This window comes from Geothrix sp. PMB-07, assembly GCF_030758935.1.
Classification (GTDB): Bacteria; Acidobacteriota; Holophagae; order Holophagales; family Holophagaceae; genus Geothrix.
In genome coordinates, this window is the sequence record NZ_CP132333.1 from 1,028,866 (window position 1) to 1,139,811 (window position 110,946).

The following is a 110,946-nucleotide window of genomic DNA, read 5'->3' on the forward strand; positions in this document are numbered from 1 at the left end:
GCGTCGGCGCGGCTCAGGCTCCGCGAGGTGTCGGTGAAGTCGAAATCCTTGCAGATGGCCAGCCCGAGGCGGGTGTCCGCAGCTGGCCAGGTAAGTGGTCCAGGCCCCACGGCGTACCCCGCCTCCCAGCCAGGGACCAGGTGGCGCTTGAGAAGGGAGGCGCGGGGCTGTCCCCCGGCGTAGACCCGCGCCACATTCAACTTCAGCGGTCGCCCCATGCCGTTGAGCCCCGCGATGAGAATGGCCTTCGGCGCAGCGGCGGCCAGGCGGCGGTCCACCTCGGCTTCAAAGCTGGGCGTCATGCTCATGGCCTTTTCGGGCAGAACGATGATCTGGGCGCCTCGGGCCGCCAGGGCAGTGGCTTCTGTGGCGAAGCCCGCCACGATGGGGAGGACCCGGTCCGCCTCCTCGTGTCCGATGTCGGCCACGACACGGTCGTCGGCCATAAGGCCCACGCTGAGGCTGGGTGTGATGTTTGTCGTTTGGATACGGAGGAGACCCCCCGTGAGGAGCCACGCGAAAAGGCCCAGGGCAACCCCGCCGTTTCGTCGGGCCTCGGGGCCGGGATGGAGCCGCCATGAGGCCAGAGCGGCGGGCAGGGCGGCCATGGCAAAGAACAGGAGGAAGGGACCACCCCAAGCGAGGGCCTGCAGCAACGGGGTCCAGGTTTGCGTGTAGACGAGCAGGCCCCAGGTGCCGTGAGGGCTGAAGGTGGTGATCAGGGCTGTGAGCAGGGTGAAGCTGGCCGCGAACACCCAGGGGGCCCAGGCTTGGCGGCGTTGTCGGCAGAGCGCGTAAAGGAAGACAGCGAGGGCGAAAGGCAGGGCCATGGCGAGGTGGGCCAGGGCGAAGATGGGCAGGGGGATGACGCTGTGCTCCAGAGGCCACCAGGCGAGGGCACCGAGGCACCAGGCGCCGAAAGCCCAGCCCGCCTCTCGGAAGGGTCCGCCGGTGGGCGCGGCCAGCAGCGCGGGCAAGGGCCAAAGCCAGCCCGCCACCCAGCCGACCGGGCCGTGCCAGGCATAGGCGTAGAGGAGGGCCGAAGCCAGCATGAGCGCGAGGGGGCGGAGGGATCTCATGGGCGCTCCTGCGCAAGGCCGCGCAGAATGTGGTCCAAGTGGCGGTGGAAGCGGCGCTTTAGCTGGGTGGGGGAATCCGAAAGGCGATCCCGAAGGTGGAAGGCAATGAGTCCGTGGAGTTGGGTCCACAGCAGGAAGGTCACTTCCCTTGGATCGTCCGGGCGGAACAAGCCCGAGTCCATGCAGGCCTGCACATCGCCGACGAAGAGGGGGAAGGTGGGCGAGGCGCCGTCGCTGAAATCACGGGGATAACGGCGCACAGGCAGGCCCGGCGTCAGGAACATCAGATCAAAGAGACGGGGATGGGCCAGGGAGTAAGCGAGGGTGCGATCCCAGCGCTCCTTCAGCCGGGCCAGGGGATCGGTGCCCCGAAGGGGACGGAGCAGCACCCGCTTCAGCCTTTCGAAGCCGTATTCGACCATGGCTGCCACCAGGGCTTCCTTGCTGGTGTGGTGGCGGTAGAGGCCCATGGGGCTCAATCCCACCTGCTCCGCCAGACGGCGCATGGAGAGAGCCTCCAGGCCCTCCTCCGCATGGAGGGCGAGGGCGGCGTCGAGGATGTCGGATTTTCGAGTCACGCGTACACTGTACGCGTCCCCCGGATTGATGCAAGTGCTTCAGTCCCGGCTCAGCTTCAGAGCCATGGGCAAGGCCGCCAGCATGGCCAGGGCGCCCACGGCCCAGCCCAGCCGGTAACTGTGATGGCCGATGACCCAGCCCAGGCTGAAGCTGCCCAGGCCGATGCCCGCGTCGAAGGCGAAGAGCAGGGCGCCGAAGGCTGAGCCCCGGCGCTGGGGATCCACGGATTCCAGCAGCTTGGCGTTGAGGAGGGTGTGCAGCATGCTGTAGCCCGCGCCGTAGAGCAGGGCCGCGGCGATGTGTCGTGGCATCCCGCCGGGCAGGAAGGCCAGCAGGGCGAGGCCCGCGAAGGCTCCCAGCAGCATGCCCGGCAGTTTGCGGATGGGCCGCTTGCCGAACCCCCTGCGAAGCATGGCCAGGCGCATGAGGACCATGCCCACGGCCATGAACGATAGGAAGGCCGAGGGTAGCTTCATGCCCAGCGCCAGGCCTTCCTGGGCCGTGTAGCTGCCGATGGCGCCATAGCCCAGGGCGGTGCAAAACAGCACCAGGCAGGGGCCCAGCACCACAACATCGGGCCACTTGAAACCCTCGGCCCGGCCATGGGCGTGATCCGCGGGCAGGGTGGTGCCCAGGGCGCCCAGCAGAAGAAAGAGCAGGGCCAGATACCAGCCAATGGGGGCGAAACCCCAATGCTGGAAGATCCACATGCCCAGCAGGGGCCCCACGATGACGCCACCAGGGCTGGCCAGGCCGTAGAGGCTGAGGCCATCGGCATGGCGATCCTTGGGCAGCACGTGGGAAAGGGAGGCCATGGTGGCTGTGAGCAAGCCCGACCACACGATGCCGTGGGGGAAGGCCAGCAGGTAGAACCCCCAGCGGCTGGGCATCACGGCATAGGCGCCCAGGAACACTGCATAGAGCATGGCGCAGCTGACCACCAGGCGGCGGTGTCCCACGCGGTCACCCAGGGGCCCCGTGAACAAGGCGCCGATGGCGCTGCCCGCCGTGAAGAGGCTCATGAAGCGCCCACTCTCCGCGAGGCTGGCGCCCAGTTCCCGCAGGCGCAGGGGCACCGTGGGGAAGAGCTGGAAGGCGGCGAAGAAGGTGACGAAGGTGAGGGCCCAGACCAGGGCGAAATGGCGAGTCACGAGCCGCGTTTTGGGGTGGAAAAGATTCGTCATGCGGCACCTCCTGTGCCGCACCCTTCGGGCTTCGGCTCTGCCAAAGTGGCACTTCGCTCCTGCTGCGTGCTCATCCCTCCAGGATGCCAGAGGGCGGAGGCTCGGGTGTCATGCCTGCCTCGCGGCTGAGGGAGCGGCGGACGATGCGGCGGGCGGCGGGAATGGACAAGGCCATGAGGGCGGCGCCGAGGGCCCAGCCCCAGCGGAAATTCCGATGCTCCATCACCCAGCCCAGGCCCAGGGCGCCCAGGGCCGTGGCCGCGTCGAAGGCGAAGAAGAGGGCCCCCACGGCGGCGCCCGTGCGCTGGGGCGGCGTGGTGGCGAAGATGTTCATGAGCAGCAGGGTGTGCACCATGCCATATCCCGCGCCGTAGATGAGCCCCGCGAGCAGGTGGCGGGCCATGCCGCCTGGCAGGAGGGCCAGCAGGGCGTAGCCCACCGTGGCCAGGGCAATCATATACGGGAGCAGCCGTACGGGGCGCTTTCCCATGCCCGTGAGCGCCAGCAGGCCGCGGATGGCCATCATGCCGAGAGCGAAGCAGGTGAGGAAGGTGGCGGGCCAGGCCATGCCCAGGGCCTTGGCCTCCTGGGCGCTGTAGGGCGGCATGGGGCCGAAGCCCAGGCCCACCAGCAGCATCACCACCACCGTGCCCCAGACCGCGCGATCAGGCCACTGGAACAGGGCCGCGGGTTCGATCTCTCGGGGGGCCTCGCGGGGCAGGGCGCCGATGAGTCCGTGCAGCACGGCGAACACGCCCGCCAGCAGAATGAGCATCCAGGCGAAGCCCAGGTGGGGCATCAGCCAGAGGCCCACCAGGGGCCCCACGGCCACGCCACCTGGGCCCGTGAGGCCGAAGAGTGACATGCCCTGGGCCCGGTGTTCGGCGGAGAGGATGCCGCCCACCTTGGCCACGGAGGCTGTGCGCAGGGCGGACCAGAGCAGGCCGTGCACCGGCGCCAACAGGTAGAACACCCAGCGCACCTTCAACAGGGCGTAGATCACGAGGATCAGCACCACCGCCAGGGAAGCCACCCGCAGCACCCGCCGCTGGCCCAGGCGGTCGCCCAGGGGTCCTGTGCAGAGGGAGCCGAAACCTGAACCCAGCATGAACGCCGTCTGGAAACGCCCGCTCTCCGCGAGGCTGGCGCCGAGCTCGCGCAGGCGCAGCGGCACCACGGGGAACAGCTGGTAGCCCGCGGCAAAAACCAGGAAGTAAAAGGAACACAACACGATGAAGGGTGCCGTGAAGAACCCCCTGCGCCTCGACTCCCCCGCGACTTCCATCCCTCCAGGATCGCATATGCTGGAGGAACCATCCCGAGGTCCCTATGCAGTTGGATTCCTTCCAATCGGAAGTTGCGCGCATCAAGCAAGGCGGCGCCGCGAAGGCTCATGAGAAAAATGCCGAGACCGGCAAGCTCTTCGCCCGTGAGCGCATCCGCCTGCTGGTGGACGAGGGCAGCTTCATGGAGGATGGCCTCTTCGCCAATGCCCTGGCCAAGGACCTTCCGGCGGATGGCGTCATCACCGGGACGGCCACGGTGAACGGTCGGCCCATGGCCCTCATGGCCAACGACAGCACCATCAAGGCCGGCAGCTGGGGCGCTCGCACGGTGGAGAAGATCATCCGCATCCAGGAAGTGGCCCTGCGGATGAAGGTGCCCATGCTCTACCTGGTGGATAGCGCTGGAGCGCGCATCACCGATCAGCTCGACATGTTCCCGGGCCGTCGTCACGCGGGCACCATCTTCCACATGGAGGTGGCGCTGTCGGGCCTGGTGCCCCAGGTGTGCCTGCTCTTCGGCCCTTCGGCGGCGGGTGGCGCCTACATCCCCGCCTTCTGCGACGTGGTGATCATGGTCGAGGGCAACGCCAGCATGTACCTGGGATCGCCTCGCATGGCGGAGATGGTCATCGGCGAAAAGATCTCGCTGGAGGACCTGGGCGGCGCCCGCATGCACTGCTCCGTGAGCGGCTGCGGCGATTTCCTGGTGAAGACCGAAGCCGAGGCCATCGCCCTCTGCCGCCAGTATCTCGGCTACTTCCCCCAGCACTGCGAAGACGCTCTGCCCGTCGCGGAACCGAAGGCTGTGTCCGCCAAGGCGAAGGACCTGGCCGCCCTAGTGCCTCAGGACATCATGGCCCCCTTCCAGATGAAGGATTTCATCGAGGGCCTTGTGGACGAAGGCAGTTTCCTGGAGGTGAAGAAGCTCTTCGCCGGGGAGATCATCACAGGGCTGGCCCGCATGAATGGCAAGCCCGTGGGCATCCTGGCCAACCAGCCCCGTGTGAAGGGCGGCGTGCTCTTCGTGGACAGCGCCGACAAGGCCACACGCTTCATCACCCTCTGTGATGCGTTCGGCCTGCCGCTGATCTTCCTCAGCGACGTGCCGGGCTTCATGATTGGCAGCGCCGTGGAGAAGCAGGGCATCATCCGCCACGGAGCCAAGATGATCAGCGCCATGGCCAGCTGCAGCACGCCCCGCTTCTGCGTGGTGGTGCGCAAAGCCTACGGTGCGGGCCTCTACGCCATGAGCGGCCCTGGCTTCGATCCCGACGCCACTCTGGCCCTGCCCACGGCCAGCATCGCCGTCATGGGCGCCGAGGCCGCCGTGAACGCCGTGTTCGCCAACAAGATCGCCGAAAAGCCCGAAGCGGAACGCGCCGCGTACGTGCAGCAACTCCGCAACGAGTACAACGAGGACATCGACCTGAAGAAACTGGGTGCCGAGATGCACGTGGATGCCATCGTCGATCCGGCACAGCTCCGGGGTGAACTGATTGCCCGCCTGACTCGCGCCCGGCGTCGGGAAATGTGGCCCGCCAAACGGCGGGCTGTCACTCCAGTCTGAAACGTTTCTTTCTTACTTACCTTCCTTGACCAAGGCTTCTCCGGCGAGGCGCAGGGCTTCGCGCGTCTCGGGTTTACCCGCATTGGGGGAGATCTGCAGCCCCTTGGTTTGGGGACCCACGGCGAACCAGGCGCCCTTGTCGAGCCAGCTGGTGTGGATGGCGGCCAAGGGGGCCCGGCCCGCGCCCTGCACGATGGCGATGGCCGTAGGGGAACCGGGCTTGATGAGGGGGTCGTCCTCCATGAAGAGCACCGCCTGGATGCCCGCTTGGACGCAGAGCTTCCGAACCGACTCCGGCTGAACCTTCTTGGAGCCGTCGATTGGGATCAGCTTGATGTCCAGCCCGTAATCCTTGGAAGCGGAGCCTTCGAATTCCAGCCGGTTCAAGAGCGTGGCGCTCTGATCGTAGAACACGCCGATGGTTCGGGCTTCCGGGAAGGCCTTGGAGAGGACGAAGAGGGCTTGGTCGTAATCCCCAGCCTGGGCCAAGGGCCCCGAGGAGAAGGCCACCAGGGCGGCAGCGAACGAAGTGCGAAGGGGGCTCAGCATCGGATCCTCATAGGGAACCCGTTTTTTCGGCATGGGAACGGGCATTCTTGAGCCCTGATTTCTGAGCCCTGGCGCGCCGGTCCGCCTTCTTTCAGGAGGGGCAATCTCGACCTGCTATGCTCCCCGGGGTTCTCCAGGGAGGCTCACATGTTTCGCCGCGTGGACGATTTCAAGACCATCTGGCAACAGGAGGCGGAAAAAACCTTGGCAGTGCTTGCCGCCATTCCCGATGCGGCGGCCCATCAGGCGGTGGATGCGCAGCACCGGGATTTGCGGCGCATGGCCTGGCATCTGGTGGAAACGGTGCTGGAACTGCCCCAGCACCTGGGCTTGAAGGTGAAGGGCACCGTGGGACTGGGACCCGATGGCCTCATCGCCACGCCGCCTCCACCCACCATGGCCGAGATTGCCGAGGCCTACCGCGTGGCCAGCGATTCCCTGCTGGATCACATCGGCAGCTGGAACAACACCGAACTGGGTCGGAATTTCAACCTCTACGGGGAAACGTGGACCGGGGCCTTCGCGCTGTTCGTACTGGTGACCCACCAGACGCACCACCGCGGCCAGATGACCGTGCTGCTGCGCCAGGCGGGCCTGCACGTGCCCAGCACCTACGGACCGACCAAGGAGGAATGGGCGACCTTCGGCATGGAAGCCCCGAAGGTCTGACCAGGGGCGCGCTCCAGCCTGCCAATCTCCAGCCTCAGATCCACGGCCCGCTTGAGGGCCCTCAGGCCAGTGGAGCGATGCCCCTCCTGGAACAGGTCTCCCAGCAGTCGGGTCAAGCCTTCCGCGTCGGCGAGGGCCTCCCGCCGCTGCGAAGGGGACAGACAGGGTGCCGCCAGGGCCCGGTCGTAAAGCTCACGCGCCAGCCCCACGAGCTCTGTGGCCTTGGGGGGCATCGGTTCCGCGATGAGGCCAGACGGGGGCCATGGTCTGGGAGGGCGGGTGGGCTCAGACATGGTCGCTCCCTAGGCGTTGGGGTGCGGCTTGTCGTTGGGGCGTCCGCCCTTCGCATAGTCCTGGAAGGATTTCTCCCCGATGTCCTTCCACCAGTCTTCATATTCCCGCCAGCCGTGGCGGTGCGGGTGGTGCCTCCGGCCGTGGCCATGGCCGTGGTGAAAGCCACCTACGAGGATCCGGGCCAGGAGAATCAGGCCGACACTCTGCCAGAACGTGATGACCCGCGTTCCCAGCAGGCTCGGCAGGATGTGGTTCCACAGCAGCATGACGACGCCGCCGAACACGATGGCCAGGACGGCCGCCAGGGCGAAGCCTGCCACGATGCGACCGGCCACATGCAGGCCCCCCGGGCGGTGGGAAGGGTGGTGGGAGTGGTGAAAGAACATGGGGGCTCCTAGGAAAGGTTGCGGTAGTCGGAGAGAAGGTCGCGGAGGCGGGCGGTGGCGCGGCTCTTCCGCGAGAGCAGGGTGCCGATGGGTTCATCCCAGTCTTCGGCCAGATCGCGAAAGCTGCGGTCGTCGATCTCGGTGGCCACCCACACGGCGCGCTCCTTCGGACGAAGCTGGCCGAGGGCCCATTGGAGTCGTTGGCGAAGTTGGGACTGTCGGTATTCCTCTTCCGGGGTGGGAATCACGTCTTCAGGACGGATGGAGCGGGGTTCGCCCGCATCCTGGGCGGCGGGATGATCCAGCGAGAGGGTTGGGATGCTGCCCCGCCGGTGGTCGGTGATGCGGTTGGCCAGCGAGCGGTAGAGGTAGGCGGTGAGGTTTTCGATGTCGACGATCACATCGGCGCGACGCAGCAGGTTGTAGGTGACGTCTGAAACGATGTCTTCGGCGTCCATGCCGGAGAAACCTGCCACCTGTCGGCGAACGAAGCCGAGCAGCCGAGCCTTTTCGCGCTCGAACACCTCTGCCAGACGGTTGCTGCCCTCCTCCATGGTGTCTGGCCCCTCCCCTGGTATGGCTCAAATGACTGCTTCCGAACTCCAAGACGGCAGGGTTCTCCTTTTATTGCATCCATCTTCCCGCTGCTCTCACTGAGGTGGACGGTGGGAGGCTATCCTGCGGGGGATCCTACCCGGAGGTTGCCATGCCTTGCCGCGCGCTCCTGCTTTGTTTCGCCACCTTTTTCCTGCAAGCGGCCCTCCCCTCCTACCAGAAGGTGGGTTCGGGCCCTGGTGTGCTGCTGGTCCACGGCTTCGGCGGCAACAAGGAGGTGTGGGCGGGCGTCCTCGGGGAGCTTGCCCGGGATCACACGGTGGTGGCTGTGGATCTTCCCGGCAGCGGCGGCACGCCGGGCCCGCAGGTGCTGGAGGGGCGGGCGGACATGGGCACCGTCGCCCGGGAGCTGGCTGCGCTGGTGCGCAAGGAGGGCTTGGCGCCCTGCCTGGTGGTGGGCCATTCCATGGGCGGGCCCCTCGCGGCCGGTGCGGTGCTGGCCGACCCCAGCGCCTTCCGCGGTCTGCTGCTGGTGGACAGTTTTCTGGGCGCGATTCCCGAGGCCTACATGGAGCCCGTGGCAGTGGCCCTGGCCAAGGATCCCGCACCGACCCTGAGCACCTTCTTCGGCCGCATGACCTCGGGGGCTGCGCAGACGGATCGCCTGGTGGCGGATGGCCTGAAGGTGCCTGTGGCCACGCTTCAGGCCTATCTGCGAGCCATGACGAAGGAGGCCCTGGGTGGTCGCCAAGCCCAGCTGCATCTGCCCGTGCTGCAGCTGGCCGCGGGCCCGCGGGAGGTGGATCCGGCCAAGGAGTCCGCCACCCTCGCGATGTATGGATTCAAGGGGATCCCCGCCTTCCGACTGCTGCACTTCCCCACCGCCAAGCACTGGATCATGTGGGACGCACCCGAATCCTTCCTGATGGCCCTGCGCGCCTTCGAGGCGGGTTTGGGACGCTGAGTTCTTCTCGAAAGCTGAGTGGCACGAGGATGGACAACCGGTTGTGAAGCCGCCCCAGAAGGCCCCTCCCTGGGCGAGTCCACCATGGGGCCACGACACTCAAAATCACCGGGTTCGCAAGGAGGTCGCCATGACACGTTCACTCCACCTGCTGACCCTGGGTTGGCTACTGACGATGCTGGGCTGCACGGGCGTTCCTGATGGCGTAAAGCCTGTGCAGGGCTTTGACCTGAACCGCTACCTCGGCCAGTGGCACGAGGTGGCCCGCCTGGATCATGGCTTCGAGCGCGGCCTGACTCAGGTCACGGCGACCTACAGCCTGCGCCCGGATGGCAGCGTGAAGGTCCTGAACCGGGGTTGGGATGCCACCTCAGGCAAATGGAAGGTGGCCGAAGGCCGAGCCCTCTTTGTGGGTGCGGCCAGCGAAGGGCGGCTGAAGGTGTCTTTCTTCGGGCCCTTTTACGGGGCCTACACCGTCATCGAGCTCGAACCCGAGCGCTACTCCATGATCTGCGGGCCCAGCCGCTCCTACTTCTGGATTCTTGCCCGCCAGCCCAAGCTGGATGCGAAGACCCTCGAGCGGCTGCTCGATCGGGCTCGGGCCCTGGGTTTCGCCACGGACCAGCTGATCTATCCCTGAGCGGCTCATCGGGCAGATCCCCGGCTCCAGGGCGGCTCACCGCTCCAGGATGAAGGTCACGGGGCCATCGTTGACGAGCTCGACTTCCATGTGCTCCTGGAAGAAACCCGTCTTCACTGCCGGGTGCTGGGCTTTCAGCAGACCCAGAAAAACGTGGAAGAGCTCCCGGGCGGCCTCGGGGGCCATGGCGCCATCAAAGGAAGGGCGTCGGCCTTTGGCGATGCTTCCCGCCAGGGTGAACTGACTCACCGCGAGGATCTCGCCGCCCACTTCCTGCAAGCCCCGGTTCATCTTCCCGTCCTCATCCTCGAAGATGCGCAGCGAGGCGAGCTTGGCCGCGGCCCAGGCGCAGGTTTCCTCCGTGTCGCCGGTTTCAAGCCCCACCAGCACCAGCAGGCCAGGGCCGATGATCGCCTCCTGGCTCCCGCTCTGGACGCGGGCCCGTTTTACACGCTGGATGACGGCCTTCACGGGAACCTCCCGCCCATGACTTTGCCATGGACGAGACGGACTCAGGAGAGTTCGGAGTCATCAGACGGCCTTCCCCGTCGACCTGCGCCATCCGACCGTCCACCCCCCGGGGACGACCGTCCAGGCAGCCGTTCTCAACCGGGAGAGCCTCCAGGCGTAACCTGTTTTTCCAATCCCCCCTCACAAGGAGTCTTGCTTATGGCCCCCCTCGCTCATCTGCCCGGCCTGTTGCGCTCGGCCTTAGCCCTCGCCTTGGTGTTGCCCCTGGCCGCCGAAGGGGCCAAGCCACCTGCGGCCCAGGCTCACAAGAACCAGCTGCCCCCGCTCATCGACCGGGACAAGTTCTTCGGCAATCCCGAGATCGCCGGAGCCCAGCTCTCGCCCGATGGCAAGTGGATCGCCTTCCTCAAGCCCTACAAGGACACCCGCAACGTCTGGGTGAAGAAGGTGGGCGAGCCCTACAGCAAGGGACGCCTCATCACGGCCGATCCCAAGCGCCCCATTCCGGGCTTCTTCTGGAGCCGGGATGGCAAGCAGATCCTCTTCGTGCAGGACAAGGATGGCGACGAAAACTACAACGTCTACGCCGTGGATCCTTCGGCTCCGGTGGCCGCAGGCAAGGAGGTCCCCGAAGCCCGCAACCTCACGGCCGCCAAGGGTGCCCGGGCCCAGATCCTGGCCGTGCCCAAGGCCGATCCCGACACGATGTACGTGGGCCTCAATGACCGCGATGCCTCCTGGCACGACGTCTACAAGGTGAAGATCTCCACGGGTGAGCGCACCCTCATCCGCAAGAACACCGAGCGGATTTCAGGCTGGGTGTTCGACAAACAGGCCAACCTGCGCCTGGCCACCCGCACCACGGATAAGGGTGATACCGAAATCCTCCGCGTGGATCCCGAGGGTTTCACCAAGGTCTACGAGTGCAACGTCTTTGAATCCGCTGGACCGGTGAACTTCCATAAGGATGGGAAGCGGGTCTACCTGGAGACCAACAAGGGCAACCGCGATCTGGCCGAGCTGGTGCTCTTCGATCCCACCACGGGCAAGGAAGAGAAGATCGAATCCGATCCCAAGAACCGCGTGGATTTTGGCAATGCCATTTTCTCCGATCTCACGGACGAACTGCTGGCCACCACCTATGAGGACGAGCACACCCGCATCTACTGGAAGAACAAGGCGTGGGAGGCTGACTACAAGCTGCTGCAGAAGCTGTTGCCAGGCCGCGAGATCGGCCTGGGCTCCATGACCAACGACGAGCAATTGCTCATGGTGAACGCCTCCAGTGACCGCGATCCGGGTACCCGCTACCTCTTCGACCGCCGCACCAAGAAGCTCACCAAGGAATACACCTCCCGCGAGGATCTCCCCCGTGAGCCCCTGGTGGCCATGCAGCCCATCCACTACAAATCGAGCGATGGTCTGGAGATTCCCGCCTTCCTGAGCCTGCCGAAGGGCATTCCCGCGAAGGACCTGCCCCTGGTGGTGGTGCCTCATGGTGGCCCTTGGGCCCGAGACAGCTGGGGCTACAATCCCTTCGCGCAGTTCCTGGCCAACCGCGGCTACGCGGTGCTGCAGCCCAATTTCCGCGGCTCCACCGGCTATGGAAAGAAGTTCCTCAATGCAGGCAACAAGCAGTGGGGCGACCTCATGCAGGACGACATCACCTGGGGCGTGAAGCACCTGGTGGCCAACGGCACCGTGGATGCCAAGCGCGTGGGCATCATGGGCGGCTCGTATGGCGGTTACGCCTCGCTGGCGGGCGTGGCCTTCACGCCCGACCTCTACGCCGCGGCGGTGCCCATCGTGGGGCCCTCGAACCTGCTGACGCTGCTTGAAACCATTCCGCCCTATTGGGAAGCGGGCCGCATCATCTTCCACGAGCGCATGGGCAATCCCAACACGCCCGAGGGCAAGAAGCAGCTGGAGCGCCAGTCGCCGCTGAATTCCGCCGACAAGATCAAGACGCCGCTCCTCATCGTCCAGGGCGCCAATGATCCCCGCGTGAAGAAGGCCGAAAGCGATCAGATCGTCATCGCCCTGCGCGACCGCAACTTCCCCGTGGAGTATCTCTGCGCGCCGGATGAGGGTCATGGTTTCGCCCGCCCGGTGAACAGCCAGGCCATGTTCGCCGCCGCCGAGAAGTTCCTGGCCAAGTATCTGAAGGCCCGCTACCAGGAAGGAGGGAAGCCGGATGTGGTGAAGCGTCTGCCGGAAATCACCGTCGATCCCAAGACCGTGGTGCTGGCCAAGAAGACCGATGCCGCTTCCGTGGGCCTGCCCAAGGCGGTGGCCCAGCCCATCGCTGGCACCTTCAACTACGCGGGCACGCTGGCCCTTGGCCCCCAGAACATGCCCCTCAGCCAGGTGCGCACCATCAAGGAAGAGGGTGGAACCTGGGTGATCACCGAGGCCACCAAGCTGCCCATGGGCGATGCCCTGGACACCACCACCATCGCCAAGGACACGCTGGTGCCCCAGAAGCGCCTGGTGAAACAGGGCCCGGCCACCATCGAGATGACCTTCGATGGCACCAAGGCCACGGGCAGCCTGGCCATGGGCGCCGAGCCCAAGCCCTTCAGCATCGAGTTGGGTGGCCAGGCCTATGCGGAGGGTTCCGCTTCCCAGGATTCTCTCGCGGCCCTTCCTCTGGCCGAGGGCTACAGTGTGACCTTCCGCAACGTGGATCTGCAGAAACAGAAGGTCGATCTCAAACAGGCCAAGGTGGTGGCGCAGGAATCCGTGACGGTGCCTGCGGGAACCTTCAAGGCCTGGAAGGTGGAGATCACCTCCGCCGTGGGCGATCCCGGCAGTCAGAACCTCTGGGTGGACACCGCCACCCGCAAGGTGGTGAAGACCAGCGCGGTCCTGCCTCAGATGGGCGGCGCGGTGATCACCATGGAACTGCAGAAGTGAAGTTGGCTTGATCTGCAAAGCGGCCGGGATTTTCCCGGCCGCTTTTTTGTGTGAGGGCGCTCCGATTCAAGGTTTCGCCAAAAACACCGAGAAGGCGTTCAATCCATGGAATGACCCAAGCCATCCCCAGAGGAGGTGCCGATGGGGGACGAAGCCCAGGATGTGGAAGCCCTGAAGGAAGAAATCCGGCGCTTGAAGTGGCGGGTGTCCACCCTGGAGACCGTGGAGACGGAATGCGCCCGGGCGCTGAACGCCCTGGCGGCCAGCGAGGACCGCTACCGCCGCCTGCTGGATGAAGCGGGCTTCCCCATCACGATCAGCCATGCGGAAGATTCCACCATCCTCTTCGCCAATCCCCTGGCCTGCGGTCTGTTCGGACTCGAAGGCCCCAGGCCTGCCGGGCGCCGGATGCTGGAGTTCTACGCGGATCCATCCGCGCGCCTGGATCTGGTGGCGCAGCTGCGCGCCCAGGGCAGGTCCAGCGGCTGGGAGGTGGTCATGCTGGATGGCCAGGGTCGGCCCCGCACCCAGATCATCACCGCCTCGCTCATCACCTACGAAGGCCACGAAGCGATGCTGGCCACCTCCAACGACATCACCGAGCGCCGTCACGCGGAAGCGCTCTTCCACACCATGGTGGAAAAGAGCCCCGATGGCTTCGCGATGGCCGATCTGGAAGGCTGCCTCACCTACCTGAGCCCCCGTATCCTGGGCATGTTCGGGTACACCCATCCGAAAGAGATTCTCGGCCGCTCACTCCGGGAATTCATCGCCATGGAGGATCATTCACGGCTGGAGGAAAGGCTGCTGGCGTTGCTGTCCGGGCAGCATGCGGGCCCCAGCGAATTCAAGGGGCTGCGCAAGGATGGCAGCATCTTCTTTCAGGAGACCAACGGGGACGTGCTTCGCAATCCTGATGGATCGCCCCATGCCTTCTTCTTCATCGTGCGCGATCTCAGCAACCGCAAGCGGATGGAACGCACCCTGCGGTGGGGCGAGAAGCTGGAGAGCCTCGGCCTCATGGCCGCAGGCATCGCCCATGAACTCAACAACGCCTTCCAGGTGACGCAGGGCCATCTGGAGATTGTGCAGAGCCTCAGCGCGGGGAATGCCGATCTGGCCAAAGAGCTGTCCCTCATCAGCGGCGGGGTGGACCGGGCCACGGTGCTGGCCAAGGAAATGCTCGACTACTCGGGGCGGACGCTGCGGGAGGAAGCGCCCGTGGATCTGGGCCACGTGGTGGTCGAGGGGCTCGCCCTGTGGCGCACCTTCCTGTCGAGGCCCGCCCGCTTGGCCTACAGCCCCGGCGAGGACCTGCCCTTGGTGCCGGCTGACGAGGGCCAGGTGATGAAGGTGCTGTCCGCCTTCGTGCTGAACGCCATTGAGGCCACGGAGGAAGCCGGTGCCGCCATCAGCATCCGCACCGTTCTGCAGGAGCTCGCGGAGGCGGACCTGCTGGAGGGCTTCTGGCCTGCGCCGGGTCGGGTGGGGCGGTTCCTGCGCCTGGAAGTGCAGGATGGGGGCCCCGGCATTCCCGCGGAGCAGCTCGAGCGGGTCTGCGATCCCTTCTTCACCACCAAGGGACAGGGGCGCGGGCTGGGGCTTTCCGCGGCCCTGGGCATCCTGCGCTCCCACTCGGCCTGCCTGCAGATCCTCAGCACGCCAGGCGAAGGGACCACCCTCCGGGCCTACTTCCCTGTCTCCATCCATGTCCAGGCGGCGATGTCACCCGCAGGCGCCACGCGGCCAAGCGCCCGGGGCATTCTGGTGGCTGAAGATGATCCCGCCATCCGGGATCTGGTGGTGGGCATGCTGCCCAAGTGGGGCTACGGGCCCGTGTTCGCGGCCGAGAATGGCGCCGAGGCCCTGGAGGTGTTCCATGCCAACGAAGCCGCCATCGGCCTCTTCCTGACCGATGCCTCCATGCCGCAGATGAGCGGGCCCGAAGCCTTCGAGGCCATGCGGAAAATCCGCCCCACGCTTCACGGCGTGCTGATGACCGGCTACTCGAAGGCCTTTGGCCGGGGCACGGCCGCGGCCTTCGGCTTCTCGGGATCGCTCCAGAAACCCTTCCGCTTCCAGGATCTGAAAGAGCAGCTGGAAGCGGTGTGGTCTGGCAGGGAGCGCGGAAAACAATAATGGCTCGGGAGCAACCTTGCGTCAGGAACGCCCCAGTTTGCGGCGGAGCTTTCCGACCAGGTCCTTGGCCTCCGGGTGGCCAAGGACCGCGGCGCAGAGGCCGTAGAACAATCCACAGAGGGCGATCAGGGGGAGCAGCCGCCAGCCCAGGGCCCACCGCGTGAAGGCGTGGGGCGCATTCAGCGCCAGCCACGTCGCCCCGCCCCAGGCGGCCAGGCCCATGAGGGTGGAGGCCGCGAGGGCCCGGGCCGTGGCATCCAGCAGGGGCCGGAAGGTCAGCCCCGGCAGGCGAGGTCGCAGGCGCAGCACCAACAGGAGCATGCCGACCAGGCTGGACAGGCCGTTGGCCAGGGCGAGCCCGCGGGTTCCCAGGGGCTTCATCAGGACCAGGCTGAGCAGCACGTTCAGCAGCAGGGTTCCGCCAGCCAGGGCGGCGGGGCCGCGGTAGTCCTTGAGGGCGTAGAGGGCTTGGTTGCCCAGCCGCTGGCCCGCCACGAAGACCAGGCCCAGGCAATTGAATACGACTGTTACCGCGGTCCAATCCGAATCGCCCGGTGTGTAGGCACCGGTGCGGAAGAGCAGGGCGCAGATGGGCCGGGCCAGCACCGCCAGACCCACGGAGGCGGGCAGTACCAACAGGGCCGAAGCCGAGAGGGACTGGATGAAGCTGCGGTTCATGGCGGGCCAGTCTTGGGCCTCTGCCTGCCGCGACAGCGTGGGCAGCCCCGCGGTGGCGAGGCTCATGGCGAAGAGGCCCATGACCATTTCGCTCATCATGCCGCTGTTGAAGAGCACGGTCTGGGCGCCGTTGGGGAGGCGGGAGGCGATGGCGGCGCTGATGACGCCATTGATGGGGTAGATGCCTGCGGCCAGCATGCCCGGCCCCATGCGTCTGAGGATCTTGAACACCCAGGGGTCGCGCAGATGCAGGCCCAGGGAGAGTCCGAAGCCCTCCTGCCGAACGGCGGGCAGAATCACCAGGAGCTGCAGCACGCCCCCGGCCAGCACTGCGAAGGCGCACACCACGGCTCGGGTGTCGAACAGCACAGTGCCGCTTCGTCCCAGCACGCGCAGGGTGGCCCATCCGAAGCCGATGAAGGCCAGGTTCCAGAACACCGATACCGAGGCGGCCAACGCGAAACGGTGGCGCAGGTTCAGCAGCCCCGCGTAGCCCGCCGTGAGGCTCACCAGGGCCAGGTAGGGGAACATGATGCGGCCCAGTCGGGCTGTCAGCTCACCCTGCACCTGGGGCCGGCCCAGGGTGAGAAAGCCCGCCAGCGGGCCCATAAACAGCAGAACCAAGGCCACGCCCAGCAGGAGGAACACCAGCAGGGCACCCATGAAGCGGGCGGCCACAGCCTGCGCCGCCGCGCGGCCTTCGGTGGCCTCCACCTCGGAAAGGGTGGGCAGGAAGGCGGCGGTCATGGTGCCTTCGGCGGTGAAGCGGCGCAGCAGGTTGGGCAGGCGGATGGCCACGAAATACGCATCCGCCGCGGGGCCCGCGCCCAGCACATGGCTGAGGAAGAAGGTCTGGGCCAGCCCCGTGATGCGGCTCAACAGCGTCATGAAGCCCACCACCCCCGCGGAGCGCAGGAGGCTGGGGCGGGGCTGGCTGGAATCACTCATGACCGAAGGGGGTGGAGAGGTCCATGAGGCTCCCAGAGATTGGAGCCGCTAGTCGGAATTGAACCAACGACCATCCGCTTACAAGGCGGGCGCTCTACCAACTGAGCTATAGCGGCACAGTGACAGTCTATCGGAATCTCGCCTTACCGGGGATCTCCGGTGGGATTCCGCTTCAGTTCTTCCATGAAGGTCTCCATCCACTTGGTGGAGAAGGCGCCGGAAATGAAGTCGGGATGGTCCATGATGCGGCGATGCAGAGGGGCCGTGGTCTTGATGCCCTCGATGACCAGGGTGTCCAAGGCGCGGCGCATGCGGGCGATGGCTTCGGAGCGATCAGCGCCGTAGGCGATGAGCTTGGCCACCATGGAGTCGTAGTGGGGGGGGATGACCGCGTCCTGGTGCATGGCCGTATCCACACGGATGCCGGGCCCGCCGGGGAAGTGCAGGGCGGTGATGCGGCCAGGGCTGGGTGTGAACTTGTAGGGATCTTCGGCGTTGATGCGGCACTCGATGGCGTGGCCCTTCTGGACCACATCCGCCTGGGTGAAGCTGAGCTTCTGGCCCGCGGCGATGCGCAGCTGCTCTTTCACGATGTCGATGCCCGTGACCAGCTCGGTGACGGGGTGCTCCACCTGGACGCGGGTGTTCATCTCCATGAAGAAGAAGTCGCCGCGCTTGTCGAGCAGAAACTCGATGGTGCCCGCGTTGTAGTAGCCCACGGCCTTGGCTGCCCGCACGGCGGTATCGCAGATGCGCTGGCGCAGCTCGGGGGTGAGCACGGCGCTGGGGCTTTCCTCGATGAGCTTCTGGTGGCGGCGCTGGATGGAGCACTCGCGCTCGCCCAGGTGCACCACGTTGCCAAAGAGATCGCCCATGATCTGGACTTCGATGTGGCGCGGCTCCAGGAGGTATTTCTCCATGTAGACGCTGTCATCGCCGAAGGCGCCCTTGGCTTCAGTGCGGGCGGTGTTGTAAAGGTCGGGCAGTTCTTCTGCGTTGTTGCAGATGCGCATGCCGCGGCCGCCGCCGCCGGCGCTGGCCTTGACGATGACGGGGTAGCCGATCTGCTCGGCCACCACCAGGGCCTCTTCCACGGTCTCGACGATGCCGTCGCTGCCGGGCATGAGGGGTACGCCCGCTTCGAGCATGGTGGCCTTGGCCTGGGCCTTGTTGCCCATCTTGCGGATGATTTCGGCGCTGGGGCCGATGAAGGTGATGCCGCAGGCCAGGCAGACTTCCACGAAGTGCGCGTTCTCGCTGAGGAAGCCGTAGCCGGGGTGGATGGCTTCGGCGCCGGTGACTTCCGCCGCGGCGATGACCTGGGGGATGTTCAGGTAGGACTTGGAGGAGGGTGCGGGCCCGATGCAGACTTCCTCATCGGCGAAGCGCACGTGCAGGGCATTGCGGTCGGCCTCGGAATAGACAGCCACCGTCTGGATGCCCATTTCCTTGCAGGCCAGGATGACGCGCAGGGCGATCTCCCCGCGGTTGGCGATGAGCACCTTCTTGAAGGGCGGCGCGTCGATGTGGGCCGAGGGAACGACCGTGGTTTTGCGTTTGATGGCAGCGCCCATGGCTAGCCGATCCGGACCGCGAAGAGGCGCTCGCCGTACTCGACTGGAGTGCCGTTCTCCACCAGCACCTTGACGATCTCGCCGGCCACGTCGCTTTCGATCTCATTCATGAGCTTCATGGCTTCGATGATGCAGAGGGTCTGGCCAGGCTTCACGAAATCGCCGGGCGAGGTGAAGGGCGTGGCGGTGGGATTGGAGGAGCGGTAGAACGTTCCCACGATGGGGCTGGTGACGTAGTGGATGCCGGGCTCGTCCGTGGTGGCGGCCAGGGCAGGGAGCGCGGCAGGGGCCGCGGGAATGGCGTGCACAGGCGCGGGTGCCGACGCAGCCATGACGATGGGTGCAGCGACAGGGGCCTGGAAGACCGGGGCCGGCCCATCCTTGCGGATGCGGAAGCGCATGTCGCCGGCTTCGAACTCAAATTCCTGGAAGGGCTCACGGCCCACCAGGGCGATGAGGCTCTTGATTTCATCCAGGCCGATGGGCTGAACCGAAGCTTTGGTGAGGCTCTTGGCGGCAGGGGCAGCAGACTTGGGCGCGGCAGCGGGCTTGGCGGTGGACTTGGCAGCGGGCCGGGGCGCGGGCGTTTTCTTCACGGCCGCAGATTTCTTACGGGAGGTGCTCATCAGGGCTCCAACGGTCAGATCGGGCGAGGGAAGGGATCGAGCATACCAAACCAGGGGGGAGTGGTCAGGTCACGATTCTTCGGAAGGCTCAGCGATGGCCGCCTTCTTTTTGGCGCGAGGGCCGGTTTCTTCTGGGCGGAATTCTTTGCGGGCGGCATCCAGGATGCCGTTGAGGAATTGCGTGCCTTCCTGATCGCTGAATTCCTTGACGATCTCCAGGGCCTCGTTGATGACGATGGGGAAGGGCACTTCCTTGACGAACATGAGCTCGTAGAGGCCGAGGCGCAGCAGGTTCCGGTCCACGGCGGCCATGCGGTGGATCTTCCAGTGCTCGGCGTACTTCCCCAGCACTTCGTCGATCTCGTCCATCTGTCCGTGGACGCCGTCCACCAGGCGCCGGGCGTAGTAGAAGGCATCCCGGTTGAGATCCTGGATGGCGTAGAAGCCAGCGAAGACCTGATCCGGCTGGTAGCCCGTGAGATCCATGGCGTACAGCATCTGCAGGGCGTATTCCCGCCCGCGTCGACGAACTCCCATCTACTTGTGTCCCTTCTTGGTGTTGCCGAGGGTGTGGGCCAGATCCACCATCTCGAGGACGCTCATGGCGGCCTCCCAGCCCTTGTTGCCCATCTTGGCACCAGCCCGGTCGATGGCCTGCTCCACGCTGTCCGTGGTGAGCACGCCGAAGGCCAGGGGCAGGCCCGTGTCGAGCGCCACCTGGGCGGCGCCCTTGGTGACTTCGGCGGCGATCATGTCGAAGTGGGGCGTGCCGCCCCGGATGACGGTGCCCAGCACGATGATGCCGGCGTAGCGACCGCTCTGCGCCGCCAGCTTGGCCGCCTGGGGCAGTTCGAAGCTTCCCGGTACGCGGATGAGGTCCAACTGGTCTTCGTTGCCGCCATGGCGCAGGATGCAATCCTTCGCGCCGTCGATGAGGCGTTCAACAATGAAATCGTTCCAGCGCGAGGCCACCAGGGCGAAGCGGTCGCCCCCGTGCACGCGGATGTGGCCCTCAAAGATCCCCATGGGAACCCCCCGAAAGGTGGTGTAAGAACTGATAAGTTTAGCACGGACCGCCCCGGCGGTCACTCTGAATTGGGTTCGAAGGCGATGCCTCCGAACCCAATTCAGAGCAGGGGCTAGACGGTGACCGTATCCGCCAGCTCCCGGAAATCGGGGATCTGGTCGAAGTTCATGTAGCGGTAGATGTCGGCGGATTTCTGGCCCACGATGCCCACCTGCTCCAGATACTCGGCCACGGTGGGGATCCTCCCCAGCAGGGCGCAGACGGCGGCCAACTCGGCGGAGCCCAGGTAGACGCGGGTATCCAGACCCAGACGGTTGGGGAAGTTGCGGGTGGAGGTGGACATGGCCGTGCTGCCCTTGCGGATGGAGGCCTGGTTGCCCATGCAGAGCGAGCAGCCGGGCATCTCCATGCGGGCGCCGGTGCGGCCCAGGATGCCGTAGTAGCCCTCCTGCGTGAGGATGTACTCGTCCATCTTGGTGGGCGGGGCGATCCAGAGGCGGGTGGGGATGTCCGTCTTACCGTCCAGCAGCTTCCCGGCGGCGCGGAAGTGGCCGATGTTGGTCATGCAGGAACCGATGAATACCTCGTCGATCGTGTCGCCGGCCACCACCGACAGGGGTTTGATGTCATCGGGATCGTTGGGGCAGGCCAGGAGGGGTTCTTTCACGTCGGCCAGGTTGATGTCGATGACGGCGGCGTATTCGGCGTCCGCGTCCGGGGCCAGCAGTTCGGGCTTGGCGATCCAGGCCTGCATGGCGCGGATGCGGTTCTCCAACGTTTCGCGGTGCTCGTAGCCGTTGGCGATCATCCATTTCATCAACGTGATGTTGGACGTCATGTATTCGATGATGGGTTCCTTGTCCAAGCGCACGGTGCAGCCCGCGGCGCTTCTCTCGGCGGAGGCGTCAGACAACTCGAAGGCCTGTTCCACCTTCAGCTTGGGCAGCCCTTCGATCTCCAGGATACGGCCGCTGAAGATGTTCTTCTTGCCCTTCTTCTCCACCGTGAGCAGGCCCTGCTGAATGGCGTAGTAGGGAATCGCATTGACGAGATCGCGCAGGGTCACACCAGGCTGAAGCTCGCCCTTGAAGCGCACCAGTACGGATTCCGGCATATCCAGGGGCATGACGCCCGTGGCGGCGGCGAAGGCCACCAGGCCTGAACCGGCAGGGAAAGAGATGCCGATGGGGAAGCGGGTGTGGGAGTCGCCGCCGGTGCCCACGGTGTCGGGCAGCAGCAGGCGGTTCAGCCAGGAGTGGATGACGCCGTCGCCGACTTTCAAGGAGACACCACCGCGGTTGGTGATGAAGGGCGGCAGCTCGCGGTGGGTCTTCACATCCACGGGCTTGGGATAGGGCGCGGTGTGGCAGAAGGACTGCATCACCATGTCAGCGGAGAACTGCAGGCAGGCCAGATCCTTCAGCTCGTCGCGGGTCATGGGGCCCGTGGTGTCCTGGGAACCCACGGTGGTCATGTGCGGCTCGCAGTAGGTGCCGGGGCGGATGCCCGTGGTGCCGCAGGCGCGGCCCACCATCTTCTGGGCCAACGTATAACCCTTGCCGGTGTCCTTGGGGATGGCGGGGAGGCGGAAGATGGTGGATTCGGGCAGGCCCAGGGCCTTGCGGGCCTTGGCGGTGAGCCCACGGCCCACGATGAGGGGAATGCGGCCCCCGGCACGCACCTCGTCGAAGATGACGTCGGACTTCACCTGGAATTCAGCAATGACCTGGCCGTTCTTGAGGGCCTTGCCTTCGTAGGGGCGCAGCTCGATGACATCGCCCATCTCCATGCCGTTCACATCCAGCTCGATGGGCAGGGCGCCGGCATCTTCCATGGTGTTGTAGAAGATGGGGGCGATCTTGGTGCCCAGGCAGACGCCGCCGAAGCGCTTGTTGGGCACGAAGGGGATGTCCTCGCCCGTGAACCACAGCACGGAATTGGTGGCGGACTTGCGGGAGGAACCCGTGCCCACCACATCGCCCACGTAGGCCACCAGGTGGCCTTTGGCCTTGAGGGCCTCCAGCTGCTTGAGGGGCCCCACCTTGCCGGGCTCGTCGGGGTTGATGCCCGGACGGGCATTTTTCAGCATGGCCAGGGCGTGGAGCGGGATGTCGGGTCGGCTCCACGCGTCGGGTGCCGGGGAGAGGTCATCGGTGTTGGTTTCACCACTCACCTTGAACACCGTGAGGGTGAGGCTCTGGGGCACTTCCGGGCGGCTGGTGAACCACTCGGCCTCGGCCCAGGACTTCAGCACGGATTGGGCGTTGGCATTGCCCGCATCCGCCTTGGCCTTCACCTCGGCGAAGGCATCGAAGACCAGCAAGGTCTTCTTCAGGCCCTCGGCCGCGATCCTGCCCACCTGAGCGTCGTCCAGCAGATCGATGAGGGGCTTCACGTTGAAGCCGCCGAGCATGGTGCCCAGCAGCTCCGTGGCCTTCTCGCGGGAGACCAGGGCAACCTTTTCGGTGCCCTTGGCCACCCCAGCCAGGAAGGCCGCCTTCATCCGGGCGGCATCGTCCACGCCCGCAGGCACCCGATGGGTGAGCAGATCGAGCAGGAAGGCCTCTTCGCCTGCAGGGGGGTGGGCCAGCAGCTCGGCCAGATCGTGGGTCTGAGATTCGGTGAGGGGCAGGGGGGGGATGCCCAGGGCGGCGCGTTCGGCGACATGTTGGCGATAGGCTTGAAGCACGGTCAACCCCCCCTGAAAGCGCCGCTGGGCGCGGTCCGAACCTTCATTCTACATCCCGTGGGTGTTCTGACAGGTCTACACTTCTGCGAGTTCACCGCGGTCAGAGAGGGGCAGAGCCCCGCTTGTGCCACCGCTCATCTTCCCGCCAGGCAGGACCGATCCAGGTAACAGAACGGGGGCAGCACGGATGGCGATCAAGCGGGTGAAGGTCGAGGATCTCAAGGAAGGCATGTATGTCCACGACCTCAATTGCGGGTGGCTGCAGCATGGCTTCCTGCGCCAGCAGTTCCTGCTGAAGAGCACCGATCAGATTGCGAAGATGAAGAAGCAGGGCCTGGATGAGATCTACATCGATACGGAAAAAGGCGGGGATGTCGCCGGGGCGCCAACCCAGGGGGAGATCGATCAGGCCATCGCCAAGCAGATGAAAGATACGGCCGCCGGGGGACCGGCCCTGGCTCCGGCCCGGGTGTCCCAGCGGGAGGAATCCGCCGCGGCCAAGCGCATCATGGGCGACGCCATCGGGGTGGTGGATGGACTGCTCACCGATGTGCGGCTGGGCAAGCAGCTGGACCCTGCGAAGGCCAAGCCCCTGGTGAAGGCCATGCATGCTTCGGTGCTGCGGAATCCCGGAGCCCTCATCAGCCTCTCCCGCCTCAAGAGTGCCGACACCTACACCTTTCAGCATTCGGTGAGCATCTGCGCCCTGCTGGTGTCCTTCTGCCAATCCATGGGCATGGACGCGGCCACGGTGGAGGAGGCGGGGCTGGGCGGCCTGCTGCACGACGTGGGCAAGATGAAGGTGCCCAACGAGATTCTGAACAAGCCCGGCAAGCTCACGGATGATGAGTTCACGGTGATGAAATCCCACGCCTCCATGAGCATGGATCTGCTCGAGGGCGTTCCCGGCGTGTCGCGGATGGTCATCCAGATCGCCGGAGAGCACCACGAGAAGATGGCCGGGGGCGGCTACCCGCGGGGAATCGCGGGCGAGCAGATCTCCCAGATTGGCCGCATGACGGCCATCGTGGATGTCTACGACGCGCTCACCTCGAACCGGGTCTACCACAAGGCCAAGGAGCCCAGCGAAGTGCTGAAGAAGCTGCTGGAATGGAGCGGCTCCCACCTGGACGGCGATCTGGTGCAGCAGTACATCCGCACCCTGGGCATCTACCCCGTGGGCTCACTGGTGCGCCTGTCCAATGATCGACTGGCTGTGGTGGTGGAACAGAGCGAGGATTTGCTGCGGCCCACGGTGCGTATCGTCTATGACATCGGCCGGAAGCTGAAGCTCCAACCCCGCGACGTCGTCCTCACGCCCATCACCGAGCAGATCGTGGACTACGAGGAACCCGCCGACTGGAAGCTGGATCCGACCTTGTTCCTCTAGTCTGGCGCGGGTCCTCTAATACCCAGCGGCCTGCCCATCCTTGCGCGATTCCGAGGCGCCGAAATAGACTTTCTGCTTGGGATCCCAGCGGATGGCCTGGTAGCCGCCGTAGCCGCCCAGCAGCCAGCCCACGCCGTGGCCGCGGTTCATGAGCTCGCGCACGGTCTCGTAGGGGAAGCCGCTCTCCAGCTGGATGGTGCCCGGCAACTTGCCCGGTTCGCCCGTGGGCTCGGGCGAGCCATCGTGGCTCATGCGCGGGGCGTCACCGGCTTCCTGGGCGTTCATGCCGAAATCCACGAGGTTCATCACCACCTGGGCGTGGCCGATGGGCTGGAACTCGCCGCCCATGACGCCGTAGCTGAGGAAGGGCTCGCCGCCCCGGGTGATGAAGCCCGGGATGATGGTGTGGAAGGGGCGCTTGCCCGGGGCGTAGGTGTTGGCGTTGCCCTCCTGCAGGTTGAACAGCTCGCCCCGGTCCTGCAGGCAGAAGCCCAGGTCGCCGGGCGTCATGCCGCTGCCCATGCCCCGGTAGTTGCTCTGGATCAGGCTCACCAGGTTGCCTTCGCCATCGGCGGTGGTGAGGTAGATGGTGTCGCCTTCCTTGAGAGGCGGATGCCCGGCCTCCAGGCGGCGCGAGGCCCGGTCGCCGATGAGGGCGCGACGCTGGGCGGCGTAGTCCTTGGAAAGCAGCCAGGAGAGCGGCACCTTCATGAAGTCGGCATCCGCATAGAACTTCGCGCGGTCCTCGAAGGCCAGCTTCTTCGCCTCGGTGAAGAGGTGCACATGCTGGGGACTGCCGAAGGGGATCTTCGAGAAATCGTAGCCCTCGAGGATGTTCAGCATCTGCAGGGCGGCGATGCCCTGGCCGTTGGGTGGCAGCTCCCAGATGTCGTAGCCGCGGTAGTTCACGCTGACGGGTTCCACCCAGTCGGAGTGGTGGGCCGCCAGATCCTCATAGCTGAGGAAGCCGCCGTTGGCCTTCATGTAAGCGTCGATCCGCCGGGCGATGTCGCCCTTGTAGAAGGCATCGCGGCCTTCGCGCGCCACGGTCTCCAGCGTTTTCGCCAGGCGGGGATTGCGGAAGACCTCGCCGCTGCGGGGGGCGCGCTTGCCGTCGACGGTGTAGGTGTCCAGGAAGCCCGGATACTTGCCCAACACCGGAACGCTGCGATCCCAGTAGTAGGCGATGAGTTCGGAGACCGGGAAGCCTTCCCGGGCGTAACGGATGGCCGGGGCCAGCACCTGGGTCATGGGCAACTTGCCGAACCTGCGGTGCAGCTCGAACCAGCCGTCCACGCAGCCGGGCACGCTGACAGGCAGGGGCCCCTGGGCGGGGATGTGCGTGAGGCCGAGCTTCCTGAAATGATCGAGGCGGAGGGATTTCGGCGAGCGGCCGCTGGCGTTGAGGCCATGCAGCTTCTTTGTCTTCGCCTCCCAGACCAGGGCGTAGAGGTCGCCCCCCATGCCGCTGCCCGTGGGCTCCATGAGGCCCAGGGCCGCGTCCGCCGCGATGGCAGCATCCACGGCGGAGCCGCCCTGCTTGAGGATGTCCAGCGCGATCTGGGTGACGAGGGCCTGACTGGTGCAAGCCATGCCGTGCTGCGCCGCCACCTCGGAGCGGGTGGCGAAGGCCCGCCCCGTGACCCTGTCCCCGCCGACCAGCGGAGATAGCATCAACAGGGCGGCGGGCAGCAGGGCGCGGAAACCGGGAACGCGCATGGAACCTCCAGTCAGCTATTCGAGCACGTCTGCCACGCCGGGCCAGCAGCTGTCTTCGATGCGGCGGCCCGCAGCGACTCCAGCAGGCCCTGCAGCGTTGGCCAAGAACTTGGGGTCGAGGATGCGGGCGATCTGATCCTTCAGGTCATCCAGGTGGGCCTTGGTGGCCTTGTCCGGGTTGGGCCGGGAGGCGAGGGCCTGCAGGGCTTTCAGTTCAGCCCGCACGGCGCCGCGGGTGTCATCGCTGAGGTTGGGCTGGAGGATGGCCATGCCCAGGCCGCCGCTGGCGATCTGAGGGGTGGGGGCGCTGTTCAGCAGGGCGCCGAGCTGGTCCAGGGCGGCCCGCTGCAGGTTGCGGCGGTAGGGGTCCACCTTGGCGCCGCTCTGGAGCTCTGTGAAGATGCCACCGCGGAGGTCCAGCAGCAGCTGGCTGGCCGTGTAGGCCTTCTCGGCCAGGAGGCCTTCCTGTTCCTCGAGCCGGGACAGCCGGGCGTGATCCAGCAGGGTGCTGAGCACGCCCTTCTGGGCCGCCAGCAACCGGACCTGGCCGCTGCCCGCTTCCAGTTTGGCGAGGGTCGCGTGGTCCAGCAGCCAGGTGGGGGTTTTGAAGATGGCGCCATTGAGGTATTTCACGGCCTCGGCCTGGCGCGCCTTGGCGATGGGGCTGAAGCGGCCACCGCTCTGGCCCGCGTGCTTGTTCACGGTGTCGAAGCCGCCCACCAGGTTGGCCACGTGGCCCAGCTCCCGGCGCCACTGTCCCCAGATGGCCTCGTAGAGGTGGCCGAATTCCCGGAAATCCTCACCGGGCTTCAGGCTGGCCTTGGGCAGCAGGCCCAGCACGCGCTGCAGGTTCTTGGTGCCCAGTGCCGTGGCCTTCACGGGATCGGCATCACCCACCGCTTCGGTTTCCTCGCCGGGATCCACGCCCGCGGCCCCGGCGGTGGAGAAGCGAAGCCAAGGCTCTGTCTCCTGGACCTTCAGCCATTCGTTGAGCCTGGCCTTCTCGTCATCCGAGGTCTTCGCATCGGGGATGGGCGTGTAGCCCCACTTCACCGCGAAGATGTCGTAGGGGCCGATCTTGGGAATGAGGTCCGCGGGATCGAAGCCATCCTCGGGCTGGGCCACGTAGTTGAAGCGGCTGTAGTCCATGAGGGTGGACACATGGCCCATCTTCTTCACCCAGGCCTTGTCGCGGATCTTCTCGAAGGGGTATTGAGAGCTGGCCTTGAAGTTGTGGGGGAAGCCCAAAGAGTGGCCCACCTCGTGCGTGACCACGTAGGCCAGCAGCTCGCCCATGAGGTCGTCGGGCAGGGGCAGGCTCTGGGCCCGCTTGTCGAGGGGTGCGACCTGGGTGAAGTACCAGTCCCGCTGCAGCTGCAGGATGTTGTGGTACAGCACGATGTCGGCTTCCAGGATCTCGCCGCTGCGGGGGTCGCTGATGTGGGGCCCGTAGGCGTTGGCCACGGGCGAAGGCACCCAGCGGATGACGGAGTAGCGGGCATCGCCGGCGTCGAAATCGGGATCCTGCTCCTTGGTGGGAGCGGGCTTGGCCAGGATGGCGTTCTTGAACCCGGCAGCCTCGAAGGCGGGCTGCCAGGCCTCCACGCCCTTCTTGATGAAGGGCACCCAGGCGGCGGGGGTGGCGGCATCGATGTAGAACACGATGGGCTTCACGGGTTCGCTGAGGGCGGCCGCGGGATCCTTCTTCTCCAGGCGCCACCGCGTGATGTAGGTGCGCCGCATCGCTTCATGCTCGTCGCGCCCGTAGTCGGTGTTCCGCACGCTGAAGAAGCCCAGCCGCTCGTCGAAGACCCGCGGCAGCATGGGCTTTTCGGGGAGCTGGAGGAAGGAATAGAACATGGTCACGGTGCCACTGGTGCCGGGGCGCAGGGTCGGGGTTCCGAAAGGGGAAGGGCTGGGGGCCCCTGCGGGGCTGAACGGCACGCTGTAGGTCTGCACCGCTTCGACGTTGAGGTTTTCGGGGAAGACCTTCACCTTGTCCACATAGCTGCGGCTGGGATCGAACATCTGCGCGCCCAGCACCTGGCGGGCGCTGTATTCAGGGACTTCCGAGGTGAAGAGCTTGGTGGCCTCGATGACGGGCGATCCATCCTTGGCGAAGGCCTCCACGGGGAAGCTCATGAGGATGGTGTCGGTGTTGTTGGCGGCCACGGCCTTGGCCACGGGCTTGGCGGGGTCGGCCACGATGGCGTGGGAGACCTGCTGCAGGAGGAGACGGTTCTCCTTCAACACCCAGCGCACCACGTCGGAATCCACCACCTGGCCTGCGTGGTTGATGTTGGCGGGCACCCGGTTCGCGGTGACCACCAGCAGCTGTTCCTGCTCCAGCCGGGCCTTGGGAATCTCGAAATAGACCTTGCCCTTCAGCTGATGAACCTTGATGAAGCCCTCCTGGCTCTTGGCCTCGGGCGTGATCACCTTGTCGTAGGGCTTGGGCTCGTTGGCTTCGGGCGCGGGAGCCCCGCCGGGACGGGCCGGAGCGGGGGCGCCAGGCGCTGCCTGGGCGGCAGGGGCGGGGCGCTGGGCGGACAGCAGGCTGGCGCAGAGGGCCAGGGCGAGGCTGGTGAGGGGGCGTGGGTTCACGGCAGGCTCCTGGAGGGATTGTCCCAAATGAAAACACATTTGCCTCGCATGATGAGGCTTCAATTTTCAGGCGACCCGCGCATGCTGTAAGCGAGGTGAACCATGCCCTTCGATGCCGCGACCCGGGAGTCCTACCTCCGCCGCTATTCGGAAGGGGCCTCGCTGCTGCGCCAGGCCTGGGAGGAGGTGCCTGCCGAGGCCCGCACCTGGCGGCCCGCGGAAGGCAAGTGGAGCGCCCACGAGGTGGTGGCCCACTGCGCCGATTCCGAAACCTATTCGGCCATCCGCATCAGGCTGCTGCTGGCGGAGGCAGAGCCTTTCATCGTGGGCTACGATGAGAATGCCTGGGCGCAGCGCTTCGACTACCACGCCTCGGACCCCGAACTGGCCCTGCGCCTGGTGGAGATGGTGCGGTCCTACACCTCCGCCATGTTGGCCCGCCTGCCGGAGGAAGCCTGGGGCCGCATGGGCCGCCACAGCCACAGCGGGCCCTACGGCACGGACGACTGGCTGCGCAGTTATGGAGAACATCTGGAAATCCACGCCGCCCAGATCCGCCGCAACCTGACAGCCTGGCAGTCCCGATAGACCCCCCGGAGGCCCCATGCCCCTCGTCCGCATCTCCCACCGCAGTGGCCTTTCCGAAGCCTATCGCCAGGCCCTGTCGGATGGCGTGCAGGAAGCCATGGCCAGCACGGTGAACGTGCCCGCCGACGACCGCTTCCATATCCTCACCGAACACGCCTCGGGCCTGGTGTTCGACGCGCACTACCTGGGCATCGAACGCTCGCCGGAATGGGTCGCCATTCAGATCACCCTGCGCAAGGGGCGCACGGTGGAGATGAAGCAGGCGCTCTACCGCCGCATCGTGGAGAACCTCGCCGCCAAACCCGGGGTGCGCCCCGAGGATGTGCTGATCTGCCTGGTGGAGAACGATCTGCCGGATTGGTCCTTCGGCAACGGCGTGGCCCAGTATGTCCGCTGAATTCGACCTCGCCGCCTACCTGCGGCGCATTGGACTTGCGTCGGCTCCCGCGCTGAATTGGGACGGACTGGGCGCCCTGCACCTGGCCCACCTCCAGCACATCCCCTTCGAGAACCTGGATGTGCAGCTGGGCCGCCCCATCCGGCTGGACGTGGCCTCGCTCCAGGCCAAGCTGGTCCAGGGCCGGCGCGGCGGCTACTGCTTCGAGCAGAACCGGCTCTTTGCCACGGCCCTGGAGATGCTGGGTTTTCCGGTCATCACCTGCGAGGCCCGTGTGCGCCGGGGCGCCATGCGCCTGCTGCCCCGCACCCACATGATGCTGCTGGTGGAGCTGGAGGGCCGGACTTGGCTGTGTGATGTGGGCTTTGGCGGAGACGGCATCCTGCTGCCCGTGCCGCTCGACGGCGAGGAGCGCGTCCAGTTCCTCAACCGCTACCGCGTGGTGGCCGAAGGCTCGCTCTGTGTGCTTCAGGTGCTTCGCATGGGCGCCTGGGAGGATCTCTACGCCTTCGAGCCGGCCGAGCGGTTCGCCGTCGACTACGAGATGGCCAACCACTACACCAGCAGCCATCCCGAGTCGGGTTTCGTCAAAACCCTCACCGCCCAGATCTGCAGCCCCGACGTGCGCCGCTACCTGCGCAACCTGACCTACAGCGAGGCCCGTGGCGATGCGGTGGAGGGCCGGGAGCTGGCCCCGGAGGAGGTGGCTCCCCTGCTGCGCGAGGTCTTTGGCATCGAGGTGCCTGCCGGTGGGCCCCACCAGCTCGTCAATGGTCTGCTGATCTGACTCGGCCTGAATCTGACGGCCCTTACCAGTCGATGCGCTGCCCGTCGCGCCAGAAGCCGCCGCTGATTTCAGGCCCGGCCTTCAACACCAGCCAGAGGATGCTGTCGGCGCCCTGCTGAAGGCTGCGGGGCGCCTCGGGCCCGCCCATGTCCGTGCGCACCCAGCCGGGGCAGACCGCGTTCACGGCGATGCCGCGCGGCTTCAGCGCCGCGGCCAGTTGAACGGTGATGGCGTTGAGGGCCGTCTTCGAGATGCAGTAGGCGGGTGCCCAGTTGGAAGGCACCGACAGCTGGCCCCCGCCGCTGCTCACGTTCACGATGCGGCCGCCCTTGGGCATGAGGGGTGTCAGGGCCTGGCTCAGCGCCAGAGGCCCCAGGGCATTCGTTTCCAGGGTGCGGCGCAGTACGGCGGGATCCAGCGTAAGCACTTCCCCCATCTGATCGAGGAGGATGCCGGCGTTGTTCACCAGCACATCCAACCGGCCATGGCGGGCTAGGATGGCGGCAGCGGCGGCGGCGATGGAAGTCGGATCGCACATGTCCAGCGGCTGCACCTCCGCGCCTGGCAGTGGCTTCATCCTGGCTGGATCCCGCACGCCGGCGAGCACCGTGAAACCCTCCTCCACCAGACGGCGGGCCACTTCGCGGCCCAGGCCCCGGGAGGCGCCGGTGATGAGGGCGATGGGTGCAGGCATGGTGTCCTCGGGGGGAGACATGAAATGATAGGGCATGTCCAAAGCGCCCTCCACCCAGGCCACGCGGCTGCTGAAACAGGCCGGAGTCTCCTACACGGAGCACCTCTACCGCTACGAGGACAAGGGCGGAACGGCGGTGAGCGCCCGGGAGCTGGCGGTGGAAGAGCACGCGGTCATCAAGACGCTCGTGATGGAGGACGACAAGGGCTCGCCCCTCATCATCCTCATGCACGGGGACCGAGAAGTGAGCACCAAGGAGCTGGCCCGCCAGATCGGCGCGAAAGCGGTGCAGCCCTGCAAGCCCGAGGTGGCCAACCGCCACAGCGGCTACCTGGTGGGCGGCACCAGCCCGCTGGGGACGAAGAAGGCCATGCCTGTGTATGCCGAGGCCTCGATATTAGATTTGGACCGCATCTACCTCAACGGCGGCAGCCGTGGCTTTCTGGTGGGGCTCGATCCGAGGGACCTGGATCAGGTCCTCAGAGTGAATCGCGTGCAGGTGGCGATTCCCTAAAGTGTTAAACCCGTGGGCCTGCTCTCCGCAAGTCAAGTGATCTTCCCGTCACGAATGAAGCCATGATTGTTTGGACACCCCTTTTGGGTTCCACAGGTGTAGGCTGGCTCTTCTTCCCCGGAGACCACCATGAAGACGACTGTTTTTTCCCTCCTTCTCGCCCTGCCTCTGGCGGCCCAGGCACCCGCCACCCCGGCGGCGGCTCCCGCCCCCGCGGCTGAGCCCACCGTCGGCGCCGCCATCGATGGCACCTACCAGTTCGTTCCCGGCCAGTTCATCTCCGCGGCCGAGGCCATGCCCGAGGACAAGTACCCCTTCGCCCCCACCCAGGGCGAGTTCAAAGGTGTGAAGACCTTCGCCCAGCAGGTGAAGCACGTCGCCGCCGTGAACTTCGCCATGGGGGCCATGATCCTGGGCGAGAAGCCCTCCGCAGGCATGGGGGAGATGGAAATGGGTCCGGCCGACCTCAAGACCAAGGCCGAGATCGTGAAGTACCTGAAGGATTCCTTCGCCTATGCCCGGAAGGCCATCCAGGGCATCACGGCCCAGAACGGCAGCCGCCCCATCAAGAATCCCTTCGGCCAGGGACCGGACTGGACCCCCATCGGCGTGGCCACACTGCTGGCCTTCCATGGCATGGACCACTACGGCCAGATGGTGGAGTACCTCCGCATGAACGGCATCGTGCCGCCCGCCAGCCGACGCTAGCGCATCAAGCTTGAGAACCAGAGAGGGCGTGGATCTGCCAGGGTTCACGCCCTTTCTCTTGATGGGACGTTTTCCGATTCTTCCAGGGTCCGTGCCATCCTTTTCAGATGCGCCGCTGGATGTCCTTCGCCTTCCTTCTTGCAGCCCTGGTGGCCCTGGCCCCGGGCATCCGGGCCCAAGTGCCTGCCCCAGTGGCGGCCACGGAGGCTCTGTCGGATGGCCCCCATGTGCTGTGGCATGGATCGAAAGCTGATGTGTTGATGGTGCGCGAGGGTCGCCTGGAGAAGGCCGCCCTTGGGGCCAAGGGAATGTTGGCCCTTCCGGGGTTGCCCCCCCTCAAGCTCAATCCGACAGGGCCTCGGGCTCCGCTGGCGGATGTGCCCGGCTCCGACCAGGTGGCCGCCGTTAGTGACATCCACGGGAACCTTCAGGGCCTGCTCACGCTGCTGAGGGCCCACAAGATCATCGACGCGGCGAACCGCTGGACCTTCGGCAAGGGCCAACTGGTGGTGGCAGGGGACGTGATGGACCGCGGGCCCCAGGTCACCGAGGCCTACTGGCTGCTGCGCAGCCTGGAGGCCCAGGCTTTGAAGCGGGGCGGCCGGGTCCACCTGGTGATGGGCAACCATGAATCGATGATGCTCACCGGCGATCAGCGCTACGTGAATCCCAAGTACAAGCAGCTTTCAGCCGGACTCCTGCCCGGTCTGGATGTGCTCTATGGCCCCGACAGCGAGGTGGGCCGTTGGCTGCGGCTGCGTCCGGCCCTCGTTCGTGTGGGACGCACCCTGTTCATGCATGGCGGTATCTCGCCGCAGTTGCTGGCCAGCAAGCCCAGCCTTCAGACTGTGAACGAAAGCCTGGCGGCCCTCTGGAAGCCCGGGGCTTCAGAGGAGGCCCGCAAAACCATGCTGGGCGCCCATGGGCCCCTCTGGTACCGCGGTCTCATCCCCGGCGCCGATACCAAATTGGGGGACGCTTCGCCGGAACACGTACAGGCACTGCTGCAGGCCTTCGACGCGGACCGCGTGGTGGTGGGCCACTCCACCCTCGATGCGGTGACCGCCTTCCACGAAGGCCGGGTCATCGGTGTGGATGCAGGCCTCAAGGATGGCAAGGGCGGGGAACTGTTGCTCCTGGAGAAAGGGAAGGCCTTCCGCGGCCTGCCCGATGGCACCAGGCTGGCGCTCTAGCCGCTACTTCTCATCCCGCTCGTAGGACCGTGTCAGCCAGGCCCGCGCGGCTTCCAGGTCCCCCTCGGTGGTCAGCTCCAGCTTGTGCGTGATGCGGTCCTGCTTCCTGAACCCGCCGGTATCCTTCAGCCGGCCGCTGGGGTCGGTTACGGCGGCAGGGTCGCCCAGGGCCAGGCCCAGGTCCAGGCGGCTGGCGAAGGGCTTCACCTCGGCGAAGACATGATTCCGGTAGAAGGGAACGATGGTTTCGCAGGGGCAGATGCGCACGTCTGCCCCCAGGCCTCGGGCCAGGGTGACAGCTGCTTCGAAGAGCGGGCGCAGGGCCGCCTTCTTGCCGCTGTACTGCGCCTCCACATAACGGGGCGCGGCGGCCAGGTAGCCTTCCGGGGTGTCATCGAAGGCGAAGCCAGGTTGAGCCTCCGCCCTCTGAACCACGAACAGGGCCTGGTTGGTGCCCAGGCCCTGGCCCTTGAGCCAGGCCTTCGCATCCGCTGGGGCCGTCGCCTGGACGAGGGCGACCCACTCCTCCACCGTCCGCCCCGTCTTCGCCTTGAAGTTGGCGAGGATGGCCTGCACGTAGGCCACGCTGGGATGCAGATCGTAGGGGGCCGAGGGACCGGAGGATGTCGCCATGGGGAGCTCCGATCTGAGTGTATCCCCGGGGATCACCCTGGCCATTCAATCCGGGCAGCGGCTTCCTGCTCAGGGCCATGCCCTTCTGCGCGGACGCATCAATCCTGGATGAGATCGCGGCGGTCGACCAGTTTGAAGAATCGCCCCTTCCATTGCACGCCCTGCCCCGAGGGATCGGCCTGGACCCTGGCCGGATCGATCCGCTCGGGCTTGCTTCGCCCATGTTCCTTGGGGAAAAGGAAGACCTGCTCGATCTTAAGGAACCCCTCACCCTGTTCAGGCAGCATGATGTAGCGCGCCAGCCAATGGGTATCGTCAGAATAGGCTTCGTATCCGTAGTGGCGGCAATCGGGGTCCGCAAGCACATGGGATTCCATGCGCAGCCAATCAGGCGGAAAGGGCTCGGCGTGCAGGGCGGGAATGATCCCGGACGCCCGGACTCCCGTCGGTTCCAGGGGCGTTGCCTCCCCGGGGGCGAGAACAAGAAGAAGGCTTATAAGCGGGTTCAACATGCGGTTCATCCTGGCTGGGGTTTCAATCCCTGAAGCCCTAATCATTCTCCCAGCTCTGCTTGGAACAGGGGTGTCCGGATGGTGACTTCTCTGGAATGAGGCCCAGGCTTCAGGCCGACGCCTCTCCCCTCCGGGCGGTGCCCAACGGCTTCTCACCAAGGCCGATCCTCGATGGGACGGCTACCGGGCCGGTGTCGCTGTGATGACCGTCATCGATTTCCCGCGACCACTCTGGGGCCGTGCTACCTTCCCACCCAACCCATCCCACATCCAGCCACCGCATTCCGTTCTAGGAGCCTTCCATGAGCGACGTGGAAATCAGCATCACCCAACAGGCGACCATCGAGGCGCTGCAGAAGGGCGAACAGGCCATTCCCATGAAGGGCTGGCTGGCCAAGCAGGCGGCCATCAACTACGAGGTGGAGCGCGCCCTGGCGGAGGAGGATCCGGCCTCCTTCTGGGGCGAGAAGGCCAAGGCCCTGGACTGGGCCGAACCCTGGACGAAAGTCTTCGAGTTCAAGGCGCCGAACCACTCGTGGTTCCTGGGCGGCAAGCTGAACGCCACGGTGAACTGCATCGACCGCCATGTGCACAGCGACCGGCGCAACAAGGCCGCCCTGCTGTGGGTGGGCGAGGATGGCGACGAGCGCTCCTACACCTACAACCGCCTCTACCGCGAAATGAACCGCTTCGCCAACACGCTGAAGCGCCTGGGTGTGCAGAAGGGCGACCGCGTCATTCTCTACATGCCCCTGGTGCCCGAAGGCATCATCTCCATGCTGGCCTGTGCCCGCATCGGCGCCATCCATAGCGTGGTCTACGCGGGCATGGGCCACGCGGCCCTGCGCACCCGCATCGAGGATGCGGGCGCCAAGGTGGTGGTGTGCTCCGATTTCACCTACCGGCGCGGCAAGGCCACGGCCTTGAAGCCCATCGTGGATGAGGCCGTGCGTGACCTGGCCTTCGTGGATCATGTCATCGTTCATCGCCGAGGCTCGCGACCCGGCGACGCGCCCGTCACCTTCACCAGCGAACGCGAAAAGGATTTCTACGACATCCAGCAGGGCCGCGAGATCCACTGCGAGCCCGAGATGGTGGATGCGGAGCACCCCCTGTTCATCCTCTACACCAGCGGCACGACGGGGAAACCGAAGGGCGTGGTGCACTCGACCGCCGGCTACCTGGTGGGCGTGAACTACCTCAGCAAGGCCTTTTATCAGATCCAGGAACGGGACATCTACTGGAGTACGTCGGACATCGGATGGGTGGTGGGCCACAGCTTCATCGTCTACGGCCCCATGAGCATCGGCGCCACGGTGCTCTGCCGGGAAGGCGCGCCGGACTATCCGACGCCGGAGGTGACCTGGGAGATCTGCGAACGCTTCGGCGTCAACGTGATGTTCACGGCCCCCACCGCCGTGCGGATGTGGATGAGCCACGGAGCGGAAGCGCCGGGCAAGTTTGATCTCAGCCGCCTGCGCCTCATCGCTTGCGCGGGCGAACCGCTCAATCCCGAGGCCCACCGCTGGGCCCAGCAGCACCTGGTGGGCCAGAGCAACGGCCAGGTGGTGGACAACTGGTGGCAGACGGAAATCGCGGGCCCGGTCATCGGCACCCTGCCCACCTTCGAGGTGCGGCCCGGCAAGGCGGGCAAGGCCATGCCCGGGGCCCAGCTGGCCGTGGTGAACCGCGATGGCAGCCCGGTGCCCAATGGCCAGGGCGGTCTCCTGGTCATCAAGTTCCCGCTGCCCTACATGCTGCGCACCATCTGGAACGATCACAAACGCTACGAGGACTACTGGAAGGATATCCCCGGGTGCTACAGCGCCGGGGATGTGGCGGTGATGGATGCCGATGGCTACATCGCCGTGCTGGGCCGCGCGGATGATGTGCTCAATGTGGCGGGGCATCGCATCGGCACCGCCGATGTGGAAGGTTCTCTCATCCGCCATCCGGCCGTGGCCGAAAGCGCCGTGGTGGGCTTGCCCGATCCCATCAAGGGCGAGCGCATCGTGGCCTTTGTCGTGGTGAAGCCAGGCGCTGCCACGGGCCCGGGCCTCATCGCCAGCCTGAAGGACCACGTCCGTGAGGATCTGGGTGGCATCGCCTCGCCCAGCGAGATTCAGATCCGCACCAGCCTGCCCAAGACCCGATCGGGCAAGATCGTGCGCCGCGCCCTCAAGGCCGAGGCCCTGGGCCAGGATCCGGGCGATCTCAGCACCCTCGCGGATTGATTCTCTCCGGGGATTCCTCGCTCCGCTTCGCTGCGCGAACACCCCCGGACCCCCGCCCTCGGCCCGGCGGAGCCGTGCCTCGCTGGAACCTCTCCTGGGGGCCACACAGCTCCGCTGTGCTGCGCGCCTCCATGTCACGCGGCTCAGTGCGCCGCTCCCACTCGCCTTCGGCTCGCGGACATGGAGCCTCCCCCCGGACCCCCGCGCTCGGCCCGGCGGAGCCGCGCCTCGCTGGACTCCTTCGATCAACGCCACGGTTACCCCATCCAATTCATCCCAGCCTGCGTATCCATAGGTGCCGTGTCTTCCCGCCCGGGGTTTCTGGGCCGAGGTCTTGCTGGAGGAGTCGTCATGCCGCCCTGGAACCACATCCATCCCGCGATCGTCCATTTCCCCATCGCCCTTCTGACAGTGGCGCCTCTGCTGGTGCTGCTGGGCCTGTTCTGGCCGGCCCAGCGGCGGGGCATCCACACCGCGGCGCTGATGTTGTTGCTGCTCGGCGGGGCCGCTCTACTGCTGGCTCTGAAGAGCGGCGAGGCCGTGGAGCGCTACGCCCATGGCAGCCCGGAACTCATCGCGGGGTTGCGCCAGCACGAGCGACTGGCGCAAAGAGCCGCGCTGTGGTTCGGTCTGCTCGATGCCGCCTTCCTGGCGATTTGGGTAATGCCGTTGCTCCGGAAGCGGGAGTTGTCCCACCGTCTCCAGTGTGGCCTCCTGGTGGTGTGGCTGGCGGGCAGCGCCGTGGGTGTTCTCACCCTAGGCCTCACCGGTCACGCCGGGGGGCATCTGGTGCATGACCTGCACACCCACGATGGCCCGGAGCCACCCCCGGATTGATGGGCCGCTCGGCGAGCAAGGGGCAAGCACTCCCGCTACCATCAGGGATGCCGCCACGCCGCCTCCTTGTCCTGGTGCTCCTGGGTTTCGCCTCGGGCCTGCCGCTGTTCCTCACGGGATCGACGCTGAAAGCCTGGATGACGGATGAAGGCCTGAGCCTCGGCACCATCGGTCTCTTCAGCTTCGTGACCCTGCCGTACAGCCTCAAGGTGTTTTGGGCGCCGTTCCTTGATCGCTATGCCCTGCCGGGCTTGGGCCGCCGCCGGGGCTGGATGTTTTCCATGCAGGCGCTCATGGCGGGGGCCCTCATCCTGCTGGCCTTGAGTCAGCCCAAGCTCGGACTGGCACGGGTCGCCGCACTGGCCTTGGCCTTGACGATCACCAGCGCGACCTTCGACATCGCGGTGGATGCCTGGCGCGCTGAGGCCCTGGATCAGAAACACCTCGGGTTGGGCAACAGCATCCACATCACCGCCTACCGCGTGGCCATGCTGGTCAGTGGCGGGCTGGCCATGATCCTCGCTCAGGTGATGGGATGGCGGAGCACATACCTGCTGATGGCGGCCTGCACGGGTTTGGGAATGGTGGGTACCTGGTTAGCCGTCAACACGGATTCCGTGGCCAAGGCTCCGCGCAGCATGAAGGTGGCGATCTCGGGCCCTCTGGAGGATCTGCTCAAGCGCTCTGGCATCGTTTACCTGTTCGCCTTCACCATCTTCTTCAAGCTGGGGGACTGGCTGGCGGAAGCCATGACCATGCCCTTCCTGATGCGCGGCATGGGGTTCACGAAGCTGCAAATCGGCACGGTCCAGAAGACCACGGCCATGGTGGCCATCATTCTGGGCGGCCTGATCGGCGGCTGGATGCTCATGCGCATGAGCCTGCGCAAGGCACTTTGGATTTGCGGCTTCGTGCAGGCGAGCAGCATCCTGGGTTTCTGGTCCATTTCGCTGCTGGGACGTCATCTCGCTCTGCTGGTGGCGGCGAACAGTCTGGAGAATCTCGCCTACGGCATGGGCAGTACGGCGTTGGTGGCCCTGCTCATGGGCAGTTGCAACCGCAGCTACACGGGCACCCAGTACGCCCTGTTCAGTGCCCTGACTGCGCTGCCGCGCACCCTTTTCGCCGGGATGACGGGCTTCATGGCCGATTGGTACGGCTGGAAGCTCTATTTCCCTGTGTGCGCCGCCGCGGCCATCCCCGGGTTGCTGTTGCTCCTTCTCTACGACCGCTGGGGGCTGGCCGAGCCTGAGGCCAGCGCAGAAACGGGGGAGATCCGGCCTACCTGACCACGGGGCGGTTGGCGCGCTGCCAGGCCCGCAGGCCGCCCTTCAGCACGTACATCCAATCAAAGCCCCTGCGGGTGAGTTCGTCGAAGGCGCGATGGGCCAGCTCATCGGTATCGTCCACGAGGATGATGGGCCTGCGGGCCTTGGGGTCGGGCCGTGTGAAGCGCGTGCTCAGTTCCTGCAGCGGCACGTGGAGGCTCCCGCGGATGTGTCCGCGGCGGAAGGCCTCGGCATTGCGCAGATCCACCACCAGGGCGCCGGAGCCCGCCACCAGCTCATCGACCTGGATGGGATCCAGCACGGGACGGCCTTTGCCGCGCCGCGCCGAGTTGATGCGGGGCAGCACCACCAGGAAGAGGATCAGCAGGCTGGCAGCGGCGATGAGGATGCCCGGCAGGAAGGGATAGTCCTTGAACCAACCTTCCACGGATGTCGGTGTAAGGGCGGCGATGACCATGGTTCCCCCGGAGCGTTGCCGCTTCGGATGATGCGCCGGGCTCAGAATCCCGGCAAGCCCAGGGCGGTGGCCAGGGCCCGGAAGGCCTCCGGAATGGGGGCTTCTGCATCGATGCGCTGGCCAGTCATGGGATGGTCCACGGAGAGCTTCCAGGCGTGGAGGGCCGGATGGGGCAGCAGCAGGGCCTGGCCATCCACATCCTTCCAGCGCCCGGGGCCACCATAGAGCGGATCGCCCATGAGGGGCGCCCGGAGGTGAGCCAGGTGCACGCGGATCTGGTGGGTGCGTCCGGTGAGCAGTTCGCATTCCACCAACGCCGCACTGGTGGTGCGGGCCAGCACGCGGATGCGGGTCTGGGCGGAACGCCCACCCGCCGCCACCACCATGCGGAGGCGGTCGCGCTTGTGACGGGCGATGGGCTCATCGATGAGCAGGCTGCCCAGCTGGGGCAGTTTGGGCGAGTGGCGCACGATGGCCAGGTAGTGCTTCTCCACACTGCGGGCCTTGAATTGATCCTGGATGGCGCGCTGGGCTTCGGCCGTTTTGGCGAGGCAGAGGCAGCCCGTGGTGTAGCGGTCGAGGCGGTGCACCAGACCGGGCCAGCCGGAGGAGAGTTCTTCGCTGTCCTCGGAGGGCTCGTCATCGTCGGTGACCTCCACCACCACCGGCGTCTTGAGCCGGTGCAGCAGCGCGTTCACCACCGTGCCGCCCTGGTGGCCGGGACCGGGATGCACCACCATGCCCGCGGGCTTGTCGACGATCCAGAGCTGGTTGTCCTCGAAGAGGGAGGGCAGGTCGATGGCTTCGGCCTCCAGGTGGGCCGCCGGAGGGGCCACTTCGGGCAATTCGGTTTCCACCAGATCCCCGGGACGCAGGCGCACACCGCCCTTGGTGACCGCTTCGCCGTTCACCTTGATCTGGCCCGTGCGGACATGGACATCCCAGCGGGCCCGGGGGATTTCAGGGAAGCGATCCGCGAGGAAACGGTCCAGGCGGGGGGCGCCCTCTTCGGCGCGCAGGCTGATCATCGAGTCTCCTTCGACCGGCTCCAGACCAACCAAAGGCCCATCCCCAGCAACATGAATGCAATGCCCGTGAGCCTTCCCGTGCTCAGCCAGGCCCAGCTCAACCAGCCCGTGCCGCGGTCCACATCGCCGCGCCAGGTTTCGGTGACCACGCGGCCCAGGCCCTCCACGAGGAAGTACAGCGCGAAGATCTGGCCACGGAAGGTGCGCTTGGGGCGCGCCACCAGCAGCACGGCCATGACCGCGAGGTTGGCGAGGGTGTTGTAGAGCTGGACGGGATGCAGGGGCATACCCAAGGGCGTGCCGCTAAAGGCCTGGGCGATGGGATTGGTGAAGGTCACGGCCCAGGGGGCGTGGCTTTCGGTGCCGTAGCAGCAGCCTGCAGAGAAGCAGCCCAGGCGGCCGATGGCCTGGCCCAGGGCCACGCCGGGCACCAGGGCGTCGCCGGTGAGGCGCAGGGGCAGCCCCTGGCCCTTGCGCAGCTTCCAGAAGAACACCGCCGTGGCGGCGATGATGCCGCCATGGATGGCGCCCCCGGCCCGGAGGGTGGCCAGGGAAAAGACCTCGCGGAAGGGCTCGCCATTGATGAGATCCACGAGGATCATCAGCAGCTTCGAGCCCACGATGGCCGAGATGAGCATGGCGATGGCCAGATCGGTGATGGCCGAAGGGGCCAAACCATCCAGCAGGCCCTGTCGCTTGGCCAGCCAGGTGCCTGCGAAGAAGGCGATGGCCAGCAGCAGGCCGTAGGTGCCCAGGGGGAAGGAGCCGATCTCGAAAAGGACAGGATGCATGCAGGATTCCAAAGGGTGGTGGAAACTGGAGGCTGACCAAGAGGAGCCCCCATGCCCCGGACTGTGACGACCCTGACTGCGCAGGAACTGGCCGAACGTCTGGGAGGCGTCCTGGAGCATTGTCCCCCGGAACGCCCGATTTCCGAAGTAAGACCCCTGGAAGAAGCCGCAGCCTCATCCGTGTCCTTCCTGGCCAACCCCAAGTACGCGGCCAAGGCCAAGGAGAGTGAAGCCGGGCTGATCTTCGTGGATGCCACGGTGGATCTGGGGGATCGGCCTGTGTTGCGCGTGAAACATCCCTACTGGGCCTTCGCGCAGGCCATCGGTTGGCTGCATCCCGAGCCGACGCCCACCTGGGGCCACGAACCCGTCCATCCCACGGCTCAGATCGGCGAGGGCTGCCGCATCGCCCCGGGCGCCACCGTGGGGGCGAGAACGGTGCTGGGGAAGGGCTGCGTGCTGCACCCCGGCGTGCACATCGGCGATGACTGCGTCCTGGGGGAGGGGTGCGAGCTGTTTCCCGGCGTGGTGCTCTATCGCCGCACGCGCCTGGGGAACCGGGTCGCGGTCCACGCCAATTCCGTGGTGGGCAGCGATGGCTACGGCTACGTGCTGGTGGAGGGGCGCCACGCCAAGATCCCCCAGGTGGGCTGGGTGGAGGTGGGCGATGAGGTCGAGATCGGCGCCTGCGTCTGCATCGACCGCGGCGTGCTGGGGCCCACGCGCATCGGCGCCGGCACCAAGATCGACAACCAGGTGCAGGTGGGCCACAACGTGCAGGTGGGGCAGCACTGCCTGCTGGTGAGCCAGAGCGGCATCAGCGGTTCCACCAGGCTGGGCGACCACGTGACCCTGGCGGGCAAGGTGGGCGTGGTGGGTCACATCGAGATCGGCAGCCGCAGCGTGGTGGGCGGCAACAGCGTGGTGGCCAAGAGCCTGCCCGAGGGCAGCTTCGTCACCGGCTTCCCGGCCCGTCCCCATCGCGAATGGACTGAAGCCCAGGCTGCCCTGAACAGACTGCCGAAGTTCATGAAGCAGCTGCGCAAGGGCTGATGTTTACCGCAAACACAGTTGGCCACAAAGATTACAAAGGACACAAAAAAGCCGATTTCAGGCCGTCTTTCTTTTGTGCCTTTTTGTGTTCTTTGGGGTGATTTCGATGACCGGTTATTCGCAACTTTTAATCGGTGTGAATCCGTGAAATCTGTGGATTCAAATCTTTTGTTCACTCTCCCAGGCAGGTGCGGATCTTCTGGGTGAGGTCGCCGGGGTTGTAGGGCTTCTGCAGGAAGTGGATGGTGCCGTAGCGCTGCAGGTTGCCCGCCACGTCGGAGCTGCTGTAGCCGCTGGAGAGGAGCACGGGGACGGTGGAACCGGGTGCCGGTCCGCCGCGCAGATCCGCCAGCACTTCGTCACCGCTCATGATGGGCATGGTCAGATCCAGCACCACAGCGCGAATGCGGTCGGCATGTTCGCGGTAGACCTTGAGGCCATCCCGGCCATTGGTGGCGGTCAGCACCGTGAAGCCGCAGCGCTCCAGGGTTGAGGAGGCCACACTGCGCACGGCCTCTTCGTCATCCACCACCAGGACCAGGCCCTCGCTCTGGTAGGACTGGGTTGGTCGGTCCTCCCAGACTTCACGGCCCTCGGTGTGTTTGGATCGCGGGAAGTAGAGGCGCACAGCGGTGCCTTCGTCCGGCCTGCTGGTCACCTGGATGGCGCCGTGGTGGCCGCGGACGATGCCCAGCACGGCCGCCAGGCCCAGCCCGCGGCCGGTGAACTTCGTGGTGAAGAAAGGATCAAAGATCCGCTCCAGCGTGTCGGGCTCCATGCCCGAGCCGGTGTCGGCCACCTCGAGGAAGACCGATTCCCCTTCGGGCGGTGTGCCGGCCAGGCAGGGTGTGAGGGGGCCCGTCACCTGGGTTCCGATGCTGATGGTGATGGTGCCCGGGCGGTCCTCCAGCGCATCGGAGGCGTTGGTGATGACGTTCATGATCACCTGCCGGATCTGAGTGCCGTCCCCGTCGATGAGCGGTAGATCGCCTGAGTAGCGGTGCTCCAGCTGGGCCTTCTTGGAGATCACGGTTTCCAGCAGGCCTTCCATTTCATCCACCAGGCGGGGCAGGGACAGCGGCTCCACCTGGAAGGTGCCGCGACCGGAGTAGGCCAGCAGCTGGTTGGTGAGTTCGGCGGCGCGGGTGGCGGCCACTTCGATCTGATGCAGGCGTCGGCGGAGAGGGCTGTCGCCGCTGATCTCCATGAGGGCCAGGCCCGCGTGGCCCATGATGCCCATCAGCAGGTTGTTGAAGTCGTGGGCGATGCCGCCGGCCATGACGCCGAGGCTCTCCAGCTTCTGCGCCTGCTGAACCTTGGACTCCATGATCTGGCGGTCGATCTCCGCCTGCCTGCGCTCGGTGATGTCCCGCGCGTTGATGACGATGCCATGCACGCCTGGCACATCCAGCGCATTGTGGGTCACGACTTCCATGAGTCGCGGGCTGCCGTTGCGATGCATGACACGGATTTCGAGGGTCCGAGAGGCGCCAGGGGTCTGCACCAATTCCCGAAGGACGTCGAGGTAGGTCTCCTGGTCATCGGGGTGGATCAGATCCACCGCCGGGAGCCCGTAGCGTTCACCGTAGGTATAGCCGAGGATCTTCGCGGCCGCGGGGCTGCTGTAGGACACGCGGCCCGCCTGATCGAGGATCACCACCAGATCCAAGGCGTGCTCGATGATGGACCGCATGCGGGATTCGCTGGCCTTCAGCTCCTGTTCCATGCGGTGGCGGTAGAGGGCCATCTCGATGGTCGAGTGCAGGGTGCGTTCGTCGAAGGGCTTGAGCAGGTACCCGTAGGGTGCGCTGTCCTTGGCGCGCTTCAGCGTCACCTCATCAGCGAAGGCAGTGAGGAAGACCACCGGGATGCCCATGGCCTGCATGTAGCGCGCCGCTTCGATGCCATCCATGCCGGCGCCGAGGGAGATGTCCATGAGCACCAGGCCTGGTTTTTGGCTGGCGGCCAGACTGATGGATTCTTCGCCGGTGGAGGCCAGGCCGGCCACGCCGTAGCCCAGGTCCTGAAGATGGAGCTTGAGGTCCATGGCCACGATGGCTTCGTCTTCGACGATCAGGATCTGGGGTTGGCTCATGGGCGGCGGGTCGGCGGGAAGGTGAGGAGGAAGGCGGCTCCGCGGCGTCTTTCCAATTCCAGGGTGCCGCCAAGTTGATCTGTCAGGGCCTGCACCAGCTGGAACCCCAAACCGCCTTGGGCCAGATGCACGGATTCTGGCAGACCCTGGCCCGAATCGGCCACCCGGAGGGTGATCCAGCCTTTGGAATCCCGGTCGATCTCGATGTCCAGGCTGCCGCCTTCGCCCGGCGGGAAGGCGTGTTGGAGGGCATTGGCCACCAGTTCATTCAGGATCAGCCCCAGGGGCACGGGCGAGTCGGGGCCGATGTCGACCTCCGCCACCTTGACCTGCAGGTCGATGAGTGCCGGCACGCTGGCGTAGCTGCGCACCAGGCGCTCCGCGAGGGTGCGCACATAGCCGGGCAGATCAAGTTGGGAGAAATCCGGGGCATGTTTCAGCTTCTGGTGGATGAGGGCGATGGCCTGCACACGCTCCTGGGCTTCCTTCAGCGCCCGCTGGAGGGCGGGGTCCTCCGAGGTGGAGGATTGCAGACGCAGCAGGCTCGAGACCACCTGCAGGTTGTTCTTCACACGATGGTGGATCTCCCGCAGGAGGATGTCCTTCTCCTTCAGCATCACCCGGAGGGCATTCTCCTCCGCGTGCTTGTGGGCATGGATGTCGAAGAGGAAACCCATGACCAGGCCCTTGCCCTTGGCCGGCTCCATGCCGCCGGCGGCGCGTACCCAGTGTTCGTGGCCCTCGGAATCCTGGAGCTTGAATTCGATCTGGTGAACCCCTCGGTTCCGGCTCACCTGAAGCAGAAACTTGAGGAAGGTCAGCTGGTCGTCGGGATGGATCACATCGGCCCAGAAGGGCTTCCGCTGCCATACCTCGGGAGCTCTGCCCAACAGGGATTCCACGGCCTGGCCCAGGTAGGTGCAGCGTCCCGATTCCAGGTCCATTTCCCAGGGGATGGCTCCGGTGGCATCCATGAGGTGATTCAGGTGCAGGCTGCGGCGGTCCCGCATACGGATGGCCTCGCGCTGGGCGTCCATGGCTGCGCCCAGGAAAAGGCCTGTGCCGAACAGAACGCAGAGGAAGGACTGGATCCCGAGTTGGGCATCGGCGGGAAGATCGCTGCGCAGGATCAGCATGGCCAATAGCACCGTAAGCAGTGGGAAGGCGAGGCTGGCGGCGCGCAGGCCACCCTGCACCACCACCCACGTCACAGGCAGGAACAGCAGGTATTTGAGGTGCAGGGTTCCTGGTTCGCTGAATCGCACCACCACGAAGGCGGCGAGGGCGAGGGAAGCCGCTTGCAGGAGAAGACGGCCCGGGTGGAGTTCGGCGCGGCGGGCAGGATGGCCGTGCCAGCCCAGGCGGAGGAACGGATGCGCCCATAAGAGAAGGGCAGGGGTCAGCGTCAGCACACCGAGCGCATTGCTGAGGAAGACCATCCTGAGAATGTCGATGACCGGATGGCCCGGGAGCGCCCCTGCCGTGCGCAGAACGGCCAGGATGGGCACCGATGCGGCCAGGGGGCTGAGCATGGCCAGCAGCATGAAACCGGCCACATCCGGGATGCGCCGGAGGCGGGGTGAGAGCCGGGCTTTGCGGAAGGCCAGGACCGCCAGGGCATGGAAGCAGCCATAGAGCAGAGAGACTGCCGCAATGGCCCAGGTCGGCATGCCCATGGGCTGGAGCAGAAGCGCTGCAGGCAGGGGAGCGAGGGTGATGGTGGGCAGTGCCTTTGGCCCGTACAGGAGCAGCAGCGCCACGCTGAGCGCGGCTGGGTAGTAGCAGAGCGAAGAGGCATCGCGTGCGCGCAGGCTCGCGGTGGCCAACTGGAGCAGGAAGAAGGCCACCCAGGAACCGATGAGCACCGTTTTGGCGCTGAGCCGCCTGGCGTGGGGGCCCGCGGCGTCCACCGCGGTTCGGCCGGAGGTCTGTTGCAAAGGGAATCGACTCACGGCCTCACCCCATGGCCTGAAGGGGGGCCGCCCCGGCGAGGGCGCGCAGATCAGGGCTCCCGGCAGGCAGGGCGAGCACGCGGAAATCCACAGGCCGGCCCAATGAGGCAAGATCCGCTTCCAATCCCTCGCGCATGGCCTCGGCCTGGCCGGGATCCGCCATCCACAGTCGAACCTTCAGTCCTGTGTGGCGCTGTTCCAATCCCAGGCGGATCTCTCCGAGGGCGCTGAAGGGAACACTGAGGAACACGCGATGGACCGGATCATCAGCCTGATTTCCGCGCTCGGCCTCTTGCTCGATCCAGATGCGCATGGGTTCGGCATTCGGCGCCCAGGGCAGGGGCAGCTCGAACCAGCCGGTGCCCTCCTTGGCCTGCAACTGGTGGAAGGTGGCCTCTGTGGGCGACGTGGCGGGATCGGCCAGACCCTTCATGGCCTCCTTCATCCACGAGGACCAAGCCTCCGGCTGCTCCGCCACGGTCGCTCCGGCCTGGAGGAGGCTGCGCAGCAGGGTGCCCAGGGGCGACTGGTCTGTGGGTGCTTGAAGGCGCGCCAGCAACTGGGCCGCCTCGCCCTGGGCCAGGGGCGCCAGGAGCGCGGCCGTGGGCGGGGGGCTGGCCCGCATGACCTGTAGGCGCACCCCTGCGCCCTGGGGCAGAGGGACGCCTTTCAGGGCCAAGGCGGTGCCTTCCGGAAAGGGCAGGTGCCCCTGGGCCTGGAGCTGCTTGCCATCCGCCAGGCGAAGCAGCATGCCGTCTGGCAGCAGGGCCTCGATGGTGGCTTCCAGCGTTTGTCCGAGCAAGGCATGGGCCAAGGTCGGGGCGGATGGCGTCGCCGAGGCCGGAATCCGCAGGGATCCGAGGATGGCGGGAGTCAGCATCAGATTTTGAAATGGCGGCGCAGGATGCCTGGGATCTCAGAAAGGGGGGCAACGGCATCCACGCAACCGCGCTCCACCGCAGCCCTGGGCATGCCGTAGACCACGCAGGATTCTTCGGATTCGGCCAGGGTATGGGCCCCCTTGCGCTTCAATTGCTCCATGCCCTTGGCACCATCGGCGCCCATGCCCGTGAGGATGCCCGCCAGCACCTGGCCCCGGTAGAGCTCCGCCACGCTGAGGAAGAGCACATCCACGCTGGGGCGGTGCAGGGAGGACACGGGCTCGGGGCTCAGTTCCAGGCAGCCCTTGGGGCCCCGGGCGCTGTAGGTCATGTGGATGCCGCCCGGAGCGATGTAGACGGTGCCTGCCTTCAGGGGCTCACCCTGTTCGGCCTCTTTCACATGCACTTGGCAGAGGCCGTCCAGGCGGTCCGCGAAGGGCTTGGTGAAGGTGCTGGGCATGTGCTGGACGATGAGGCAGGGCACTGGAAGGCTGGCGGGCAGGGTGGGCAGGATGTCCTGCAGGGCCTTGGGCCCCCCGGTGGAGCTGCCGATGATGAGCAACTCGGCCTGGGGCGATGAGGCCACCCCTGCACCCGTGGGAGCTGCAGCCTTGGGGGTGGCGGGCCGCGCGGCTGGAGCTGCGGCCGGGGCCGGGGCAGAAGGCTGGGCCGACGCAGGCCGATGGAAGCGGGGGCTGGTGGCCAGGCGGCGCACCTTCTCCTGCAGGTCATGCTGGATCTGGAGGATGCTCAGGCTGGCGAAGCCGCTTTCCTTGGGAATGAAATCCAGGGCGCCCAGCGACAGCGCGTCCAGGGTGGCCTGGGCGCCTTCCTGGGTGAGGCTCGAGACCATCAGGACCGGCATGGGATGGTCCGCCATGATCTTCTTCAGGCAGGTGAGACCGTCCATGCGCGGCATTTCGATGTCGAGGGTGACGATGTCGGGCTTGTGCTCGGCGATCTTCTCCAGGGCGTCAATGCCGTCCCGCGCCGTGGCGATCACCCGCAGGTCGGGTGCCTCCTCCAGCATTTTCTGGAGAGACTTCCGCATGAAGGGGCTGTCATCCACCACCAGGATTCGGATCGTCGGAGTCATGGTCGTACCTCAGGCCTGGAACGCCACTTCGACGAAGGCCAGGGCATGGTCCACTTCATCGTCGATGGAGAAGGTGAGTCGTTCCACGTCCAGATCTTTTTGGAGCGCTCCGGCCATGACGGCTTTGAAGGCCGGCAAGTCGTCGAGGGAGATGAGCAGCCGCTCATCGGCGGGACCCATGGGGATGCGGGTGCGCACGAGCAGGTCGGACAAGTGGGTGAGGTTGGACAGGAAATCATCAGGCCTGGGATCGTGGTGGTCGCGGATCACGTCCACAATGACTTGGGGGAAAGACCACTCCGCAGCCAGCAAGGCGCCGGCCTCGGCGTGATCCATGCCGAGCAGGGCGCGCTCGGCATCGACGAAGTAGGTGCCATCGGCCACGGCCTGGAGCACCTCCGAATAGGCTTCGGGAAAGCAGGTGTCGAGGGCGATCTTGCCGATGTCATGCAGGAGGCCCGTAAGGAAGGCCGTTTCGGCTTGGCCGTGGCGGCGGGCCAGCACGCAGACTCCCTTGGCGGTTAGGCCCACGGCGACGCTGTGCTGCCAGAGTTTTACGGCATCGAGGTGGGTGCCGCCCTTGAGGGTGCGGATGACCGCGGCGCCGGTGCCGAGGTTGGCCACCGCATCGAAGCCCAGGCGCAGCACGGCCGTGCGGAGGTCCATGGCGGCGCCTTCGGTGGCATACAGGGCCGAGTTAGCCAGGCGGAGCAGGGTGGCGGAGAGGGAGGGATCCTTCGACAGGATGCCCAGAACACGGTCCACGGTGCAGCGCTCGTCCTGCACAGCCTCGCCCAGAGCCACCACGGTCAAGGGCAGGCTCGGAAGGGTCTTGGCTTTCAGGCGCGAGGTGAACTGCTCCCGGGTGATCATGCTAGAACTCCGCGATCATCTAGAACTCCGCAATCATGGTCTTGTCCTGCTCGATGGCGGCCCGGACACCCTCCTTGATACCAGCCAAGGCTTCGGGGCCCAGCTGGAGGATTTCCATGGCTTGCATGGTGGCGCCTTCGAGGTGGTGCGGATCGCCAATGCCCACCTTCTCCTCCAGGGCCAGGTGGTTGGCCAGGGCCACGATGGCCGCCAGCTCCCGGTGGACTTCGGGGGCGTGGATGGGATCGTGGTGGAAGCGCACGGCGGCCTGGAGGCTGGGCGCCAGGTTCCACTGGCTGACCAGGGCCTCGCCCACCATGGCGTGGTCGAAGCCGAAGGTGTCGAGCTCCAGATCGAGGCAGATGCTGTTCTCGTTGTAGACCGAGCGCAGCAGGGCGCCATAGCGTTCCGGGAACTTCACGCCCATGACGGATTTTCCGATGTCATGCAACAGGCCGCCAATGAAGGCCTCTTCGATGCGGGCGAAGCGCAGGCGCTTGGCGAAGGCGCGGCTGGCGATGGCCGACACCAGGGCGTGTTCCCAGATGAGCCGCTCCTGCAGGCCCACGGTGCCCCGGTGGTAGAGGTTCTTGGCGGAGCTGGCAATGACCACGCTCTTGATGGTGGAAAACCCGAGGGTCATGATCGCCTGGGTAAGGGTGGTCACTTCGCGCACCATGCCGAACATGGCGGAGTTCGAAATTTTCAGGATCTGGCTCGTGAGGGCCTGATCCATGGAGATGACTTTGCGGAGATCCTCGGCGTTGGCATCAGGATCGGCAGAAACCCTCAGCACCTGGGAGGCCACCTGCGGCAGGGGCGGCAGGTCTCCGAGATTGGCGATGAGCTCTTGGGGGGTGATCGGCATGTTCCGCTCCTGGTCCTCTAGGTCCGCTTCCTGTAGCCCATGGCTTTGCTGAAGTGCAGCAATTCAAAGCCGGTGTTGAAAGCATGAATGCTTTCGCTGTGTCCCACCAGCAGGTAGGCCTTGGGGTGAAGCTGGCCGTGGAATCCCTTGAGCACTTGGGACTTCACGTTTTCATCAAAGTAGATCAGGACGTTCCGGCAGAAGATGACATCAAAGGTTCCCAACTGGCGGTAGGAGGGATAGTCCACCAGGTTGAAGTGCTTCAGGCTGGTGAGCCGCTGCACCTCGGGTTTCACCTGGAAGAGGTCCTTGCCCAGGGGGATGAAGTGCCGCTGCAGCTGCTCCGGTGTGAGGTTGCGCAGGGTGTAGCTGTTGTAGACACCGTCCTGGGCCTGGGCCAGCACCTTCTCGCTGATGTCGGTCCCGAGGATTTCCACCGTGAACCCGCGGAGAACCGTGTCTTTCAGATCTTGGCAGATCATGGCCAGGGTGTAGGGCTCTTCGCCGCTGGAACAGGCCGCGGACCAGATGCGCAGTCGGGTCTGGCCCCGCTCCCGGGCCTGCTTGGCGGCATCGGGCAGAACGATGTTCTGGAAGGCCTCGATTTGGGGCGGGTTGCGCCAGAAGCTGGTTTCGTTGGTGGTGATCTCCACGAAGAGCCGCTTCAGTTCCACTGGTCCCTGGCTGCCCTGGAGGAGGGACAGGTAGTCCGCATAGCTTCGGAGCTTCAGTTCCGCGATGCGCTTGCTCAGCCGGTTCTCCAGGAAGTACTGCTTGGATTCGCTGAAGAAGATGCCGGACTTGGCATAGATGAAGTCCCGGAGGCTCCGGAACTCGGCGATCGTCATCTGTTGCTTAGCCTGGAGTGGATCCATCGGGTCGTCCTTTTCCCGGGATCGGCTCAACTTTCCAAGGCTTGAGTTTCCGTCGACTCAATCTTCCAGCACCACCACCGCCAGGGCCAGGTCCCCATCGTGGCTCACGCTGCCGTGCAGGAAGCGGATCTTCCTTGAAACCAGCAGCTCCGCCAGGGCGCCCACCGCCCAGAGGCGGCCATTCACGTAGCGGAGTTCCTTCCAGGACCACCCGTCCAGGCCCGTGCCCAGGGCCTTGCCGAAGGCCTCCCGCAGGGCCCAGCGCCCGGCCAGGCGCTCGGGCAGGCGCTCCCGATTGCCGCCCAGGAGGTAGGCTGCCTCCTCGGGGTGGAGGATCCGGCCCACGCATTTCTCGGCCCCGAAGCGCTCCACCAGGTGGCGCCAGCGGGAGGGAGGGCAGAGATCCGTTCCGAGTCCCTTGATCATGCGAGCTCCTGGGCGAACCAGTGGTCGCAGCCGCCATGTCCGGTGCGTCCCAGGGGCGCGCAAAGGGGTTTGAACCCCAGCTTTTTGTAGAGGCGGATGGCCTGATCCATGCCCGAGAGGGTTTCCAGATAGCAGGTGCGGTAGCCCAGGTCCTTCGCCACGGATAGGCAATGCCGCAGCATGGCCTCGCCCAGGCCCTGGCCCCGGGCTTCCCGGAGGAAATACATCTTCCGCAGTTCGCACACGCCAGGCTCGCCTCCCTCCAGGGCGGCCACGCCCGCTCCGCCCAGCACGCGGCCTTCTGGATTCACCACCACGAAGTAGGCGGCCCCGGGCACCGAATAGGCGGCGTTCATGTGATCCACCTCGGGATCATGGATGGCGAAGCCCGGGCCATCGGCGCCAAACTCCGGCATGACTGTGCGGATGATGGCGGCCACGGCGGCATCGTCTTCGGGGCGGATGGGGCGGAAGCTGAGCATGCCGCCAGCCTACTCCGGCCAATGATGCTTGGGATAGAGGCGGGAGAGGGCGGGCCGCAGCTCCTGGTAGACCCGCTGCCAGAAACCTGCGAGATCCGTGGTGACCTGGACGGCCCGCATGTTCGGGGCCAGCAGGTGCAGCACCAGGGGCACGGCGCCGCCCGCAACCGCCGGGGATTTCTTGAGGCCCCAGAAATCCTGCAGGCGGGAGGCGATCCAGGGCGGATCGTCCTCGTAATGCACCTTGGTGGGCCGCCCCTTGGGCAGCTGGATGGCCTCGGGCGCCCAGCTGTCGAGCAGGCGCAGTGTTTCCGCAGGGAAAGCCTGGCGCAGGGCGGCGGGCCAATCCACTTCCTGCACCTCCCGGAGGGTGGTGCGGCCTTGGCAGGCTCCGGCCAGCAGGGGGCCCAGCAGATCGTCAGGAAGGCCGAGGTCGGGTCGGTGTTTCCTTAGAAACGCAAGCCGCGCCAGCAACCGAGCTGGAACCTCGTCCAGGGGCCGCTCCCGCAGGGCTTCACCAAGCAGGGTGGCGGCCCGCGGATCGGAAGCATCCGCTGGCCCGCGGCTGGCATCAATGACCAGCCCTGCGAAGCGGATTTCCGAGCGGCGCTCCACCCGCCCGGCGCTGGGGTTGAACACCAACTCGTCCACATCCTCCAGGCGCTCCGGGAAGGCATCCAGCAGCCAGTCCGCCTCACAGCGGGAGGCCATGCGGATCAGCGTCTGTCCGCCTGTGCCCTGCTTGGTGGCTTCGGCCTCCAGGGCCAGGATCAGCCCCGGCCGCCGCACGCGGCTGGCAGGATCGAGCTTCGCGCCGCCACCACCTGCGAAGGCGCAGGTGCCATTGGCCGAGAGCTGGCCCACGCGGTCCGGGTAGGCGTGCAGCAGGGCCTTCAGCAGCCGCGTTTCTGCATCACCTGGTTCGGCGGGCGAAGGCAGCAGGCGGGCAAGGGATTGGGAAGCGCGCCGGGCCCGCTGGACGGCGGACACATCCAGACCCGCAGCGCGGCAAGCCCCCGCCCCGAAGCCTGCCGTTTCGGCCTCGTCGAACTGATCCAGGCGCAGCAGCAGGTCGGAGTCGGCGCCGTGGCCGGTCTTCACCGGATTTCTGTCCAGGCCTTGGCGGGCCGACAGCCCGCCAGTCTCCAGCAGGGCCGCGGCGCGCAGGGCCAGCTGGGGGATGCCCAGGTCCTCCCCGGCCACGGCCAGCCGCGCCAGGCGCGGGTGCAGGGGCAGGTCGGCCATGCGGCGGCCGATGGGGCTGAGGGCGCCGTCCTCCAGGGCGTCCAGGCGCGTGAGGAGGGCCTCCGCCGAAGCCACCGAAGCCGCCGGTGGGGCCTCGAACCAATCGAGGTTTCCAGGCTGGCCGATGCCCATGCCGTGGAGGGTGAGCAGGGGTTCCGCCAGGTCGGCGCGCTGGAGTTCCGGCGTGTCGAAGGCGGGCCGGGCGGCGTGATCGGCTTCCGTGAACAGCCGCAGGCAGCGGCCCGGCCCCGTGCGGCCCGCCCGGCCCGTGCGCTGGGTGCAGCGAGCCTGACTGATGCGCACGGTCTTCAAGCCCGAGAGGCCCGACCAGGGCGAGTAGACGGCCTCGCGGCCCAATCCCGAATCCACCACGGCGCCGATGCCATCGAGGGTGACGGAGCTTTCCGCCACATTGGTGCTGAGGATGACCTTGGGTGTGGCGAGGGGCTCCAGGGCGTGGGCCTGAGCCTCGGGCGAAAGATCCCCGTGCAGGGGCCGCAGGCTCAGGCCGCGGCGCTGGGCCACGGCCTCGCAGCCCTTCAGGCAGGCGCGAATCTCGGCGGCACCCGGCAGGAAGACGAGGGTGTGGCCGCGCAGGCCCTCGGCATAGAGCCGCTCCAGGGCGTCAGCCACCTGCAATTCAATGGGGCGGTCATCGGGGCGCGCGAGAAAGGCGGTTTCCACCGGAAAGACCCGCCCTTCGCTGCGCAGCACGGGCGCGTCCAGGTAGGTGGCTACGGGGCCGGGATCCAGGGTGGCGGACATGACCAGCAGACGCAGGTCGGGCCGGGACTGCCGCTGCAGGCGTCGCAGCAGGGTGATGGCCAGGTCGGTGTGGAGGTGGCGCTCATGGAATTCATCGAGAACCAGCGCCGTGATGCCCCGCAGCTGGGGGTCGCCATGGAGGCGCCGCAGCAGCAGGCCCTCGGTGACGAAGCGCAGGCGCGTGGCCTTGGAGACCTTCTGCTCGAAGCGCACGGCGTAACCCGCCCGCTGGCCCAGGGCTTCGCCGAGTTCTTCGGCCACCCGGGTGGCAGCCAAGCGGGCGGCCAGGCGGCGAGGCTCGAGGATCCAGCATTCACCTTCTCCCAACAGCCCCGAGGCCAGCAGCGCTGGGGGCACGCGCGTGGTCTTGCCCGCGCCGGGATCCGCCTGCAGAACAAGGTTGGGATGGTGGCTCAGGCTGTCGATGATCTGCGGCAGCAGGGGATCGATGGGCAGGGCCAAGGTCACACCTGCTCCAGGGCGGCGCGGAAGGCGGCGGGGTCATCCACGGAGAAGGCCAGGCGCGTGGTGGGTCGCCCCGGGCCCAGGAGGCCCAGCACGCGCACGGGTTCGCTCAGTTCAAGCTCCAGCACCGCGGGCCCCGCGGCCACGAGCTTCTGCACACCTTTCATGTGTGCATGTCGGGCCCAGTCATCGTTGAATTCGGGCAGGGGTCCGATGGATTGGATTAAGCCAACGGGAAACGACACAGACTTCACCAGGCCCTGGTGCAGGTGGAGTTGTCCGTCGCAGATCTGGTGGGGGCGGGCCTTCAGCGTGGCGTAGAAGCCGAAGAGCCAGAGCACCGCGTAGATCGTGGAGCCGTGCAGGATCCAGCGCAGCCAGGGCGCGAGGTGGGGAAAGAGGGCATGAAGCAGCAGGATGTCTCCGGGAATGAGCAGGGGCAGGGCGGGGAGGAACCCACCGAGGGCCGCTTCCCGATGATGGCTGAAGCCCGGGGGCGCCGGGTCACGGAAGCCGCCACAGAGGAAGCGCAGGGCACTGCCCAGCATGACCAGCTCCAGGGCGATGAGGCGGGCGGCCCGGGGTGGGAGGAAGGCTTCAAAGGCGAGGGCGATGCGGTCTTCGGGCCAGGCGCCTGGTTGGGAGCGTACGCTCCTCCAAGCTCGGATGGCCAGTACCAGCAGCAGCGCCTCCAGCACCAGGGCCGTCGCCAGCCTCAGTTTGAAGGTCAGGCCGGGGCCTCTCGCGATCATCAGGCCCAGGCCCTCCAGACACACCAGGGCGGGCAGCAGCAGGCGCGTGCCCGGCAGCCGCCCGCGGCGCCAATCGCGGGTCAGGCTCAGCATCCTGAGGGCCAGAAAACCCAGCAGGCCACCAAGAATCCAGGGGGATGTGCGTTGCCCCGGGTACCGCAAGCGCAGAATCAAGGCCCTTCCGGCCAAGGCGAGAAACAGGACCCAGAGCAGGGCCAGGGGGCGGAAGCGCTTTTCCATCCAACCAGCCTAGAACCATCCTGCTGCGCCGAACGCATCGGGGGCCAGCCGCAGACCGCCCCCGCTGAACGGTAGACCCATGACGGCGGACCGGGCCCTCCTCGCGTAGAATGAAGGTTTGGATGGGAGTGGTCATGGCGGGTCTGGAAACGGCAGGCGTGGGCGGCAAGGCGGGCGGAGTGATGGACAGCCTGCGGGACGCCTACGGCGACACCCTGGTGGAGCTGGGGAACGAGGGCGCCAACCTCATCGTGTTCGACGCCGACCTGGCGGGGTCCACCCGCACCGGCAAGTTCGCCAAGGCCTTCCCCGAGCGCTTCTTCAACATGGGCGCCGCCGAGCAGGGCATGGTGGCCGCCGCCGCCGGGGCCGCCACCACGGGGGTGGTGCCCTTCCTCAGCACCTTCGCCATGTTCGCCACGGGCCGGGCCTATGAAATCGTCCGCCAGGCCGTGGGTGTGGGGCACCAGAACGTCAAGATCGTCGCCACCCACGCCGGGCTCACCGTGGGCGAGGACGGCGGCACCCACCAGTGCCTGGAGGATCTGGCGCTGATGGCCATGATTCCCGGCATGACCGTTCTTTCACCCGCCGACGGCATCGAGACGAAGCAGGCCGTGCGCTTCGCCTACACCCACCAGGGCCCCGTCTACATCCGCCTCACCCGCGACAAGTTCCCCCGCATCCATGCCGACGACTACCAGTTCGAGGTGGGCAAGGCCGTGGTGATGTGCGAGGGCACCGATGTGCTGCTCGTGGGCTGCGGGCTGGGCACCAGCATCTGCTTGGACGCCGCCGAGCTGCTGGCCGCTGATGGCATCGAGGCCACCGTGCTGCACGCCCCCACCCTCAAGCCCTTCGACCGCGACACGCTGATCGCCCAGGCCAAGCGGCACAAGGCCGTGGTCACCTGCGAGGAGCACCAGATCCACGGCGGCCTGGGTGGCATCGTGGCGGAGATCCTCTCCGAGGCCCACCCCATGCCCGTGCGTCGCGTGGGTGTGAACGACCAGTTCGGCCAGAGCGGCAAGCCCGAGAAGCTGCTGGCGGCCTATGGCGTCACGCCTGAGGCCGTGGTTGCCGCCGCCAAGGCCGCTCTCTAATGGCCACCGAGACCTTCAAGGCCAGCCGCTGGACCAAGGGCAACCACCTGTTCACCACGGTCATCGAGGTTACGGAAACCGCCGTGGTGCGCCGCAAGCGCTCCTGGTTCACGGTCAACGAGATCAGCATCCATCTCTCCAAGGTGGCCAGTGTCCGCATCGACACGGGCCTCTTCTGGTCGGACATCCTCATCGAAAGCACCGGCGGCAGCGATCCGCTGACCAGCCATGGCCACTCCAAGGCCGATGCGCGGCGCATCAAGGAACTCATCGAAGCAGCCCAGAGCCGGCAGATGAAATGATCCCGATGGAGGAAGTCGGCCATTCTTCACATCGGACCGGAGCTATCGATCAGATGGGAGCCAACCCCATTTCCTCCCAGGCATAACCATGCAGCCGTCCCCGGCAGGTCCATCAGACGTTGAACCACCGGAGGATTCCGGCGGCGAAACTCTGGCGCCGGGCACCGAGATCGGACGCTTCCAGGTGCGCGGGCTGCTGGGTCAGGGCGGCATGGGCGCGGTGTACCTGGCCTGGGATCCGGTGCTCGAACGCAAGGTGGCCCTGAAGGCCATTCATCTGAGCGAGCACGAATCGTCCTCCGCCACAGGCCGTTTCCGGCGCGAGGCCATGGCCCTGGCCCAGCTCAACCACCCCCATGTGTGCCAAGTGCACGATTGGGTAGAGGCGCGGGGCAGCGCCTTCATCGCCATGGAATTCGTGGAGGGGGAAACGCTCTCGGCGCTGGCTCCGAAGCTGGGCTTTCGGGCAAAAATGCAAGCCCTCCATGCCATTGCTCTCGCCTTGCAGGCGGCTCACGCCAAGGGCATCGTTCACCGCGATCTGAAGCCCAGCAACGTGATGCTGGATCACCAGGGGCAGGTGAAGGTGCTGGATTTCGGCCTGGCCCGGCTGCTGGATTCCGCCGCCGTTCAGGCGGAGGCGCCCACGGGGCAGGTGCCGAATCTGGCGAGTCTGGCCTTTCTGGAAAGGGACACGCAGGCCGGTGGTGGATCCATCGATGAGGCGCTGACCCGGCCAGCGGCTTCATCCAGCTGGGGTGAGTTGACCGAAGCGGGGCACTTCATGGGCAGCCCCCTCTATGCCTCCCCTGAACAGATGAGCGGCAAGCGTGTTGGGGCGGCCAGCGATGTGTTTTCTCTCGGCGTGGTGGCCTGGGAGCTGCTGGTGGGTGAAGCGCCGTTTCCGGGCGAGGGGCGCGAGCGCATGGAAGCCACCCTCGAAGGCGAGCTTCGGCCCTTGCGGGGTGCACGGCTGCCCCGTCGTCTGGAAGCTCTGCTGCGGGCCATGCTCAGGCAGGACGCGGATCTCCGGCCCACGAGCCGCGAGGTGGCCGAAGCCCTGGCCCTGCAGCTGAATCGAAAACCAGTCACCCGGTGGGTTCTGGGCACCCTGCTTGCTGTGTCGCTCGTGGCCGGAGGAGGCTACCTCCTGTTCGGCCGCAGCATCATCGCCGATCTGGGCAAAGCGCAGGTGCCGCGCCTGGCGGTCATGCCCATCCGCAATGCCACGGGGGATCCGAATCTGGAGGCCCTGGTGGGGGTGGGCATGGCGGAACTGCTGGCCACGTCTCTGCACGGCTCCCCGAGTCTTTCCGTGGTGGAGCCCGAGGCCGTCAGCCGCATCATCACCAACCTGCGAATGAATGCCTCGGAGGCCCAGGAACCCGCAGGACAAGCCCGCATCGCCAAGGCCCTGGGGGCGCGCCTCTTCCTGCGTGGCACGTTGAGTCGGGAAGCCAAAGGCCAGGCGCACCTGCTGAGCTATGACCTGGTGGATGCGTCTGGTCGGGTGCGCTTCTCGGGAGTGGTTCGGGCCCCGCGGGAGGAATCCTTCACGCCCTACACGCTGGTGGACCCTGCGGCCCATGATCTGCTCAGGAAGGTGGATCCCCTGCGTTCCAGTGCCATCCTGCAGCAGCCTGTGCCGCCCGAGGTGTTCGCCGCCTATGCCAACGGGAAAGCCCTGTTCCTCAAGGGGGATTTCAAGGCCAGTGAGCCCCAGCTCCGGGAGGCCGCCATGAAGGCACCGGCCTTCTCCAGCGCGGTGTCAGCCTACGCCGCCTGCCTGCGGCGCCTGGGCCGGGAGCAGGCCCCGGCCATCGCCAATTGGGCCCTCATGGCGGCCCGGGCCACGGGAGACCGTTGGGCCGAAGGGCGCGTCCTGGGATTGAAGGCCTACCTGGCCAAGGATCTGGGCCAGCTGGATGAGGCGCAACACCTGCGTGAAGCCTCCCTGGCGCTGGCGCACGCCGTGGGCGACCGGGATGGCGAGACCATCGCCGTCAACCACCTGGGCCTTATTGCCGCGGAGCGTGGGCACTACGATGAAGCCGGGCAGTACTATGAACGGTCGCTCCGATTGAGCCAGCAGACCGGTGATCAGGTCTACCTGTCCCTGGCTCAGAACAACCTGGCGAACCTCGCCCTGAAACGCGGCGATCTGGGAACCGCTGAAACCTACTACCGGAGCAATCTGAAGCTGCAGCAGGAGCAGGGCAACCGCTGGGGCGAGGCCCTGGCCCTCAACAACCTCGGCGTGGTGGCCCTCACCGCCCGCGATTTGCCCGCAGCGGAAACCCTGTTGACCCGGGCCCTCACAGCCCGTGAATCCGTGGGCGACCAAGGCGGCCAGATCACCTGTCTGCGCAACCTGGGCATCCTGGCCTCCATGAAGGGTGAGCTGGCGGGGGCAGGCGAGCTCCATGCGAGGGCTCTCCAGCTGGCGCAAACCTCCGCGCTTCGCACCGTCGAGGCGGAATGCCAGTTCTACATGGCCGAACTCGACCGCACGCAGGGGCGCATGGCCAAGGCCCTGGCAGGCTACCAGCGCGTCATGGAGTTGTTGCCTGAAGGCGTGACACCCGAGGTGCGCATCAACGCCCAGGCGGGAATCGCGGAATGCTGCCTACGCAAACCCAGACCCGACACGAAGGAGGCGGAAGCCCGCCTGGCGGCCCTTCCGCTCGGGGCGGCGGATTCCCCTTACGTGCACCGGGCCCGGGCATGGCTGGCTTTTCGCACCGGACAGCCCAACCTGGCGCTGAAGGAACTGGATCAAGCCGTGGCCGATCCCCGCCGCCAGGCCCCGGAAATCCGGCGGGAACTGGAAGAGGCGCGAGTGGTTTTCCAGGCGGCAGGCAGCCGCTAGCGAGGTTCTTCCACTCTCGCAGTGCCTGCCAGTTTCGCTGCTACCGCCTTCAGATCATCTCCCGGCGAAAGATGGTGGCGAATTTCCTGATCGCCTCGCTTCATGGCCACACAGATCTTTCCGAAGGGGCAGTTCTGAAGGCAGCTCTCCTTGACGATCTCCAGCCCCTGGAGTCGCTTCCGGGAGAGGAGCAGCTTGGTCAGGCACGCCAAGGCTTCGGTCATGGCCCTGCCTTGTTTGGGACGGCGCAGGGCGTGGCGTTCACAGTCTGAACAGATTGTCAGGGTGGCTGGCATAGATCATAGGATGACACATCATTGAGGGTTTTTTCTGGGTGCGCCGGGTCTGTCAAGATTCCGGTTCAGAGGAAAACCGGCGCCCTCTTTTCCAGGAAGGCGGCGAGTCCTTCCCGGGCATCCGGATGGCGCATGGCGGCTTTCATCTGGGCTCCTTCGGTTTCGAGCTGGGCGCGCAGGCTGTTGCCATCCAGCCCCTGGTTGCGAAGCAGGGTGGCTTTGATGCGAGCGAAGGTTTCAGAGGGCCCCGAGGCAAAGCGACGGCCCAGGGCCGCCACTGTGGCGTCGAGCTGATCCGGGGGTACCACCTGATTCACCAGCCCCAGAGCCTGGGCCCTGGGTGCATCCAGGGAATCGCCACCCAGCATGAGTTCAGCGGCAATGGCGGGGTTCACCAGCCGCGAGAGGGCCACGCTCCCGCCCCAATCCGGGTGCAGACCGATTTTCACGAAAGCCATGCTGAACACTGCATCGGAGCTGGCCACACGGAAGTCGGCCGAAAGCGCGAGACTCATGCCGGCCCCTGCAGCGGCCCCCTGCACCACCGCAACCACGGGTTTGGGCAGCAGGGCCAGGCCGTGGGCCACGGTGACTCCCAAATCCAGGAGCGCCTCCATCTCAGACCAGCGCCCTTCCGAAAGGGCCCGGGCCATCCAACCGATGTCGCCACCCGCGCAAAAGGCCCGGCCCGCGCCCCTGATGAACAGGGCTTTCACGATCGGTTCAGTGCACCTGGCCAGGGCCTCCTCGAAGCCCTCCCTCATCTCAGGCACCAGGGCATTCAGCTTGTCCGGCCGGTCCAGAGTCAGCGTGGCGATGCGATCAAGGATCTCGAAGCGAATGGGCGCGGACATGGGCCCTCCGGGGGATCAGTTGTGGCCCATTGCCAGGATGAATGCCGCGAAAAGGTCCCGCGCCGCATCTCCCGCGGGCCCTTTCAGATTCACCAGGTTCTCCGGATGCCACTGGACACCGAATACCCAGCGGTGGGGATCCGTGGCTTCCAGGGCTTCGATGAGGGGACCGGTTTCCGGATGGATGGTGTCCAGGTGCCAGCCCACGGCCACGAGGGGCGCCGCCACCCGCTTGACAGCCTGATGGTGGCGGCTGTTCACAAGGAACACATCTTCGCCGAGCAGGGCCCGCAGGCGGGAGCCCGGCGCCAACTGCACACGATGATGCATGTCAGGCACATCGGGAGTGCCGTGCTGGTGGCGCGTGTTCTCGCAGCCGAAGTGATCGGGCACATCCTGGATCATGCTGCCGCCCAGGGCCACGTTGAGCACCTGCTCGCCGCGGCAGATGCCGAAGATGGGCAGGTTTAACGCCCAGGCGGCACGGATGAGGGGGATCTCGAAAGCATCGCGATCCGCATCCACCTCCGCTGCCGGATGGACCGTTTCCTTCGCGTCCCAGTGACAGGGATGGATGTCGTAGCCGCCGGTGAGGAGCAGGCCCGAGACCTCGCTGAGATCCGGCAGGGCTTCTCCTGGTGCGGCCAGGTGGATGGGGCCGGTCCAGCCGGCGGATCGGAGGGCCGGAAGGTAATGCTTCTCCGCACCCGACTTGTTTTTGCAGCTGACGAGGAGCTTTGAGTTGCCGCTTGACATGGATTTCCCTCGGCGGAATCCTCAACACCCTACCACCCCCTCAGATGGTCTGAGTCGACGGTAAGGCGGAGAGCTCCGCCTAAACAGAACAGGAGGACGTCATGTCCGGATCCTTGAACAAAGTCATGCTCATCGGCAACCTGGGCCGCGACCCCGAGCTGAAGGCCACGCCTTCGGGTCAGAGCGTCGCCCGCTTTTCCGTGGCCACCACCGAAACCTGGAAGAACCAGAGCGGTGAAAAGCAGAGCAAAACGGAATGGCACAACATCGTGGTGTGGGGCAAGCAGGCCGAGATCGCCGAGAAGTACCTGCGCAAGGGCAAGCAGGTGATGATCGAGGGCCGCATCCAGTACCGCGAATACACCGATCAGGCCGGCGTGAAGAAGACCGCCTGCGACATCCGCTGCGACAACTTCGTGATGCTGGGCCGCATGGATGAAGGCGGCGGTGGCCGCGACAGCGGTGGCTATGGTGGCCGCGCTTCCGGCGGCGGCTCCCAGGACTTCGAGGATCACGGCGCCCCCAGCCCGGCCGGTGGCGGCAGCTTCCCGGATGATGACATTCCGTTCTGATGGAGTGGGTTCCGGCGAAGGGTTCGGCCCAGCTACAAAATGGCGCCCCTTTGGGCGCCGTTTTGTAGCTGGGAAAAGCTCTGTTCGATGGCGTTGTCGCCTATCTCCAAGTGGTGCCCTTAAGGCGCCGTTTGGAGCCTCCTGAGAACACCCCTCGGACAATTCCGGCCGCCGCGCTACAATGACCGGTTCGGGAGTCTCCATGCTTGCAGTGCAGAACGTCACCATGCGCTACGGATCGAAGATCCTCTTCGAGGACGTCACGACGACGTTCAATCCGGGCCGCCGCTATGGCCTGACGGGGCCCAACGGCGCGGGCAAATCCACCTTCATGAAGATTCTGGCGGGCGAGCTCGAGCAGCAGATGGGGAACGTGATTCGCCCCCGGAAGATGGGCATCCTGCGCCAGGACCAGTTCGCCTTCGATGCCTTCCGCGTCATCGACACGGTGATCATGGGCAATGCCGGGCTCTGGAAGGCGCTGCAGGAGCGCGACGCCATCTACGAGAAGGCGGAGATGACCGACGAGGACGGCATGCGCGTGGCCGAGCTCGAAGGCGTGGTGGCCGATGAGGACGGCTACACCGCCGAAGCCGATGCCGCCGTGCTGCTGGACGGTCTGGGCATTCCCGAGGAGCTGCACGATCGCAAGATGAGTGAGCTGCAGGGCGGCCAGAAGGTGCGCGTGCTTTTGTCCCAGGCCCTCTTCGGCAACCCCGAGGCCCTGTTGCTGGACGAGCCCACCAACCACTTGGACCTGGATTCCATCCACTGGCTGGAGGAGTTCCTCAACCGCTACAAGGGCACGGTGGTGGTGATCTCCCACGACCGCCACTTCCTGAACAACGTCTGCACCCACATCGCCGACATCGACTACCAGACGATCATCCAGTACACCGGCGGCTACGACGACATGGTCATGGCCAAGATCCAGGTACGGTCGCGCATTGAGGCGGACAACGCCCAGCGCGAGAAGAAGATCGCCCAGCTGAACGAGTTCATCCAGCGTTTCGCCGCGGGCACCCGCAGCAGCCAGGTGAATAGCCGCCGCAAGGAAGTGGAGCGGCTCCAGCCCAGCGATCTCGCGCGCAGCAACATCCAGCGGCCCTTCATCAAGTTCAATCTGGCGAAGCCGGGCGGCCGTTATGCGCTGGAGTTCGAGGGCGTGAAGAAGGGCTACGATTCGGACAAATCGGGCAAAGGGGGGCGCGTCGAGGTCATCAAGGGGTTCACGGCCATGGTGCAGCGCGGCGAGAAGATCGCGATCATGGGCCGCAACGGCATCGGCAAGACCACGCTCTTGAACGCCCTCCTGGCGAACGCACCCCAAGTGACGGAACTGGGCCTGAAGCTGGATGGCGGTGAGGTGAAGTGGGGCCACGAGGCCAACGTGGGCTACTTCTCCCAGGATTTCGCCGAGAGCATCCCCAAGGGCTACGAGCTGGTCACCTGGCTGCACCAGTTTGATCCCGAGGCCACCAAGGAGCAGATCCGCGGGGTCATGGGCCAGATGCTTTTCCGGGGCGAGGAAGGCAACAAGATGACGGACGTGCTCAGCGGCGGCGAGTCCTGCCGTCTGCTCTTCTGCAAGCTGATGCTGCAGAAGCCCAACATCCTGGTGCTCGACGAACCCACCAACCACCTGGACCTGGAAGCCGTCATCGCGCTCAACGACGCGTTGCAGCGCTACGAGGGCACCATCCTCTTCGTGACCCACGATGAGGACATCATCGATGAGGTGGCCACCCGCATCTGGCACCTCACCGACGAGGGCATCGAGGATTTCCAGGGCACCTACGCAGAATACAACGCGCCCACAGGCCGCTGAGCTGCCAAGGCGACAGTCAAGTCAGGTGGGCGGGAAGCATTCGGTTCCGCCACGACCACCTGTTCGCGGGATTGAGGTTAGAGCCTTTCCGAGGGAATGGCTTGCTAAGGAAGGGAATGAGCGCATATTGAGTCCGACTCGCAAAAATTCCTACACCTGTATGAAAGAGAGCGATTCGTGGCACTCCGTCAGCCCACCAAGGATGCCCCCCGCGGACAGAAGGCCGTTCCGGGCGACCCTGGGAAGGACGGCGCACGGATGGATCAGGTGCTTCAGGAACTGGCGAACTTCAAGCGTGCCCTGGACGAACACGCCATCGTGGCCGTCACCGATGCCAAGGGCAAGATCACGTACGTGAATGACAAGTTCTGCGCCATCTCCCAGTACAGCCGGGAGGAACTGCTGGGCCGGGACCATCGCCTCATCAACTCGGGTTACCACCCCAAGTCCTTCATGGGCCAGCTCTGGGATACGATCCTCAGCGGTCAGGTGTGGAAGGGGGAAATCCGGAACCGGGCCAAGGATGGCTCCCACTACTGGGTGGATACGACCATCGTTCCCTTCCTGGGCGAGAATGGCGTCCCCGTGGAGTTCGTGGCCATCCGGGCGGACATCACCCAGCGCAAGGAGGCGGAAGAGGCCCTGCGCCAGTCCCAGAAACTCGAAAGCCTCGGGGTGCTTTCAGGCGGCATCGCCCACGACTTCAACAACCTGCTGACCGCCATCCTGGGCAATGCGAACCTCGGCATGCTGCATCTGCCGCGGGAAAGCCCCGTGCTGCCCTATCTGCAGCAGATCGAACAGGCCACCCTGCGCGCAGCGGATCTCACCCGGCAGCTGCTGGCCTACGCGGGCAAGGGCCGTCTCCAGGTCATCGACGTCGACCTGAATCGCCTGGTGCTGGAGATGACTCAGCTGCTTTCGGTTTCCATCTCAAAAAAGGCCGTGGTGCGCTACGACCTGGCCCCGGATCTGCCGTCGGTGTTCGGTGATCCCTCCCAGATGCAGCAGCTCGTCATGAACCTGGTGACCAACGCCTCCGAAGCCATCGGGGATGAGACCAGCGGGCTCATCACCGTGCGCACCGGGGTGCAGATGGTGGATGAAGCCTATAACGGCGGCCTCCTGCCGGCCCTGCCCATCACGGCGGGAACCTATGTCACGCTGGAAGCCAGCGATACCGGCTGCGGCATGGGGCCCGAGGTGATCGACCGGATTTTCGATCCCTTCTTCACCACCAAGTTCACAGGCCGTGGGCTGGGATTGTCGGCGATGCTGGGCATCCTGCGCAGCCACCATGGTGGTCTCAAGGTCTACAGCGAGCTGAACCGCGGGTCGGTGTTCAAGCTCTTTCTGCCGGCGCCCCACCCGGCCTCCGAAACGCCTGCGCAGGCCAGTCCCGAGGTCGAGTGGCGGGGGCACGGGCATCTGCTGCTGGTCGATGATGAATCCGCAGCGAGGGCCGTGGCCCGGGGATTGGCGGAGATGTTGGGTTTCCAGGTGCTGGAAGCCGCCAACGGGCAGGAAGCCCTTTCCCTGTTCGAGCTTCGTCACAGCGAAATCAGTGTGGTGCTCATGGATCTAACCATGCCGCACATGGATGGACGGCAGGCTTTCCTGCGGATGCATGAAACCCATCCCTCGGTGCCCGTGGTACTCACCAGTGGCTACAGTGAACAGGAAGTGCTGGCTGATTTCCTGGGCCGGGGGCTGGCAGGCTTCCTGGCCAAACCCTATCAGAACACCCAGTTCCTGTCCGTGATCCGGCAAGCCGTGGAAGGGGCCCGAAGCCTTCCTCTGGATTAAAGGAGGCGTTCTTCGCCTCTTACCTCGGTGTTTATTTAGGCGCATCATTCAGTCCACCGAAAGACACACCATGGCTGGGCTGAGGGAGGGGCTTCCAGGGGAGGGGCAGGTACCGCCGGAGACGGCTTGCCTGACGGCTTCAGCCTGCCGAGGGGCGCGTCCGGATGAGGAATCCTTCCGGGCCCTTTGCGAAGGCCTGAAGGTGGGCATGCTCATCCAGTCGCCGACCGCCGAGATCGTGACGAGCAACCCCCGGGCCCTCGAGCTGCTGGGTCTCACCGAGGACCAGCTGCTGGGGAAGACCTCCCTGGACCCGGACTGGAATGTCATCCACGAGGATGGCTCGCCTTTCCCAGGCCCCAGCCACCCCGTGCCCCAGGCCATCGCCACGCGGCAGCCGGTGCACGATGTGGTGATGGGCGTCTTCCGCCCAGTGACGCAAGATCGCGTCTGGCTGCTGGTGAGCGCCAGTCCGCTGCTGAACCCTGATGGCAGTGTGCGGCTCGTGGTCTGCACCTTTGCCGACCTGACCGAGCGCAAACAGGCCGAGGAGGATCTGCGGCGCAGCGAGGCCCTGCGCAAGCTGGTGCTCGACTCGCTGCAGGCCAATGTGGCGGTGCTCGACGCTGCTGGCTACATCCGCTCCGTGAACGAACCCTGGCACCGCTTCGCCTGCGAGAACGGCATCGCCCAGCCCATCGGCGTCACCGAACAGGTCAGCTACCTGGAGGTGGTCCGCCAGGCGGCCCAGGTGGGTGAAGCCCATGCCGAGGAGGTGCTGGAGGGGCTGCAGGCGGTGCTGACGGGCACACGGCCCACCTTCGAGCTGGAGTATCCCTGCGACAGCCCCACCGAGCAGCGCTGGTTCCACATGCGGGCCACCCGGCTTGAGGGCCACCTGGGCGGCGCCCTGGTCACCCACGAGAACATCACTGCGCGCAAGCAGGCGGAGGAGGCTCTGCGGGAGAGCGAGGCGAAGTACCGCTCCCTGGTGGACAACCTCACCTCCGGTGTGGTGGTGCACCGGCCGGACACGCGGATCCTCTACTCGAACACCATGGCCGGGGCCCTCCTCGGCCTGACTCAAGACCAGATGCTCGGCAAGACCGCCCTGGACCCGGCCTGGTGCTTCCTGAAAGAGGACGGCTCGACCTTGCCCCTGGAGGACTATCCGGTCAACCGGGTGCTGACCTCCGGCGAGAACCTCAGCAACCTGGTGGTGGGCGTGCGCCGCCCGGACAGCGCTGAGCCGCACTGGGCCCTCTGCAACGCACACCTCATCCGGGGTGAGGCTGGTCAGGTCGAGCAGGCGGTGGTCACCTTCTCCGACATCACGGAACGCAAGCGGGCCGAGGCCGCCCTGAGCGCCTCCAACGAAATGCTGTCCCAGTTCCTGCGGCACTCGCCAATCTATGCCTTCATCAAGGAGGTGACAGCCGCAGAGAGCCGGGTGCTGCATGTCAGCGCCAACTTCCAGCAGATGGTTGGCATCTCCGCCGAGGCCATGGTCGGCAAGAGCATGGCCGACCTGTTCCCTGCGGACATTGCTGAGAAGATGACCGCCGATGACTGGGCCGTCGTGGCCGGGGGCAAGGTGTTGGAGCGGGAGGAATCCTTCAACGGCCGCTGCTACGAGACCATCAAGTTCCCGATCCTGCAGGGCGCCCATGCCCTGTTGGCCGGGTTCAGCCTCGACATCACCGAACGCAAGCAGGGAGAGGCTCGGAAGGCGGAGCTGGAGGCGCTGAACCACCAGATTCAGAAGGCCGAGAGTCTGGGCCTCATGGCCGGTTCCGTCGCCCACCACTTCAACAACAAACTCCAGGCGGTGATCGCCAACCTGGAGCTGCTCAGCGACCTGCCTGCCGGGGCAGAGGCGGATCGCTTCCTGGCGCTGGCCAAACAGGCCGCCGAGCGGGCGGCGGACGTCAGCCGCCAGCTCCTGGTCTACCTGGGGCAGGGGCACCTGGCCGGAGAGCCCAGGTACCTCTCCGACATCTGCCGTGGCAGCCTGTCGCTCATCGAGAAGGAACTGCCAGCCATTGTGGCGCTGGAGGTGGATCTCCCCACGCCGGGGCCGGTGATCCTGGCCAATGAAGAGGAACTGAGGCTGGTCCTCATCCACCTGATGACCAACGCCTGGGAGGCCATGGGTGGTGCTCGGGGGAAGGTCAGCCTCAGCCTCCGGACAGCGCGGGGTGCTGAAGTCCAGGCTTCCACCCACTTCCCGGTCAACCGCATGGCCGAGGGGTGCGATTACGCCTGCCTGGAGGTGGCCGACACGGGAACCGGCATCGCCGAGGCGGACCTGCCGAAGCTGTTCGATCCCTTCTTCTCCACCAAGTTCGTGGGCCGGGGCCTGGGGCTTCCGCTGGTGCTGGGCATCGTGCAGGCCCATGGTGGGGTGGTCGCCGTGGAGAGCCGGCCCGGGCATGGGAGTGCCTTCCGGGTCTACCTGCCGGTGTGCGCCGCCCCGGTGGCGGCCCGCACGCCCGCAGGAGGAGAGCCGCAGCCCCTCGGGGCCGGGGGCACGGTGCTGTTGGTGGAAGATGACGAGGCCCTGCTCATGGCCACGGGCGCCTTGGTCGAGCGGCTGGGGTTCACGCTGGTGACGGCCCGGGATGGCCTGGAGGCGGTGGAAGTCTACCGGCGTTGCGGGTCAGGCATCCGCCTGGTGATCACCGACCTGACCATGCCGCGCCTGGATGGATGGCAGACCCTGTCGGCCCTGAGGCGGCTGGAGCCGGGCCTGCCCATCATCCTGACGAGCGGCTACGACAAGGCCCAGGTGATGTCGAACGACCACCCGGATCGCCCCCAGGCCTTCCTGGGCAAGCCCTTCGACCTTCAGCAGCTCCAGCAGGCCATCGGGGCAGCCCTTCACCAGGAGGCCCCGCGGGCCTGATCGGTCCGTCCTCAGGTCTTGGGGAGCAGGAGCAGGCGGAGCACTTCCTCGGCCACCTTCAGGCCCACGATGGCGGGCATGTACGAGATGGTGCCCACGGGCCGACGCTGGCGCCCCGGCCCGCGGTGCGGCTCGATGTCCACGGGGTTGGCGGGGCGTTTGTTGTCGGCGGGCTCCAGCGAATAGACGCAGCGGATGCCCTGGCTGATGCCGTGCTTCCGAAGCTCCTTGCGCACCCGGGCAGCCAGGGGACAGAGGCGCGTGTGGCTGAGGTCGCCCACCTTGAGTTGGCTGCTGTCCGTGCGCCCCCCGGCGCCCATGGCGGAAATGATGGGGAGCTGCTGCTCGACGGCGGTGCGCATCAGGGCCACCTTGCAGGTCATGGAGTCGATGGCATCGATGATCACGTCGGGCCGGGGCTCCAGCAGCTCCGGCAAGGTGTCGGTGTGGATGAAGGTCACGCGGGGATCGCAGTCGCAGTCGGGATTGATGTCCCGCACGCGGGCGGCGGCCACTTCCGCCTTGGGCAGACCGATGGTGGAGCGCAGGGCGAAGAGTTGGCGGTTGAGGTTGCTGGGCCCCACCACATCATGGTCCACCAGCCGCAGGTGGCCCACACCCGCCCGGGCCAGGGCCTCCACGGCGAAAGAGCCCACGCCGCCCAGGCCGAAGACCGTCACGCGCGCGCCGCGCAACCGGTCCAGGGCTGCCTCGCCCAGCAGCAGCTCACTCCGGGAATACCACCTCATGCCATCAGCTCCTTGAAACAACGCAGTCCATTCTCACAGGTCTGGGCCGCCAGTTCCGCCACCGACACGTTGAGGAGCTGGGCCGCTGCGGCCATGACCGCCCCCAGATCGCCGGTGCCATCGGTTTCCAGCAGCAGGCGGCTTGGCTCTACAACCCGCAGCGAAGCCCGAAGTTGATCGCGTCCCGGCTTCATGAGATCGCCGGAGAAGGAGAGGTAGAGCCCCAGGTTTTGAAGGGCGCAGGCGATCTCGGGGCTGCCTCCGAAGGCGTGGACCAGGGCTCCGGCGGCGGGCACCTCCTCCGTCTTCAGCAGGTCGATGAGGCGGCCCCAGGCCCGCACCGCATGGATGGCCACCGGGCGGTGGAGGGCATGGGCCAACCGCAGCTGTAGCCGGAAGGCGGCCTCCTGGGCGGCCCGATCCGCCTCCTTGCGAGTGAAATCGAGCCCGCATTCCCCGAGACCCGCCCGGTGGGACCGCAGCAGGGACTCCAGGCGCGGCGCCCATTGGTCCGAAGCCGTTTGAACCTGCCAGGGGTGCAGGCCCAGCATCGGCAGGATCCAGGTCTGACTGGCCTTGGAACCGGGGATGGCCTGATTCAGGACCGCGTCCCAGTCCGCCTCGCAGGTTCCGCACACCACCCGCCAATCCGCAATAGGATCAGGGGCCAAGCCGAGATGGCTGTGGGCATCGAAGAACCCTGGTGCCGGTGAATGGGGTGGAAGCAAGCGCAGCTCTCCTGGACGAGGGATTGTTGCACCATCCTATCCATCTGACTGGAGGCAGCCTGAAGGTGCTCCCGCAAGCTGTTTTGGCTGGTGGTCCCGGCGGGAATTGAACCCACGACCTACCGCTTAGGAGGCGGTCGCTCTATCCGCTGAGCTACGGGACCACTGGCAGCCAGTCTCATTCTAGCCTCAACCTGGGCCCGCAGCGGGCCCGGGCAGTGCCGGTGCGGGCTCCGAGAGAATGTGGCGCCAGGCCTGGCGGGCTTTGCCATCATGGAAGTCCGTTTCGAGGTCCTATGTCCCGCGCGCAGCTGAAGGATGAAGTCTTCATGAACATGGCGCTCGAACTGAGCCGCCTGGGCACCTGTTGTCGCCTGAAGGTGGGCGCGGTGCTGCTCCGTGCTGATGGGGGCGTCGCCGCAGCGGGCTTCAACGGCGCGCTGCCCGGCATGGCCCACTGCACGCCGGAGACCTGCAAGCCGGGGCAACGCTGCCTCCACACCAGCCATGCTGAGGAGAACGCGCTGGGCTTCTGCGACGGCCCCGTGGCCACGGCCTACGTCACCCACGAGCCCTGCCTCACCTGCTGCCGCGCCCTGGTGCGGCGGGGGGTGCGGCGGGTGGTGTTCCAGCATCCCTACACGAGCATCGCCGACCAGGAGCGGGCAGAGCGCCAGGGCATCCTCGATCATTTCGCCGTGAAGTGGGAACAGCTCGGCGGAAATTGAATCGGCGCCTCAGATGCCGCCGTGCTCCCAAGTGGGCAGGGGCTCGGGCGAGAGGGCCACTTCGGTGCCGTCATCAAGGATGAGCACGGGCTGATCGCCGGTGCGCACCTCGACGATGGTGCGTCCCACCAGGCCTTCCCGGCGGCCATGGTGCCAGGAGATGCCCACGGGATAGGTGCGGCGATACGCATCCAGCGGCGCCTCCATCCAGTGGCTGAGGCGGTCGAGGGCGCGCTGGAGGGCGGCCTCGAAGCCCTTGGGCGGCTCGGGATCCAGGCCTGCGGCGGCGAGGTAGGTGGCGGCATCCTGGCGACCATGGAGGTCTTCCACCAGCCATCGCCGCGAGGTGGGAGCGGGTGATAGCCCTTCGATGATCACGGGGCGGTCTCGGTGGATGCCCAGCAGCAGTGACACGCGGCCGGAAGGGCCTGTGCCCTCGAAATCCAGGGGGAGCTGGGCGTCGTCATGGAAGACCACGGCTCGCAGTGGCAGCCACTCGAAGGTCTCGGCCACCTTGGCGCCCACGGGGCCCGTCTGGGCGCGCCTCAGCCCGGCCACAGCCTCGGCGAAGGCCTGTCGCAGCCCGGCCAGGGTGAGGAGGCCCTCGGGAAGGCCCTGGTCGTTCAGGACCAGAGGCGGCTCGTGCCAATCCGCCGCCAGGGCCGGAATCACCTGCTGGAAAAGGATGAGGGCGGGATCCCAGTCCCAGTGCCGGGCGGGTTCATAGCCCAGCTCACGGCAGAGCTCGAACCATGCCCTGGAGGGGGCGGGGGCCCCAGGATGGAAGATGGAGTGGCCGTCGAGGAAGAGCTCGCAGCCGGGCCCAGTGCCTGTGTCGCGGCGACACAGGCCCAGTTCATGGCGCCCCAGGGTGGCCAGGGTGGTTTCCTGGTACGGATGGTCCTCCCGCCGCAACACTTTCAGCGGCGCGCTGAGGATCCAAGCGTCCATGGCCATGCCCATCTCCATGAGGTGAGTGGGAAACCTGGGTCGGCTATGCGCTTCCGTCAATGGTCGGTTGAGAAATAAACGTCACAAAGTCAGTCGACGCGCTGGAGGTTTGTGCCGGGGTAGTAGTGCTGCAGGATCTGCTGGAAGGTGGCGCCCTCCAGGGCCATGCCATAGGCCCCGGTCTGGCACATGCCCAGGCCATGGCCCCAGCCCCGGCCGTAGAAGATCCAGCGGCGGTTGGCGCCCTGACCCACGGTGAGCCAGCGGAAGACGTTGTCCTTGAGGCCCAGCAGCCCACGGATGTGCATGCCGTGCACCTTGTGGGCGGCGCCCTGGGTGTCGACCAAGGTCAGTTCCTCGACGCGCCCCTGATTGTTGTAGTCGGCGCGCAGATCGCGGATGCCCGACACCTTGATGCGCTTGCTCACCGTGGCCAGCAGATCCGATTCGGTGTATTCCACCCGCCAATGGGCGGTGGGGTTGTAGCGGTCCCAGGCGGCGCCATCGGGATCCAGCCGCCGCACCAGTACTTGGGTGGGGCCGCCCTCGCCAGGAATCCACTTGAGGCGGTCGCCCACCTGGATGTCGGCCTTGGGCAGCAGGCGGAGGCTGCCATCGGGGCCTTCCTCGACCACCAGCAGCGTGGGCGCCAGGGGCAGAGGTTCCGGCCCGCCGCGCTTGCGTCGCACCTGACGGTCCAGCAGCAGGGAGCCCTCGCCCGGGGTGAAGGCTTCCAGTTCCTGCCACAGGCGGCCCAGCACCTGCAGAGCCTGACGCAGGGAGATGGGTTCGGAGGCGGCCCAGGCGGAGGCGGGCACCACGCCGCGGCGGGTGAGGAAGGCCGCCAGCAGCCGATCCTGAGTGGTGGCCTCGGTGGTCAGGTCGGGCAGGAAGTAGGCGGCGTCCTGGGGGCGCTCCTGGCCTTCCACGAGGCGCTGGAAGCCGAAGGCTTTGGCCAGGCCGAGGTAGAGGTTTCCGTCCCGATTCAGGGGGCGGGCTTCCAGAGCCAGCCGTTGCTGCAGCGCGCGCACGGGCTGGGCCAGATCGCCGAAGGTGGCCGGTCGCGCCAGGCGCTCACCGGACAGCCAGTCGGTGGGAATGGCGACCGAGGCAAGCCGCAGCAGTTCCCAGCTCAGCCAAGGCTGGGCGCTCTCCAGGGGAACGGCCACGCCCGAGGCGTAGGGCAGGGTCACGGGTTTGGGGGCGTAGCAGGAGACGGCCCTCAGGTAGGGCGCCTGGCCGCCGAACACCTGACCCACGTCCGTGGTATGGCCGCCGCAGTTGGCCATGAAGAGGGCCTGGATGGGCCGACCGCCGTAGGTGGCGAAGAGGCCCTCGGTTTCCAGGACAGCCCGGTCCGTGAGGGACTGTTCGCCGTCCCGGCCGCCGTAGACTTGATCGGCCACGGTGTCGCCCATGTCGAAGCCATCGGCCGCGCGCTTGCCGCGGTTGGCCACCGCGTAGGTGCGAGCGGCCACGGCCTGGGCCTTGAGGGCCTCCAGCGAGGGGAATTCCCAGGCGCCCATCTCCTTGGGCACCACGCCGCGCAGGTAGGTCTCCAGGTCGAGTGTGTTCACCACCGTGAGGCGACCCTGGGCATTGGGGAAGATTTCCACCTTGCCCCGGTAGCGGCCCTTGCCCTGAAGCGAGGTGAGTTCGCCGCTCGGCTTCAGCCACACACCCGTGAGGGGCAAGGCCTTGCGCTCGTAGCGGTCGGTGATCGCGTAGAGGGCCCGGCCTTTGCGGATCGCGCTGGTCCGCGATTCGGAGGCCACCCACAGTTCCTCGAAGCCGAGATCCTGAAGCTTCTGGAGCACCGGCTCGGCCTCGGCCGCCTCCTGGAAATGGCCGGTCAGCACGCGCCAGGTGTCCGCGTCAGGGATCTTCACACGCTCGGGGGCCTCGCCCAGATCCTTCAAACGCTTCATGAGCGCGGCGGCCTCGGCCGATGTGTGGGGCTTGCCGACCTGTACTCGGTATTCAGTGGTGGGATCCGATACGCCGCGGCTGTCCCACCAGAGGCGCAGCTTCTCATCAGGCCCCAGCCGCAGCAGGGGCTTGCCGCTGCGATCACAGATCTGGCCACCGCCTTCCAGGGACACGATCCATTCCGTGGCCTGCGTGTCGATGCCGATCTTGAGCGGCGGCTGGGCGGCGAAGCCTGGAGTGAGGACGACAACGAGGGCGGAGACGGAGAGGGGCTTCATCCGCCCCATTGTTCCACGAATCGGGCCAGGATTGCCCAGCGCCGGGCCCGCAGGGCCTCCACATCCAGCAACTCGCCCCGAGGCCCGCGCCGGTGGAGGAGCAGCGCGATGGTGCAACGGTCTGCGGGACGGTAGAACAGGGCCGGTCCCGTGTAGCCCAGGTGGAACCACCAGTCGGTGATGGGGCCCTGATCTGCGTCGAGGACTGGCGCTGGGAGCGGCGGCAGATCGGTGGCATCTTCCAGAACCTGGATGTCCGTGCCCAGAGGGATTTTGGACAGCAGCTGTCCGAAACGTCCCCCGCCCGCGAAAACCGTCTGGAGGCCCAGGCCCCAGCGCGTGCCCCCTTCTCCCGGGGTTGCGCCAACGGCCATGCGCTCGGGCCATCCCTCGGAGACCCAGTGCCTCAGGGCGGCGAGTAGTTGCGGGGCCGTGGTGCCGAAGCCCGCATGGCCCACCATGCCGGCCCGGGCATTGGCATCGTGGGGCAGGTGGGGATCCCTCGCTGGCAGGGGCTGGTCCGTGGCCAGGGCCCAGGCTTCTGCATCGGGAGCGTCCGGCACGGGCACTGGTGGCTGAGGCCACGGCGCGGGGCTGAGCCCCGACGACGCGCCGAGCCTGGTGAAGGGCACGCCGGTTTCCAATTCGAGCAGCTGGGCCAGCAGGCGGAAATTCAGATCCGAATAGGTGGCGAGGCCCGGCGTGGCGGCCCGCAACAAGGGGTGTTCTGGAACCGCACGCTTCAGCTGTGCGGCCAGGGGCTCACCCGTGTAGGGGCGCCAGGGCGGCAGCCCGGAGCTGTGGGACAGCATCTGCCGCACCGTGAGGGGTGTCTCGCGCTCGGTGAAACCCAGGGACCAGCGCCGGTCTGCGTCCAGGTCCAGGAAGGCCAGGGCCAGGGGCGCCGTCACCAGGGGTTTGGTGAGCGAGGCGAGGTCGTAGAACGTGGGCAGCATCCTCAGGCCTGATGGATCTCCGCCAGGCTCTTGGCCACGGCCTTCTGCACCAGGTCGGCCACGTGCATGGCTTCCTGCCCTTCCTCCCAGGTGACGCCTTCCTGGCGGATGCCCAGGCAGGCGGCATGGAAGGCTTCGATCTCCAGGCGGAGGGGTTCGCCCTCGACGATGTCCGCGGTTTCCGGCTGCACCTGGGGGCCCTCGGGGCCCATGACGAGACGCAGCAGTTCCAGCTTCTGCGTGGCGAAATCGAGGCTGGCGTATTCCTTGTCGCCGAAGGCGCGCAGGGTGCGCTCCTTCTTGCGGGCCACGCGGCTGGCGGTGACGGTGGCGAAGGCGCCGCCCTCAAATTTCAACCGGGCGTTCACCAGATCTGCATACGGCGTCAGCACGGGAATGCCCACGGCTTCCACATCGACGACGGGGCGGCCCACCAGGGCGCGCAGGAGGTCCAGGTCGTGGATCATCACATCCATCACCACGTCCACCTCCAGGCTGCGTGCAGGAAAAGGCGACACGCGCACGGCTTCCAGGAAGCGGGGCTTGAAGCCGCGTTCGCGCAGGGCGGCCACCGCCGGGTTGAAGCGCTCCAGGTGGCCCACCTGGGCCACGAGGCCGGGTTTCGTCATGCGCGCTTCGACCAGGGCCTTCAGCAAGGCCTTGCCTTCTTCCAGCGTGGCCGCGAGGGGCTTTTCCATGAGCACATGTTTGCCAGCCTTCAGGGCCTGAAGGCCCAGGGCATGATGGAAGCCGGTGGGCGCAGCGATCTGCGCGGCATCCACGTCACCCAATACCTGGTCCAAGGAAGCCGCCCAGGGGGCGCCGAACTTGGCGGCAATCTCAGGGCCGCGAACCGGATCCGGATCGACCACGGCAGTCAGGGTGGCATTCGGCGCGGAGGCCGCGATCCGGGCGTGGTGCTGGCCCAGATGACCCACACCCACCACGGCGACTCGGAGCTTGGACATGACTTCCTCCTGACGAATCCAGCCTATCAGGGCTGCTACCCTGGAGCCTTCCCCTACGAGGCGACCATGAATCTCAAACTCGAGGCCATCAACCTGGTTCGGTGGCTGCACTTTGTTGTCCTGGCCGTGGGCGGCGGCGCCACGGTGGTGACCCTGCTTCTTTCCGGCTTCGAGGAAGGCCGCGAGGATTTGCGGGGCCTGGCTGCCACGGTGTGGTCCAAGGTGGTGGCCTGGTCCTTCCGCCTCGCCCTCATCGCAGGCATCGCGCTGCTGGTGCTGTCACTCCAGGCCGGAAGCAACCCCCTGAAAGATGGCCACTACTTCCACATCAAGCTGCTGCTCGTGCTGGTGCTGGTGGGGCTGTCCGAGATGACGCCCAAGGCGCTGGCCGCGGGCAAGCGGGGTTCGGCCCTGATCGTGCTGGTGCTCTTCCTGGCCACCAGCTTCACCGTCTTCAACAAGGGCCTCTTCGGTACCCGGGCGAAGACCAGCGTGGATGTTCCCGTCACGGCCACAGTCTCTGCCCAGCCCCGGTGATTCATGCGTGGCCTTGCTCTGATCCTCACGGGGACCTCGCTCTTCGCAGGCTGGCCCCAGACCACGCCTGAACGCACGGAGCTGCGCCGCACCTCCACGGTGGCTGATGTGCGGGCCTTCATGGAGGCCCTGCGCAAACAGGCTCCAGGGCTCGAGCCCTACCAGCCCAAGGGCGCCCCCCGTGCCACGGAAACCGGCAAGCCGCTGCTGGCCTGGCGCCTCAAGGGCGTCGGCAAGGATCCCCTGCGGGTCTACGTGAATGCCAACATCCACGCAGGTGAGGTGGAGGGCAAGGAGGCCATCCAGCAGGTGGTGCGGGAGCTGTTGCAGGGCAAGCATCCCGAACTGCGGCGCAACCTCGACTTGGTGGTGATGCCCGCCTACAACGCGGACGGCACCGATGCCCAGGATCCTTCGATCCGCTCCTACCAGCCCAATCCCACCGAAAGCGGCGTGGGCCGCCGGGAGAACGCCCAAGGGTTGGATCTCAACCGCGATTTGATGAAGGTGGCGGCGCCCAACACCCGCTGGCTGCTGGCCATGCTCAACGAGTTCGATCCCGCCGCCGTGCTGGACCTCCACACCACCAATGGCAGCACCCACGGCTTCCACCTGACCCATGGCCCCGCCTGCACCATGGGCGCGGACGAGGGCCTGCTTTCCTTCAATCGGAAGATGCTGGTGGATGTGCGGGAGCAGTTGAAGGCGGAGGGCATGCCCACCTACGACTACGGCAACTTCGTGCCCTACCGCCCCACGGCGGAAAAGCCGCCCACGGCCTGGGAGACCTACGATGCCCACCCGCGCCTGTTGACCAACTATCCGGCCCTGCGCAACCGCTTGGCAGTGCTCTCCGAAAGTTATGTGTACCGCAGCTGGCCTGATCGCATTTCCGACACGCGGAAGTTCGTGTTGGCTTGTCTGGGCTGGATGGTGGAACACCGGAACGAGGTGCGCAGCCAGGTCCGCGAAGCCCAGGGTCGCTGGACCACCGCCTGGGCCAAGGGCCCGGTGTCCTTGCCACTTTCGGCGAAGCTGAAGGAGGTGGAACGCTACGCCTTCGACTGGGTGGATCCCATCCGTGACGACAAGGGGCATCTCATCGGCGAGAAGGGCCGCACGCGCCTGGAGCTTCCCAGCTTCGTGGGTTTCGAGGGTCAGGATTACGTGGAGGTGCCCGCAGGCTACCTCGTCGATCCAGCCTTCGTTCCGAAGGTGCTGCCCATTCTGCAGGCCCACGGCCTCAAGGTGCAGCTCGGGGCCTCGCGCCCAAAGAATCTCGCTGTTCTCCACTTTCAGGAATCGGGTCGCAAGCTCGCGCCCGGCGCTTACCAGGGAGTGTTTACCCTGGAGCTGCAAGGCACCTGGAAGGCCGAGGCCACGCCGAAGAAGCAGCAGGCGGCATGGACTTCCGCCGACCTGGACCGTGCCCTCTACATCCCCCTGGATCAGCCCCTGGGCCGTCTGGCCTTCTACCTGTTGGATCCCCGCAGCAGCGATAGCCTGGCCTATTGGGGAGCCTTCCATAGCGCCCTGGTGCGCGGCGATGGCATGTGGGGTGAGCCGCCGCGATTCCCGATCCTTGCGGTGGGGCGCAGCGAGGCGGCTGCCGTTTCAGCCACGCCGATGGCCGCACCGAAGACACAGGAATGAAAAAGGGCGCCGAAAGGCGCCCTTTTCTGGATTGGCTGGAACCTCAATCTTCGGGCTCGTCGTACTCGCCGTTGTGCCACACGTTCTGCACGTCGTCGTTGTCTTCCAGAAGGTCCACGAGCTTGAGGAAGCTGGTGAGCTTGGAGCCCTCCAGCGCAGTGCTGGTGCTGGGGGCCATGATGAGCTTGGCCTCGATGACGGGCAGCTTGGCGGCGTCCACAGCGTCCTTCACGGCCTGGTAGGACTCGGGGCTGGTCTTGATGACCCAGGCCTCGCCCTCGTTGACCACGTCATCGGCGCCGGCTTCCAGAGCCACTTCCATGATCTTGTCTTCCTGGACATCCGGTTCGACGACGATCTGCCCCTCCTTGCTGAAGAGGTAGGCCACGGAGCCCTGGGCGCCAAGGTCGCCGCCGAACTTGGCGAAATAGCTCCGCACCTCAGGGGTGGTGCGGTTCTTGTTGTCGGTCATGGCCTCGATGAGGATCGCGGCGCCGCCCGGACCGTAGCCCTCGTAGACCACTTCCTCGTAGGTGACGCCTTCCAGTTCGCCGGTGCCCTTCTTGATGGCGCGCTCCCAGTTGTCCTTGGGCATGTTGCTGCCCTTGGCCTGATCCACGGCCAGGCGCAGGCGGGGGTTGCTGGCCACATCACCACCACCGAGGCGGGCGGCCACGGTGATTTCCTTGAGGATCTTCGTGAAGACCTTGCCGCGCTTGGCGTCAGCGGCGCCCTTTTTGTGTTTGATGGTGGACCATTTGCTGTGGCCTGACATGGCGTGCTCCAAAGTGTTTGGTTGAGGCGAGGCTGTTCGGGTTGGATCTCCCCGCCTGAACAGCGGGGGCCGAGGGGACGGGTGAGTGAGGCGAGCGGTGGTCCCCCCGGACGGCACTATCCGCGGAGGGCGCGGCGGGAGACTCGGGCGAAGGGGGGGGCTTCCTGGCGGATCATGGGGCGCTCCAGGAGGAACTGGTACCACTGTTCTCCGTAGACCTTCATCTTGAGGGGCTTGCCGTTCTGCAGCAGGTTGCGATTGGTGATGAGGCGCTCATCCCCCTTGCAGATGCCCAGGCCCTGGTTGAGGACCTCGATGGCCTTGTCGCGCTCGCCCATCTCCACGAGCACATACGCGAAGACCGCGTAGAGAAGGCTCTCCTTTTTCCCCGTCTTGAGGGCGAGGCTGAAGGTTTCCTTGGCCAGTTTCTTCTCGCCGCGCTTCCACTGGAGGATGCCCAGCATGGCCTTGGCAATGAAGTGCTGCATGGAGGCGGATTTCAGAAGGGGCTCGGCCTCGTCGTTCTTCTTGCGGAGGTACTGCACGACGCCGATCTGGCCATCGATGCTGCCCTTTACCAGGAACTGACGGGAGGAGAAGCGGTAGCCCTCCTTCATGGTCTCGATGGCTTTGTCGAACTGCTGCTTCTTCAACAGCTCGCCGGCGCGCGTGAAGATCTTCTCAAGTTCCTGCTGGATCTTCCGCCCCTGCCAGATGAACAGCCCAGCTCCGGCGAGGATGCCCAGGGGCAGGCTGATCCAGAGCTTGATGCTCAGCAGGCTGGACAGCAGGATCACGGCAAGGGCGGCGCCCAGGCCGAGCAGGAGGTTGATCACGGAAACTCCGTATGGCACGGCCCGGGATCGGGCCAAAGGGCCATTTTATCGGCCTTCGGGCCGATTTGCCATGCAGTGGTTCGGAAAGGGCTAGCCGATCACGCCGCTGCGCGAGAGACCGGGGCGGCGGCGGCGGACCGTGCGTTTGGGTGGCGCTGGCGCGGTGGCTTCCTTCCTGGGGCGGCCGGGGCCGCGTTTGGGAAGCAGGGCCTCTTTCGGTTTGACCACCTTTTTGACCTTGCCTTTCCTGTCCTTTTTCACCCGCTCGCGTCGCACCAGGGCCGCCGCAGCCCGGCCCGTGACGACCACACGGGAACCATCCTTCAGTTTCTTTACCTTGCTGCCGGGTTTCCGGCCCCGCTTCAGGCTCATGGCCAGCGGTTCCTCGTCGAGCAGTTCCCGCTCCAGCTGGGCCTGCAATTCCATCATCTCGCCGCGATCCATTTCGTGGTCATGACCACAGAGGTGGAGGAACGCGTGGATGACCAGTGTCTCTACCTCACGGCGGCGGCTCACACCGAATTTCTTGGCCATTTTTTCCGCAGTAGGAAGGCTGATGACGATGTCACCCAGGTGAGGGAAGGCCCCTTTTTCTGCGCTGGAGGGGAAGCTCAGAACGTCCGTTGTCATGTTTTTTCCGCGATGTTCGCGGTTGAGTTTTCTCATGCCACGATCATCGACATAGGTGAGGGAGATGCCTTGAGCATCTGGAGCGAGTCGATCTCTGAGGTCATGCAGCAGTTTGCCAATAGACTGCTCGCCCGGTCCCCGCATTTTGCTGCGACTGGACCAATCGATTGTGAAAGGGAGACGGGGTTCAGTCATGGCCGATTTCCTTTCATAAGATCAACAATAGGATGGCAAGGATGGTTCAATATTCAGTATTTGTCAATATGATAATTCTAGAAGCGATAATTGAATCGATGTACACTTTCTGACCTAAAAAATAAATTGTGGATTGCTAGCCCACAATCAGGTCTTTAATTATTGAATTGATGAGATAAATAATAACCTGGATCAGGAATTAGAGAGCGTGGCACAACCCGATGAGACAGCGTCACGCTCGCCAGGCTGTCGGGTTTTGTTTCGGCCTCTCAATGCTCCTTCCCCTGGCATGCTGGGAACATGGAGCCGCGCCTGCCTTCCGACATCCAACCGGCCTTGGGCCGCTACCTGGTTCTTCTGGACAAGTGGAACCGTACCCATGCCCTCACTGCCCTGCCACCTGGGATTCGGCGTGAGGAATTGCTGCAGGATGCCTCGGCGCTGCTGCCCTTTCTGGCCCCGTTGCCCGCTGGAGCGAGGGTGGTCGACTTCGGAACCGGCATGGGGTCCCCGGCGGTGGTGCTAGCCCTCGCCCGGCCCGATTTGGAGATCCTCGGCGTCGATGCTTCGAGCAAGAAAATGGCCTTTCTCCGTCAGGTGGCCATGGAACTCCCCGTTCCCAACCTCAAGGCCATTCATGGCCGCCTCGAGGACTTGGAACCGCTCCAGGCTCATTGGGGTACCGCCAAAGCTCTGGCTCCCTTGGGTACGCTGGTGGGATGGTGGGGCAGGCACGGAGGACCCGATGCCCCGTTTTTTGCGTTGAAGGGCCCTGACTGGGCGGATGAACCCTTGCCAGGCGGGTGGTTGGCCACGCCGCATCCCTACGTTCTTCCAACCCGAGGGCACCGCGTGGTGGTGGAAGTGAGGGCCTCGCGGGCAAACCATTCGGCCTAGAAAGAGGAGGCCCCCGACTTGGGGGCCTCCTCGTGCGATGCATCGGGAGCTCAAGGGGTAACGGTATCTCCGCCCAGGATTTCCTCCACGGAACGCAACACGCGGCAGGTGGATGACTGGGCATCCGCGCGGACCACGAGAACCTGCCCAAGGTAATAGGTCGTGGTTTCGGTGGGAGGATGCTTCTCCTTACCTGATCCGACAGGGTATTTGCGAGTTCGCACGGCCAGGAGCACGTCACCAACCTTGAGGCCATCGTTGGCACCCTTGTCAATGACGATCATATCGCCGCTGCCCACATGCTGCTTGGCATCCCGGGCATAAACCACCACCCCGGCATTGGCCGCGAGTTTTACTGGCTCTGTCGTGTCTGTTCGGAACTGGGCGGGAATGTTCGCAGGCTCCACGAATTTCACCAGACGATTCCCAACTTCCACGCTGTCCAACGAACGCTCGATGACGGCCACCGAGCCCTTGGATTGTGCGGTGACGATGCGAACCACTCCGATCTGCTGGATCACGTCCCCAAGTTTCTTCTTGGCGATGCTGGGGTGAACGAGGCGCTTGGAAACGGTTTTGAGAACCAAGAACCGATCTCCCACCTTCAATCCCTGATCCGCCCCGCCATTGAGGTAGACCTGCTCACCTTCGCCGAGGTACTTCCGGTCATCGCGTTTGTTGGAGGTGATGGTGAAGGCCCCCTGGTCTTTGTAATAGGCCTCCGCACCTTGGGGGGCGAGGAAGGGCAGCTGGATGAAATCCTGGAAGGAGAAGCCCAGCTCCGGGCGGCGCATCGCGCTGGGATCAGCCCGCCGGAGGTCCGGCTGAAGGTTGGCCACGGCATCTGGAACTGAACCTGCCGTGGCCACGGCCCGGGCCAGGTCGATGACCAGGGGGTCGCCGGGGTAGATCCAGTGGGGGTCCTTAATCCACTGGTTCAGTTCCCAGATCTGGGGCCAGGCATAGGGGTTGCCCAGGTATTTCCCGGCCAGATCCCAGAGCGTGTCGCCCTTTTGGACGATGTGGGTCTTGGATCCCTCGGGGACACTCAATTCCTTGGGGTAGTCCCATTTGGAGCTGTGGGCTTCCACTTTGATCGGGCTCGCAGGATTCGTTTCCTGGGCGCAAAGGCCAGGCGCCCCAAGGGCTAACGCCAGGATGAGCCCGTGCGACGCGACACGCGAACGCATCCGGCCGGCATTCAGGCGAGTGGGCTGATGCATCGGGAACCCCCAGATAGGATGGAATAGCGGTGATTATAGGTCTTCGACACGGATCATATCTGAAAATAATGCCAATCGGTTGCGGACTTCGTCCTGGCCAATCTGCTCCAGCCGTTCCGTTGAGAATTGTTCCACGGTGAAACTGGCCATGACCGAGCCCATCAGGGCCGCGTGTTTCAATGCGGTCACGTCGGTTCGTCCGATTTTCGCGAGATAGCCCAGGAACCCGCCCGCAAAGGTGTCCCCGGCCCCGGTGGGGTCAAAAACATCTTCCAGCGGATAGGCAGGTGCGGCGAAATTTCCCTCGGGCGTGAAGAGCGCCACGCCATACTCGCCCCGCTTGACCACCAGGATGCGGGGGCCCAGCTCCTGCACTTTCCGGTAGGCCTTGACGAGGCTGTGCTCCTTGGTGAGCTGGCGGACCTCGGCATCGTTCACGAGGAGGATGTCCACTTCCTTGAGAACCGCCTCGAGGGCTGGCCGGGCGCCTCCGATCCAGTAGTTCATGGTGTCCAGGGCGATCCACTTGGGGCGGTGGGCCATCTGGCGGACCACATCGAGCTGCAAGACGGGATCGATGTTGCCCAGGAACAGGAAGGGGGACTCCCGGTAATCCGGCGGGAGGTTCGGCTGGAAATCTGCGAACACATTGAGATCCGTGGCGAGGGTCTTGGCCTCGTTGAGATCGAAACCGTAGGCCCCCTTCCAGTGGAAGCTGAGGCCCTTCACCCGGGAAAGGCCGGTCAAATCGATGGGGCGGTTCTCGAAGACCCGCATCTGTTCAGGGCCGAAATCTTCACCTACCACCGCCACGATGCGGACTGGGTGGAAGCGGCTGGCGCTCAGAGAAAAATAGGTGGCGGAGCCGCCCAGGGCGTGATCCCGCTTCCCGAAGGGCGTTTCCAGATCATCAAAGGCGACACTTCCAACGACCAACAGGCTCATGGTTCAGGACTCCCTGCGGGGGGCGGGTTGAGTGGGTGACGACCCGAAATACAGCAGCCAGGCCTGGGTTCCTCCCATGGGAACGGGTGCCTGGGCGTAGCGCGCCACCATGGGCACTTCGCCCGAGGCCAGCAAAGCCAAGAGCCCCTCGTGCAGCGCGGGATCCGTGCCCAGATTGACCTGCAGGCTTCGCCAGCCAAGGACCGTCCCGTCGCCCAGGCGATCCTTCAGGCGGTCGAGGGCATCCACCAGAGAATGGCCCCGGAGATCGAGGGATCCATCCACCTCGATGGCCATGCCGGCAGCCAGCTGGAAACGCACAGGGGGCGTGTTGGGCGCTGGGGCGCGTTCAGCAGGTGTGATTTCCTTTGGAGAGGCCTCAGAAGCTCGGGGGGCCTCTGCAACCAATTCGCGGCTCGTATCGAGTTGGGGTGGTTCCAGCTTGGGAGCAGGAACGGTGGCCTTGGGGGCAGGTGTGTCGAAATCCATGCCCCCCTTTTGAAGGGGTTTGATCCCTTTGAGGTCTTTGAGGGCTGCCTGGAACGTTTCCGGAACGGGGGGCTCTTTGGGAGTTGCAGCCTCCGTGGCGGGCGCGCTGGGCTCGGGCAGGGTGGCACCCATATCAGCCCTCCCCGATTGACTGGCCTTTGGCGCCGAGGGTTTCAGCCCCATGGCAGAGAGGAAGACAGCATCTTCCTCTGCCAAAGGGACCGGGCCACCGGGTTTTGGCGTGGGTTTGGGCAAGGGCTTGGGGGCAGGCGCGGCCTCCTCCGGGCGGAGCTGCTGTTTCAACTTTGCCAAATCCTGCTTCCAGGCCATGAACCATCCTTGTGTGTCCAGAGTAGGGCATCCTGGGCTTCACCCAAAGCCTGCCGTTGCAATCCGACACCCATCCGAGGCAAAACGCCGCGGGAGAATCCCCCGTTCAACTCCGGGCTTTTTTCAAGGATCCAAGGTTTGACGGGCCTTGGCGTAACCTGGCACACCTTTCGCCCGTAGCTCACACATCCTTCCTGGAGGCCCCCATGCGCCTGGCCGCATCCCTGCTTGTGCTCCCCCTGATCCTTGCTTCTGGAACCGCCCTCAAGGCCCAGAGCCCGCACATGGGCTTCAGCTTGAACCTGCTGGCCCCCACCGGGGACTTCGCCAGCAAGACCTACCCGGCCTACTACAGCAGCAAGGTTGACCGCACGATTCCGCCCCAGAAAGAAACTTATGATGTGGGCCTCGGCGGCAGTTTCACGGTGAGTTTCCCCATGGACCGGAACCTGGCCATCCGATTGAATTTGAGCGGTTCCGCCGAGAATGGCACCAACCGCGCCCCCGGGGAGGACACCATCAACCTCCGCCACTCCCAGTTCAATGTCGGTGGTGATCTGCAGATCTTCCCCCAGGGCACGGCTTTCCGCCATCGGGGCCTCTATTTCGTGGCCGGACTTTCCGCCGATTTTGAGCAGTTTGATCGGAGCTTCGGCGATCCCCTCTACGACTATACGGACACCACCCACAAGAGTCGCCTCGGCGCCACGGGTGGCATCGGCCACAGCTTCGGCTATGACTCGGGCATGCGCTTCACGCTGGAGGCCAGCTTCCACAAAACCATTACCGGGAACGACACAAGTGCTGGCGATCCGCCCAGCTCTGACTATCTGAAATTCAGCTTTGGCTTTGTATTCTGATTCGCCTTCTGCCCAATGAAATGGCCCCGTTCCGGGGCCATTTTCAAGCTCAGCCCTTTTTGGCTGGAGCCTTCTTTTTGGGTTTTGGTTTGCCCGGTTCCGCTTCTTCCTCTTTGCCGAGCAGGGCGTTCACGAGGCGGGTGACATCCTTGTTGGAGGGGTCCAGCTTCTGCAAACGGCGGGCATAAGTGAGTCGTTCCTGGCGGGGGCGGGCATCGTCCGCCTTTACCTGCTCAAGTTTGCCGACGACGAAGGGGACCGTTCCTCCCGCCTCGGCCATCTCGGCCTTCTCGGAAGCGAGGAAGGTCTGCCAATCGGCGGCGGTCTTCGCGGTGGTTTCCTTGGCCTGCCGAAGCCGGGCGAGAATGCCCTCAATGTCCTTCAGGGCGCGTTCGCTGTGGGCGATGGCCGCCTGCTGTTCGTCCATGAAGATCTTGAGCTGCTGACGCAGCTTGATCTGCTCCTGAGAAAGCCCGGGCGCCTCTTCCAGTTCCTTGAGGCGAGGCGTCTGCTTGGCGATGGCCTCCCGGTATTCCTTGAGCTTCACCTCATGCTCCACGCGGGTTTTGGCAAGGAAGGGCTCTGCTGTGGTGAGGTTTTCTTCTGCGGCCGATTGAGCCTTCTGCAGATGGGCGATGGCCTCCTCCCAGCTACCTTCGGCCAGGCAGGCCCTGGCCGCAAGGCCGCGGAGCGCCACCAGGGCATGCATGTCGTTGTAGTCGGAGGGATTGATGGAAAGGCCTTCCCGCCCGAGCAGGGCTTCCACGCCCTTGCGCACGGTGCTGGCCTCGCCCCGCTCCAACTGGAGCTCCCATGGGCCGCGGACTTCTTTAAAACGGTCGGTCAAGCTCTGAGCGCCAAGGCTGGTGGCCAGGGCGCAGGCAAGCAGGAAGCCGAAGCGGGTCATGGGCGCTCCAATTGGGGTGCAGGAGGGAATGGCTACTTCTTCTTGGTGCCGACTTTTTTGGAACCCTTGGGCTCCTTTGCAAAAGCATCCTTGCCGGCGATCAAGTTGTCGAGGGCCTTCTGTGCGCCGACATTGCCGGGATCAAGCACCAGGAGCCGGTTCAGGAAGGCAGCCTGAGCCTGGGGCGTGCCCAGTTTGGTGACGTTCTCGGGGGCCCGAAGCACTGCATCCACCCAGCTCTTCTTGCCGACGACCTTCACCTTCTTAATCGTCTGCTGGGTGTTGAACTGCGTGATCTCATCGTTCTGATCCGCCACCGCTTTCTTGGCCTTGGCGATGGCCTCGTCCGCGGACTTGATCATGCCATCGACTTCCTTCCGGTTGTCGGCGAGGAGCTTGGCCACCTTGGGAGCGTTGGCCAGGTTCTGTTTGTGCACGGGAAGGGCATTGGCGATCTGCTGAAGTTCCGCTTCGTCCTGCTGGACTTGGGCGCCCCTGGCGTTGAAATCTTCGACTTCCTTCTTGGTGAGCTTCTTCTTGCTGGCCTTGATTTCGTCGTATTCGGTCTTGAAGGCGGCCACCTTCGCTTCCAATTCCTTCTGCCGGGGCTCGTTCTTGGCCACGAATTCGCCCGATGCCTTGGCCACGTCGTTCCACTGAGTGGCAATGGGGGCCTGTGCTTTCTCGAGGTCGGCCAAAGTGGCCCGGGCGGCCTGGGCACGCTTCTCCTGGATTTCCAGAGCCTTTTCCCACTGGCCCGATTCGGACATCACATTGGCGTAGAGGCGGTACAGGGACATCAGGCCCTGGGCATTGTCCAGGCTCTCCCCAATATCCTTCGGAGAGGCGGCTTTGAAGACGGGGCGCTGGGCCGGGATCAGGGCCGAGACCTTGGCCAGGGCTTCCTGGGGCTTCAGTTCTTTCAGCAGCTGGTTGATGCCGGGCAGTTCGGTGTTGAACCGCTGGGCGAGGTTCTGGTCCGCAGGGGCCTGGGCGACCAGGGTGACGGCTGGGACGAGCAGGAAGGTCAGTGGGCGCATGGGCACTCCGGAAAGGTTCAGCCTCCAGGGTAGCGAAAAGCCCCGGGCCGGGTGTTTTTCCCCGCCAGATTGTGACGGGATCAGTCTCCGCTCCGTTTCTCTTCCAGCTCCAGCCATTCGGCCTCCAGCAGCTCCAGTTCGCTCTGGATGCGATCCCGGTCCTTCAGGGCCTGGTGTCCAGGGCTGTCCGGGCGCAGGAAGGCGCTGGGGTTCGCCAGGGTGCCATCGAGCTCCGCCAACTGCCGGTGTAAGGTCTCGAGGTTTTGCTCCACCTCGGTCAGGCGCCGCTGCTCTTTCTGGGAGAGCCCCGGCTTTTTGGGCTTGTCGGCGGTCGGGCGGGCGGTGGCTCGGGTTCCCTCGATTTTGGGCGGGGCCTGCTCTGCGGCTCGGGCCTCCCGCAGGCTCCGCACCGTGGTGGGGGCCCCCTCATAGAGTTCCCAACGGGGGCTGCCGGTGGGGTTCCAGGCCAAGGTATGGGTGGCCACCTGATCGAGGAAAAAGCGGTCGTGGCTTACCAGCACCAGGGTGCCGCCAAAGTCAGAGAGGGCCTCTTCCAAATTCTGAAGGGTCGGAATGTCGAGATCGTTGGTGGGTTCGTCCAGCACCAGCAGATCGGCGGGGTTCAGCATCGCCTTGGCCATGAGCAGCCGGTTCCGTTCTCCGCCGCTGAGGGTGGAGGCGGGCCGGGCCTGCTGATCCACCGGGAATCCGAAGCGGGTGAGGTAGACGTGGGCGAGCATGGTGCCGTTGCCCGTATCCACGACGGCGGCCCTGTCTGCCAGGTTGTCCAGGATGCTGCGCTGACCATCCAGTTCGCCGCGTCCCTGGGAGATGGCCGTCACGGCGAATTTGGGGTGGCGCACCACAGAACCAGCGGTGGGTTCCAACTCGCCGAGGAGCACCTTCAAGAGGGTGGACTTCCCACAGCCATTGGGCCCCAGCAGGGCGATGCGCATGCCGCGCTGCAGGCTGAGGTCCAGATGACCCAGCAGCTCCGGGCCGTTCGGGTAGGCGAAGCAAACGCCTTCCGCACGCACCAGGGCGTCGCTGCGGTTGTCGCCTTTTGAGAACGTGAGGCCCTGGCGGATCTCCTGCCGGGTGCGGTCGGTGACGGTGTCCTTGAGGTCGAGAACTTCCTGGATCCGGAGTTTGGATTTGCGCGTTCGGGCCTTGGCGCCACGGCGCAGCCAGGCCATTTCTCGACGCAGGCGGTTCTGCATGTGCTCGTTGAGCCGCGCCTCGCGGAACTCTCGATCAGACTTCTCCAACAGGTAGTCGCTGTAGCCGCCCTCATAGCTGCGAAGCGCACCATCCTCCAGTTCCAGCATCCTGGAAACGACCGCATCCAGCAGGTGGCGGTCGTGGGTGATGAGGAGGAGGGCGCCCTCAAACCCTGCCAGCCATGCCTCCAGGCGCTCCACCTGCTCAGGGTCCAGGTGGTTGGTGGGTTCATCCAACACCAGCACATCGGGCTCCTTGAGCCAGGCCTGGGCGAGGGCCACGCGTTTCCGCCAGCCGCCGGAGAGGGATTCCACTTCGGCATCCAGGTCGGTCAGGCCCCAGACGGTGGCGGCCGCCTTGAGCCGCGGTGCCAGGTCCCAGCCCCAGTGGTGTAACAAATGCTCCACATTTTGCAATTCGTCAAAGAGGCGCGCCTCCGCGGCCCCGGCCGATCCATGGAGGACCTCGTGGATCTCCTGATGCCGGGCGAGGAGGGCGGCGTGGTCCGAGAGCGACGCCTCCAAAGCCTGGCGGATGCTGGCACCAGGCGCGAAATGGGGCTCCTGGCTGAGGCGCGCGACGCGCAGACCCTGGGTGATCACCACCTCGCCTGAATCGGGAATCTCGTCACCGGTGAGCAGGCGGAAGAGCGTGCTTTTCCCAGCGCCGTTGCGGCCGATGAGGCCCACCTTCTCGCCCTGGAAGAGCCCGAAACTCAATCCGTCCAGGATGGCTGTCGCGCCATAGCGTTTCGTGACATTGATCAAACTCAGGGCGATGGAAGGCAAGAATGGCTCCTCGGACCTTCCAGATTCCCATGAATGGGTTGATCCTTGGCCCGAAAGTCTTCCGAGGCACCCATGTCACTTCAAGAAGAACTCCAGATGTCCATCCTGCCCCCGCCGGGAGTGCAGCTCATGCTTCAGCTGATGCTGACGCGGGAGGCGGTGATCCGCGTCCAGGAGCGGCTGTTCGAGGCCCACGGCCTGACCATCCAGCAGTACAACGTCCTGCGCATCGTCCGTGGTGGCCCCACCAAGGGCCACCCCATTTATGAGATCGAGCGGCGCATGATCTACCGCTTCGCCAACGTGACGCGTCTGGTGGACCGCCTGGAACTGCAGGGGCTCCTGAAGCGCGTGGCCGATCCCAAGGATCGGCGCGTGAGCCGAGTGGTCATCACGCCGAAAGGTCGTCGGCTCATGGAGCGGCTGGATGTGCCGGTGCAGCAGATGGCCACACGTCTCACCAGCTGCTGCGATGAAGCGGAATGCCTGGCCATGTCGAACCAGCTGGAACGACTGCGGGAGCACTGCTCCCAGCAGGAAACCGTTCAGGAAGAGCTGGTGGGCGCCATCAACTGATCCAGCAGGTTGTAGGCCTCTGATTCGGAGAGGCCTTCAGCCTGCAACCAGCGGCCTCCGCCCAGATCCATGACAAGCCGCCGGGAGGGTGCATGCCACCAGCCCGAGCGGAGCGTGCGCGGGCCCGCCAACCGCGCACTCCCTTTGAGCTGCGCTTCGTTGGGCCGGGTCACGGCCTCGATGCGCCACGGGCCGCCCGTGGCGCTGCGAAGGTGGAGCAGCCCTTCAGCGAGACTCCACCGGCCGCCGGGAAACCGCAGCTTCACGCCGCCGGGAGCCGAGATCTGGTCCCCTTGCATGGAGGGCGATTCCCCTTTCTCGGGCACCCAGCGGATGCCTGAAAAGGCCGTGGCGGCGGTATCCCAGCCCACACTGCCCAGGTCTGATAGATCCGTATCACCCAGTTTGATGCGCAGGGCGGAGGCTGGTGCCTGATCGAAGGTGGGATCGATGGGAACCCAGCGCTGACCCAGCCGCACTTCCACCCAGAAGTGCAAGCCAAGCATGTCTCCGAGGCCCACCCAGCCAGTGACGCCCCGCGCGGGAACGCCCAGGCGGCGCAGCAAAGCCACGGCCAGCACACCATTCTCGGTGCAGTCGCCCCGGGGCGTGTGGCAGACCTCCAGCGCCGAGGCAAACCCCACGGTGAAATCTTTCTGGGTGATCCACTCAAAGACGAAGGCGTTCACCCTCCGGGCAATCTCCCAGCGCGACAATCCGGCAGGAAGGGCCATGCGGCGCAGCAGCCCATCGAAGGCGGGATCCTCGAAGGGCACCAGGGGACTGGGCGCCAAGTACCGCGTCTCCTCGGCATTGGGTGTGCCCTGGACCGGCCCCTGAGTGCTTTCGGCTGCGGAAGGAGGTTCGGCCCGCCGCAGCCGCCAGCGGTTCCCCGGCAGCGGGGCCTGCTGAGCATCCTCCGGCAAGGCGGGCTGGGGCCCCTCGGTGCGCAGAACCCATTCCGGCATCCAGGGTTGGAAGGGGTGGGGAGGAAGCTTCTGCAGGGTCTGCGCGAAGAACCCTTCCGAAGTCGCAGGAGGCCTCGGGGCGGGCAGTTCCGATCGCTGGCTGAGCACCTCCATGCCGCCCAGTTCGGTGCGATGGCGCAGTTCCCCAGCACTGGGCGAAACCCAGAGTTCCACCTTGGCGGTGTTGCCGCCCTCGGTTTCCTGGCCCGTAAATCGAACGGCGTCGGGAAAGCCGGGCAGGGGGGCTGGCCCCTGGGGTTCCAGCTGCAGGCTGCTCCACTGCTGAATGGCGAAGGAGAAGGTCACGGCCTTCAGAGGATGGCGCCGCTGGGCGGCCTCTTTCAGTTTTGCTTCGAGATCCTCTGGCCAGAGCATTGCTCCCGCGGGCACTTCCTTGCGCACAGGGGTCCCGTGCGCGGGTTGGAGGAAGAGGATTCCGGGTTCCTTGGGTGACCACCCGGCCTGGCCTTCGAAGGGTTCCGTGGAGAGTTGCAGCCGCCAGGTGAAGGTGAGGCGCCCATCAGATGCCTTGATGGCCTTTTGATCGATCTCCTGTTTGATCTCTTGGCCCAGACGGGACAGGACCATCCATTCACGGGTACGGATTTCCAGGCTTTGGCCCTGCTGTTTGGTTTCAATGGAGGCCCCTCCCACTTCTTGGCCTCCCAGCCACTGGCGGAAGGTTCGGGTGGGCGGGGTCTGGCCCAGAAGGGACAGGCCGCTGAGGAACAGCACGAAAAAGGGGGATGCACGCATCCCCCCAGTCTATCGATCCCTTTGCGGTTTCATCCGGGCATCCCGGCGGCCATGCGGAGATGCCGCATGCGTTCCTGCCGCTTCACCCGGGCCAGCGCGTGCCTCTCGGCGGCCTTGGCGCGCTGCTCGGGCGTGAGGATGGCCTGCACCTCCTGGTGGAGTGACCGCTGGGCCAGCATCAGGTCGAACCGGGCCGCGGAGGCCTTGTCGTGCAGGGAGCGCAGCTGGGCTTCTGGCGTGGTCGAATCCTGCAGGGCCGCCTGCAGCGCCGTCTGGGCCTGTTTGGCCGCATCTCGGCGGAGCAGCAGGTCGGGGCGGTGTTTGTCCCGGATGGCCTTGATGCTGGATTGCTGGGCCTCGGTGAGGTTCATCCCTCGACCGGTCCATTCGGCGCGAGGACTGTGACCGGGCCCGGCCTGGGCCGACAGGGGCAGGGCGGCCATGGCGATGCAAAAAGCGGTGTGGCGCATGAAGGTCATCTGGGACTCCCTTGGCTGAGGTGGTTTCTGCCTCACCTCTTGAGACCCGGATCCTGCGAAGGGGTTGAATGCGGGCAGACTGGAAGGGTGATTCGGACCCATGCCGCCATCGTGCTCAAAGCTGTGCCCTATGCTGAGGGCGGGGCGGTGGTGTCCTTCCTTTCCGAGCTGGGCGAGCGCCTGTCTGGCGTGGCCAAGGGCGTGAAGAAGCCCACGGCCAAGTGGGTGGCGGCCTTCGAGCCCATGAGCATGGTGCGCGTGAGCTTCTTCGGGAAGGAACACACCGAGCTGAAGCGCGTCACCCGCTGCGAACTGAGCTTCAGTCCCCTCACACTCGGCCATCTGGAATCAAGCCTGGTCATGGCCTGCCTGGCCGACCTCTTCGACCGCGTGGCCCGGGAGGGCGTGGAAGATGATCGCCTCTACCGGCTGCTCTCCGCCTGCGGTCGGGCCCTGAAGGCCCAGCCGGACAATGCCCTGGGCATCTTGGCCTACGCCGAACACTGGCTGCTTCATTGCATGGGGTTGTTACCTCATCCCCGGGTCTGCGGCCGTTGCGGCAACGACACGGCCGCCCTGGTGCTGTTCAGCCCGGAGGATGGCTGGTGTTGTGGATCCTGCACCGCCGTGGATCCCGGGGAAGCCCTGCCGCCGGGGACCCGGGAGTACCTCCGGGGCCTCCGCTCGGGGGGGGCCGACGTGGCCCCCAGGGTGAACCCCGTGGACGAAGCCCAGACCGCGATCACGGCCCTTCTCCGGGCGCGGTTGCTCCAGGAGCTGGGGGGCGGGCTGAGGAGCTACGACGTGCTCTGGCGGACGGTATGACGCCATTGCCCGACACGCTAATTCTTGCCTTGTGGTGGGGACCGGCCGATGGATTCCCATGGTCGAGGAAAAGCTTATGGGGCTGGGCAGGTCCATCTGGACGCGGATATCGGGTCTGAGGGTCTCCGTGGAAATGCTGGGGCTCCCTTTGCTTTGGGCCGTGCTCTGGCTGGTGGCCTACGTGTTGTTCCGCCATGCCGGGGCACTGCAGCCTGCGGAAGGGGCCTTCCTGATCGTGGCCGCTGCTGGGCTGCTGCGGGCGGGCCTGCACTGGCTGGACTGGCACCGCGGGCTGGCCAGCGATGGCACCCTCATGGATGGGGTGCAGCGGATCCTCCAGGGGGATCGGCATCCCATCGCCTTACCGGAGGGCCTGCGAGAGCGGGACGCCCAGGTCGCGGCCGCGCTGAACGCGCTCATCGAGGATGTGCGGCAGGAGCGCACGGGAGACCGCGCGTTGCGCCGGGCAATGGCTCGGGAGTGGGTGGAATTGGATGCCCTCTTTGAAGCCATCCAGCGCCACCGTGCCAACGAGGAAGAAGTCCGCCAGGAGGGCAGTCTCAGGCTGGAGCGGCTTGGGCGGGACTTGAAGGCCGCCTTTGAAGACACTCTGAAGCTGGATCAAATCGAGTTGAATCACCGGCTGCGAGCGGACCAGTTCAGGCTGCAGGGACAGGCCTTCCAGAGCACACTGGGCCGACTGCGGGCTGATCTGGAGCAGTTCGAGAACCTGCTGGAGGAACTCCACGATTCCTTTCCGCGCATCCGCCGCGAAGAGGATGCACTCGGGCGATTGGCGGATGCCGGGCTTCGCCAGGGGTCACGCCTGTCCCTGACCGTGAAGGGGCTGGTGGCGCATACGCCGCGCCTCATGGACGAAACCCAGTCGCGCATGGAACAGCTGGGGCGGTTCCGGCAATCCGCCGATGGGGTGCGGGACAAGACCGAAGCTCTGGCCCGTCGGCTGGAGGGCTTCCGCGAGGAAGCTCAATCCCGCATCCGCTCCTTCGGGGGTGCCCAGGTCCACCTGAAAGAATTGGATCACGTGGCCCAGCAGACCAGTCTTCTGGCCGTGAATGCAGCCATTCTCGCCCAGCAGGATGGCGGCAGCTCAGGCATGGCCACCATCGGCAGCCGTCTGCGGTTTCTGGCCGATCAAACGGCGGAAAGCACCTCGGGGTTGGAACGGATGCTCGACGTCCATCAACGCGGTCTGGAGCGCGAGACTTCTGGCCTCTGGGATCTGCAGGAGGTGACCCAGAGCCTGCTGGCGGATGTGCATGAGCTGCTGCGGACCGCGGGGAATCTGGACCATCAGGGACATGGGCTTGAACGGGCGCTGGAGACTCACCTGAGCCTGGTGGATCAGGTGCGCCAGGCTTCAGAACGGGCCGAACTATCCCTGCACGAGGTGCGAGAGCGCGCCGTTGCCCTTGAGTCTGCGCATGTGCGCCAGTGGGGCGTCGAGGCCAAGCTCGCGCCGGAGAGGGAGCGGATGACCCGCGAGGCGGCGCGCCTGCTGGAAGTGGGGGCAGAGCTGGCCCGCATTAGCCAGCAGAACATCGACGAGATCTGGGACATCCTCTCCCGGCACCAGGAGATCCGTAGGACCGAGGCCTACCGTCAGGTGGTTTCAGAGGGGCTGCCCCACCTCATGGATGCCTCCATGACTGCCGAGGCCACCTGGAATGGCGTGACATGGGTGCGCGCCCAGCACCGCCTCCGGCTGGTTGAGGCTGATCGGGGGCTGCTGCCGCCCATGGGCCATCGCGAATCCAATGGCGGGCTGCGTCTGCTCTTGATCGCGGAGGACGCCCTTCGCAGGCCTGAACCCTCCGCGCTGGAATCATGGTCCTGTGATGCCAGTGGGCGCTTCTGGGAACTCCGGTTACTGGCTTCCCTGAAGACTGAAAGCCATCGGCTCGCCCTGCTGGCCCTGCTGCGGGAAAGCGCTCTGGTGGCCAGTTTCCAGGGGGTGGAAATCCACATCGCCCCGGCGGGTGTGCATGTCCGACTGCCCCATCCCTACCCTGGATTTCCGTCATTCCTGATGGGACTGCGTCTGGAATTGCCCGTGGATCCGGACTTGTGGGATCACCCCTTCCGGGAGTGGGATCTGCCGCCTCTGGAGACTCAGAGTCTGCTTTGGCTTGGCCCTGGCCCCGGGGGTGGCGTGCAGAACCCCCTCATGCGTTTGGCGCATAGCTGGGTGCGCGACACAGACCATCACGAGGCCTGCTTGCTGTGGCTTCCCCATGAGGGACATCGGCCCTCCTGCCCGTGGCAAGGGGATGAGGGCTTTGAAGAATCACCCGTCATTTCGATCGCGATCCGCTGTGTCGGTCTCGGAGCCGATCCGGCGCCCCTGCGGCCCATGTACGACAGGCTTCTGCAGGCCGGCGCCCAGGAGGGGCTCGGAGGCGCTGCCCTTTGTTCCGTGGGGATCGGCCATGCCCATCCGGAAGCCCTGCTGCTGCGCTTGTTCGAGCCAGAATCGGATCTCGCCGGTGCTTTCCATCCCGATCTGGTTCCCTTCCAGGCCCGTCTGCGGGACGAGGTGTTGGGCGGCGGCACGGGCGATCCCTACCGCGCGGCCTGGTCGATTCTGGAGGACCTGCAGCGCGCAGGTTGGTTGATGCCCTTGCCTTCTGTTTGATGGTTTGTGATGCATCTGTGACATATATCTGAAGTTAAATTTCCAGGGTGGGGTTGACAGCCTCAAAGGCGTGCCGATACCTGTTGCAAGCGATCTTTGGACCTCCCCAGACGGTGTGCGATCCAGGGCCCGGGATTGCCATCAACCAGCCCCACCCAAGTGAGGGTTGGTCCTGCGGAGGCCAAGGCGCTCCTCACAGGAGATCCCATGTTCCATGTCGCGTTTCCGCGCGGCCAGGGGCCCGCCTATGCGGACCTGCCGCCCACCCTCCAGCCCTTCGCCATCGCGGCTTCCGTGCCGCCCACAGACCGCCTCCGAACAGCGACTTTTTCGGGCCTGATCTACCTCCTCATCGGGGCCGGGGTACTTGCGCTGTCCTCCCAGGCGCCACACATCACCGCAAAGCCGGCGCCTCCCGTGGACCAGGGACGAACAGTGGTGTTTGAAGCTGCTCCTCCCAGGCCCCTTGAGACGGTTCCGTACGCCACCGGTGGTCCGAGCAGCCGCCCTTCTGAATTCACACAGCCGGTACCGGCACCAACGCCCACGGCCGATCCCACCGAGGCCGCGGCCGGGTTGCCGACGGTGGATCACTCCCACGATGCCGTGGCCCATGGGCCTCAACGGTCCGCAGGCCCGGTGCAAGAGGGGGCCGGGCTTCCCGCAGCCCCTTCGACACCGACTGTCCATGACTTCACGTCGGTTGGGCTCGCCATTCTCCACCGCGTGGATCCCATCTATCCGGATTTCGCCAAGCGGGCGCATATCCAGGGGCCGGTGGTGCTGAGAATGACTGTGGATGAGGCTGGCCGACCGGTGCAGGTCCAGGTGCTGGAAGGACATCCCATCTTCCATGAAGCGGCCATTCAGGCCGCCCGGCAGTGGCGGTTCGAACCTGCGCGCATGGACGGCCGTTCCGTATCCGCCGCCTTCCAACTCACCATCAAGTTCGCGCTGAGGTAGCGCCATGGCCTCCCCTCTCCGCAGCGACATCAACGTCACGCCACTCGTGGACATCGTCCTCGTGCTGCTCATCGTCTTCATGACGCTGGTTCCGGCCCTGCCGAAGGCGCTTTCGGCGGTGTTACCAGGGCAGGGGGAGGGTTCCTCGACCTCCACGCGCCTCATCCTGGCCCTCAGTCCGGATGGAGGTGTGACGGTGGTGGGACGGCCCGCGGATGCCTGGGCCGCGGCGGTCCAGGCCCATCGGGGGCCCATCGTGCTCAGGGTGCCTCCCGACCTGCCCCTGAGTGCGCCAACCCGCGTGCTGGATGAGGTGGAAGGGCTGCGCCCCGGCGCCAAGGTGGCCCTCGTGGCCTGGACCGGATGAGGCCGGGTTCGGTGAGCCCGTGCTAGGCTGAGCAGGTGGATCAGGGCGTCGCTGGCCGCAAGGCCAGAGGAAAGTCCGGGCTCCACAGGGTGCTGGGCCTGGTAACACCAGGGCGGGGTGACCCGACGGAAAGTGCAACAGAAAACAAACCGCCGATGGCCACGCAAGTGGATCAGGTAAGGGCGAAACGGTGGGGTAAGAGCCCACCGCCGGACTGGCAACAGGACGGGCACGGCAAACCCCCCAGGGAGCAAGACCAAATAGGCTGGTGCACCGCGCAAGCGGCGAGGGCTGACCCGGCCGAGCCAGCGGGTAGGTCGCACGAGGTGGGTGGCGACATCCATCCCAGAGGAATGACGTCCCACGACAGAACCCGGCTTACCGATCCACCACGGCCCCCGCGAGGGGGCCGTGTCTACGCTGTCCGGGGGTTCCTCGCTGCGCGAACACCCCCGGGCCCCGGCGCCTTGGTCGGCAGAGCCGCCCCCGGCTTATGCTCTCCGGGGGGGCCTCGCTGCGCGCCTCCGTGTGATGCGGCGCGGTGCGCCGCTCCCACTCGCCTCCGGCTCGCGGACATGACCCTAGACTCCAGGCCAACGCATGCGTTGCCTGGAGGAGCCTCCCCCCGGGGCCCCCGCGATCACTCCGGCGAAGCCGGGCTTCGCTTTACTCAACATCTGAGGGGCCCGCTTTGCTTTGCTGACGGCCTCCGCTAGGATGGGCGCTGTTCTCCGAGTAGGCCTCTGACTTCCACCTCGCATTCCCATCGTTGCCTGCCGGGCCTTGGCAGGTGCTGGGCCGCGTCCACCCGGTGACGCAGAGGAAGGCTCCTGGCGGTTCGCCGGGAGGTCAGATTGAAGCCACCCATTCGGAGCAACCATGTCGCACGACCTTCAAGCCCTGGCCCGCCGTCTTGAGCGCGCCCAGGCCCTGCAGAACGAACGTTTCAACCTGGCCGCTGGAGGACAAAGCCTCCCTGTGGGCGGAGGCTATGCCCACTTCCGTGGCGAGGGCCATCCGCTGAATCAGGCGTTGGGCCTCACAGAGGCTATTACGGAATCTGAGCTGAGCTCGGTGGAAGCTTTCCTGGGAGCTCCCACGGTGCTGGAACTGAGCCCTGGCGCCCACGCTTCGCTGTGGCCTTTGCTGGCCCAGCGTGGCTACCGCCTGCACCAGTTCCAGCAGCTCTGGACTCGCCCGCTGGAAGGTGTCGAGCCGACGTTGCCGCTGGTTGGGATTCGACTGGTGAGGTCTGAGGAAGCTGTCATGTACAGCCGCATCACCTGTGCCGCCTTCCTTGAACGTGATGATTGGCAGGAGCTGGATCCGCCCTTCCTGACGCCTCTTTCCGTTCCCGATGCCTGGGGCTTCCTGGCCTTGGTCGATGGTCAGCCGGTGGCGGGTGGCATGCTGGGCATCGTGGAGGACATCGCGCTGTTTTCGGGAGATGGCGTGCTGCCCCGACATCGGGGCAGGGGGCTGCAGAAGGCCCTGATCCAGGCCCGGCTCGCTTTCGCTCGGGCGCGGGGATGCGAGCTTGCGTGCGCCTCCACGGCCCCGGGCACGCCCAGCCAGCGGTCCTATGAAGCCTGCGGGTTCCGAGTGGCGTACCCCAAGGTGGAGATGGCCCGGGGGTGATGGAAGCCGCGGCGCATGGTTCCATGGATCATGCGCCGCCCTTCGCCCCAGACTGCCGCCCTGCTCGTGACGGCCCTCGCCTTCCACGTGGACATGCTCCTCTATTACCTGCTGGTGCCGCTGCTGCCCCGGTACGCGCGGGAGCTGAACCTGAATCCCATGCAGGTCGGCATCCTCTTCGGCAGCTATGCGGTGGCACTGCTGCTGGCCACCTTTCCCGTGGCGGTCCTCACGGATCGTTACGGGAGGAAGGCGCCCATGCTGTGGGGGTTGGCGGGCCTGGGTCTCACCACCCTTGTGTTTGCGCTATCAAAACAGTACTGGCTGCTGGTGGTGGCGCGCTCCTTCCAAGGCGCGGCGGGCGCCGCGACCTGGCTGCCAGGCATGGCCCTTCTCGCGGACCACTTCCCTTCGGAATCGAGGGGCAAGGCCATGGGCACCGCTTTCGCAGCGGCGAACCTCGGCGTCCTCATCGGGCCGCCCTTGTCCGGCTTCCTGGCCCAGCATGCAGGTCCCGCGACTCCATTCCTGTTCGGTGCGGGCCTGGTGGCGCTGGATGCCGCAGGGCGCGCCTTTCTTCTGCCCGAGGTGGAACCGGAGCGGGGACCGAGACTGCCCTTTCGACAGTTGCTGTCAAACCCAACCATCCGGCTGTTTGCGGGCGCCATGGCCCTTGGGTCTGGGCTCTGGGCGCTGTTGGAATCGACGCTGCCTTTGGACATGGACCAGCGCCTGGGTTTCAGCGCCTCTCAGATCGGCCTGTGCTTCGCGGCTTCAGCCGTGGCTCACACCTTCACCTCACCCCTCATGGGCAGGCTGTCGGATCGCATCGGCCGTGTGAAGGTGCTCCGCATCGGCCTGGTGCTGGCGGTATTCCTGCTGCCCCTGCCGGTGTTGCTGCCCAAGGCGTGGATGGTGGTGCTGGCCATGATGGGCCTGGGCAGCACGGCCAGCTTCATCATGAGCCCTTGCAGCCCCGCAGTGGCGGACCAGGTGGAGCGCCAGGGCAGTCAGAGCTTTGCCTCAGCCTTCTCGATCCTGAACCTGGCCTATTCCGTGGGGCTGATGATCGGCCCTGTGGCAGGCGGGGCCCTGGTCCAGGGTGTGGGCCTGCCCCTGGCTCTGGGGCTCTGCGGGCTGTGCTTCGGGGTTTACCTGCTGGCCGCGCGCCACGCTAGCGTTTGACGGCCCGATAGATCCAGCGCTCCGCGTCCTCGTCCCAGGCCCGGCCATCCAGGCCGCCATAGGCCTGCGCCACGTGGAAGCCAGCCCGGTGAAGGAAGGCCCTCACCTCGCCATCCTCTGGAATCCAGATGTCATGGCAGAAGGACTCTCCCTGGCAGAGCCGGTCCGTGAGAATGCGGCGACCATCCGCGTTCCAGCGAACGCGCTCCTGGTAACCCTCCTCGGGGAAGTCCAACCAGTCCTCGCCCGATGCTTCCAGGGAGGCTTGCAAGGCGCTGCGGCCGGCGAGATCGAGGAGCAGGATTCCTCCGGTGCGGAGTACCCGGGCGTACTCTTCCAGTTGAAGCAGGTTCTCCGCTTCGGTGGCAAAGTAGCCCCAGCTGGTGAAGGCGCAGAAAACGCCATCGGCCACCCCCTCGCGGAAGGGCAGGGCGCGGAAATCCAGCCGCACCAGCGGCACGGGATGGCTCACCCGATGCTTGGCGAGATTGAGGGGGCTGATGTCCCCGCCAATGACCTTCAATCCCCGCTGGCGGAGATGGGGATTGAGCCGACCCCAGCCGCAGGGAAGGTCCAGCACCCGGCTTCCGCTCGGGAGATCCAGCAGGTTTGCCAGAGCGGGGCCCTCATGGGCCGCATCCTTGGCCTTGTCCGCATAGATGGTGAAGTACGCCGGGTGGTTGAAATCCTTGATGAACCAATCCATGGCCTGAGTGTGGCAGAGCTGAGGTCCGGGGGTTGGACGCCTCATCCCTCTTCGTTTTCGGCCTTTACCAGTTTCACGGTCGGCGCAGATTGAGGGGCATTGGCGATGCCCTTCCAGACATAACGGGTGCCCCGCTTCTGGCCGCTCTTGGCGATGAGCTTGGCTTCCTCCAGTTCGGTGAACAGGCGGCGGAGGGTGGCTGGGGCCCAGTCGCACTCCTTGAGGTCAAGCGCCACCTGGGCCTCGAAGCTGCTGAGGGAGCCACGGTTTTGAAGGGCGGCAATCAGGGCCTGCTTCATGTCTTCGAGTTCGGGCTTGGAGCGCCGCGCCTTGGTCTTGAAGGCGGGGGTCGACTCATGGACGGGCTCCAAGACGAGGGCCTTGGGGGCTGGCGGCGCGGGCGTGGCGGCGGCCCCTGTGGACTGAGCTTGAATCAGCAGGCCATCCACATAGATATCCCCGCGCTCGGGCTGGAACAGAATCACCACCGATCCGGGAGCGATGCCCTCATGCTGTAAAGCTGTAATGACACGTTCCCCGATCCTGCTTTTCTGATCCGAACTGAGCGTCGGAGACTCGATAATCACGACTGCCATGAATGCCTCATATTTAAAACAGAAATTCCATAATACGCTTGGATTTAGGCTTTGTAAAATGGGTTTTCCTGCCTACATCGTGTAAACTTCCCGCCGAGGGTTCCATGCGCAAGCCCAAGATCGAACGGCCCGAAGAGCAGCAGCGTTTCGAGACCTTTCTCCGATCCCGACAGCTGAAGCTGACGGGTGAGCGGCTGGAACTGGTGGAGGAGGTTTTCGGCCAGCCTCACCATTTCGACGCCGACCAGTTGCACATGGCCTTGAAACAAAAGGGGAAGGCCATCAGCAGGGCCACCGTGTATCGGACCCTCGACCTGCTGGTGCAGTGCGGGCTGGTGCGCAAGAGCAGCTTCGGCGACCAGTTCGCGCATTACGAGGCGGTGCGCAGCAACGAGCACCACGACCATCTCATTTGCCTGAACTGCGATGCCATCATCGAGTTTTTCCGCCCCGACCTGGAAGCTCTGCAGGAACAGATCTGTCGGGAATTCAGCTTCAAGCCCATGCACCACAGCCATCAGATCTTCGGCCTCTGCAAGGCCTGCCAGGGGCAGGCGACGGATGACTCGGTGCTGGCCCACCGGTTGAGCCAGCTGAATACCTGATGTCCTCCGGGGGTTCCTCGCTGCGCGAACACCCCCGGACCCCCGCGCCTCGGCCGGCTTAGCGGTCCTCGGCTTGGCTCTCTGGGGGTTCCCGCCGCACGCCATAGACCCCGCGCTAAGGCATGGCGGGGCCGTTCCATCGCTTCTCCATTCCCCGGGGGGCCGGGCACAGCCCATAGCCGACAGCAGGGTTCAGCGCTAGGCTTGGCCATGGCCAAACTGACGATCCAAGACCTCCAGCGCCTCCCCAAGACGGATCTGCATGTCCACCTGGATGGCAGCCTCCGCATTCCGACCATCCTTGAGCTGGCCGAGCAGCAGAAGGTGAAGCTGCCTGCCGATTCCGTGGACGGCTTGCGCCCCTTCGTGGAGGTGGGGGACGACTGCAAGTCGCTGGTGGAGTACCTCCGCGCCTTTGACGTCACGCTGTCGGTCATGCAGACCTACGACAGCCTGGTGCGAACGGCCTTTGAACTGGCCGAGGACGCCGCCAAGGAGAATGTGCGTTACATGGAGGTGCGCTACAGCCCCATCCTCCATCAGCAGAAGGGGCTCACGCTGCACGCCATCGTGCAGGCCGTGCTCGAGGGCCTGGCTCAGGCGGAGCGCCAGTACAACATCAAGACCGGCGTCATCCTCTGCGGCATGCGCCACATCTCGCCCGACATCTCCCTGCGGCTTGCGGATCTCACCGTGGCCTTCAAGAACAAGGGCGTGGTGGGCTTTGACCTGGCGGGGGCCGAGGAGAACTTCCCGGCCAAGCGCCACAAGGATGCCTTCGGCCGCGTGCTGCAGAACAACATCAATTGCACGCTCCACGCGGGTGAGGCCTACGGGCCCGAGAGCATCCACCAGGCCATCCACCTCTGCGGCGCCCACCGCATCGGGCACGGCGTGCGCCTCATCGAGGATGGCGACCTGCTCAACTACGTGAATGACCACCGCATTCCGTTGGAGTGTTGCCCTTCGAGCAACGTGCAGACCAAGGCTGTGAAGAAGATGGCCGACCATCCCATCCGTCTGTTCTACGATCTGGGCCTGCGCGTCACGGTGAACACGGACAACCGCATGGTGACGGGCACCACGGTCAGCCGGGAGTTCCAGGTCATCCACGAGGAACTGGCCTTCAACCTCGAGGAGATCAAGGAACTCATCATCATGGGCTTCAAGAGCGCCTTCCTGCCCTATGCCCTCAAGCGGGCCATGCTGGCGGAAGTGGTCCATGAGCTGAAGGCCTTCAAGCCCGGGAGCCTCGAAAGTAAAAAAGAGCAGCTCTGATATCCTGACGCTCGAGGTCAGGATTTCCATGCTGGATCGCTTTGCCCACTTTCTCGATCACCACGCGCGCGTGCTGCTCACGACCCATGAGAATCCGGATGGGGATGGGGTGGGCGCTGCCATCGCTTTGGCGTCCTACTTGAAGGCCGCAGGCAAGCAGGTGCGCATCGTGGTGACACCTTCCCTGCCCGAGAACCTGCGTTTTCTGGACCCTGAGGGCTGGATCGAAGCCTACGCCCCCGCTGGTCCGCATGCAGGTCTCGCAGCCTGGCCCGATGCCTGGCTGCTCATTGACGCTTCAGAACCCCACCGCATGGGCCCGCTGTTTGCCGCCTTCGAGACCACCCAGGCCGATCGGGCCTGCCTCGATCATCATCTGAAGGATGCTCCGAAGGGCTTCGATGCGGAGTTCACGGATCCCAGCGCCAGCGCCAGCGCCGAACTGGTCTACGACCTGGTTCGTTCCCGCACTGACGGCGACTTCCCACCCGTCATGGCCCAGGCGCTCTACGCGGGTCTCGTGAGCGATACGGGCAACTTCCGGCACTCCAACAGCACCCCCAAGGTCCATCATGCCGCCGCGGATCTGCTGGCCCAGGGGGTCCATCCGGCTCGAACCTTCAATGCCCTTTACCAGACGGCGACACCTGCCAAGATCAGGCTCTTCGGTCGGGCCATGGGCGGACTGCAGTTGCGGGAAGAAGGCCGCTTCGCCTATGTCACTGTGACCAAGGCGGATCTGGAGGCGGCAGGAGCCACCCACGAGGATCTTGATGAGCTGGTGGAGGAGCCTCGCAAGCTGAAAGGGGTGGAGGTCGCAGCCCTGTTTTCCGAAACGGCCGATGGCCGCTCCAAGGTCAGCCTCCGGTCCCGGGAGCGGGTGGATGTGAACGCGGTCTGTCGTTTGTTCGGCGGAGGGGGCCATCGACTGGCCTCCGGGGCCAAGGTCGGTGAACCCTTGGCAACCTTCATCTCCCAGGTGGAGGCAGCCCTTCACACTCAGATGGAACGGGATTTTGTCTAGAATGTAAATTAGACTTTATGGGGTTGCCGAGAAAGGCCCCAGGTCTCAGACTTCAAGTTCGCCCGAGCGGCATCCCATGAGGTGACCGCTTTTGACACTGGACTCCCATGTCACCCAAAGAACCCAGCAGCGCCCCGAAGCTTGAACTGTTCTGCAAGCTGCAGGCGGAGAAGGTCCCCTTCATCGCCAAGGCCAATGTGCCTTCCATCTTCGGCAAGTTCACGGTCTACGGTTTTCTGGAGCATGCCACCGGGAAAGAGCACCTCGCCATCGTGGCCGGCGAGATCGACGCACGCAGGCGCATTCCAGTGCGCATCCACTCAGAGTGTTGGACCGGCGATGTGCTGGGCAGCCTCAAGTGCGACTGTCGTCAGCAGCTGGAAGAAGCCCTGCGCCATGTATCAGAGCACGGTGGCATGGTGCTCTACCTCCGGCAAGAGGGACGCGGCATCGGCCTGTTGAACAAGCTCAAGGCCTATGCGCTGCAGGAGCAGGGGCTCGATACGGTGGAAGCCAACCACTCCCTCGGTTTCCCCGATGATCTGCGCACCTATGATTGTGCCGTGGAGATGCTGAAGTTCTTTGGCATCACCCAGGTGAAGCTGCTCACCAACAACCCGAGGAAGATCGGCGCACTGGAATCCGCTGGCATCGAAGTCGAGCGGGAGCGGCATCAGCTGGCTTCGAATCCGCATAATCTGCGCTACCTCAAGACCAAGGCCCGCAAGAGCGGGCACATGCTGGACTTCGAGGAAGAAGCGCTCTAACCCATTCACCCCAATCTTTGACACTCGGCCCTTGGAGGCCGATAGCTAAGGCATATGGACACTCCCGTTTCGTACCAAGCCGTTTACGACATCTCACATGTCATTCAGCTCTCTGTGGCACCGGTTTTCCTGCTGACCTCCATCGGCACCATTTTGGGTGTGCTGTCCACGCGGCTGGCCCGGATCATCGACCGGGCGCGGGCCCTCAACGACAAGCTGGAGAACGCTGCGGAGGTGAAGGCCCGCCTGATCCACGAGGAGATGCACATCCTCGCGCAGCGGCGGCATCTGGTGAACCTGGCCATCACCGGAGGAACCACCTCGGCGCTGCTTGTGTGCGTCAGCATCGCCACGGTGTTCCTCGGCGCCATGCTCAAGGTCAATGTGGCCATGGCCGTGGCGCTGATGTTCATCCTTTCCATGGCAGCCTTCGTGGCCGCGCTGGTCTTCTTCCTGCGGGAGATCCTGCTCGCAGTGCGAAGCCTCGATCTCGTCTAGGAGGGGATCTTCGCTCAGCTCGGCTTTGCCGGGCTGAGCGCGGAGGTCCGGGGGTATTCGCGCAGCGAAGCGGAGCGGGGGACCCCCGGAGAGTTTCAGCTCAGCACGGCTTTGCCGGGCTGAGCGCGGGGGTCCGGGGGTATTCGGGCAGCGAAGCGGAGCGGGGGACCCCCGGAGAGTTTCAGCTCAGCTCGGCTTTGCCGGGCTGAGCGCGGGGGTCCCGGGGGTGTTCGCGCAGCGAAGCGGAGCGGGGGACCCCCGGAGAGTTTCAGAGGCTCTTGATGGCTGCGATTTCCTGGGGGCTGAGGAAGCGCCAGGCGCCGGGCTTCAGCATGGGATCGGCCAGGGGGCCGAACTGCACGCGGCGCAGCTTGCTGACCGGGTGTCCCACCGCCGCGAACATGCGTCGGATCTGCTGGTTCTTGCCCTCCGTGAGGGTCACCTTCAGCCAGGGATTGTCGCCCTTTTCAGCCACCTCGATGTGGCAGGGCTTCAGGCGCCGTCCGCTGAGCAGGAAGCCCTCCTGGAATTCCTTCAGCAGCTCGGGCCGCGGATTGCGGTGCACCTTCACCAGGTAGACCTTGGGGATCTCATGCTCAGGCCCCATGAGCACCTGGGCCAGGGCTCCATCGTTGGTCATGAGGAGGAGGCCTTCGGAGTTGAAATCGAGACGCCCCACGGGGTACAGGCGGCCAGGCACATCGCGGATCAGGGCCATGACCGTGGGGCGGCCCTGGTCATCCTTGACGGTGGTGACGTAGCCCTTGGGCTTGTTCATGAGGATGTAGACCGGCGCTTCCTTCTCGATGGGGATCAGGTCCACGGTGATCTCATCCCGCTTGGGGTTGGCGCAGGTTCCCAATTCCGTGACGGTGACGCCGTTCACCTGCACGCGGCCATCGAGGATGATCTCTTCACAGGCGCGACGGCTGGCGATGCCTGCGGCGGCGAGGATTTTCTGGAGGCGCTCCTGGCCAGGGCCGCCGGGCCTGGGGCCAACCTTGCGCGCGGCCACTGGAGCGGGTTTGGCCTTGGGTGCAGCGACTGGGGCTGGGCGGCCTGTGGCGCGATTCGAGGGCCGACTTTGGGCCCGGTCCACGGGACGGCGGGTCGGGCGCTCATCGGGACGACTTGTGGTGCGGCGAGCCGGGCGGTCATCGACGCGGGTTTCAGGGCGGGACTCGGGACGACTGTCGGAGCGGGCCGGGGTATGGCGGTCAGGGCGTTCCGCGGAGCGGGTCGCCGGACGACGCGTTGGACGCTCCTCTGCCATCGCGGGTCGGTCCGCAGTTCGGGCGGCAGGTCGGCGCGCGGGCCGATCCCCAGGGCGCCCCGTCGGACGGCTGGAGGCGGTTTTCTTGGCGGTGGGCGCGGTTCCAGCCCCCTTGGGGGTGAACTTTCTCATGGCAGCTCCTTCGGCGTCTCCCGACGCGGAATCTGCCAGTGTATCAGGACGGGTGGGTTGTCGTGGCCCGCAGGAAGTAATGGATGCCCGAAGCGAGCACCAGCGCAGCCACCACGTAGTACATCTCGGGCAGCAGGGGATCCATCCAGGACCGGTAGCCGATGGCATTGAAGAGCAGCCCCAGGGATACGGCGATCAGCTGCATGGCCGTGCTCAGCTTGCCCAACAGGCTGGGGTGGAATTTGCTGTCGCTGAGGCGATCCACCGAGGCGAAGGCGTAGAAGGAGATGACGAGATCCCGCATGATGGCGAGGATGGCCACCCAGACGGGGATGGGGGCCGTCATGCCCTGGGTGCGCCAGGCCATGAGGATGAAAGCCGTGGTCATCAGCAACTTATCGGCGGCGGGATCGAGAATCGCACCCAGATCGGAGCGCTGATTGAAGGTTCGGGCGATGAGGCCGTCCAACAGGTCGGTAAACCCTGCCGCTGCAAACAGGATGCAGGCCTGCCAGTAGTGTCCGTACCAGACCGCGATGGCGAAAAAGGGAATCGCCAGGATCCGCAGCAGGGTCAGCGCATTGGGGAGGGTGATGGGACTGGAGGCATTCATTGGCTTCAGTTTAGACGGAGATCACATCCCTTCGTTGCTTCCTTGTTCCATGCTGGTCATGAGCTACACTGGTCGACGGAGTTGAGACTATGACTCAAAATCTACCAATCCCCCTAAGTCAACTCCACCCTGGAGATCAGGGGGAAGTTGTCCAGGTGCAGGCTCAGGGGCAGGTGCGCCAGCGCCTGCTGGAGATGGGCTTCATTCGCGGGGCGCTTCTGCGGGTGGAGAAGCTCGCTCCCCTGGGTGATCCCATGGAATTGGTGATCAAGGGCTATCACTTGTCTCTGCGGCGCGAAGAAAGCGCCTGCATCCTCGTGCAGCCGGTGGCCTGATGACGCTGACCATCGCCCTCGCAGGCAACCCCAACTGTGGCAAGACCACGTTGTTCAACGCCCTCACCGGCGCGCGCCACCATGTGGGCAACTGGCCCGGCGTCACCGTGGAGCGCCGCAGCGGCACCTTCGAGGATGGTGGCACCACCATGGAAGTGGTGGACCTGCCCGGCACCTATTCGCTGTCCGCCCGCAGCGAGGATGAAAAAGTGGCCTCGCAGTTCCTGGCGTCGCCCGAGGTGGATCTCGTCCTGAACGTGCTGGATGCCTCCAACCTGGAGCGCAACCTCTACCTCAGCACCCAGCTGTTGGAACTGGGTAAGCCCGTGGCCTTCGTGCTGAACATGGTCGACGACGCCGAGAACCGCGGCGTCCGCATTGACGTGCCGGCCCTGGAGCAGCTGCTGGGCGGCCCGGTGATTCCCACCGTGGGCAACCGGGAACAGGGCATCACCGAGCTGAAGACGCTGCTCTCGGCCATGGCCCGCGGCGAGTCCAACCGCTGCCGCCGCATCACGGTGGACTACGGCCACGACATCGAGGGCGAACTCACGAAGCTGCAGACAGAGATCTGCCGGGACGAGCTGCTGGAAGCCGCCATGCCGCCCCGCTGGCTGGCCCTGCAGCTGCTGGAGAACAACGCCGAAGCCAAGCGGGTGGTGGCTGAGAGCCACGCTGCTGAAGCCATCAAGCAGCAGCTCGCCAAGAGTTTCGCCTTCCTGGAGCCGCACCTCGGCGCCGATGGCGCCACCCTGGTGGCTGAGCGCCGCTACGGCTTTGCCCATGGCCTGGTGAAGGAAGTGGCCACGGCGCCCGATGACAAACAGTCACCCACCTCGAAGCTCGATGCGGTGCTTACCCACCGCGTGATCGGCATTCCCATCTTCCTGGGCGTGCTGGCGCTGATGTATTCGCTCTCCTTCATCCTCGGGAAGATCCCGCAGGATTGGATCGCCGACGGCTTCAAGGCCTTGTCTGGCTTCGCCGCCTCGCGCCTGCCCGCGGGCGAACTCACCAGCCTGCTGGTGGACGGCATCATCCCCGGCCTGAGCGCGGTCATCGTGTTCGTGCCCGTGATCATGATCCTCATGGGCTGCATCGCCTTCCTGGAGGACACGGGCTACATGGCCCGGGCGGCCTTCATCATGGACCGCCTCATGCACGTCATGGGCCTGCACGGGAAGAGCTTCATCCCCCTCATCATGGGCAGCGGGTGCAATGTGCCGGCCATCCAGGCGGCGCGCACCATCGAGAGCCCGCAGGACCGCCTCATCACCATGCTGGTCACGCCGCTGGTGAGCTGCTCGGCGCGTCTTCAGGTCTACATCGTCATCGCCGGCACCTTCTTCACGCCTTTCAAGGCGGCGCTGGCCATCATCGCCATGCACTTCCTGGGCCTGGCCCTGGCCGTGCTGATGGGCCGCCTGCTGCGCAGCGCGCTGTTCAGCGGCCCCAGCTCGCCCTTCGTCATGGAGCTGCCGCCCTACCGTCTGCCGACGTTGAAGGCGACGCTCATCCACATGTGGGAGAAGGGCTCCATCTTCCTCACGCGCGCGGGCACCACCATCTTCGCGGGCGCCACCCTGGTGTGGTTCCTGTCGCGGTATCCCGGCATCGCCAACCGCGAGTGGACAGCTGAATACCAGCAGCAGCGCCAGGCCGTGGTGGCGCTCAACCTGCCCAAGGCCGAGGCTGAAGAGAAGCTCAAGGACCTGCAGCTGGCCCACGAGAGCCGCATCGTGAACACGAGCCTGGCGGCCCGCCTGGGCCAGAAGGTGGAGCCGGTTCTGCGGCCCATCCTCGACCCCGATCACAAGCGCGCCGAGGCCTGGAAGGATGTCATCGCGCTCACGGCGGGCTTCGTCGCCAAAGAAATCGTGGTGTCCACCATGGCAGTCATCCACCAGGCCAGTGAGGAACCGAAGGAAGGTGAACGCCTCAGCCCGCTTCAGGTCGCACTGCGCGACGGCTCGGGCCTGACGCCCCTCACGGCCCTGGCCTTCATGGTGTTCACCCTCATCTACACGCCGTGCCTGGGCACCATCGCCATGATTCGCCGTGAAGCCGGCAGCTGGGGCTGGGCGGCCTTCACCGTGGGCTACGGGTTGGCGCTGGGCTGGGGCCTGGCCTGGATCACCGTGGCCGCGGGCCGCGCCCTCGGATTCGCGTGAGGTGAGCATGGGCATGCAAAGCGTTCTCGCCCTTTCCGCCGCCGGCCTTGCGGCCCTCTACTTCATTCGGGGCGCTGTCCAGGATCTGAGCGCACCCAAGGGTGCTGCCTGTGGCAAGTGCAGTTCGGGTGGCTGTCCGGTGGCTCGGAAAGGCTGACGGTCCGACGAGCCAGCCTGCCATCCTGACCCCTGCCATCCTGGTTAAGGAGGGAGGGCCCATGCGCTTCATCTTCGAGCAGATCAGGGTGGGTGGGGATCGCAACTTCGGCTACCTGCTGGGCGACCGCGAGGCGGGCGTGGGCCTGCTCATCGACCCTTCCTACGCTCCGGAGGCGGTGGTGGAGCGAGCCCAGGCGCAAGGTCTGAAGGTGACCCACATCCTCAACACCCATGGCCATCCGGATCACACCAATGGCAACGAGGTGGCGAAGGCGCTCACAGGGGCCCTGATCGCCGGTGGACCGAAGCACCCTGGCCCTGTCGATGTCACCTTGCGCGATGGCGATGGTGTCTCCTTCGGCGAGTACACCCTTCGTGTATGGCATGTTCCCGGCCATTACCCGGACCATCTGGCCTTCCTGGTGGAGGGCCAGGATGCGGCGTTCACGGGTGACCTGCTCTTCGTGGGCAAGGTGGGCGGCACCCAGACCGAGGCCGAGGGCCGCACCGAATGGCAGAGCCTCCAGCGCCTGTTGAAAGTCTGGCCCGACACCACGACCCTCTGGCCCGGCCACGACTACGGCGCCCGGCCCAGTTCCACCCTGGCCTGGGAGAAGCGCAACAACCCCTTCCTGCTGTGTGCCGATGTGGAGGCGTTCCTGGCGGCGAAGCGGGGGTGGGCTGGGTTCAAGGCCCGGCACGGGCTTCGTTGACCCACCCCGAGGCAACCGACCCGCGACCGCGGGTATGGTTGTTCTGAGGGAAGGATTTCCATGAGCCTGTTCGAAACACCCACCGCCACCCAGACCGCCGCTGTGGATGCGGCCATTGCCAGCCGCCGCTCCATGCGGGCTTTCCTGCCCACCCCGGTGCCCCAGACCCTGCTGGAGGAGATCCTCGGCCTGGCCGCGCGAGCCCCCTCCGGCACCAACATCCAGCCCTGGCAGGTCCACGTGCTCACCGGCACCGCCAAGGACCGGCTGTGCGACCGCATCTGCGCCATCTACGAAAACCCCGCCGAGCTGGCCCAGCACGAGCGCGAGTACGACTACTACCCCAAGGAGTGGACCTCGCCCTACATCGACCGCCGCCGCAAGGTGGGCTGGGATCTCTACAAGCTGTTGGGCATCGCCAAGACCGACAAAGAGGCGATGCACCGCCAGCACGGCCGCAACTACCGGTTCTTTGATGCCCCCGTGGGTCTTCTTT

General features: G+C 65.7%; 103 protein-coding genes, 2 tRNA genes and 1 other RNA gene (2 of these 106 cut by a window edge). 46 read left to right on the forward strand and 60 right to left on the reverse strand.

Going from position 1 to position 110,946, the window contains the following annotated elements:
- The 4 genes in view from Q9293_RS04455 to Q9293_RS04470 are tightly spaced (at most 49 nt apart) and all read right to left on the reverse strand, a layout consistent with a single transcriptional unit that may run on beyond the window.
- Positions 1-1,079: the 5' portion of a nitrilase-related carbon-nitrogen hydrolase gene (locus tag Q9293_RS04455; RefSeq protein WP_306250447.1), read on the reverse strand. The gene continues 325 nt to the left of window position 1, outside the view; the window shows 1,079 of its 1,404 coding nt (coding positions 1-1,079); it begins with the start codon at positions 1,077-1,079; its stop codon lies beyond the left edge, outside the window.
- Positions 1,076-1,657 (reverse strand): TetR/AcrR family transcriptional regulator, encoded by a 582-nt coding sequence (locus tag Q9293_RS04460; protein WP_306250450.1) that lies wholly within the window; start codon positions 1,655-1,657, stop codon positions 1,076-1,078. Before Q9293_RS04460 ends, Q9293_RS04455 begins: the two co-directional genes overlap by 4 nt.
- Positions 1,658-1,696: 39 nt before the next feature.
- Positions 1,697-2,863 carry an MFS transporter gene (locus Q9293_RS04465; protein WP_372342175.1) on the reverse strand — a complete coding sequence of 389 codons (1,167 nt, stop codon included), beginning with the start codon at positions 2,861-2,863 and terminating at the stop codon, positions 1,697-1,699.
- Between the two features lie 49 nt (positions 2,864-2,912).
- Positions 2,913-4,127 (reverse strand): MFS transporter, encoded by a 1,215-nt coding sequence (locus Q9293_RS04470; RefSeq protein WP_306250454.1) that lies wholly within the window; start codon positions 4,125-4,127, stop codon positions 2,913-2,915.
- 44 nt (positions 4,128-4,171) lie between these two features.
- On the opposite strand from Q9293_RS04470, the gene Q9293_RS04475 reads away from it, so the two are divergent.
- Positions 4,172-5,695: an acyl-CoA carboxylase subunit beta gene (locus tag Q9293_RS04475; RefSeq protein WP_306250457.1), complete on the forward strand. Its 1,524-nt coding sequence runs from the start codon at positions 4,172-4,174 to the stop codon at positions 5,693-5,695.
- Positions 5,696-5,707: 12 nt separating this feature from the next.
- On the opposite strand, the gene Q9293_RS04480 is transcribed toward Q9293_RS04475, so the two are convergent.
- Positions 5,708-6,244 (reverse strand): hypothetical protein, encoded by a 537-nt coding sequence (locus Q9293_RS04480; RefSeq protein WP_306250459.1) that lies wholly within the window; start codon positions 6,242-6,244, stop codon positions 5,708-5,710.
- A 147-nt stretch (positions 6,245-6,391) separates the two neighbouring features.
- Between Q9293_RS04480 and Q9293_RS04485 the strand changes: the two genes are divergently transcribed.
- Positions 6,392-6,913, forward strand: coding sequence for a DinB family protein (locus Q9293_RS04485; RefSeq protein ID WP_306250460.1), 522 nt, complete (start codon positions 6,392-6,394; stop codon positions 6,911-6,913).
- On the opposite strand, the gene Q9293_RS04490 is transcribed toward Q9293_RS04485, so the two are convergent.
- The 3 genes from Q9293_RS04490 to Q9293_RS04500 are packed head-to-tail and all read right to left on the reverse strand — an operon-like array spanning position 6,856 to position 8,147.
- Positions 6,856-7,206 (reverse strand): hypothetical protein, encoded by a 351-nt coding sequence (locus Q9293_RS04490; RefSeq protein ID WP_306250462.1) that lies wholly within the window; start codon positions 7,204-7,206, stop codon positions 6,856-6,858. The genes Q9293_RS04485 and Q9293_RS04490 overlap by 58 nt on opposite strands.
- Before the next feature lie 9 nt (positions 7,207-7,215).
- Positions 7,216-7,593 (reverse strand): hypothetical protein, encoded by a 378-nt coding sequence (locus Q9293_RS04495; protein WP_306250464.1) that lies wholly within the window; start codon positions 7,591-7,593, stop codon positions 7,216-7,218.
- Between the two features lie 8 nt (positions 7,594-7,601).
- On the reverse strand, positions 7,602-8,147 hold the full coding sequence (locus Q9293_RS04500) for an RNA polymerase sigma factor (RefSeq protein ID WP_306250466.1): 546 nt from the start codon (positions 8,145-8,147) through the stop codon (positions 7,602-7,604).
- A 152-nt stretch (positions 8,148-8,299) separates the two neighbouring features.
- On the opposite strand from Q9293_RS04500, the gene Q9293_RS04505 reads away from it, so the two are divergent.
- On the forward strand, positions 8,300-9,112 hold the full coding sequence (locus Q9293_RS04505) for an alpha/beta fold hydrolase (protein WP_306250467.1): 813 nt from the start codon (positions 8,300-8,302) through the stop codon (positions 9,110-9,112).
- 130 nt (positions 9,113-9,242) lie between these two features.
- Complete coding sequence (locus Q9293_RS04510; protein ID WP_306250469.1) at positions 9,243-9,752, forward strand: lipocalin family protein; 510 nt, start codon at positions 9,243-9,245, stop codon at positions 9,750-9,752.
- 36 nt (positions 9,753-9,788) lie between these two features.
- Here Q9293_RS04510 and dtd read toward each other — a convergent pair whose 3' ends face one another.
- Complete coding sequence (gene dtd / locus Q9293_RS04515; protein ID WP_306250471.1) at positions 9,789-10,223, reverse strand: D-aminoacyl-tRNA deacylase; 435 nt, start codon at positions 10,221-10,223, stop codon at positions 9,789-9,791.
- Positions 10,224-10,421: 198 nt separating this feature from the next.
- On the opposite strand from dtd, the gene Q9293_RS04520 reads away from it, so the two are divergent.
- Both Q9293_RS04520 and Q9293_RS04525 read left to right on the forward strand, forming a co-directional pair.
- On the forward strand, positions 10,422-13,139 hold the full coding sequence (locus Q9293_RS04520; protein WP_306250473.1) for a S9 family peptidase: 2,718 nt from the start codon (positions 10,422-10,424) through the stop codon (positions 13,137-13,139).
- Positions 13,140-13,280: 141 nt separating this feature from the next.
- Positions 13,281-15,278: a PAS domain S-box protein gene (locus Q9293_RS04525; protein WP_306250475.1), complete on the forward strand. Its 1,998-nt coding sequence runs from the start codon at positions 13,281-13,283 to the stop codon at positions 15,276-15,278.
- Positions 15,279-15,299: 21 nt separating this feature from the next.
- Here the strand turns inward: Q9293_RS04525 and murJ are convergent, their stop codons facing one another.
- From murJ to acnB, 7 genes are all read right to left on the reverse strand, one after another.
- Positions 15,300-16,904: a murein biosynthesis integral membrane protein MurJ gene (gene murJ, locus Q9293_RS04530; RefSeq protein ID WP_306250477.1), complete on the reverse strand. Its 1,605-nt coding sequence runs from the start codon at positions 16,902-16,904 to the stop codon at positions 15,300-15,302.
- A 40-nt stretch (positions 16,905-16,944) separates the two neighbouring features.
- Positions 16,945-17,020 (reverse strand) — tRNA-Thr (locus tag Q9293_RS04535).
- A 27-nt stretch (positions 17,021-17,047) separates the two neighbouring features.
- Positions 17,048-18,478: an acetyl-CoA carboxylase biotin carboxylase subunit gene (gene accC, locus Q9293_RS04540; RefSeq protein WP_306250479.1), complete on the reverse strand. Its 1,431-nt coding sequence runs from the start codon at positions 18,476-18,478 to the stop codon at positions 17,048-17,050.
- Between the two features lie 2 nt (positions 18,479-18,480).
- Positions 18,481-18,960: an acetyl-CoA carboxylase biotin carboxyl carrier protein gene (accB, locus tag Q9293_RS04545; protein ID WP_372342194.1), complete on the reverse strand. Its 480-nt coding sequence runs from the start codon at positions 18,958-18,960 to the stop codon at positions 18,481-18,483.
- 213 nt (positions 18,961-19,173) lie between these two features.
- Positions 19,174-19,641: a transcription antitermination factor NusB gene (gene nusB / locus Q9293_RS04550; RefSeq protein WP_306250484.1), complete on the reverse strand. Its 468-nt coding sequence runs from the start codon at positions 19,639-19,641 to the stop codon at positions 19,174-19,176.
- A complete protein-coding gene (gene ribH, locus Q9293_RS04555) occupies positions 19,642-20,130 on the reverse strand; it encodes a 6,7-dimethyl-8-ribityllumazine synthase (RefSeq protein WP_306250486.1) in 489 nt (162 codons plus the stop codon).
- A gap of 113 nt (positions 20,131-20,243) precedes the next feature.
- Positions 20,244-22,820 (reverse strand): bifunctional aconitate hydratase 2/2-methylisocitrate dehydratase, encoded by a 2,577-nt coding sequence (gene acnB / locus Q9293_RS04560; RefSeq protein ID WP_306250488.1) that lies wholly within the window; start codon positions 22,818-22,820, stop codon positions 20,244-20,246.
- Between the two features lie 187 nt (positions 22,821-23,007).
- On the opposite strand from acnB, the gene Q9293_RS04565 reads away from it, so the two are divergent.
- Positions 23,008-24,210, forward strand: a complete 1,203-nt coding sequence (locus tag Q9293_RS04565; RefSeq protein ID WP_306250490.1) for an HD-GYP domain-containing protein — start codon at positions 23,008-23,010, stop codon at positions 24,208-24,210.
- 15 nt (positions 24,211-24,225) lie between these two features.
- On the opposite strand, the gene ggt is transcribed toward Q9293_RS04565, so the two are convergent.
- Positions 24,226-25,929 carry a gamma-glutamyltransferase gene (gene ggt / locus Q9293_RS04570; protein ID WP_306250491.1) on the reverse strand — a complete coding sequence of 568 codons (1,704 nt, stop codon included), beginning with the start codon at positions 25,927-25,929 and terminating at the stop codon, positions 24,226-24,228.
- 15 nt (positions 25,930-25,944) lie between these two features.
- Positions 25,945-28,533, reverse strand: a complete 2,589-nt coding sequence (locus Q9293_RS04575) for a zinc-dependent metalloprotease (protein ID WP_306250493.1) — start codon at positions 28,531-28,533, stop codon at positions 25,945-25,947.
- Between the two features lie 102 nt (positions 28,534-28,635).
- Between Q9293_RS04575 and Q9293_RS04580 the strand changes: the two genes are divergently transcribed.
- Genes Q9293_RS04580 through Q9293_RS04590 form a run of 3 tightly spaced genes read left to right on the forward strand, consistent with a single transcriptional unit; the run spans position 28,636 to position 30,305 of the window.
- Positions 28,636-29,121, forward strand: coding sequence for a DinB family protein (locus Q9293_RS04580; protein ID WP_306250495.1), 486 nt, complete (start codon positions 28,636-28,638; stop codon positions 29,119-29,121).
- Between the two features lie 16 nt (positions 29,122-29,137).
- On the forward strand, positions 29,138-29,518 hold the full coding sequence (locus tag Q9293_RS04585) for a tautomerase family protein (RefSeq protein WP_306250497.1): 381 nt from the start codon (positions 29,138-29,140) through the stop codon (positions 29,516-29,518).
- Positions 29,508-30,305, forward strand: a complete 798-nt coding sequence (locus Q9293_RS04590) for an arylamine N-acetyltransferase (RefSeq protein WP_306250500.1) — start codon at positions 29,508-29,510, stop codon at positions 30,303-30,305. Before Q9293_RS04585 ends, Q9293_RS04590 begins: the two co-directional genes overlap by 11 nt.
- Before the next feature lie 22 nt (positions 30,306-30,327).
- Here Q9293_RS04590 and Q9293_RS04595 read toward each other — a convergent pair whose 3' ends face one another.
- Positions 30,328-30,999 (reverse strand): SDR family NAD(P)-dependent oxidoreductase, encoded by a 672-nt coding sequence (locus Q9293_RS04595; protein WP_306250502.1) that lies wholly within the window; start codon positions 30,997-30,999, stop codon positions 30,328-30,330.
- Positions 31,000-31,033: 34 nt separating this feature from the next.
- Here Q9293_RS04595 and ybaK point away from each other — a divergent pair, with 34 nt between their 5' ends.
- The 3 genes from ybaK to Q9293_RS04610 all read left to right on the forward strand — a co-directional run bounded on the left by ybaK (position 31,034) and on the right by Q9293_RS04610 (position 33,414).
- Positions 31,034-31,513 carry a Cys-tRNA(Pro) deacylase gene (gene ybaK / locus Q9293_RS04600; RefSeq protein WP_306250505.1) on the forward strand — a complete coding sequence of 160 codons (480 nt, stop codon included), beginning with the start codon at positions 31,034-31,036 and terminating at the stop codon, positions 31,511-31,513.
- 129 nt (positions 31,514-31,642) lie between these two features.
- Positions 31,643-32,221 carry a DinB family protein gene (locus Q9293_RS04605; RefSeq protein WP_306250507.1) on the forward strand — a complete coding sequence of 193 codons (579 nt, stop codon included), beginning with the start codon at positions 31,643-31,645 and terminating at the stop codon, positions 32,219-32,221.
- A 119-nt stretch (positions 32,222-32,340) separates the two neighbouring features.
- The gene (locus Q9293_RS04610; RefSeq protein ID WP_306250510.1) at positions 32,341-33,414 is read left to right on the forward strand and encodes a metallophosphoesterase; all 1,074 of its coding nucleotides are present in this window, start codon (positions 32,341-32,343) and stop codon (positions 33,412-33,414) included.
- Between the two features lie 3 nt (positions 33,415-33,417).
- On the opposite strand, the gene Q9293_RS04615 is transcribed toward Q9293_RS04610, so the two are convergent.
- Together Q9293_RS04615 and Q9293_RS04620 are read right to left on the reverse strand one after the other, a co-directional pair.
- Complete coding sequence (locus Q9293_RS04615; protein ID WP_306250512.1) at positions 33,418-34,047, reverse strand: DUF5655 domain-containing protein; 630 nt, start codon at positions 34,045-34,047, stop codon at positions 33,418-33,420.
- Positions 34,048-34,145: 98 nt separating this feature from the next.
- Positions 34,146-34,559 carry a hypothetical protein gene (locus Q9293_RS04620; protein ID WP_306250514.1) on the reverse strand — a complete coding sequence of 138 codons (414 nt, stop codon included), beginning with the start codon at positions 34,557-34,559 and terminating at the stop codon, positions 34,146-34,148.
- Positions 34,560-34,861: 302 nt separating this feature from the next.
- Between Q9293_RS04620 and acs the strand changes: the two genes are divergently transcribed.
- The 3 genes from acs to Q9293_RS04635 all read left to right on the forward strand — a co-directional run bounded on the left by acs (position 34,862) and on the right by Q9293_RS04635 (position 38,919).
- Positions 34,862-36,793, forward strand: coding sequence for an acetate--CoA ligase (gene acs, locus Q9293_RS04625; protein WP_306250518.1), 1,932 nt, complete (start codon positions 34,862-34,864; stop codon positions 36,791-36,793).
- 351 nt (positions 36,794-37,144) lie between these two features.
- Positions 37,145-37,630 (forward strand): DUF2231 domain-containing protein, encoded by a 486-nt coding sequence (locus tag Q9293_RS04630; RefSeq protein ID WP_306250520.1) that lies wholly within the window; start codon positions 37,145-37,147, stop codon positions 37,628-37,630.
- 47 nt (positions 37,631-37,677) lie between these two features.
- Complete coding sequence (locus Q9293_RS04635; protein ID WP_306250522.1) at positions 37,678-38,919, forward strand: MFS transporter; 1,242 nt, start codon at positions 37,678-37,680, stop codon at positions 38,917-38,919.
- Here the strand turns inward: Q9293_RS04635 and Q9293_RS04640 are convergent.
- Genes Q9293_RS04640 through Q9293_RS04650 form a run of 3 tightly spaced genes read right to left on the reverse strand, consistent with a single transcriptional unit; the run spans position 38,912 to position 41,195 of the window.
- Complete coding sequence (locus Q9293_RS04640; protein WP_306250523.1) at positions 38,912-39,376, reverse strand: rhodanese-like domain-containing protein; 465 nt, start codon at positions 39,374-39,376, stop codon at positions 38,912-38,914. The two genes, Q9293_RS04635 and Q9293_RS04640, sit on opposite strands and share 8 nt — an antisense overlap.
- Before the next feature lie 41 nt (positions 39,377-39,417).
- A complete protein-coding gene (locus Q9293_RS04645) occupies positions 39,418-40,404 on the reverse strand; it encodes an RluA family pseudouridine synthase (RefSeq protein WP_306250525.1) in 987 nt (328 codons plus the stop codon).
- A complete protein-coding gene (locus tag Q9293_RS04650) occupies positions 40,401-41,195 on the reverse strand; it encodes a prolipoprotein diacylglyceryl transferase (protein WP_306250527.1) in 795 nt (264 codons plus the stop codon). Before Q9293_RS04650 ends, Q9293_RS04645 begins: the two co-directional genes overlap by 4 nt.
- A 51-nt stretch (positions 41,196-41,246) precedes the next feature.
- Between Q9293_RS04650 and lpxD the strand changes: the two genes are divergently transcribed.
- Positions 41,247-42,248, forward strand: coding sequence for a UDP-3-O-(3-hydroxymyristoyl)glucosamine N-acyltransferase (gene lpxD, locus Q9293_RS04655; protein ID WP_306250529.1), 1,002 nt, complete (start codon positions 41,247-41,249; stop codon positions 42,246-42,248).
- A gap of 172 nt (positions 42,249-42,420) precedes the next feature.
- On the opposite strand, the gene Q9293_RS04660 is transcribed toward lpxD, so the two are convergent.
- The 11 genes from Q9293_RS04660 to Q9293_RS04710 all read right to left on the reverse strand — a co-directional run bounded on the left by Q9293_RS04660 (position 42,421) and on the right by Q9293_RS04710 (position 55,263).
- Positions 42,421-44,343: a response regulator gene (locus Q9293_RS04660; RefSeq protein ID WP_306250531.1), complete on the reverse strand. Its 1,923-nt coding sequence runs from the start codon at positions 44,341-44,343 to the stop codon at positions 42,421-42,423.
- Positions 44,340-46,295, reverse strand: coding sequence for a sensor histidine kinase (locus Q9293_RS04665; protein ID WP_306250533.1), 1,956 nt, complete (start codon positions 46,293-46,295; stop codon positions 44,340-44,342). Before Q9293_RS04665 ends, Q9293_RS04660 begins: the two co-directional genes overlap by 4 nt.
- 4 nt (positions 46,296-46,299) lie before the next feature.
- Positions 46,300-47,175: a hypothetical protein gene (locus Q9293_RS04670; protein WP_306250536.1), complete on the reverse strand. Its 876-nt coding sequence runs from the start codon at positions 47,173-47,175 to the stop codon at positions 46,300-46,302.
- Positions 47,175-48,272 carry a chemotaxis response regulator protein-glutamate methylesterase gene (locus tag Q9293_RS04675; RefSeq protein ID WP_306250538.1) on the reverse strand — a complete coding sequence of 366 codons (1,098 nt, stop codon included), beginning with the start codon at positions 48,270-48,272 and terminating at the stop codon, positions 47,175-47,177. Before Q9293_RS04675 ends, Q9293_RS04670 begins: the two co-directional genes overlap by 1 nt.
- Before the next feature lie 9 nt (positions 48,273-48,281).
- On the reverse strand, positions 48,282-49,145 hold the full coding sequence (locus Q9293_RS04680) for an HDOD domain-containing protein (RefSeq protein ID WP_306250539.1): 864 nt from the start codon (positions 49,143-49,145) through the stop codon (positions 48,282-48,284).
- A 19-nt stretch (positions 49,146-49,164) separates the two neighbouring features.
- On the reverse strand, positions 49,165-50,013 hold the full coding sequence (locus Q9293_RS04685; RefSeq protein ID WP_306250541.1) for an HDOD domain-containing protein: 849 nt from the start codon (positions 50,011-50,013) through the stop codon (positions 49,165-49,167).
- Between the two features lie 17 nt (positions 50,014-50,030).
- Positions 50,031-50,861, reverse strand: coding sequence for a protein-glutamate O-methyltransferase CheR (locus Q9293_RS04690; RefSeq protein WP_306250544.1), 831 nt, complete (start codon positions 50,859-50,861; stop codon positions 50,031-50,033).
- An 84-nt stretch (positions 50,862-50,945) separates the two neighbouring features.
- Positions 50,946-51,314 carry a holo-ACP synthase gene (locus tag Q9293_RS04695; protein WP_306250546.1) on the reverse strand — a complete coding sequence of 123 codons (369 nt, stop codon included), beginning with the start codon at positions 51,312-51,314 and terminating at the stop codon, positions 50,946-50,948.
- Positions 51,311-51,796 carry a GNAT family N-acetyltransferase gene (locus tag Q9293_RS04700; RefSeq protein WP_306250549.1) on the reverse strand — a complete coding sequence of 162 codons (486 nt, stop codon included), beginning with the start codon at positions 51,794-51,796 and terminating at the stop codon, positions 51,311-51,313. Before Q9293_RS04700 ends, Q9293_RS04695 begins: the two co-directional genes overlap by 4 nt.
- A 9-nt stretch (positions 51,797-51,805) precedes the next feature.
- Positions 51,806-54,274: an ATP-dependent helicase HrpB gene (hrpB, locus tag Q9293_RS04705; protein WP_306250551.1), complete on the reverse strand. Its 2,469-nt coding sequence runs from the start codon at positions 54,272-54,274 to the stop codon at positions 51,806-51,808.
- The gene (locus Q9293_RS04710; RefSeq protein WP_306250553.1) at positions 54,271-55,263 is read right to left on the reverse strand and encodes a hypothetical protein; all 993 of its coding nucleotides are present in this window, start codon (positions 55,261-55,263) and stop codon (positions 54,271-54,273) included. The genes hrpB and Q9293_RS04710 overlap by 4 nt, the downstream gene beginning before the upstream one ends.
- 134 nt (positions 55,264-55,397) lie before the next feature.
- On the opposite strand from Q9293_RS04710, the gene Q9293_RS04715 reads away from it, so the two are divergent.
- The 3 genes from Q9293_RS04715 (at position 55,398) to Q9293_RS04725 (ending at position 59,537) form a co-directional block, all read left to right on the forward strand.
- Positions 55,398-56,366, forward strand: coding sequence for a transketolase family protein (locus Q9293_RS04715; RefSeq protein ID WP_306250555.1), 969 nt, complete (start codon positions 55,398-55,400; stop codon positions 56,364-56,366).
- Entirely contained in the window at positions 56,366-56,668 is a 303-nt protein-coding gene (locus tag Q9293_RS04720; RefSeq protein ID WP_306250557.1) for a PH domain-containing protein, read from the forward strand. Before Q9293_RS04715 ends, Q9293_RS04720 begins: the two co-directional genes overlap by 1 nt.
- 88 nt (positions 56,669-56,756) lie before the next feature.
- Positions 56,757-59,537: a serine/threonine-protein kinase gene (locus Q9293_RS04725; RefSeq protein WP_306250559.1), complete on the forward strand. Its 2,781-nt coding sequence runs from the start codon at positions 56,757-56,759 to the stop codon at positions 59,535-59,537.
- Here Q9293_RS04725 and Q9293_RS04730 read toward each other — a convergent pair.
- The 3 genes from Q9293_RS04730 to Q9293_RS04740 all read right to left on the reverse strand — a co-directional run bounded on the left by Q9293_RS04730 (position 59,534) and on the right by Q9293_RS04740 (position 61,443).
- Positions 59,534-59,761, reverse strand: a complete 228-nt coding sequence (locus tag Q9293_RS04730) for a hypothetical protein (RefSeq protein WP_306250561.1) — start codon at positions 59,759-59,761, stop codon at positions 59,534-59,536. The two genes, Q9293_RS04725 and Q9293_RS04730, sit on opposite strands and share 4 nt — an antisense overlap.
- Before the next feature lie 137 nt (positions 59,762-59,898).
- Positions 59,899-60,687 carry an enoyl-CoA hydratase/isomerase family protein gene (locus Q9293_RS04735; protein ID WP_306250563.1) on the reverse strand — a complete coding sequence of 263 codons (789 nt, stop codon included), beginning with the start codon at positions 60,685-60,687 and terminating at the stop codon, positions 59,899-59,901.
- Between the two features lie 15 nt (positions 60,688-60,702).
- A complete protein-coding gene (locus tag Q9293_RS04740) occupies positions 60,703-61,443 on the reverse strand; it encodes a gamma-glutamyl-gamma-aminobutyrate hydrolase family protein (protein ID WP_306250565.1) in 741 nt (246 codons plus the stop codon).
- Positions 61,444-61,544: 101 nt separating this feature from the next.
- On the opposite strand from Q9293_RS04740, the gene Q9293_RS04745 reads away from it, so the two are divergent.
- From Q9293_RS04745 to Q9293_RS04760, 4 genes are all read left to right on the forward strand, one after another.
- Positions 61,545-62,015, forward strand: coding sequence for a single-stranded DNA-binding protein (locus tag Q9293_RS04745; protein ID WP_285576280.1), 471 nt, complete (start codon positions 61,545-61,547; stop codon positions 62,013-62,015).
- Between the two features lie 202 nt (positions 62,016-62,217).
- Positions 62,218-63,843 carry an ATP-binding cassette domain-containing protein gene (locus tag Q9293_RS04750; protein ID WP_306250568.1) on the forward strand — a complete coding sequence of 542 codons (1,626 nt, stop codon included), beginning with the start codon at positions 62,218-62,220 and terminating at the stop codon, positions 63,841-63,843.
- Between the two features lie 177 nt (positions 63,844-64,020).
- Positions 64,021-65,649 carry a response regulator gene (locus Q9293_RS04755; protein WP_306250569.1) on the forward strand — a complete coding sequence of 543 codons (1,629 nt, stop codon included), beginning with the start codon at positions 64,021-64,023 and terminating at the stop codon, positions 65,647-65,649.
- 208 nt (positions 65,650-65,857) lie between these two features.
- A complete protein-coding gene (locus Q9293_RS04760; protein ID WP_306250571.1) occupies positions 65,858-68,554 on the forward strand; it encodes a PAS domain-containing protein in 2,697 nt (898 codons plus the stop codon).
- Between the two features lie 11 nt (positions 68,555-68,565).
- On the opposite strand, the gene Q9293_RS04765 is transcribed toward Q9293_RS04760, so the two are convergent.
- From Q9293_RS04765 to Q9293_RS04775, 3 genes are all read right to left on the reverse strand, one after another.
- Positions 68,566-69,303: a tRNA threonylcarbamoyladenosine dehydratase gene (locus tag Q9293_RS04765; protein ID WP_306250574.1), complete on the reverse strand. Its 738-nt coding sequence runs from the start codon at positions 69,301-69,303 to the stop codon at positions 68,566-68,568.
- Positions 69,300-70,031 (reverse strand): TatD family hydrolase, encoded by a 732-nt coding sequence (locus tag Q9293_RS04770; protein ID WP_306250577.1) that lies wholly within the window; start codon positions 70,029-70,031, stop codon positions 69,300-69,302. The genes Q9293_RS04765 and Q9293_RS04770 overlap by 4 nt, the downstream gene beginning before the upstream one ends.
- Before the next feature lie 88 nt (positions 70,032-70,119).
- Positions 70,120-70,195: transfer RNA gene (locus Q9293_RS04775), tRNA-Arg, on the reverse strand.
- Positions 70,196-70,327: 132 nt separating this feature from the next.
- Here Q9293_RS04775 and Q9293_RS04780 point away from each other — a divergent pair.
- Positions 70,328-70,759, forward strand: a complete 432-nt coding sequence (locus Q9293_RS04780) for a deaminase (RefSeq protein WP_306250578.1) — start codon at positions 70,328-70,330, stop codon at positions 70,757-70,759.
- Between the two features lie 9 nt (positions 70,760-70,768).
- On the opposite strand, the gene Q9293_RS04785 is transcribed toward Q9293_RS04780, so the two are convergent.
- From Q9293_RS04785 to Q9293_RS04800, 4 genes are all read right to left on the reverse strand, one after another.
- The gene (locus tag Q9293_RS04785) at positions 70,769-71,716 is read right to left on the reverse strand and encodes a hypothetical protein (protein WP_306250580.1); all 948 of its coding nucleotides are present in this window, start codon (positions 71,714-71,716) and stop codon (positions 70,769-70,771) included.
- Positions 71,717-71,799: 83 nt separating this feature from the next.
- Positions 71,800-73,917 (reverse strand): SpoIID/LytB domain-containing protein, encoded by a 2,118-nt coding sequence (locus Q9293_RS04790; protein ID WP_306250582.1) that lies wholly within the window; start codon positions 73,915-73,917, stop codon positions 71,800-71,802.
- Entirely contained in the window at positions 73,914-74,873 is a 960-nt protein-coding gene (locus tag Q9293_RS04795; RefSeq protein ID WP_306250584.1) for a serine hydrolase domain-containing protein, read from the reverse strand. The genes Q9293_RS04790 and Q9293_RS04795 overlap by 4 nt, the downstream gene beginning before the upstream one ends.
- Before the next feature lie 2 nt (positions 74,874-74,875).
- On the reverse strand, positions 74,876-75,841 hold the full coding sequence (locus Q9293_RS04800; protein ID WP_306250586.1) for a Gfo/Idh/MocA family protein: 966 nt from the start codon (positions 75,839-75,841) through the stop codon (positions 74,876-74,878).
- A 66-nt stretch (positions 75,842-75,907) separates the two neighbouring features.
- Between Q9293_RS04800 and Q9293_RS04805 the strand changes: the two genes are divergently transcribed.
- Complete coding sequence (locus tag Q9293_RS04805; RefSeq protein ID WP_306250588.1) at positions 75,908-76,378, forward strand: hypothetical protein; 471 nt, start codon at positions 75,908-75,910, stop codon at positions 76,376-76,378.
- A gap of 3 nt (positions 76,379-76,381) precedes the next feature.
- A complete protein-coding gene (locus Q9293_RS04810) occupies positions 76,382-78,031 on the forward strand; it encodes a M14 family zinc carboxypeptidase (RefSeq protein ID WP_306250590.1) in 1,650 nt (549 codons plus the stop codon).
- Between the two features lie 43 nt (positions 78,032-78,074).
- Here Q9293_RS04810 and Q9293_RS04815 read toward each other — a convergent pair whose 3' ends face one another.
- The 3 genes from Q9293_RS04815 to ybeY form a co-directional block, all read right to left on the reverse strand.
- Complete coding sequence (locus Q9293_RS04815; RefSeq protein WP_306250592.1) at positions 78,075-78,806, reverse strand: YebC/PmpR family DNA-binding transcriptional regulator; 732 nt, start codon at positions 78,804-78,806, stop codon at positions 78,075-78,077.
- Positions 78,807-78,922: 116 nt separating this feature from the next.
- On the reverse strand, positions 78,923-79,642 hold the full coding sequence (locus Q9293_RS04820; RefSeq protein ID WP_306250594.1) for a lipopolysaccharide assembly protein LapB: 720 nt from the start codon (positions 79,640-79,642) through the stop codon (positions 78,923-78,925).
- Between the two features lie 90 nt (positions 79,643-79,732).
- Entirely contained in the window at positions 79,733-80,467 is a 735-nt protein-coding gene (gene ybeY, locus Q9293_RS04825; protein ID WP_306250596.1) for an rRNA maturation RNase YbeY, read from the reverse strand.
- 300 nt (positions 80,468-80,767) lie between these two features.
- Between ybeY and Q9293_RS04830 the strand changes: the two genes are divergently transcribed.
- Positions 80,768-81,364 (forward strand): 16S rRNA (guanine(527)-N(7))-methyltransferase RsmG, encoded by a 597-nt coding sequence (locus Q9293_RS04830; protein WP_306250598.1) that lies wholly within the window; start codon positions 80,768-80,770, stop codon positions 81,362-81,364.
- A gap of 50 nt (positions 81,365-81,414) precedes the next feature.
- On the opposite strand, the gene Q9293_RS04835 is transcribed toward Q9293_RS04830, so the two are convergent.
- Genes Q9293_RS04835 through Q9293_RS04845 form a run of 3 tightly spaced genes read right to left on the reverse strand, consistent with a single transcriptional unit; the run spans position 81,415 to position 84,153 of the window.
- A complete protein-coding gene (locus Q9293_RS04835) occupies positions 81,415-82,587 on the reverse strand; it encodes a LysM peptidoglycan-binding domain-containing protein (RefSeq protein WP_306250600.1) in 1,173 nt (390 codons plus the stop codon).
- 33 nt (positions 82,588-82,620) lie between these two features.
- Complete coding sequence (locus Q9293_RS04840; protein WP_306250603.1) at positions 82,621-83,532, reverse strand: PfkB family carbohydrate kinase; 912 nt, start codon at positions 83,530-83,532, stop codon at positions 82,621-82,623.
- Between the two features lie 3 nt (positions 83,533-83,535).
- Positions 83,536-84,153: a Smr/MutS family protein gene (locus tag Q9293_RS04845; RefSeq protein WP_306250605.1), complete on the reverse strand. Its 618-nt coding sequence runs from the start codon at positions 84,151-84,153 to the stop codon at positions 83,536-83,538.
- Between the two features lie 404 nt (positions 84,154-84,557).
- On the opposite strand from Q9293_RS04845, the gene Q9293_RS04850 reads away from it, so the two are divergent.
- Entirely contained in the window at positions 84,558-85,211 is a 654-nt protein-coding gene (locus Q9293_RS04850; protein WP_306250607.1) for a hypothetical protein, read from the forward strand.
- 49 nt (positions 85,212-85,260) lie between these two features.
- Here Q9293_RS04850 and Q9293_RS04855 read toward each other — a convergent pair whose 3' ends face one another.
- The 3 genes from Q9293_RS04855 to Q9293_RS04865 all read right to left on the reverse strand — a co-directional run bounded on the left by Q9293_RS04855 (position 85,261) and on the right by Q9293_RS04865 (position 89,167).
- Positions 85,261-86,118 carry a hypothetical protein gene (locus Q9293_RS04855; protein ID WP_306250609.1) on the reverse strand — a complete coding sequence of 286 codons (858 nt, stop codon included), beginning with the start codon at positions 86,116-86,118 and terminating at the stop codon, positions 85,261-85,263.
- 32 nt (positions 86,119-86,150) lie between these two features.
- The gene (locus Q9293_RS04860) at positions 86,151-87,158 is read right to left on the reverse strand and encodes a hypothetical protein (protein ID WP_306250610.1); all 1,008 of its coding nucleotides are present in this window, start codon (positions 87,156-87,158) and stop codon (positions 86,151-86,153) included.
- A gap of 80 nt (positions 87,159-87,238) precedes the next feature.
- Complete coding sequence (locus tag Q9293_RS04865) at positions 87,239-89,167, reverse strand: ABC-F family ATP-binding cassette domain-containing protein (protein ID WP_306250612.1); 1,929 nt, start codon at positions 89,165-89,167, stop codon at positions 87,239-87,241.
- Positions 89,168-89,239: 72 nt separating this feature from the next.
- On the opposite strand from Q9293_RS04865, the gene Q9293_RS04870 reads away from it, so the two are divergent.
- Positions 89,240-89,743: a MarR family winged helix-turn-helix transcriptional regulator gene (locus Q9293_RS04870; protein WP_306250614.1), complete on the forward strand. Its 504-nt coding sequence runs from the start codon at positions 89,240-89,242 to the stop codon at positions 89,741-89,743.
- Here Q9293_RS04870 and Q9293_RS04875 read toward each other — a convergent pair.
- Both Q9293_RS04875 and Q9293_RS04880 read right to left on the reverse strand, forming a co-directional pair.
- Positions 89,713-91,467, reverse strand: coding sequence for a transglutaminase family protein (locus Q9293_RS04875; RefSeq protein ID WP_306250616.1), 1,755 nt, complete (start codon positions 91,465-91,467; stop codon positions 89,713-89,715). The two genes, Q9293_RS04870 and Q9293_RS04875, sit on opposite strands and share 31 nt — an antisense overlap.
- A gap of 29 nt (positions 91,468-91,496) precedes the next feature.
- Complete coding sequence (locus Q9293_RS04880; RefSeq protein ID WP_306250618.1) at positions 91,497-91,946, reverse strand: Spy/CpxP family protein refolding chaperone; 450 nt, start codon at positions 91,944-91,946, stop codon at positions 91,497-91,499.
- An 87-nt stretch (positions 91,947-92,033) separates the two neighbouring features.
- Here Q9293_RS04880 and recO point away from each other — a divergent pair, with 87 nt between their 5' ends.
- The 7 genes from recO to Q9293_RS04915 all read left to right on the forward strand — a co-directional run bounded on the left by recO (position 92,034) and on the right by Q9293_RS04915 (position 99,580).
- Entirely contained in the window at positions 92,034-92,771 is a 738-nt protein-coding gene (gene recO, locus Q9293_RS04885) for a DNA repair protein RecO (protein ID WP_306250621.1), read from the forward strand.
- A gap of 58 nt (positions 92,772-92,829) precedes the next feature.
- Positions 92,830-95,427 carry a methyl-accepting chemotaxis protein gene (locus Q9293_RS04890; protein ID WP_306250624.1) on the forward strand — a complete coding sequence of 866 codons (2,598 nt, stop codon included), beginning with the start codon at positions 92,830-92,832 and terminating at the stop codon, positions 95,425-95,427.
- A gap of 207 nt (positions 95,428-95,634) precedes the next feature.
- On the forward strand, positions 95,635-96,390 hold the full coding sequence (locus Q9293_RS04895) for an energy transducer TonB (RefSeq protein ID WP_306250627.1): 756 nt from the start codon (positions 95,635-95,637) through the stop codon (positions 96,388-96,390).
- Positions 96,391-96,394: 4 nt separating this feature from the next.
- On the forward strand, positions 96,395-96,757 hold the full coding sequence (locus tag Q9293_RS04900) for a biopolymer transporter ExbD (RefSeq protein WP_306250630.1): 363 nt from the start codon (positions 96,395-96,397) through the stop codon (positions 96,755-96,757).
- A 32-nt stretch (positions 96,758-96,789) separates the two neighbouring features.
- Positions 96,790-97,154, forward strand: an RNA gene (gene rnpB, locus Q9293_RS04905) — RNase P RNA component class A.
- 482 nt (positions 97,155-97,636) lie between these two features.
- Positions 97,637-98,395, forward strand: a complete 759-nt coding sequence (locus Q9293_RS04910) for a GNAT family N-acetyltransferase (protein ID WP_306250632.1) — start codon at positions 97,637-97,639, stop codon at positions 98,393-98,395.
- 15 nt (positions 98,396-98,410) lie between these two features.
- Positions 98,411-99,580 carry an MFS transporter gene (locus tag Q9293_RS04915; RefSeq protein WP_306250634.1) on the forward strand — a complete coding sequence of 390 codons (1,170 nt, stop codon included), beginning with the start codon at positions 98,411-98,413 and terminating at the stop codon, positions 99,578-99,580.
- Here Q9293_RS04915 and Q9293_RS04920 read toward each other — a convergent pair.
- Both Q9293_RS04920 and Q9293_RS04925 read right to left on the reverse strand, forming a co-directional pair.
- Positions 99,570-100,331 carry a class I SAM-dependent methyltransferase gene (locus Q9293_RS04920; RefSeq protein WP_306250636.1) on the reverse strand — a complete coding sequence of 254 codons (762 nt, stop codon included), beginning with the start codon at positions 100,329-100,331 and terminating at the stop codon, positions 99,570-99,572. The two genes, Q9293_RS04915 and Q9293_RS04920, sit on opposite strands and share 11 nt — an antisense overlap.
- Positions 100,328-100,771, reverse strand: a complete 444-nt coding sequence (locus Q9293_RS04925; protein ID WP_306250638.1) for a hypothetical protein — start codon at positions 100,769-100,771, stop codon at positions 100,328-100,330. Before Q9293_RS04925 ends, Q9293_RS04920 begins: the two co-directional genes overlap by 4 nt.
- Positions 100,772-100,986: 215 nt before the next feature.
- Here Q9293_RS04925 and Q9293_RS04930 point away from each other — a divergent pair, with 215 nt between their 5' ends.
- From Q9293_RS04930 to Q9293_RS04950, 5 genes are all read left to right on the forward strand, one after another.
- Positions 100,987-101,487: a Fur family transcriptional regulator gene (locus tag Q9293_RS04930; RefSeq protein ID WP_306250640.1), complete on the forward strand. Its 501-nt coding sequence runs from the start codon at positions 100,987-100,989 to the stop codon at positions 101,485-101,487.
- A gap of 210 nt (positions 101,488-101,697) precedes the next feature.
- Positions 101,698-102,765, forward strand: coding sequence for an adenosine deaminase (gene add / locus Q9293_RS04935; protein ID WP_306250642.1), 1,068 nt, complete (start codon positions 101,698-101,700; stop codon positions 102,763-102,765).
- 28 nt (positions 102,766-102,793) lie between these two features.
- Positions 102,794-103,789 (forward strand): bifunctional oligoribonuclease/PAP phosphatase NrnA, encoded by a 996-nt coding sequence (locus Q9293_RS04940; protein ID WP_306250644.1) that lies wholly within the window; start codon positions 102,794-102,796, stop codon positions 103,787-103,789.
- A 107-nt stretch (positions 103,790-103,896) separates the two neighbouring features.
- Positions 103,897-104,556, forward strand: coding sequence for a GTP cyclohydrolase II (ribA, locus tag Q9293_RS04945; protein WP_306250646.1), 660 nt, complete (start codon positions 103,897-103,899; stop codon positions 104,554-104,556).
- Between the two features lie 54 nt (positions 104,557-104,610).
- Positions 104,611-105,054 (forward strand): DUF2721 domain-containing protein, encoded by a 444-nt coding sequence (locus Q9293_RS04950; protein WP_306250648.1) that lies wholly within the window; start codon positions 104,611-104,613, stop codon positions 105,052-105,054.
- A 268-nt stretch (positions 105,055-105,322) separates the two neighbouring features.
- On the opposite strand, the gene Q9293_RS04955 is transcribed toward Q9293_RS04950, so the two are convergent.
- Positions 105,323-106,459: a pseudouridine synthase gene (locus Q9293_RS04955; protein WP_306250650.1), complete on the reverse strand. Its 1,137-nt coding sequence runs from the start codon at positions 106,457-106,459 to the stop codon at positions 105,323-105,325.
- A 43-nt stretch (positions 106,460-106,502) separates the two neighbouring features.
- Positions 106,503-107,072 (reverse strand): CDP-diacylglycerol--glycerol-3-phosphate 3-phosphatidyltransferase, encoded by a 570-nt coding sequence (gene pgsA / locus Q9293_RS04960; RefSeq protein ID WP_306250652.1) that lies wholly within the window; start codon positions 107,070-107,072, stop codon positions 106,503-106,505.
- A 155-nt stretch (positions 107,073-107,227) separates the two neighbouring features.
- On the opposite strand from pgsA, the gene Q9293_RS04965 reads away from it, so the two are divergent.
- The 4 genes from Q9293_RS04965 to Q9293_RS04980 all read left to right on the forward strand — a co-directional run.
- Positions 107,228-107,407 (forward strand): FeoA family protein, encoded by a 180-nt coding sequence (locus Q9293_RS04965; RefSeq protein ID WP_306250654.1) that lies wholly within the window; start codon positions 107,228-107,230, stop codon positions 107,405-107,407.
- Positions 107,407-109,578, forward strand: a complete 2,172-nt coding sequence (gene feoB, locus Q9293_RS04970) for a ferrous iron transport protein B (protein WP_306250656.1) — start codon at positions 107,407-107,409, stop codon at positions 109,576-109,578. The genes Q9293_RS04965 and feoB overlap by 1 nt, the downstream gene beginning before the upstream one ends.
- Before the next feature lie 218 nt (positions 109,579-109,796).
- Positions 109,797-110,450, forward strand: a complete 654-nt coding sequence (locus Q9293_RS04975) for a hydroxyacylglutathione hydrolase family protein (protein ID WP_306250658.1) — start codon at positions 109,797-109,799, stop codon at positions 110,448-110,450.
- Between the two features lie 60 nt (positions 110,451-110,510).
- Positions 110,511-110,946, forward strand: partial view of a nitroreductase gene (locus Q9293_RS04980; RefSeq protein WP_306250660.1) — the 5' portion only. It continues 278 nt past the right edge of the window; only the first 436 of its 714 coding nucleotides appear in the window; its start codon is at positions 110,511-110,513; its stop codon lies off the right edge, out of view.

What these genes read in the sequence shown, in the direction of transcription:
- Q9293_RS04470 (WP_306250454.1), bottom strand. Translation starts at nt 4,127, where the DNA reads ATGGAAGTCGCGGGGGAGTCGAGGCGCAGGGGGTTCTTCACGGCACCC.
- Q9293_RS04475 (WP_306250457.1), top strand. Translation starts at nt 4,172, where the DNA reads ATGCAGTTGGATTCCTTCCAATCGGAAGTTGCGCGCATCAAGCAAGGC.
- Q9293_RS04480 (WP_306250459.1), bottom strand. Translation starts at nt 6,244, where the DNA reads ATGCTGAGCCCCCTTCGCACTTCGTTCGCTGCCGCCCTGGTGGCCTTC.
- Q9293_RS04485 (WP_306250460.1), top strand. Translation starts at nt 6,392, where the DNA reads ATGTTTCGCCGCGTGGACGATTTCAAGACCATCTGGCAACAGGAGGCG.
- Q9293_RS04490 (WP_306250462.1), bottom strand. Translation starts at nt 7,206, where the DNA reads ATGTCTGAGCCCACCCGCCCTCCCAGACCATGGCCCCCGTCTGGCCTC.
- Q9293_RS04495 (WP_306250464.1), bottom strand. Translation starts at nt 7,593, where the DNA reads ATGTTCTTTCACCACTCCCACCACCCTTCCCACCGCCCGGGGGGCCTG.
- Q9293_RS04500 (WP_306250466.1), bottom strand. Translation starts at nt 8,147, where the DNA reads ATGGAGGAGGGCAGCAACCGTCTGGCAGAGGTGTTCGAGCGCGAAAAG.
- Q9293_RS04505 (WP_306250467.1), top strand. Translation starts at nt 8,300, where the DNA reads ATGCCTTGCCGCGCGCTCCTGCTTTGTTTCGCCACCTTTTTCCTGCAA.
- Q9293_RS04510 (WP_306250469.1), top strand. Translation starts at nt 9,243, where the DNA reads ATGACACGTTCACTCCACCTGCTGACCCTGGGTTGGCTACTGACGATG.
- Q9293_RS04520 (WP_306250473.1), top strand. Translation starts at nt 10,422, where the DNA reads ATGGCCCCCCTCGCTCATCTGCCCGGCCTGTTGCGCTCGGCCTTAGCC.
- Q9293_RS04525 (WP_306250475.1), top strand. Translation starts at nt 13,281, where the DNA reads ATGGGGGACGAAGCCCAGGATGTGGAAGCCCTGAAGGAAGAAATCCGG.
- murJ (WP_306250477.1), bottom strand. Translation starts at nt 16,904, where the DNA reads ATGAGTGATTCCAGCCAGCCCCGCCCCAGCCTCCTGCGCTCCGCGGGG.
- accC (WP_306250479.1), bottom strand. Translation starts at nt 18,478, where the DNA reads ATGGGCGCTGCCATCAAACGCAAAACCACGGTCGTTCCCTCGGCCCAC.
- nusB (WP_306250484.1), bottom strand. Translation starts at nt 19,641, where the DNA reads ATGGGAGTTCGTCGACGCGGGCGGGAATACGCCCTGCAGATGCTGTAC.
- ribH (WP_306250486.1), bottom strand. Translation starts at nt 20,130, where the DNA reads ATGGGGATCTTTGAGGGCCACATCCGCGTGCACGGGGGCGACCGCTTC.
- Q9293_RS04565 (WP_306250490.1), top strand. Translation starts at nt 23,008, where the DNA reads ATGGCGATCAAGCGGGTGAAGGTCGAGGATCTCAAGGAAGGCATGTAT.
- ggt (WP_306250491.1), bottom strand. Translation starts at nt 25,929, where the DNA reads ATGCGCGTTCCCGGTTTCCGCGCCCTGCTGCCCGCCGCCCTGTTGATG.
- Q9293_RS04580 (WP_306250495.1), top strand. Translation starts at nt 28,636, where the DNA reads ATGCCCTTCGATGCCGCGACCCGGGAGTCCTACCTCCGCCGCTATTCG.
- Q9293_RS04585 (WP_306250497.1), top strand. Translation starts at nt 29,138, where the DNA reads ATGCCCCTCGTCCGCATCTCCCACCGCAGTGGCCTTTCCGAAGCCTAT.
- Q9293_RS04590 (WP_306250500.1), top strand. Translation starts at nt 29,508, where the DNA reads ATGTCCGCTGAATTCGACCTCGCCGCCTACCTGCGGCGCATTGGACTT.
- Q9293_RS04595 (WP_306250502.1), bottom strand. Translation starts at nt 30,999, where the DNA reads ATGCCTGCACCCATCGCCCTCATCACCGGCGCCTCCCGGGGCCTGGGC.
- ybaK (WP_306250505.1), top strand. Translation starts at nt 31,034, where the DNA reads ATGTCCAAAGCGCCCTCCACCCAGGCCACGCGGCTGCTGAAACAGGCC.
- Q9293_RS04605 (WP_306250507.1), top strand. Translation starts at nt 31,643, where the DNA reads ATGAAGACGACTGTTTTTTCCCTCCTTCTCGCCCTGCCTCTGGCGGCC.
- Q9293_RS04610 (WP_306250510.1), top strand. Translation starts at nt 32,341, where the DNA reads ATGTCCTTCGCCTTCCTTCTTGCAGCCCTGGTGGCCCTGGCCCCGGGC.
- Q9293_RS04615 (WP_306250512.1), bottom strand. Translation starts at nt 34,047, where the DNA reads ATGGCGACATCCTCCGGTCCCTCGGCCCCCTACGATCTGCATCCCAGC.
- Q9293_RS04620 (WP_306250514.1), bottom strand. Translation starts at nt 34,559, where the DNA reads ATGTTGAACCCGCTTATAAGCCTTCTTCTTGTTCTCGCCCCCGGGGAG.
- acs (WP_306250518.1), top strand. Translation starts at nt 34,862, where the DNA reads ATGAGCGACGTGGAAATCAGCATCACCCAACAGGCGACCATCGAGGCG.
- Q9293_RS04630 (WP_306250520.1), top strand. Translation starts at nt 37,145, where the DNA reads ATGCCGCCCTGGAACCACATCCATCCCGCGATCGTCCATTTCCCCATC.
- Q9293_RS04635 (WP_306250522.1), top strand. Translation starts at nt 37,678, where the DNA reads ATGCCGCCACGCCGCCTCCTTGTCCTGGTGCTCCTGGGTTTCGCCTCG.
- Q9293_RS04640 (WP_306250523.1), bottom strand. Translation starts at nt 39,376, where the DNA reads ATGGTCATCGCCGCCCTTACACCGACATCCGTGGAAGGTTGGTTCAAG.
- Q9293_RS04645 (WP_306250525.1), bottom strand. Translation starts at nt 40,404, where the DNA reads ATGATCAGCCTGCGCGCCGAAGAGGGCGCCCCCCGCCTGGACCGTTTC.
- Q9293_RS04650 (WP_306250527.1), bottom strand. Translation starts at nt 41,195, where the DNA reads ATGCATCCTGTCCTTTTCGAGATCGGCTCCTTCCCCCTGGGCACCTAC.
- lpxD (WP_306250529.1), top strand. Translation starts at nt 41,247, where the DNA reads ATGCCCCGGACTGTGACGACCCTGACTGCGCAGGAACTGGCCGAACGT.
- Q9293_RS04660 (WP_306250531.1), bottom strand. Translation starts at nt 44,343, where the DNA reads ATGAGCCAACCCCAGATCCTGATCGTCGAAGACGAAGCCATCGTGGCC.
- Q9293_RS04670 (WP_306250536.1), bottom strand. Translation starts at nt 47,175, where the DNA reads ATGCTGACTCCCGCCATCCTCGGATCCCTGCGGATTCCGGCCTCGGCG.
- Q9293_RS04675 (WP_306250538.1), bottom strand. Translation starts at nt 48,272, where the DNA reads ATGACTCCGACGATCCGAATCCTGGTGGTGGATGACAGCCCCTTCATG.
- Q9293_RS04680 (WP_306250539.1), bottom strand. Translation starts at nt 49,145, where the DNA reads ATGATCACCCGGGAGCAGTTCACCTCGCGCCTGAAAGCCAAGACCCTT.
- Q9293_RS04685 (WP_306250541.1), bottom strand. Translation starts at nt 50,013, where the DNA reads ATGCCGATCACCCCCCAAGAGCTCATCGCCAATCTCGGAGACCTGCCG.
- Q9293_RS04690 (WP_306250544.1), bottom strand. Translation starts at nt 50,861, where the DNA reads ATGACGATCGCCGAGTTCCGGAGCCTCCGGGACTTCATCTATGCCAAG.
- Q9293_RS04695 (WP_306250546.1), bottom strand. Translation starts at nt 51,314, where the DNA reads ATGATCAAGGGACTCGGAACGGATCTCTGCCCTCCCTCCCGCTGGCGC.
- Q9293_RS04700 (WP_306250549.1), bottom strand. Translation starts at nt 51,796, where the DNA reads ATGCTCAGCTTCCGCCCCATCCGCCCCGAAGACGATGCCGCCGTGGCC.
- Q9293_RS04710 (WP_306250553.1), bottom strand. Translation starts at nt 55,263, where the DNA reads ATGGAAAAGCGCTTCCGCCCCCTGGCCCTGCTCTGGGTCCTGTTTCTC.
- Q9293_RS04715 (WP_306250555.1), top strand. Translation starts at nt 55,398, where the DNA reads ATGGCGGGTCTGGAAACGGCAGGCGTGGGCGGCAAGGCGGGCGGAGTG.
- Q9293_RS04720 (WP_306250557.1), top strand. Translation starts at nt 56,366, where the DNA reads ATGGCCACCGAGACCTTCAAGGCCAGCCGCTGGACCAAGGGCAACCAC.
- Q9293_RS04725 (WP_306250559.1), top strand. Translation starts at nt 56,757, where the DNA reads ATGCAGCCGTCCCCGGCAGGTCCATCAGACGTTGAACCACCGGAGGAT.
- Q9293_RS04730 (WP_306250561.1), bottom strand. Translation starts at nt 59,761, where the DNA reads ATGACCGAAGCCTTGGCGTGCCTGACCAAGCTGCTCCTCTCCCGGAAG.
- Q9293_RS04735 (WP_306250563.1), bottom strand. Translation starts at nt 60,687, where the DNA reads ATGTCCGCGCCCATTCGCTTCGAGATCCTTGATCGCATCGCCACGCTG.
- Q9293_RS04740 (WP_306250565.1), bottom strand. Translation starts at nt 61,443, where the DNA reads ATGTCAAGCGGCAACTCAAAGCTCCTCGTCAGCTGCAAAAACAAGTCG.
- Q9293_RS04745 (WP_285576280.1), top strand. Translation starts at nt 61,545, where the DNA reads ATGTCCGGATCCTTGAACAAAGTCATGCTCATCGGCAACCTGGGCCGC.
- Q9293_RS04750 (WP_306250568.1), top strand. Translation starts at nt 62,218, where the DNA reads ATGCTTGCAGTGCAGAACGTCACCATGCGCTACGGATCGAAGATCCTC.
- Q9293_RS04760 (WP_306250571.1), top strand. Translation starts at nt 65,858, where the DNA reads ATGCTCATCCAGTCGCCGACCGCCGAGATCGTGACGAGCAACCCCCGG.
- Q9293_RS04765 (WP_306250574.1), bottom strand. Translation starts at nt 69,303, where the DNA reads ATGAGGTGGTATTCCCGGAGTGAGCTGCTGCTGGGCGAGGCAGCCCTG.
- Q9293_RS04780 (WP_306250578.1), top strand. Translation starts at nt 70,328, where the DNA reads ATGTCCCGCGCGCAGCTGAAGGATGAAGTCTTCATGAACATGGCGCTC.
- Q9293_RS04785 (WP_306250580.1), bottom strand. Translation starts at nt 71,716, where the DNA reads ATGGCCATGGACGCTTGGATCCTCAGCGCGCCGCTGAAAGTGTTGCGG.
- Q9293_RS04790 (WP_306250582.1), bottom strand. Translation starts at nt 73,917, where the DNA reads ATGAAGCCCCTCTCCGTCTCCGCCCTCGTTGTCGTCCTCACTCCAGGC.
- Q9293_RS04795 (WP_306250584.1), bottom strand. Translation starts at nt 74,873, where the DNA reads ATGCTGCCCACGTTCTACGACCTCGCCTCGCTCACCAAACCCCTGGTG.
- Q9293_RS04800 (WP_306250586.1), bottom strand. Translation starts at nt 75,841, where the DNA reads ATGTCCAAGCTCCGAGTCGCCGTGGTGGGTGTGGGTCATCTGGGCCAG.
- Q9293_RS04805 (WP_306250588.1), top strand. Translation starts at nt 75,908, where the DNA reads ATGAATCTCAAACTCGAGGCCATCAACCTGGTTCGGTGGCTGCACTTT.
- Q9293_RS04810 (WP_306250590.1), top strand. Translation starts at nt 76,382, where the DNA reads ATGCGTGGCCTTGCTCTGATCCTCACGGGGACCTCGCTCTTCGCAGGC.
- Q9293_RS04815 (WP_306250592.1), bottom strand. Translation starts at nt 78,806, where the DNA reads ATGTCAGGCCACAGCAAATGGTCCACCATCAAACACAAAAAGGGCGCC.
- ybeY (WP_306250596.1), bottom strand. Translation starts at nt 80,467, where the DNA reads ATGACTGAACCCCGTCTCCCTTTCACAATCGATTGGTCCAGTCGCAGC.
- Q9293_RS04830 (WP_306250598.1), top strand. Translation starts at nt 80,768, where the DNA reads ATGGAGCCGCGCCTGCCTTCCGACATCCAACCGGCCTTGGGCCGCTAC.
- Q9293_RS04835 (WP_306250600.1), bottom strand. Translation starts at nt 82,587, where the DNA reads ATGCATCAGCCCACTCGCCTGAATGCCGGCCGGATGCGTTCGCGTGTC.
- Q9293_RS04840 (WP_306250603.1), bottom strand. Translation starts at nt 83,532, where the DNA reads ATGAGCCTGTTGGTCGTTGGAAGTGTCGCCTTTGATGATCTGGAAACG.
- Q9293_RS04845 (WP_306250605.1), bottom strand. Translation starts at nt 84,153, where the DNA reads ATGGGTGCCACCCTGCCCGAGCCCAGCGCGCCCGCCACGGAGGCTGCA.
- Q9293_RS04850 (WP_306250607.1), top strand. Translation starts at nt 84,558, where the DNA reads ATGCGCCTGGCCGCATCCCTGCTTGTGCTCCCCCTGATCCTTGCTTCT.
- Q9293_RS04855 (WP_306250609.1), bottom strand. Translation starts at nt 86,118, where the DNA reads ATGACCCGCTTCGGCTTCCTGCTTGCCTGCGCCCTGGCCACCAGCCTT.
- Q9293_RS04860 (WP_306250610.1), bottom strand. Translation starts at nt 87,158, where the DNA reads ATGCGCCCACTGACCTTCCTGCTCGTCCCAGCCGTCACCCTGGTCGCC.
- Q9293_RS04870 (WP_306250614.1), top strand. Translation starts at nt 89,240, where the DNA reads ATGTCACTTCAAGAAGAACTCCAGATGTCCATCCTGCCCCCGCCGGGA.
- Q9293_RS04875 (WP_306250616.1), bottom strand. Translation starts at nt 91,467, where the DNA reads ATGCGTGCATCCCCCTTTTTCGTGCTGTTCCTCAGCGGCCTGTCCCTT.
- Q9293_RS04880 (WP_306250618.1), bottom strand. Translation starts at nt 91,946, where the DNA reads ATGACCTTCATGCGCCACACCGCTTTTTGCATCGCCATGGCCGCCCTG.
- Q9293_RS04890 (WP_306250624.1), top strand. Translation starts at nt 92,830, where the DNA reads ATGGTCGAGGAAAAGCTTATGGGGCTGGGCAGGTCCATCTGGACGCGG.
- Q9293_RS04895 (WP_306250627.1), top strand. Translation starts at nt 95,635, where the DNA reads ATGTTCCATGTCGCGTTTCCGCGCGGCCAGGGGCCCGCCTATGCGGAC.
- Q9293_RS04900 (WP_306250630.1), top strand. Translation starts at nt 96,395, where the DNA reads ATGGCCTCCCCTCTCCGCAGCGACATCAACGTCACGCCACTCGTGGAC.
- Q9293_RS04910 (WP_306250632.1), top strand. Translation starts at nt 97,637, where the DNA reads ATGTCGCACGACCTTCAAGCCCTGGCCCGCCGTCTTGAGCGCGCCCAG.
- Q9293_RS04915 (WP_306250634.1), top strand. Translation starts at nt 98,411, where the DNA reads ATGGTTCCATGGATCATGCGCCGCCCTTCGCCCCAGACTGCCGCCCTG.
- Q9293_RS04920 (WP_306250636.1), bottom strand. Translation starts at nt 100,331, where the DNA reads ATGAGGCGTCCAACCCCCGGACCTCAGCTCTGCCACACTCAGGCCATG.
- Q9293_RS04930 (WP_306250640.1), top strand. Translation starts at nt 100,987, where the DNA reads ATGCGCAAGCCCAAGATCGAACGGCCCGAAGAGCAGCAGCGTTTCGAG.
- add (WP_306250642.1), top strand. Translation starts at nt 101,698, where the DNA reads ATGGCCAAACTGACGATCCAAGACCTCCAGCGCCTCCCCAAGACGGAT.
- Q9293_RS04940 (WP_306250644.1), top strand. Translation starts at nt 102,794, where the DNA reads ATGCTGGATCGCTTTGCCCACTTTCTCGATCACCACGCGCGCGTGCTG.
- ribA (WP_306250646.1), top strand. Translation starts at nt 103,897, where the DNA reads ATGTCACCCAAAGAACCCAGCAGCGCCCCGAAGCTTGAACTGTTCTGC.
- Q9293_RS04950 (WP_306250648.1), top strand. Translation starts at nt 104,611, where the DNA reads ATGGACACTCCCGTTTCGTACCAAGCCGTTTACGACATCTCACATGTC.
- Q9293_RS04955 (WP_306250650.1), bottom strand. Translation starts at nt 106,459, where the DNA reads ATGAGAAAGTTCACCCCCAAGGGGGCTGGAACCGCGCCCACCGCCAAG.
- pgsA (WP_306250652.1), bottom strand. Translation starts at nt 107,072, where the DNA reads ATGAATGCCTCCAGTCCCATCACCCTCCCCAATGCGCTGACCCTGCTG.
- feoB (WP_306250656.1), top strand. Translation starts at nt 107,407, where the DNA reads ATGACGCTGACCATCGCCCTCGCAGGCAACCCCAACTGTGGCAAGACC.
- Q9293_RS04975 (WP_306250658.1), top strand. Translation starts at nt 109,797, where the DNA reads ATGCGCTTCATCTTCGAGCAGATCAGGGTGGGTGGGGATCGCAACTTC.